This window comes from Streptomyces fructofermentans (assembly GCF_014651055.1).
Taxonomy (GTDB): Bacteria; Actinomycetota; Actinomycetes; order Streptomycetales; family Streptomycetaceae; genus Streptomyces; species Streptomyces fructofermentans.
This window is the reverse complement of the sequence record NZ_BMWD01000003.1, coordinates 225,575-325,517: the sequence shown is the minus strand read 5'-3', so window position 1 is coordinate 325,517 and position 99,943 is coordinate 225,575. Positions and strand designations below refer to the sequence as shown.

General features: G+C 73.4%; 89 protein-coding genes, 1 tRNA gene and 1 riboswitch. Of the genes, 45 read left to right on the top strand and 45 right to left on the bottom strand.

Going from position 1 to position 99,943, the window contains the following annotated elements; translation table 11 throughout:
- Positions 1 to 37: 37 nt before the first annotated feature.
- A complete protein-coding gene (locus IE265_RS06365; protein ID WP_308434774.1) occupies positions 38 to 592 on the bottom strand; it encodes a hypothetical protein in 555 nt (184 codons plus the stop codon).
- 326 nt (positions 593 to 918) lie between these two features.
- Between IE265_RS06365 and IE265_RS06360 the strand changes: the two genes are divergently transcribed.
- Positions 919 to 1,350: a hypothetical protein gene (locus tag IE265_RS06360; RefSeq protein WP_190034356.1), complete on the top strand. Its 432-nt coding sequence runs from the start codon at positions 919 to 921 to the stop codon at positions 1,348 to 1,350.
- A 488-nt stretch (positions 1,351 to 1,838) separates the two neighbouring features.
- On the opposite strand, the gene IE265_RS06355 is transcribed toward IE265_RS06360, so the two are convergent.
- Together IE265_RS06355 and phoU are read right to left on the bottom strand one after the other, a co-directional pair.
- Entirely contained in the window at positions 1,839 to 1,991 is a 153-nt protein-coding gene (locus IE265_RS06355; protein ID WP_190034355.1) for a hypothetical protein, read from the bottom strand.
- Between the two features lie 201 nt (positions 1,992 to 2,192).
- A complete protein-coding gene (phoU, locus tag IE265_RS06350) occupies positions 2,193 to 2,870 on the bottom strand; it encodes a phosphate signaling complex protein PhoU (RefSeq protein ID WP_190034354.1) in 678 nt (225 codons plus the stop codon).
- Between the two features lie 288 nt (positions 2,871 to 3,158).
- On the opposite strand from phoU, the gene phoR reads away from it, so the two are divergent.
- Positions 3,159 to 4,430 carry a two-component system sensor histidine kinase PhoR gene (gene phoR, locus IE265_RS06345; protein WP_190034353.1) on the top strand — a complete coding sequence of 424 codons (1,272 nt, stop codon included), beginning with the start codon at positions 3,159 to 3,161 and terminating at the stop codon, positions 4,428 to 4,430.
- Positions 4,427 to 5,107 (top strand): two-component system response regulator PhoP, encoded by a 681-nt coding sequence (phoP, locus tag IE265_RS06340; RefSeq protein WP_033322296.1) that lies wholly within the window; start codon positions 4,427 to 4,429, stop codon positions 5,105 to 5,107. Before phoR ends, phoP begins: the two co-directional genes overlap by 4 nt.
- A gap of 151 nt (positions 5,108 to 5,258) precedes the next feature.
- Here phoP and IE265_RS06335 read toward each other — a convergent pair whose 3' ends face one another.
- Entirely contained in the window at positions 5,259 to 5,948 is a 690-nt protein-coding gene (locus tag IE265_RS06335; RefSeq protein WP_190034352.1) for a copper chaperone PCu(A)C domain-containing protein, read from the bottom strand.
- A gap of 868 nt (positions 5,949 to 6,816) precedes the next feature.
- Here IE265_RS06335 and IE265_RS06330 point away from each other — a divergent pair.
- The 6 genes from IE265_RS06330 (at position 6,817) to IE265_RS06305 (ending at position 13,594) form a co-directional block, all read left to right on the top strand.
- Positions 6,817 to 7,299 (top strand): CarD family transcriptional regulator, encoded by a 483-nt coding sequence (locus IE265_RS06330; protein ID WP_003953493.1) that lies wholly within the window; start codon positions 6,817 to 6,819, stop codon positions 7,297 to 7,299.
- A 360-nt stretch (positions 7,300 to 7,659) separates the two neighbouring features.
- A complete protein-coding gene (gene ispD, locus IE265_RS06325) occupies positions 7,660 to 8,412 on the top strand; it encodes a 2-C-methyl-D-erythritol 4-phosphate cytidylyltransferase (protein ID WP_190034351.1) in 753 nt (250 codons plus the stop codon).
- Complete coding sequence (ispF, locus tag IE265_RS06320; RefSeq protein ID WP_190034350.1) at positions 8,402 to 8,908, top strand: 2-C-methyl-D-erythritol 2,4-cyclodiphosphate synthase; 507 nt, start codon at positions 8,402 to 8,404, stop codon at positions 8,906 to 8,908. The genes ispD and ispF overlap by 11 nt, the downstream gene beginning before the upstream one ends.
- Before the next feature lie 430 nt (positions 8,909 to 9,338).
- On the top strand, positions 9,339 to 10,739 hold the full coding sequence (cysS, locus tag IE265_RS06315; RefSeq protein WP_190034349.1) for a cysteine--tRNA ligase: 1,401 nt from the start codon (positions 9,339 to 9,341) through the stop codon (positions 10,737 to 10,739).
- A gap of 125 nt (positions 10,740 to 10,864) precedes the next feature.
- Positions 10,865 to 11,806, top strand: coding sequence for a 23S rRNA (guanosine(2251)-2'-O)-methyltransferase RlmB (rlmB, locus tag IE265_RS06310; protein ID WP_190034348.1), 942 nt, complete (start codon positions 10,865 to 10,867; stop codon positions 11,804 to 11,806).
- 150 nt (positions 11,807 to 11,956) lie between these two features.
- Positions 11,957 to 13,594, top strand: coding sequence for a DoxX family protein (locus IE265_RS06305; RefSeq protein WP_190034469.1), 1,638 nt, complete (start codon positions 11,957 to 11,959; stop codon positions 13,592 to 13,594).
- A gap of 184 nt (positions 13,595 to 13,778) precedes the next feature.
- Here the strand turns inward: IE265_RS06305 and IE265_RS06300 are convergent, their stop codons facing one another.
- The 3 genes from IE265_RS06300 to IE265_RS06290 all read right to left on the bottom strand — a co-directional run bounded on the left by IE265_RS06300 (position 13,779) and on the right by IE265_RS06290 (position 16,513).
- Positions 13,779 to 14,510: a nucleotidyltransferase family protein gene (locus tag IE265_RS06300; protein ID WP_190034347.1), complete on the bottom strand. Its 732-nt coding sequence runs from the start codon at positions 14,508 to 14,510 to the stop codon at positions 13,779 to 13,781.
- A gap of 165 nt (positions 14,511 to 14,675) precedes the next feature.
- Positions 14,676 to 15,158 (bottom strand): hypothetical protein, encoded by a 483-nt coding sequence (locus IE265_RS06295; RefSeq protein ID WP_190034346.1) that lies wholly within the window; start codon positions 15,156 to 15,158, stop codon positions 14,676 to 14,678.
- Positions 15,159 to 15,376: 218 nt separating this feature from the next.
- Positions 15,377 to 16,513 (bottom strand): ABC transporter ATP-binding protein, encoded by a 1,137-nt coding sequence (locus IE265_RS06290; RefSeq protein WP_190034345.1) that lies wholly within the window; start codon positions 16,511 to 16,513, stop codon positions 15,377 to 15,379.
- 252 nt (positions 16,514 to 16,765) lie between these two features.
- Between IE265_RS06290 and IE265_RS06285 the strand changes: the two genes are divergently transcribed.
- A tRNA-Thr gene (locus IE265_RS06285) sits at positions 16,766 to 16,839 on the top strand.
- 137 nt (positions 16,840 to 16,976) lie between these two features.
- Here IE265_RS06285 and IE265_RS06280 read toward each other — a convergent pair.
- The 3 genes from IE265_RS06280 to IE265_RS38940 all read right to left on the bottom strand — a co-directional run bounded on the left by IE265_RS06280 (position 16,977) and on the right by IE265_RS38940 (position 20,839).
- Positions 16,977 to 18,413, bottom strand: a complete 1,437-nt coding sequence (locus IE265_RS06280) for an FG-GAP repeat protein (protein ID WP_190034344.1) — start codon at positions 18,411 to 18,413, stop codon at positions 16,977 to 16,979.
- A 361-nt stretch (positions 18,414 to 18,774) separates the two neighbouring features.
- Complete coding sequence (locus IE265_RS06275) at positions 18,775 to 19,695, bottom strand: helix-turn-helix domain-containing protein (protein ID WP_190034343.1); 921 nt, start codon at positions 19,693 to 19,695, stop codon at positions 18,775 to 18,777.
- Between the two features lie 148 nt (positions 19,696 to 19,843).
- A complete protein-coding gene (locus tag IE265_RS38940; protein ID WP_190034342.1) occupies positions 19,844 to 20,839 on the bottom strand; it encodes a helix-turn-helix domain-containing protein in 996 nt (331 codons plus the stop codon).
- A 338-nt stretch (positions 20,840 to 21,177) separates the two neighbouring features.
- On the opposite strand from IE265_RS38940, the gene IE265_RS06265 reads away from it, so the two are divergent.
- Positions 21,178 to 21,588, top strand: a complete 411-nt coding sequence (locus IE265_RS06265; RefSeq protein ID WP_190034341.1) for a peptidoglycan-binding domain-containing protein — start codon at positions 21,178 to 21,180, stop codon at positions 21,586 to 21,588.
- Between the two features lie 130 nt (positions 21,589 to 21,718).
- Here the strand turns inward: IE265_RS06265 and IE265_RS06260 are convergent, their stop codons facing one another.
- A complete protein-coding gene (locus IE265_RS06260) occupies positions 21,719 to 22,447 on the bottom strand; it encodes an alpha/beta hydrolase (protein WP_190034340.1) in 729 nt (242 codons plus the stop codon).
- A gap of 14 nt (positions 22,448 to 22,461) precedes the next feature.
- On the bottom strand, positions 22,462 to 24,012 hold the full coding sequence (locus IE265_RS06255; RefSeq protein ID WP_190034339.1) for an NAD(P)/FAD-dependent oxidoreductase: 1,551 nt from the start codon (positions 24,010 to 24,012) through the stop codon (positions 22,462 to 22,464).
- 99 nt (positions 24,013 to 24,111) lie between these two features.
- Between IE265_RS06255 and IE265_RS06250 the strand changes: the two genes are divergently transcribed.
- Together IE265_RS06250 and IE265_RS06245 are read left to right on the top strand one after the other, a co-directional pair.
- The gene (locus IE265_RS06250; RefSeq protein WP_190034338.1) at positions 24,112 to 24,933 is read left to right on the top strand and encodes an aminoglycoside phosphotransferase family protein; all 822 of its coding nucleotides are present in this window, start codon (positions 24,112 to 24,114) and stop codon (positions 24,931 to 24,933) included.
- Between the two features lie 85 nt (positions 24,934 to 25,018).
- Positions 25,019 to 25,492 (top strand): GNAT family N-acetyltransferase, encoded by a 474-nt coding sequence (locus IE265_RS06245; protein ID WP_190034337.1) that lies wholly within the window; start codon positions 25,019 to 25,021, stop codon positions 25,490 to 25,492.
- Between the two features lie 82 nt (positions 25,493 to 25,574).
- Here IE265_RS06245 and IE265_RS06240 read toward each other — a convergent pair whose 3' ends face one another.
- Together IE265_RS06240 and IE265_RS06235 are read right to left on the bottom strand one after the other, a co-directional pair.
- On the bottom strand, positions 25,575 to 26,558 hold the full coding sequence (locus IE265_RS06240) for a zinc-binding dehydrogenase (protein WP_190034336.1): 984 nt from the start codon (positions 26,556 to 26,558) through the stop codon (positions 25,575 to 25,577).
- A 62-nt stretch (positions 26,559 to 26,620) separates the two neighbouring features.
- Positions 26,621 to 27,790: an FAD-dependent oxidoreductase gene (locus IE265_RS06235; protein ID WP_190034335.1), complete on the bottom strand. Its 1,170-nt coding sequence runs from the start codon at positions 27,788 to 27,790 to the stop codon at positions 26,621 to 26,623.
- Between the two features lie 243 nt (positions 27,791 to 28,033).
- On the opposite strand from IE265_RS06235, the gene IE265_RS06230 reads away from it, so the two are divergent.
- Positions 28,034 to 28,729: a pentapeptide repeat-containing protein gene (locus IE265_RS06230; RefSeq protein ID WP_190034334.1), complete on the top strand. Its 696-nt coding sequence runs from the start codon at positions 28,034 to 28,036 to the stop codon at positions 28,727 to 28,729.
- Between the two features lie 343 nt (positions 28,730 to 29,072).
- Here IE265_RS06230 and IE265_RS06225 read toward each other — a convergent pair whose 3' ends face one another.
- Complete coding sequence (locus IE265_RS06225; protein WP_190034333.1) at positions 29,073 to 29,573, bottom strand: hypothetical protein; 501 nt, start codon at positions 29,571 to 29,573, stop codon at positions 29,073 to 29,075.
- 37 nt (positions 29,574 to 29,610) lie between these two features.
- Here IE265_RS06225 and IE265_RS06220 point away from each other — a divergent pair, with 37 nt between their 5' ends.
- The gene (locus tag IE265_RS06220) at positions 29,611 to 31,047 is read left to right on the top strand and encodes a M1 family metallopeptidase (RefSeq protein WP_229916058.1); all 1,437 of its coding nucleotides are present in this window, start codon (positions 29,611 to 29,613) and stop codon (positions 31,045 to 31,047) included.
- Positions 31,048 to 31,080: 33 nt separating this feature from the next.
- Here IE265_RS06220 and IE265_RS06215 read toward each other — a convergent pair whose 3' ends face one another.
- Positions 31,081 to 31,596, bottom strand: a complete 516-nt coding sequence (locus IE265_RS06215; RefSeq protein WP_190034332.1) for a GNAT family N-acetyltransferase — start codon at positions 31,594 to 31,596, stop codon at positions 31,081 to 31,083.
- A gap of 186 nt (positions 31,597 to 31,782) precedes the next feature.
- The gene (locus tag IE265_RS06210; protein WP_190034331.1) at positions 31,783 to 32,358 is read right to left on the bottom strand and encodes a TerD family protein; all 576 of its coding nucleotides are present in this window, start codon (positions 32,356 to 32,358) and stop codon (positions 31,783 to 31,785) included.
- A 244-nt stretch (positions 32,359 to 32,602) separates the two neighbouring features.
- Here IE265_RS06210 and arfB point away from each other — a divergent pair, with 244 nt between their 5' ends.
- Positions 32,603 to 33,031 (top strand): alternative ribosome rescue aminoacyl-tRNA hydrolase ArfB, encoded by a 429-nt coding sequence (arfB, locus tag IE265_RS06205; protein ID WP_190034330.1) that lies wholly within the window; start codon positions 32,603 to 32,605, stop codon positions 33,029 to 33,031.
- Between the two features lie 1,237 nt (positions 33,032 to 34,268).
- Here arfB and IE265_RS06200 read toward each other — a convergent pair.
- Complete coding sequence (locus tag IE265_RS06200) at positions 34,269 to 34,751, bottom strand: flavin reductase family protein (protein ID WP_190034467.1); 483 nt, start codon at positions 34,749 to 34,751, stop codon at positions 34,269 to 34,271.
- A 561-nt stretch (positions 34,752 to 35,312) separates the two neighbouring features.
- Between IE265_RS06200 and cdgB the strand changes: the two genes are divergently transcribed.
- Positions 35,313 to 36,995 (top strand): diguanylate cyclase CdgB, encoded by a 1,683-nt coding sequence (cdgB, locus tag IE265_RS06195; protein WP_190034329.1) that lies wholly within the window; start codon positions 35,313 to 35,315, stop codon positions 36,993 to 36,995.
- Between the two features lie 116 nt (positions 36,996 to 37,111).
- Positions 37,112 to 38,080, top strand: a complete 969-nt coding sequence (locus tag IE265_RS06190) for a carbohydrate-binding protein (protein ID WP_190034328.1) — start codon at positions 37,112 to 37,114, stop codon at positions 38,078 to 38,080.
- A gap of 130 nt (positions 38,081 to 38,210) precedes the next feature.
- Here the strand turns inward: IE265_RS06190 and IE265_RS06185 are convergent, their stop codons facing one another.
- The 3 genes from IE265_RS06185 to IE265_RS06175 form a co-directional block, all read right to left on the bottom strand.
- Complete coding sequence (locus IE265_RS06185) at positions 38,211 to 39,140, bottom strand: 1-phosphofructokinase family hexose kinase (protein ID WP_190034327.1); 930 nt, start codon at positions 39,138 to 39,140, stop codon at positions 38,211 to 38,213.
- 118 nt (positions 39,141 to 39,258) lie between these two features.
- The gene (gene nagA, locus IE265_RS06180; RefSeq protein WP_190034326.1) at positions 39,259 to 40,419 is read right to left on the bottom strand and encodes an N-acetylglucosamine-6-phosphate deacetylase; all 1,161 of its coding nucleotides are present in this window, start codon (positions 40,417 to 40,419) and stop codon (positions 39,259 to 39,261) included.
- On the bottom strand, positions 40,419 to 41,369 hold the full coding sequence (locus IE265_RS06175; RefSeq protein WP_190034325.1) for an ROK family protein: 951 nt from the start codon (positions 41,367 to 41,369) through the stop codon (positions 40,419 to 40,421). Before IE265_RS06175 ends, nagA begins: the two co-directional genes overlap by 1 nt.
- A 140-nt stretch (positions 41,370 to 41,509) precedes the next feature.
- Between IE265_RS06175 and IE265_RS06170 the strand changes: the two genes are divergently transcribed.
- Genes IE265_RS06170 through otsB form a run of 3 tightly spaced genes read left to right on the top strand, consistent with a single transcriptional unit; the run spans position 41,510 to position 43,974 of the window.
- Positions 41,510 to 42,775 carry an ABC transporter substrate-binding protein gene (locus IE265_RS06170; RefSeq protein ID WP_444545240.1) on the top strand — a complete coding sequence of 422 codons (1,266 nt, stop codon included), beginning with the start codon at positions 41,510 to 41,512 and terminating at the stop codon, positions 42,773 to 42,775.
- A 49-nt stretch (positions 42,776 to 42,824) separates the two neighbouring features.
- Positions 42,825 to 43,064 carry a DUF3263 domain-containing protein gene (locus IE265_RS06165; protein WP_190034324.1) on the top strand — a complete coding sequence of 80 codons (240 nt, stop codon included), beginning with the start codon at positions 42,825 to 42,827 and terminating at the stop codon, positions 43,062 to 43,064.
- Between the two features lie 58 nt (positions 43,065 to 43,122).
- Complete coding sequence (gene otsB, locus IE265_RS06160; RefSeq protein ID WP_190034323.1) at positions 43,123 to 43,974, top strand: trehalose-phosphatase; 852 nt, start codon at positions 43,123 to 43,125, stop codon at positions 43,972 to 43,974.
- Here the strand turns inward: otsB and IE265_RS06155 are convergent.
- A complete protein-coding gene (locus tag IE265_RS06155; RefSeq protein ID WP_190034322.1) occupies positions 43,962 to 45,359 on the bottom strand; it encodes an alpha,alpha-trehalose-phosphate synthase (UDP-forming) in 1,398 nt (465 codons plus the stop codon). The genes otsB and IE265_RS06155 overlap by 13 nt on opposite strands.
- A 141-nt stretch (positions 45,360 to 45,500) precedes the next feature.
- The gene (locus IE265_RS06150) at positions 45,501 to 46,448 is read right to left on the bottom strand and encodes a glucosyl-3-phosphoglycerate synthase (RefSeq protein WP_190034321.1); all 948 of its coding nucleotides are present in this window, start codon (positions 46,446 to 46,448) and stop codon (positions 45,501 to 45,503) included.
- A 189-nt stretch (positions 46,449 to 46,637) separates the two neighbouring features.
- Positions 46,638 to 46,794, top strand: a riboswitch (SAM riboswitch).
- 17 nt (positions 46,795 to 46,811) lie between these two features.
- Here IE265_RS06150 and thrC point away from each other — a divergent pair.
- The 5 genes from thrC to IE265_RS06125 all read left to right on the top strand — a co-directional run bounded on the left by thrC (position 46,812) and on the right by IE265_RS06125 (position 52,771).
- Positions 46,812 to 48,125: a threonine synthase gene (thrC, locus tag IE265_RS06145; protein WP_190034320.1), complete on the top strand. Its 1,314-nt coding sequence runs from the start codon at positions 46,812 to 46,814 to the stop codon at positions 48,123 to 48,125.
- Between the two features lie 106 nt (positions 48,126 to 48,231).
- Positions 48,232 to 48,507 carry a MoaD/ThiS family protein gene (locus tag IE265_RS06140; protein ID WP_190034319.1) on the top strand — a complete coding sequence of 92 codons (276 nt, stop codon included), beginning with the start codon at positions 48,232 to 48,234 and terminating at the stop codon, positions 48,505 to 48,507.
- 449 nt (positions 48,508 to 48,956) lie between these two features.
- Complete coding sequence (locus tag IE265_RS06135) at positions 48,957 to 49,163, top strand: cold-shock protein (RefSeq protein WP_007493268.1); 207 nt, start codon at positions 48,957 to 48,959, stop codon at positions 49,161 to 49,163.
- 578 nt (positions 49,164 to 49,741) lie between these two features.
- Positions 49,742 to 51,364, top strand: a complete 1,623-nt coding sequence (gene groL / locus IE265_RS06130; protein ID WP_190034318.1) for a chaperonin GroEL — start codon at positions 49,742 to 49,744, stop codon at positions 51,362 to 51,364.
- A 282-nt stretch (positions 51,365 to 51,646) separates the two neighbouring features.
- Entirely contained in the window at positions 51,647 to 52,771 is a 1,125-nt protein-coding gene (locus IE265_RS06125) for an NADH:flavin oxidoreductase (RefSeq protein ID WP_229916057.1), read from the top strand.
- A gap of 111 nt (positions 52,772 to 52,882) precedes the next feature.
- On the opposite strand, the gene IE265_RS06120 is transcribed toward IE265_RS06125, so the two are convergent.
- The 3 genes from IE265_RS06120 to IE265_RS06110 form a co-directional block, all read right to left on the bottom strand.
- Positions 52,883 to 53,470, bottom strand: coding sequence for a hypothetical protein (locus tag IE265_RS06120; protein WP_190034316.1), 588 nt, complete (start codon positions 53,468 to 53,470; stop codon positions 52,883 to 52,885).
- 277 nt (positions 53,471 to 53,747) lie between these two features.
- Complete coding sequence (gene murQ / locus IE265_RS06115) at positions 53,748 to 54,782, bottom strand: N-acetylmuramic acid 6-phosphate etherase (RefSeq protein ID WP_190034315.1); 1,035 nt, start codon at positions 54,780 to 54,782, stop codon at positions 53,748 to 53,750.
- Positions 54,783 to 54,864: 82 nt separating this feature from the next.
- Positions 54,865 to 55,788 carry a MurR/RpiR family transcriptional regulator gene (locus IE265_RS06110; RefSeq protein WP_190034314.1) on the bottom strand — a complete coding sequence of 308 codons (924 nt, stop codon included), beginning with the start codon at positions 55,786 to 55,788 and terminating at the stop codon, positions 54,865 to 54,867.
- Positions 55,789 to 55,880: 92 nt separating this feature from the next.
- Here IE265_RS06110 and IE265_RS06105 point away from each other — a divergent pair, with 92 nt between their 5' ends.
- Together IE265_RS06105 and IE265_RS06100 are read left to right on the top strand one after the other, a co-directional pair.
- A complete protein-coding gene (locus tag IE265_RS06105; RefSeq protein WP_190034313.1) occupies positions 55,881 to 56,291 on the top strand; it encodes a DUF8819 family protein in 411 nt (136 codons plus the stop codon).
- Complete coding sequence (locus IE265_RS06100; RefSeq protein WP_190034312.1) at positions 56,288 to 56,566, top strand: DUF4031 domain-containing protein; 279 nt, start codon at positions 56,288 to 56,290, stop codon at positions 56,564 to 56,566. Before IE265_RS06105 ends, IE265_RS06100 begins: the two co-directional genes overlap by 4 nt.
- Before the next feature lie 14 nt (positions 56,567 to 56,580).
- On the opposite strand, the gene IE265_RS06095 is transcribed toward IE265_RS06100, so the two are convergent.
- From IE265_RS06095 to IE265_RS06085, 3 genes are all read right to left on the bottom strand, one after another.
- Positions 56,581 to 57,645 carry a GNAT family N-acetyltransferase gene (locus tag IE265_RS06095; RefSeq protein WP_190034311.1) on the bottom strand — a complete coding sequence of 355 codons (1,065 nt, stop codon included), beginning with the start codon at positions 57,643 to 57,645 and terminating at the stop codon, positions 56,581 to 56,583.
- 18 nt (positions 57,646 to 57,663) lie between these two features.
- Positions 57,664 to 58,884, bottom strand: coding sequence for a Cmx/CmrA family chloramphenicol efflux MFS transporter (locus IE265_RS06090; protein ID WP_190034465.1), 1,221 nt, complete (start codon positions 58,882 to 58,884; stop codon positions 57,664 to 57,666).
- Between the two features lie 72 nt (positions 58,885 to 58,956).
- The gene (locus IE265_RS06085; protein WP_190034310.1) at positions 58,957 to 59,598 is read right to left on the bottom strand and encodes an HD domain-containing protein; all 642 of its coding nucleotides are present in this window, start codon (positions 59,596 to 59,598) and stop codon (positions 58,957 to 58,959) included.
- A 59-nt stretch (positions 59,599 to 59,657) separates the two neighbouring features.
- On the opposite strand from IE265_RS06085, the gene IE265_RS06080 reads away from it, so the two are divergent.
- Both IE265_RS06080 and IE265_RS06075 read left to right on the top strand, forming a co-directional pair.
- Positions 59,658 to 60,329, top strand: a complete 672-nt coding sequence (locus tag IE265_RS06080; protein WP_190034309.1) for a maleylpyruvate isomerase family mycothiol-dependent enzyme — start codon at positions 59,658 to 59,660, stop codon at positions 60,327 to 60,329.
- 404 nt (positions 60,330 to 60,733) lie between these two features.
- Complete coding sequence (locus tag IE265_RS06075) at positions 60,734 to 61,426, top strand: copper homeostasis protein CutC (RefSeq protein ID WP_190034308.1); 693 nt, start codon at positions 60,734 to 60,736, stop codon at positions 61,424 to 61,426.
- A 222-nt stretch (positions 61,427 to 61,648) separates the two neighbouring features.
- On the opposite strand, the gene IE265_RS06070 is transcribed toward IE265_RS06075, so the two are convergent.
- On the bottom strand, positions 61,649 to 63,754 hold the full coding sequence (locus IE265_RS06070; RefSeq protein ID WP_190034307.1) for a HelD family protein: 2,106 nt from the start codon (positions 63,752 to 63,754) through the stop codon (positions 61,649 to 61,651).
- Between the two features lie 330 nt (positions 63,755 to 64,084).
- Between IE265_RS06070 and IE265_RS06065 the strand changes: the two genes are divergently transcribed.
- The gene (locus tag IE265_RS06065; RefSeq protein ID WP_190034306.1) at positions 64,085 to 64,273 is read left to right on the top strand and encodes a hypothetical protein; all 189 of its coding nucleotides are present in this window, start codon (positions 64,085 to 64,087) and stop codon (positions 64,271 to 64,273) included.
- A gap of 365 nt (positions 64,274 to 64,638) precedes the next feature.
- On the opposite strand, the gene IE265_RS06060 is transcribed toward IE265_RS06065, so the two are convergent.
- Both IE265_RS06060 and IE265_RS06055 read right to left on the bottom strand, forming a co-directional pair.
- Positions 64,639 to 66,282, bottom strand: coding sequence for a DNA repair helicase XPB (locus IE265_RS06060; RefSeq protein WP_190034305.1), 1,644 nt, complete (start codon positions 66,280 to 66,282; stop codon positions 64,639 to 64,641).
- Positions 66,283 to 66,415: 133 nt separating this feature from the next.
- The gene (locus IE265_RS06055; RefSeq protein ID WP_190034304.1) at positions 66,416 to 68,995 is read right to left on the bottom strand and encodes a helicase C-terminal domain-containing protein; all 2,580 of its coding nucleotides are present in this window, start codon (positions 68,993 to 68,995) and stop codon (positions 66,416 to 66,418) included.
- Positions 68,996 to 69,136: 141 nt separating this feature from the next.
- Here IE265_RS06055 and IE265_RS06050 point away from each other — a divergent pair, with 141 nt between their 5' ends.
- The gene (locus IE265_RS06050; RefSeq protein WP_190034303.1) at positions 69,137 to 70,159 is read left to right on the top strand and encodes a hypothetical protein; all 1,023 of its coding nucleotides are present in this window, start codon (positions 69,137 to 69,139) and stop codon (positions 70,157 to 70,159) included.
- Positions 70,160 to 70,211: 52 nt separating this feature from the next.
- A complete protein-coding gene (locus tag IE265_RS06045) occupies positions 70,212 to 70,853 on the top strand; it encodes an HAD family hydrolase (RefSeq protein WP_190034302.1) in 642 nt (213 codons plus the stop codon).
- A gap of 39 nt (positions 70,854 to 70,892) precedes the next feature.
- Here IE265_RS06045 and IE265_RS06040 read toward each other — a convergent pair whose 3' ends face one another.
- Positions 70,893 to 71,147, bottom strand: a complete 255-nt coding sequence (locus IE265_RS06040) for a hypothetical protein (protein WP_190034301.1) — start codon at positions 71,145 to 71,147, stop codon at positions 70,893 to 70,895.
- A gap of 749 nt (positions 71,148 to 71,896) precedes the next feature.
- Here IE265_RS06040 and IE265_RS39090 point away from each other — a divergent pair.
- Positions 71,897 to 72,280, top strand: a complete 384-nt coding sequence (locus IE265_RS39090) for a cold-shock protein (RefSeq protein WP_190034300.1) — start codon at positions 71,897 to 71,899, stop codon at positions 72,278 to 72,280.
- A gap of 84 nt (positions 72,281 to 72,364) precedes the next feature.
- On the opposite strand, the gene IE265_RS06030 is transcribed toward IE265_RS39090, so the two are convergent.
- The 4 genes from IE265_RS06030 to IE265_RS06015 form a co-directional block, all read right to left on the bottom strand.
- Positions 72,365 to 73,219, bottom strand: a complete 855-nt coding sequence (locus IE265_RS06030; RefSeq protein WP_190034299.1) for a 1,4-dihydroxy-6-naphtoate synthase — start codon at positions 73,217 to 73,219, stop codon at positions 72,365 to 72,367.
- Positions 73,203 to 73,958 (bottom strand): futalosine hydrolase, encoded by a 756-nt coding sequence (locus tag IE265_RS06025; protein WP_190034298.1) that lies wholly within the window; start codon positions 73,956 to 73,958, stop codon positions 73,203 to 73,205. Before IE265_RS06025 ends, IE265_RS06030 begins: the two co-directional genes overlap by 17 nt.
- Positions 73,959 to 73,977: 19 nt before the next feature.
- Positions 73,978 to 74,463 carry a hypothetical protein gene (locus tag IE265_RS06020; RefSeq protein ID WP_190034297.1) on the bottom strand — a complete coding sequence of 162 codons (486 nt, stop codon included), beginning with the start codon at positions 74,461 to 74,463 and terminating at the stop codon, positions 73,978 to 73,980.
- Positions 74,464 to 74,534: 71 nt separating this feature from the next.
- Positions 74,535 to 75,956: an MFS transporter gene (locus IE265_RS06015; RefSeq protein WP_190034296.1), complete on the bottom strand. Its 1,422-nt coding sequence runs from the start codon at positions 75,954 to 75,956 to the stop codon at positions 74,535 to 74,537.
- A 349-nt stretch (positions 75,957 to 76,305) separates the two neighbouring features.
- Between IE265_RS06015 and IE265_RS06010 the strand changes: the two genes are divergently transcribed.
- From IE265_RS06010 to IE265_RS06000, 3 genes are all read left to right on the top strand, one after another.
- The gene (locus IE265_RS06010; protein WP_373302906.1) at positions 76,306 to 77,217 is read left to right on the top strand and encodes a DUF3027 domain-containing protein; all 912 of its coding nucleotides are present in this window, start codon (positions 76,306 to 76,308) and stop codon (positions 77,215 to 77,217) included.
- Between the two features lie 292 nt (positions 77,218 to 77,509).
- Complete coding sequence (locus IE265_RS06005; protein ID WP_190034294.1) at positions 77,510 to 80,635, top strand: sacsin N-terminal ATP-binding-like domain-containing protein; 3,126 nt, start codon at positions 77,510 to 77,512, stop codon at positions 80,633 to 80,635.
- A gap of 231 nt (positions 80,636 to 80,866) precedes the next feature.
- Positions 80,867 to 81,742: a hypothetical protein gene (locus tag IE265_RS06000; protein ID WP_190034293.1), complete on the top strand. Its 876-nt coding sequence runs from the start codon at positions 80,867 to 80,869 to the stop codon at positions 81,740 to 81,742.
- 427 nt (positions 81,743 to 82,169) lie between these two features.
- Here the strand turns inward: IE265_RS06000 and IE265_RS05995 are convergent, their stop codons facing one another.
- On the bottom strand, positions 82,170 to 84,578 hold the full coding sequence (locus IE265_RS05995; RefSeq protein WP_190034292.1) for a cation-translocating P-type ATPase: 2,409 nt from the start codon (positions 84,576 to 84,578) through the stop codon (positions 82,170 to 82,172).
- A 110-nt stretch (positions 84,579 to 84,688) separates the two neighbouring features.
- A complete protein-coding gene (locus IE265_RS05990) occupies positions 84,689 to 84,979 on the bottom strand; it encodes a DUF2530 domain-containing protein (RefSeq protein ID WP_190034291.1) in 291 nt (96 codons plus the stop codon).
- 241 nt (positions 84,980 to 85,220) lie between these two features.
- Here IE265_RS05990 and IE265_RS05985 point away from each other — a divergent pair, with 241 nt between their 5' ends.
- Positions 85,221 to 86,672 (top strand): NCS2 family permease, encoded by a 1,452-nt coding sequence (locus IE265_RS05985; RefSeq protein WP_190034290.1) that lies wholly within the window; start codon positions 85,221 to 85,223, stop codon positions 86,670 to 86,672.
- Between the two features lie 13 nt (positions 86,673 to 86,685).
- Here IE265_RS05985 and IE265_RS05980 read toward each other — a convergent pair whose 3' ends face one another.
- The gene (locus IE265_RS05980; RefSeq protein WP_148008990.1) at positions 86,686 to 86,868 is read right to left on the bottom strand and encodes a ribbon-helix-helix protein, CopG family; all 183 of its coding nucleotides are present in this window, start codon (positions 86,866 to 86,868) and stop codon (positions 86,686 to 86,688) included.
- 359 nt (positions 86,869 to 87,227) lie between these two features.
- Here IE265_RS05980 and IE265_RS05975 point away from each other — a divergent pair, with 359 nt between their 5' ends.
- The 3 genes from IE265_RS05975 to thpR all read left to right on the top strand — a co-directional run bounded on the left by IE265_RS05975 (position 87,228) and on the right by thpR (position 89,776).
- Positions 87,228 to 87,665, top strand: coding sequence for a MarR family winged helix-turn-helix transcriptional regulator (locus tag IE265_RS05975; protein WP_190034289.1), 438 nt, complete (start codon positions 87,228 to 87,230; stop codon positions 87,663 to 87,665).
- A 118-nt stretch (positions 87,666 to 87,783) separates the two neighbouring features.
- Complete coding sequence (locus tag IE265_RS05970; protein WP_308434773.1) at positions 87,784 to 89,133, top strand: MFS transporter; 1,350 nt, start codon at positions 87,784 to 87,786, stop codon at positions 89,131 to 89,133.
- Between the two features lie 70 nt (positions 89,134 to 89,203).
- Entirely contained in the window at positions 89,204 to 89,776 is a 573-nt protein-coding gene (thpR, locus tag IE265_RS05965) for an RNA 2',3'-cyclic phosphodiesterase (RefSeq protein ID WP_190034288.1), read from the top strand.
- A gap of 186 nt (positions 89,777 to 89,962) precedes the next feature.
- Here the strand turns inward: thpR and IE265_RS05960 are convergent, their stop codons facing one another.
- Both IE265_RS05960 and IE265_RS05955 read right to left on the bottom strand, forming a co-directional pair.
- The gene (locus IE265_RS05960; RefSeq protein ID WP_190034287.1) at positions 89,963 to 90,955 is read right to left on the bottom strand and encodes an aldo/keto reductase; all 993 of its coding nucleotides are present in this window, start codon (positions 90,953 to 90,955) and stop codon (positions 89,963 to 89,965) included.
- A gap of 64 nt (positions 90,956 to 91,019) precedes the next feature.
- On the bottom strand, positions 91,020 to 91,694 hold the full coding sequence (locus IE265_RS05955) for a GDSL-type esterase/lipase family protein (protein WP_190034463.1): 675 nt from the start codon (positions 91,692 to 91,694) through the stop codon (positions 91,020 to 91,022).
- 120 nt (positions 91,695 to 91,814) lie between these two features.
- On the opposite strand from IE265_RS05955, the gene IE265_RS05950 reads away from it, so the two are divergent.
- Positions 91,815 to 92,804: a WD40 repeat domain-containing protein gene (locus tag IE265_RS05950; protein WP_190034286.1), complete on the top strand. Its 990-nt coding sequence runs from the start codon at positions 91,815 to 91,817 to the stop codon at positions 92,802 to 92,804.
- Positions 92,805 to 92,918: 114 nt separating this feature from the next.
- On the opposite strand, the gene IE265_RS05945 is transcribed toward IE265_RS05950, so the two are convergent.
- Complete coding sequence (locus IE265_RS05945; protein ID WP_190034285.1) at positions 92,919 to 93,689, bottom strand: TetR/AcrR family transcriptional regulator; 771 nt, start codon at positions 93,687 to 93,689, stop codon at positions 92,919 to 92,921.
- Between the two features lie 132 nt (positions 93,690 to 93,821).
- Here IE265_RS05945 and IE265_RS05940 point away from each other — a divergent pair, with 132 nt between their 5' ends.
- From IE265_RS05940 to IE265_RS05930, 3 genes are all read left to right on the top strand, one after another.
- A complete protein-coding gene (locus IE265_RS05940; protein WP_190034284.1) occupies positions 93,822 to 94,802 on the top strand; it encodes an ATP-binding cassette domain-containing protein in 981 nt (326 codons plus the stop codon).
- The gene (locus tag IE265_RS05935; RefSeq protein WP_190034283.1) at positions 94,799 to 95,620 is read left to right on the top strand and encodes an ABC transporter permease; all 822 of its coding nucleotides are present in this window, start codon (positions 94,799 to 94,801) and stop codon (positions 95,618 to 95,620) included. Before IE265_RS05940 ends, IE265_RS05935 begins: the two co-directional genes overlap by 4 nt.
- A gap of 157 nt (positions 95,621 to 95,777) precedes the next feature.
- Positions 95,778 to 97,277, top strand: coding sequence for a cellulase family glycosylhydrolase (locus tag IE265_RS05930; RefSeq protein WP_190034282.1), 1,500 nt, complete (start codon positions 95,778 to 95,780; stop codon positions 97,275 to 97,277).
- Between the two features lie 80 nt (positions 97,278 to 97,357).
- On the opposite strand, the gene serC is transcribed toward IE265_RS05930, so the two are convergent.
- Positions 97,358 to 98,476 (bottom strand): phosphoserine transaminase, encoded by a 1,119-nt coding sequence (gene serC / locus IE265_RS05925; RefSeq protein ID WP_190034281.1) that lies wholly within the window; start codon positions 98,474 to 98,476, stop codon positions 97,358 to 97,360.
- Between the two features lie 156 nt (positions 98,477 to 98,632).
- Positions 98,633 to 99,871, bottom strand: coding sequence for a cytochrome P450 family protein (locus IE265_RS05920; protein ID WP_190034280.1), 1,239 nt, complete (start codon positions 99,869 to 99,871; stop codon positions 98,633 to 98,635).
- Positions 99,872 to 99,943 lie beyond the last annotated feature (72 nt).

Below are 99,943 nucleotides of genomic sequence, written 5' to 3'. Positions count from 1 at the left end.
CCGGTACCCGGACGGTCCGGCTCCCCCGCCCGGGCGCTCAGTTCAGGTCCAGCCGGGAGTAGACCCTGCCCACGGTGTCGCGGACGACGACGCTGCGGACGCTGAGCCCGTCACCGTCCGCCGGCAGCTCGGCGCTCGCGTACCAGACGCCCCAGCCGGGGTCGCCCGCCAGCTCCAGGAGCCGGCCGTGCAGGGTCCCGGCCGTGGTCCGCACGGTGACGCTCGACGCGGTGCCCCTGCCGCCGTAGTAGACACCGGACAGCAGCACACGGTCGTCGGAGGGCTCCACCTGCACTCCCACGCCGGGGGTGCCGAGGTCGATGTTCCCGTCGACGACGCTGCGGAACTGCGGTTCGGGGTTCTCGGGCGTCGTCCAGTGCTTGCCCTCCTCCGTCAGCCAGAAGTGGGCCCCGCCGGCGTCCACGACGTGCTCACCGGGGGCCACGATCCGGGCCGTCGGGGCCTTCTTCGCCGCGGGCTGGGCGGTGACGGGCGTCGTCTTCCCCGGGGCGCCCGCGTACGCCGCCGAGGGCGCGCCGACCAGCGCGAGCACGACCGCGGTGGCCGCCACGTACTTCTGCATCCCTGTCATGAACGGACAACTCCTCTTGATGTGACCGACGTTCGTACGGGGGAGGGCGCCTCTCCTCCCGTACAAACTCCCGTCGCCGGCCCGCCGGATGACACGCGCCGGGGAATTCTCGTACGGGTCTGGCGCGGGCGGCACGACCCGGTCCGGCGGCCCGAGGATCGGGCGGTGTCGGGGGGTCCGGCGGACGTGTAGGCCAACTCGCTTGCGCGCAGGCGCATCCGGGAGGCCGTCGGAAGGGGAATGAGAGCAAGCACGCGTGTGCGTGCGCCCACCTGATCGCAGGGGTGGACAGCCGAACTCGCCCTGCATGACGAGAGACGCGTGCCATGACTCGTGAACCTCCCCCCGGCAGCGCCCCGATGACGCTGCTCGTGCGCGGCTTCTGGTGCGAATGCTGGAGGGAGGACCCGACCGGCGGTGGACCGGCCGTCCTGCTCTCGGCCACGGACGCGTACTCGGCCGTCCAGGCGGACCGGTGGATCGCCATCGCCCTGCGCACCCTCGCCTCGGCGCTCGACCCCGTGGCCTCCGCGAAGGCCTGGGACTGGCTCGACGAGGGCCGCATGGAGACCCGGCGGACGCTGCTGCGCGCGCAGCCGTGCTCCGTCACCGTCCACCAGGGCGACACGCGCGTCACCTGGACGGTCCGCCCCGCGCTCTTCCTGCCCCTCGAACAGGGCGGGGGCGGGGGACCGCACGCGTGCGACCATCCCGTCCACACCGTCCAGTCCTGCGGGGCGGACGCCCGGACGTACTGAGTTCCGCCGCCCCGCCGCGTCCGGGGTCCGCGCCCGCGAGCGCGCCGCACCGGGAGGCGCCCGCACGGCCCGGGAGGCCGAGGCGGCTCGGGCCGTGCGGGCATGCGGAAGGGCCCCGCACCTGAAACGGGGCCCTTCCGCGGTCGTACGGCGTACGGCGCCGGCGAGCACCCGCGCACGCGGCCGGAGGCCGGGCGGGCATGCGGACACCCCACACCTGGAATGTGCGTACGCGAGTCGGCGTACGTGGAGCGCGTACGTGAAGCAGGCACGCGCACGGGTGTACCGGCCGTCTCGCAGCCGCCGGGGCCGCCCGCCCCGGCGGCTCACCGGGTGCCGGCCAGTGGTCCGGTCCGGACCGGGACCGTCACCCGCCGCCCGGTCTGCGGATCACGCGGTCGGCAGCTCGGCCGAACGGGCGAACCACGGGGCAGAGGAGCGGCACCGGCCCCGTCGGCGAACGGGCCGGGCGAGCCGCACCGGCCCCGTCAGCCGCACTGGCAGGGGTTGCCGGACTGGCACCCGCACCCGCAGCCCGAGCCGCAGCCGCAGGCGCCGAAGAGCGGCAGGCTCTTGATCTCGGCGGGCTGTTCGGTCTCGCGCTCCTGGTTCGGGTCGGGCGTGGTGGGGGATTCGGCCATGGGTCCCTCCTCGAAGGCTTGTGCCTGCCCCCATTGCATGCCCACCAGGTCCGGCGCATCAACGGCGCACGGAGGCTCGTACGCCCCGGCCGGTGACGTACGCGCCCCCGGCGGGGCCCGCCTCGGAGGCGGCCGGCCGAGGGTCCGGCCGGCCGGGGCCCGCGGGGTCCCGGCCGGCGGCGGCAGTCCCGGTCCCCCCGCCTACGCCCCTTCGACCTGGGGCGCGGCCTGGATCTCGTCCGCGTGCTCCCCGGTGACCAGGTACACGACCCGGTTGGCCACCGACACCGCGTGGTCGGCGAAACGCTCGTAGTAGCGGCCGAGCAGTGTCACGTCGACGGCGGTCTCGATGCCGTGCTTCCACCGGTCGTCCAGCAGGTGCTGGAACAGCGTGCGGTGCAGGAGGTCCATCGCGTCGTCGTCCTGCTCCAGCTGGAGCGCGAGGTCGACGTCCTTGGTGATGATGACCTCGGCCGCCTTGGCCATCAGGCGCTGGGCGAGCTGGCCCATCTCCAGGATCGTGGCGTGCAGGTCGTGCGGGATCGCGCGCTCCGGGAAGCGCAGCCGCGCGAGCTTCGCCACGTGCTGGGCGAGGTCGCCGGAGCGCTCCAGGTCGGCGGACATGCGCAGCGAGGTGACGACGATCCGCAGATCGGTGGCCACGGGCTGCTGCCGGGCGAGCAGTGCTATGGCCCGTGCCTCCAGCTCGTGCTGGAGTTCGTCGACCCTCTCGTCGCCCGCGATCACGCTCTCCGCCAGCTTCAGGTCGGAGTCGAGAATCGCCGTCGTGGCGCGACCGATGGCCGACCCGACGAGCCGGGCCATCTCGACCAGGCCCTCGCCGATCGAGTCAAGTTCCTCGTGGTACGCGTCCCGCATCAGGATGTCCCTCTCTTACGTCAGCTTCGGGGGTTCAAGGGGGGCTCGTGAACCCCACGCTCCCACGGTCCGGCCCGAACGCGTCGGTTTCCGCCCCCTCGAATGAACCGTCCCTGGCCCCCAGGTGAACTCTGGGCGACGGTGCCCACCCCTTCGAGGGGAGGTCCCTCGGTTCCGGTCGCGCGAAGTGAATCGGCGTGGTCTCCAGGGTGAACTCTGGGCGACGAGTGTTCGAGTCGACACTCGGACGGCTGTGAGCGGGGCGTTCGGCGTGCCTAACCTGGTGCCATGGACGTGAACGCGGCTGTCGCCGCAGCGGCAGCGATCGCCGGGGTGCTCACCGGCGTGATCGCCGTGCTGGCGTTCCGCTGGAGCGAGCGGGAACAGAAACGCCCCACCCGTACCTCCCTGCACACCGACCCGGTCCTCCCACCGGGTGTCGACACGGTGCTCTCCGTGCTCCGCTCCTCCGCGGTCGTCCTCGACGAGGCCGACGCCGTGGTCAAGGCCAGCTCCGCCGCGTACGCCCTCGGGCTGGTGCGGGGCGGGAAGATGTCCGTCGAGCCCATGCTCCAGATGGCCCGCGACACCCGCCGGGACGGCGAGATACGCCAGGTGGAACTGGACCTGCCGCGGCGCGGCACCGGTCGCGGGGAGGCGCTCGCCGTCTCCGCCCGCGTGGCGCCCCTCGGCTCCCGGCTCGTCCTGCTCCTGGTGGAGGACCTCACGGAGGCCCGACGCATCGAGGCCGTGCGGCGCGACTTCGTCGCCAACGTCAGCCATGAGCTCAAGACCCCGGTCGGCGCACTCTCCCTGCTCTCCGAGGCGGTCATGGGGGCCTCGGACGACCCGGAGGCGGTGGAGCGGTTCGCCGGACGGATGCAGATCGAGGCCACGCGCCTCACCAACCTCGTCCAGGAGCTCATCGACCTCTCCCGGGTCCAGAACGACGACCCGCTGGAGGACGCGGAGCCCGTACGCATCGACGAACTGGTCGCCGAGGCGATCGACCGGTGCCGCCACCAGGCCGGCGCGAAGCAGATCACCATGGCCTCCGGCGGCACGGCCGAGTTGCGCATCTGGGGCAACCGGGGTCAGCTGGCCGCCGCCCTGGGCAACCTGGTGGAGAACGCCGTCAACTACTCACCCGCCCGGACCCGGGTGGGCATAGCCGCGCGCCGGGTGACCGCGCCCGGCGGAGACCTCATCGAGATCGCCGTGACCGACCAGGGCATCGGCATCTCCGACAAGGACAAGGAGCGCATCTTCGAGCGCTTCTACCGCGTCGACCCGGCGCGTTCCCGTGCCACAGGCGGTACGGGGCTGGGGCTCGCGATCGTCAAGCACGTGGCCGCCTCGCACTCCGGGGAGGTCACCGTGTGGAGCTCCGAGGGTCAGGGCTCCACCTTCACGCTGCGGCTGCCGGAGGCGGGCGCGGCACGCGACCGCTCCACGCGCCAGACCACGTCCGGCCTCGACGAGGAGACCGGGCGGACCGACGGGACGACCACCGTCTCATCCCCGTACGAATCGTTTCCTGCCCCGGAGGTCCTTCCGTGACCCGTGTGCTCGTCGTCGAGGACGAGGAGTCCTTCAGCGACGCTCTGTCCTACATGCTCCGCAAGGAGGGTTTCGAGGTCGCCATCGCGACCACCGGGCCCGACGGGCTCGACGAGTTCGAGCGCAATGGCGCCGACCTCGTCCTGCTCGACCTGATGCTGCCCGGGCTGCCCGGCACCGAGGTGTGCCGCCAGCTGCGCAGCCGCTCCAACGTGCCGGTGATCATGGTCACCGCCAAGGACAGTGAGATCGACAAGGTCGTCGGCCTGGAGATAGGAGCCGACGACTACGTGACCAAGCCCTTCTCGTCCCGCGAGCTGGTGGCGCGCATCCGGGCCGTCCTGCGCCGCCGCGGCGAGCCGGAGGAGGTCACCCCGGCCGCACTGGAGGCCGGCCCGGTCCGGATGGACGTCGACCGCCACGTGGTCACCGTCTCGGGCTCCAAGGTCGACCTGCCCCTCAAGGAGTTCGACCTCCTGGAGATGCTCCTGCGCAACGCGGGCCGCGTACTGACCCGTATGCAGCTCATCGACCGGGTGTGGGGCGCGGACTACGTCGGCGACACCAAGACCCTCGACGTCCACGTCAAGCGCCTGCGCGCCAAGATCGAGCCCGACCCGGGGGCGCCTCGCTACCTGGTGACGGTCCGGGGCCTCGGCTACAAGTTCGAGCCGTAGACCGAAGGTCCCCAGCGCACGCCGAAGGGCGGAACCCACGGGGGGTTCCGCCCTTCGGCGTGCGCTGGGTGCCTGTACGGCGCCTCTGCGCGTCGCGTCCTGGCGGTGCCCGTACGGGCGTGTCCGCACGGGACCGCGGCGCGCGGGCGGCTCAGTGACCGGCTGCCGCGTCCTCGGAGGCCGTCGCGCCCGCCGTCGCGGAGGAGGTGGCCGTGGAGCCGGCCGCTTCCGTGCCCTCCGTCGCGGACGGCGAGCCGCCGGGCGACTCGGACGCCTCGCCGGAGGCCGGCTCCGACGCCGCGGGCTCGGTGGCCGGGGCCTTCGGGACCTCGGTGGGACCCCACGAGGAGAAGAAGCTCTCGGCGGGCACGACGAACGCCCGCAGCGACACCTCGCCGGTCTTGCTGAACGTGAAGGTCACCGGCTGCGCGTTGCCGTCCTTGAGCGCTTCGCCGCCGTTCTGCACGACGGCGCTGGCGTTGTCCTTGCCGCCGAGGACCACGGAGCCGCCCGCGGGCACGGTCAGCTTGCCGGTGCCCTTCGCGGGCTTGATCTCGACCGGCGACGTGACGCCCTCGACGGTGATCGAGTCCAGCGTCTGCGCGGTGGTGCCCTCGTTGAACAGGGTCGCGGAGATCGCGGCGGGGCCCGTGGACTCCTGCTCGGGCTGGGTGATGACCACGGCGTTCTGGACCTTGATGTCGCCGACGCTGGTGGCGGCGTTGTCCGGCACGATCTCCAGCGTCTGTGCCTTGTTGCCGGCACCGCACGCGGCGAGAGAGGCGATCGAGAACGCGATGGCGGCTGCGGCAAGGGAGCCGCGTCGAAGGCTGCTGCTCACGGCGGCGGCAACTCCTTGAACGTGGGCGGAGCAGGGCAGCTCCCGTATTAAAGCCGCCCTAAGGGTCTGTCAGCGGCCTTAGGTTACCGAGCCGTTCCCGCCCCGCCGCACCCGACCCGCCTCTACGCGGTCCCGGGGCGACCTGTACGGGGGCGCTCCCGCGGCCGTTCGCCCGCCGTTCCCCGGCGGTGGCCGCTCCCGTTCCCCGTGATTTCCGTTCGCGGTGCCCGCTCGTGTCCTCCGTGTCCCACGAACCCCACGGGCACGGGTGGTCGCATTCGGCCCCGCGCTGGTCCGCCATTCACATAAGAACCCCCGTTAAGGACCTGCGGGCCTGCGGATTTCCCGGAGGGAATCAAGGAATCAAGGAATCCGGGGCGGTCCGTAAATCGATCTTCGGATCGAACTCCCGTCGTTCCCCCGGCCGATCTCCGGAAGATCTTTGCCCGTTGTTCGGGCCGTGTTCCGTCCTGACTTCGCGCCGCTCTTCGGACCGCTCTTCGGGTCGCACTTCGGGCGTGTCCCCGAACCCGGTCTTCGGCCCGGTCTTCCGCCTGCCGTGATCAATTCCCGATTCGGCGCCCGTCCGCCGCGGGGCGCGGGGCCGGGGGAGGGGGCGCGCACGCGCGGAAGGCGACAAATCCGGACGTTCGGCCACGCCTGCGAGGGTTCGGGGTGTTGTAACGTGCGCGTTTCTCCTCGCGCGGACAGCCGCTCCGACCTGCGAATACCGCCCTCCGCTCCCCCTCCGCAGCACGTTCCTGTCGGGATTGTCAAGCCCCGAGATATGCCCTGACCTGCGAAAACGCCATTCAGAACCCGCAGTTTCCGTGTTACCCTGGATAGCCACGGAAGGGGTACCTGTCACATGACGTTCAAGGTTGGCGACACCGTGGTCTATCCCCATCACGGGGCCGCGCTGATCGAGGCTATCGAAACTCGCCAGATCAAAGGCGTGGACAAGACCTACTTGGTGCTGAAGGTCGCCCAGGGTGATCTGACGGTACGTGTGCCAGCGGACAATGCGGAGTTCGTCGGCGTGCGTGATGTGGTCGGTCAGGACGGGCTGGACCGGGTCTTCGAGGTACTGCGCGCGCCGTATGCCGAGGAGCCCACGAACTGGTCGCGTCGTTACAAGGCAAATCTCGAGAAGCTCGCCTCCGGCGATGTCATCAAGGTGGCGGAAGTAGTCCGCGACCTGTGGCGTCGTGAGCGCGAGCGTGGACTCTCCGCCGGCGAGAAGCGCATGCTCGCCAAGGCCCGCCAGATCCTGGTGAGCGAGCTCGCCCTCGCGGAGAACACGAACGAGGACAAGGCCGAGGCGTTGCTCGACGAGGTCCTCGCGTCCTGATGCCCGTCACGCTCTGATCGCTCCCTGATCAGGAGCGACCGAGCGGTTCGGCGCAAAGAAATGCCGCGGTGCCCGATGACGTATTTTCTGTCGCCGGGCGCTGCGGCATGTTCGTACCCGGTACACGTGCGTACCGGTGCGTGTCGATGCCGGCCTGGGCCGCGATGTCGATGTCCGACGGACCTCCGGGTCCCCGGACGTCGGAGCGGTACTCCATGGGGTCAAGAACCCGATACTTGGCGTGCCGGGCCCGGGCAGCTGGCTCGACCGGATGTCACGGAAGGGTCCGGTCAAGGCGTCGCGCCCGGCACGCTGTGGCCATACCCATGTCGGCCGAGCACACAAACCTGACAGGAACCGATGTCTGACGATTCGCGCCCCGCGCCGTCGGGAGCCCGTACGGCGGCCGTGATTCCGGCCGCCGGCCGGGGCGTACGCCTCGGTCCGGGCGCCCCCAAAGCGCTCCGCACACTCAACGGCACCCCCATGCTGATCCACGCGGTGCGGGCCATGGCCGCGTCGCGCGGCGTCCGCCTCGTCGTCGTCGTGGCACCGCCCGACGGAGCCGCCGAGGTCAAGACGCTCCTCGACTCGCACGCCCTGCCCGAGCGCACCGACTTCGTCGTCGTGCCGGGCGGCGACAGCAGGCAGGAGTCCGTGCGGCTCGGCCTCGACGCGCTGCCGCCCGGCATCGACATCGTGCTGGTGCACGACGCGGCCCGCCCGCTCGTGCCCGTCGACACGGTCGACGCCGTGATCGAGGCCGTGCGCGACGGCGCTCCCGCCGTCGTCCCCGCGCTGCCGCTGGCGGACACGGTCAAGCAGGTCGAGCCCGCCGCCGTGCCGGGCGGTCCCGAGCCGGTCGTCGCCACCCCGGAGCGCGCCCGGCTGCGTGCCGTGCAGACCCCCCAGGGCTTCGACCACGCCACCCTCGTGCGCGCGCACGAGACCGTGACGGACAACGTCACCGACGACGCGAGCATGGTCGAGCAGCTCGGCCTGCCGGTGGTCGTCGTGCCCGGCCACGAGGAGGCGTTCAAGGTGACGCGTCCGCTCGACCTGGTGCTCGCCGAGGCGGTCCTGGCCCGCAGGAGGCTCAACGATGGCTTCTGAGGACCGGGGTCCCGTGCCGGTGCTGCCGCAGGTGGGCATCGGGACCGACATCCACGCCTTCGAAGAGGGCCGTGAGCTGTGGTGCGCGGGGCTGAGGTGGGAGGACGAGGGGCCCGGTCTCGCCGGCCACTCCGACGCCGACGTCGTCGCCCACGCCGCCTGCAACGCGCTCTTCTCCGCGGCCGGGCTCGGCGATCTGGGTCAGCACTTCGGGACGGGGCGGCCCGAGTGGGCCGGGGCGTCCGGGGTGACGCTGCTGACCGAGGCCGCCCGCATCGTGCGGGACGCGGGCTTCGTCATCGGCAACGTGGCCGTCCAGGTCGTCGGGCCCCGGCCCAAGATCGGCAAGCGGCGCGCGGAGGCGCAGAAGATCCTCTCCGAGGCGGTCGGGGCTCCCGTGTCCGTCTCCGGGGCGACGACGGACGGGCTCGGGTTCCCGGGCCGGGGCGACGGACTGATGGCGGTGGCCACCGCGCTGGTGGCACGGACGGTCTGAGCCCGGCTCCGCCCGCCCGGGTCGCGTGCGCCCCGGTCCGTCCGGGCTCCGTACGTCCGGGTTGCGCGGGCCTCCGTCCGCACGGACCCGGGGGGCGGGTCGGCCTGCCCGCCGGGCAGAGCGTCCCGCCCCTTCCTGCCCGCCCCGCCCCGGCCCGGTTCCAAGGGCACGGGCGTCGGCCGGGGCGGGCCGGTCCGGATGGAAGTGGAAGGGGAAGGGGAGGGGCGCCGGTCGGGCGGTGGACGGCTCCTCACCCTCCAAGCCGCCGGGGACGGGTGTGGGCGGGTGACGCGTGACGGCCGGGCCCGGCGGGGTGCGCGGGCGCGGAGAACGCGCCCCGTGTCAGCCCCGGACCGCGGATGTCACGAATACGTGCCCCATGCGGCAGAAGGGTCGCGGGGCACTACCCACCGCCCACTACCCTGGAGTGGTGACTATTCGCCTGTACGACACCAGCGCCCGGCAGATCCGTGACTTCACCCCGCTCCAGCCGGGTTGCGTCTCGATCTACCTCTGTGGCGCCACCGTGCAGGCGGCTCCGCACATCGGGCACATCCGGTCCGGGCTGAACTTCGACATCATGCGCCGCTGGTTCGACCACCGCGGCTACGACGTGACGTTCGTCCGGAACGTGACCGACATCGACGACAAGATCATCAGGAAGGCCGCGGAGCAGGACAGGCCCTGGTGGTCGATCGGCTACGAGAACGAGCGGGCCTTCAACGACGGCTACACGGCTCTCGGCTGCCTGCCGCCGACCTACGAGCCCCGCGCGACCGGCCATGTGACCGAGATGGTCGAGATGATGCGCGGGCTCATCGAGCGCGGCCACGCCTACGAGTCGGAGGGCAACGTCTACTTCGACGTGCGCTCGCTGCCGGGGTACCTCTCCCTGTCCAACCAGGACCTCGACGAGCTGCGCCAGCCGTCGGAGGACGGCGAGACCGGCAAGCGGGACCCGCGGGACTTCGCCATGTGGAAGGCCGTCAAGCCGGGCGAGCCGAGCTGGGAGACGCCCTGGGGCCGCGGCCGGCCCGGCTGGCACCTGGAGTGCTCGGCCATGGCGCACAAGTACCTGGGCCCCGCCTTCGACATCCACGGCGGCGGAATCGACCTGATCTTCCCGCACCACGAGAACGAGATCGCCCAGGCCAAGGGCTTCGGCGACGAGTTCGCGCAGTACTGGGTGCACAACTCGTGGGTCACCATGAGCGGCGAGAAGATGTCCAAGTCGCTGGGCAACTCCGTGCTGGTGTCCGAGATGGTCAAGGCGTGGCGGCCGATCGTGCTGCGCTACTACCTGGGCACCCCGCACTACCGCTCCACCATCGAGTACAGCGAAGAGGCGCTGCGCGAGGCCGAATCCGCGTTCGCGCGGATCGAGGGCTTCGTCCAGCGCGTGGTCGAGAAGGCCGGGGGAGTCGTCGAGCCCGCGGCCGAGGTGCCGCCGGCCTTCGCCGAGGCGATGGACGACGACCTGGGCGTCCCGCAGGCGCTCGCGATCGTGCACACGACGGTCCGCCAGGGGAACTCCGCGCTGGCCGCCGACGACAAGGAGGCGGCCGTCGCCCGCCTCGCCGAGGTCCGGGCCATGCTCGCGGTGCTGGGGCTCGACCCGCTCGACCCGCACTGGGCGGGCGAGTCCGACCGCGGCGAGGACCTGCACGGGGTCGTCGACAGCCTCGTGCGCCTGGTGCTCGACCAGCGCGAGGCGGCCCGCGGGCGCAAGGACTGGGGCACCGCCGACGCCATCCGCGACCAGCTCAACCAGTCGGGACTCGTCATCGAGGACGGGGCCCAGGGACCGCGCTGGACCCTCGGTCCGCGCTGACGATTCCTTGATCGATTGTGCCGTCCGGGTCTCCGGGCGGCACACTTCATTGACAGAGCCGTTCGGGAGGCCCGCAGCGCGGGGTTCCCGGGGCATCCGCACGTACTCACACAGACAGGTAGGTCATGGCCGCTAACAACCGCCGCATGTCCGGCAAGAAGGGCGCGCAGGTCGGCAGTGGCGGCCAGCGGCGCCGAGGGCTCGAGGGCAAGGGTCCGACCCCGCCCGCGGAGATGCGCAAGGGGCACAAGAAGAACCGGATCTCCAACGCCCAGGCGAAGCAGGCCGTGCGCCGGCCCACGCCCAAGGGGCGCGGGGGCCGGTCCACGTCCGAGCTGGTCGTCGGCCGCAACCCGGTGGTGGAGGCGCTGCGCGAGGGCGTCCCGGCCTCCATGCTGTACGTCCAGCAGTTCATCGACAACGACGAGCGGGTGCGCGAGGCGCTCCAGCTCGCCGGCCAGCGCGGCGGCATCCACCTCATGGAGGCCCCGCGCCCCGAGCTGGACCGCATGACCAACGGGCTCAACCACCAGGGCCTCGTCCTGCAGGTCCCGCCGTACGAGTACGCGCACCCCGAGGACCTCGCGGCCGCCGCGTACGACGAGGGCGCGGACCCGCTGATCGTCGCGCTCGACGGAGTGACGGACCCCCGCAACCTCGGCGCCGTCGTCCGGTCGGTCTCCGCCTTCGGCGGGCACGGCGTCGTCGTGCCCGAGCGGCGCGCGGCCGGCATGACCGCCGGTGCCTGGAAGACGTCGGCCGGCGCCGCCGCCCGGACGCCCGTCGCCCGCGCCGCCAATCTGACGCGCGCGCTGGAGTCGTACAAGAAGGCGGGTCTCGTCGTGGTGGGCCTCGCGGCCGACGGCGAGGTCGAGGTCGGTGAACTGGAGGCCCTCGGCGGCCCCGTCGTCATCGTCGTCGGCAGCGAGGGCAAGGGCCTGTCCCGACTCGTGGGCGAGACCTGCGACTTCCGGGTGCGGATTCCGATGCCGGGCGGTACGGAGTCGCTGAACGCGGGCGTGGCGGCGGGAGTTGTGCTGTACGAGGCCTCGCGCCGGCGCGTCTGAGGAACTCGGAGGCGCATCGGGGCGCCGGGGGCGGTGCGGACCGCCGCCCCCACCCGCTCCCCGGCCGGGGCTCGTTGATCTTGACGGGGTCCGGACAGATCGGCCCGGTCAAAGCAGTGTCCTAAACACACGTCACTCGGTTAGATGAGTGTGGACACCAGAACACCCCGCACACCCACGGGGGACCGCTCGTCGGCATTCGACGACGTTCCCCCGCTGAGCATGGTGAAGGTGCCGAGCGATCCGGCGCAGGTCATCGTCAATCATGCGAGCTTCCGCGTGCAGCTCAAAACCGCGTCGAGGGCCCAGTCGCCGCGTGCCGCGCGGTACTTGAGCTCGGGCGGCGACACCGCGCGGCCCGCGGCCGGAGCGCCGGCGGGTGCCCGCCGCCGCGCGCCCGTCATCTGGAGCGGGAAGTCCGCCCCCGACGACACGGGCGCCACCCGGCTGCTGCAGGCGGCACGCAGCACGAGCCTGCGGCACGGCGCCGCGGTCCCGGTGGGCGACGGCGGTTCGACCCAGGTCATCCCGCGCGTCGGCGACGGGTCGGGGTTCGACGTCGACGCCACGGTGGAGACACCGAGCGTCCGGCCTGGGCCCTTGCTGCCGCAGATGCGCAGCGCGGGCAGCGCCTACGAGGAGGTCGACGAAACCCCGTACACCGCGGGCGAGTTCGAGGACGACTCGTACGACGACTCCTACGACGACGCGTACCGGGACGACGACGACTCGCTCAGGCGGCACGGCGCCGGGCCCGTGCGGCACGGGTACTACCCCGGACGCCGGATGAACCTCGGCGTCGTCCTGCTCCCGCTGCGGGTCTTCCTCGGCTTCATCTCCATCTACGCCGGCATGGGCAAGCTCTGCGACCCCGTCTACTTCGACGGCGGCGAGCGCGGCTCCATGGTGAAGTGGCTCAACTCGCTGCACCCGTGGGAACTCGCTGAGCCGTTGCGCGAGTTCGCGCTCCAGCACCCGATCGGCGCCGGACTCCTCATCGCCTTCTTCCAGGTGATCGTCGGCGTCCTCACGGTGCTCGGCCTGTGGCAGCGGGTCGCCGCCGTCGTCGGCGCGGCGCTCTCCGCGGCGCTCCTGCTGACCGTCAGCTGGAAGTCCGTGCCGGTCTACGACGCGCCGGACATCATCTACCTCGCCGCCTGGTCGCCGCTCATCATCGCGGGCGCCCCCGTCTACTCCGTCGACGGCCGTCTCGCGGGCGAGGCCTGGCGCACGCTCGGTCCGCGCGCCGAGATCTGGGACCTGCGCAGCCGTGTCCTGCGCCGCGGCGCCGTCGTCGCGACCGTCGTCGTCGGACTCACCCTGCTCATCGGCTCGTTGCTCGGCGGAGCCGTACGCGACGCCGACCGTGTGGTCGTGCCCGGGCCGGGCGAGGCCCCGCGCAACGAACTGCCCGGCTCCCCGCTCCCGCAGGAGCCCGGCGAGCGCCGCGAGAAGCAGAGCCCGTCGGCGTCCGTACCGCCCACCCGCGAGGCCGGTACGGCGAGTCCCTCCGGCGCCGCGACCACTCCGGGCGCGACGCGCGAGACCGCCACGGCGGGCGCCGGGGCAGGACAGCCCAGCCAGACCCAGGGCGCCGCCGGCCAGGCTCCGCCGCAGCAGTCGGCCCCGCCGCAGGCACCCGCCACCAGCGCCGGTCCGTCCTCCTCCGGCGGCACGACCGGCGGTACGGCCCCGGGCGGTCCCGGAGGCGGCGGCAGTCCCTCCGGCGGATCGGGCGGCGGCAGCGGCTCCGGCGGCTCCGGGCTGGTGGGCGGACTCCTCGGCTGATCCGGTCCCTCCCGTACGTCGAAGGGCCCGGCACCCATCAGGTGCCGGGCCCTTCGCTTTCCCGGTGTGCCGGTGTGCCGGTGTCCTGCGGTCCCTTGGTCCTGAGGCCCGTTGCCGGTCGCGGTTGCGGTCGTGCCCGTGGCGGGGTGCCGGGGTTCGGGACCGAGGGGCGTGGGCGGGGGCCTCAGCGGCCGAGTGCCGCCAGTTCCTTCGCCGCCTCCGTGAGGTCCTTCGCGGTGTCGATGGCCCGCCAGTACGCGCCCTGGGGGATGGGATAGCCGGCCAGGCGGCGTTCGCGGGCCAGTCGGGGGAACGTGGAGCGCTCGTGGTCGCCCAGCTCGGGGAGCAGGTCGGCGAACCCGGCGGAGAAGACGTACACGCCCGCGTTGATCTCGTACGCGGTCGGCGGGGACTCGATGAAGTCCGTGATGTGGCCGAAGCCGTCCGTCTCGACGGCGCCCCACGGGATTCGGGGGCGGGCCAGCGCGAGCGTCGCGGTCGCGGCGCGCTCGGTGTGGAAGTCCGCCATCTCACGCAGCGAGAAGCGGGTCCAGATGTCGCCGTTCGTCGCGTACCAGGGGCGGTCGGGGTGGGGCAGGTGCTTGGCGGCGAACTTGAGGCCGCCGCCGCGGCCCAGGGGCTCCGTCTCGACCACGGTCTTCACGGAGACGGGCAGATCGGCGGAGTCCAGCCAGTCCTGGAGGACGTCGGCGAGATGGCCGCACGAGACGACGACGTCGGTGACGCCCTCCTCGGCGAGCCAGGACAGCTGATGGCCGATGATCGGGGTTCCTGTGCCGGGAATCTCGACCATCGGCTTGGGACGGTCGTCGGTGTAGGGACGCAGCCGCGAGCCCTGGCCGCCTGCCAGGACGACGGCTTGTACGGGGCGGGACGCGGCGTTCGGATCGGTCATGAGCGAACTGTACGTGGCGCCCCGCGGCCCTCGGGGTCAGGGAGGCGGGGGCTCCGGGAGCCGCGGACCGGTGGGGGCCGGGTGCCCTCACGGGGCGGAGCCGTACCGGCGACGGCCCGCGCCCGTGACGGGACGGCCCCACCGCGGCGGAGTCCGCGCGACCCCTCAGCTGTGCTGGGCGGCGACGCCCGTGGCGAAGGAGGTGTCGCAGACGGGCCGGGCGAAGGACTGCGCGCGGGACGGACCGTACGCACGGACCGCCGCACGGCCCAGGGCGCGGGCGATGGAGGCGCAGTGCCTCGCGAGCGACGGGCGGCCGTTCACGGCCTCCTGGAGGTGCGTCAGGGCCACCCCCGGGTTCCGCTCCTGGAGTTCGACCAGGAGCTTGTCGCGCAGCACCTCGTGCGGAGCGCGGGACGGGGCGCGCCGGGAGACGTTCTCGGCGGAGGCCGCGAGTGCCGAGGTCGAGGAGGTGTTCCCCGACCAGTCGACTCGGGTCACCGCGAGCGTCCCGGAGAGCACCAGGACGACGGGCAGAACGAGGGCGAGGGTACGGCCGATCCGGCGGGCCGGACCGCGGCCGCGCCGGGTCGGTCGGTCGGCGGGGCCGCGGCGGGGCCGCGTCGAGTGGTTAGTGGAGTGCGTCACGCGAGTGAGGGTAGCGCGGGGTGATGATTTGGCGACATTTAGTAATCAGTTCGGGGGACGGAGAAGGTCCTGTGTCCGAGACCGGTGTTGACGCACACGTATCGAAATGACCGGTCTGCCGGGGTATTTGTCGACAACGAAGAAGGCCCCGCAGTGGCCTGCGGGGCCTTCTTCGTCAACCCGGGTGAATTCTGCGGGTCGTTCGCCGTGCGACCGGATCAGTCGGAGAGGCGCTCGCCGGTCGAGGTCGAGAACACGTGGATCTCGCCCGGACGCGGGACGACGTGCAGCGTGGCGCCCTTGTCGGGGACCGCGCGGCCGCTGACGCGGACGACGAGGTCCTTGAGGTCGTCGCCGACCTGGGCGCTGCCGTAGACGTAGCCGTCGGCGCCGAGCTCCTCCACGACGTTGACGGAGACGGCGAGGCCCGCCGGGGCGTCCTCGGTCTCCTTCGTCAGGGCGGAGGCCGCGGCGCCGTTCTGCTCGACGATGTCGAAGTGCTCGGGACGGACACCGACCGTGACCGTGCGGTCGCCCTTGTCGGAGGCGGCCTTGAGGGCGTCGCGGTTGACCGGGACCACGGAGTTGCCGAACTTCACGCCGCCGTCGGTGATCGGGACCTCGACGAGGTTCATCGCGGGGGAGCCGATGAAGCCGGCGACGAAGAGGTTCTTCGGGCGGTCGTACATGTTGCGCGGGGAGTCGACCTGCTGGAGCAGGCCGTCCTTGAGGACCGCGACGCGGTCGCCCATCGTCATGGCCTCGACCTGGTCGTGGGTGACGTAGACCGTGGTGATGCCGAGGCGGCGCTGGAGCGAGGCGATCTGCGTACGGGTCGACACGCGGAGCTTGGCGTCGAGGTTCGACAGCGGCTCGTCCATGAGGAAGACCTGGGGCTCGCGCACGATCGCGCGGCCCATCGCGACACGCTGGCGCTGGCCGCCGGAGAGGGCCTTCGGCTTGCGGCCGAGGTACTCGGTGAGGTCGAGGATCTTCGCCGCGTCCTCGACCTTCTGGCGGATCTCGGCCTTGTTGACGCCGGCGATCTTGAGCGCGAAGCCCATGTTGTCGGCGACCGTCATGTGCGGGTACAGCGCGTAGTTCTGGAACACCATCGCGATGTCCCGGTCCTTGGGCGGCAGGTGCGTGACGTCGCGGTCACCGATGTGGATCGATCCGCCGTTGACGTCCTCGAGACCCGCGAGCATGCGCAGGGAGGTGGACTTTCCGCAGCCGGAGGGGCCGACGAGGACGAGGAACTCGCCGTCCGCGACGTCGAGCTCGAGCTGGTCGACGGCGGGCTTGTCGCCACCCGGGTAGATGCGGGTCGCCTTGTTGAACGAGACAGTGGCCATGGTGATGGGCCCCCTTCACCGGCAGGAACGTGCCGGACGATCCGTTGTAAAGGTGGTGTGCCATTACGGAACATCCCGCAATGGTGTAGTCCACACGAGTGAACTGCATCAGGACGCTACCCCGCGTTCACGCGTTCTGTCAGTAGTCGGAGGCCGATGAAGTTCGAGGAAATTCTCGACGGGCGTCCACCGGGACGTGGGTAGACTGCACGGGCGTGCCCGCGTGCACGCCCACCGCACGCACGCGTGCGGGCCTCCTTAGCTCAGCTGGTCAGAGCGCCGCTCTTGTAAAGCGAAGGTCGTCGGTTCGAATCCGACAGGGGGCTCCGTGTTCCACCTCTGACGACGCCCCCGCGACCATCGGTCGCGGGGGCGTCGTCGGTGGGGCGTGGCGGCCGTGCCGCTCGGAGCCGGAGCCGCGGGCCGAATCAGGGGCCCGGTCGGCGGCCGGGTCGGTGGCCGGTCAGAGGCCGAGGACTTCTCCGTACTGGACGGCCCCGTGGGGCAGCGCGAAGCCGAACGGGGTCAGCGACTTGCCCTGCGGGTACGTCTCCACGGCGCTGCTCGGCGCGAACCAGACGCCGCCGGACCTGGGCTCTCCCGCGTTCTCGCCGGGCGCGCTCACCGCGGTGTCCCACAGTCCGTCGCGGTTGTGGTCGCCGACGGTCACCTGGGCGCCGAAGCGGTCGCCCGCCTCGGCGGTGCCGGGCATGTTCGGGGTGCTCTGGCTGCGGGCCAGACCGCCGTGGAGGCCGTGCTCCGTGCCGTTCACGGTGACGTAGCCGCCGGCGTCCTTCACGGTGCCCACGTCCTCGCCGGGCACGCCGACCACGAGTTCGGGGCGGCTGTCGCCGTTCAGGTCGCCGGCCGCCAGCGCGGCGCCGAAGTCGTCGCCCTCCTCGGCGGCTCCGCCGATCTCGGGGCTGGACTGCGTGACGCACTCGCTCTCGGCGCCGAAGCCCGCGCTCTTCGAGCCCTTGAGCAGGAGCACCGCACCGCCGAGCCGGTCCTTGCAGTGCGTGGTCTCCGACTCGGGGTTCGGCTGCACGAGGCCGACCGCGAGGTCGTCCGTGCCGTCCAGGTCGAAGTCGGCCGCGGCGAGCGAGCTGCCGCGGTCGGCGTCGGCGTACCACTGGGCCGGCTCGGCCCGGTCGTCCCAGCGCGTGATGAAGGTGCTGGAGTCCTCGATGCCCCGCCAGGTGGCGGCGAGGTCGTCCCGGCCGTCGCCGTCGAAGTCGCCGGTGGCCAGGTCGCGGGTGGCGCCGCCCATGCCGTAGCGGCGCAGGGTGGTGGGGGTCACCGGGTCGGCCGTGAGCGGGCCCGGGCGGAACCTGAGCGCGCCGTGCTCCTCGCCGTTCTCGCCGTACGCGAGGTCGGTGTCGCCGTCGCCGTCGTAGTCGCCCGCGGAGATGGTGCGGCCGATGCTGCTGTACTCGGACGTGCCCCGGGCCACCGTGGTGCCCTTGATGTTCCACGACGTGCCGTCCAGGACGGTGATGGTGCCCTCGTCCTTGAGCTGGTCGGAGGTGAGCGACTCGCCGCTCGCGCCGACGAGGAGTTCGAAGACGCCGTCGCCGTTCACGTCGACGGGCTCCAGGGAGGAGCCGAAGCGGTCGCCCGCCTCGGGTGTGCCGGGTATGCCGGCCTCGGCCTGGCTGATGACGCCGATGGACTGGGACGGGCTCTCCGGGGCGCCGTAGATCACGCTGATGTAGCCCGCCTTGGCCTTGCCGTCCACCGTCGCGTCGGGCATGCCGACCGCGATGTCCGCGTAGCCGTCGCCGTTGAAGTCGAACCGCGCGGTCGTGGCGGCCGCCGCGCTCCCGGCGAGGGGCAGGGTCAGACCGGCGGCGGTGAGCGCCGCGACGGCTGTGGTGGCGGCCAGGTTGCGTAGACGCACAGGGGAACTCCTGGGGTCGGGAGGGTGAAGGGGCGGGGAAGTGCTTCCGGGGCTGTGACCCATGAGGCGCACGAAGGGTTGTGCGAACCCGGAGAACGGCGAACGCGGCCTTCCGCAGGGCGAGTTCGGGCCCGGGGGGTGTGCGGTGGGAGAACCGCGCACGGTCCGGGCCGTTCCCGGACGCCGGCTCCGCCGGCCCCGCCCGCCCGGTGCGTCCCACCGGTCCGCGGCGTCGCGCCCGTGGCCGGCGGAGGAGGGCGGCAGGTACGGCGGCTCGGCACGCGCAGGCGCGGAGACCGGTCAGCGGGCGGGCCGCCGGGGCGCGGCCGGTGGACCGCCGTGTGCGGTGGGCGTGTGGTCCCTACCGGTGCGGCCCGGTGCAGCCGGAGTCGCCGTCGCCCAGTTCGAAGCAGGTGCGCGCGTCGGCGGGCCGTTCCACGCCGATCATGAGCGTGTAGAGGGAGCGGCCGGGGACGGAGACCTGCCGGGACTGCCGGCGGCCGTCGGAGGTCTCGACCCATACGCGGTCCGCCGGGAGCGGGTCGCGTATGCGGCCCCAGACCGCCGCGCACACCGGGCTGTGGCGAAGCTCCACCGTGCGCCCCCGTACGGTGCGCACCGCGTGCGTGGCCGCGTCCGTCCAGCAGGCCGTCTCGCCCTGTTCCGAGTCGTGGTCCGTGCAGGTCTTCCCCCGGCACGGCACCGGGGAGCGCGTGCCGGCGGGCGGCTCGGCGCCCCCGTCGGCGGCCGCCCGCACCCAGGTCGCCACGCCGAACACCGCGGCCATCACGGCGACGGTCGCCACGACGGCCACGGCCACGGCGCGGCGCCCCGGTCCGCGCGCCGGGGCCGCCTGGAGGCCCGGTCCCGCGCACTCGTGGTCGGCGCTCCCGCGCGCCGGCTGCCCGTCGGAGGCATCCTCGTGCCCGGCGCCGGGCTTCGGGCCGGCGACCGCGGGCGTCTGCGTCCCGGGGCGTGGCTCCGGACCCGGTGCCGCCTTTGCCTCCGTCTCCGCTTCTGGCTCCGCCTTCGTGACCCGGGGCGGATCCGCCGGGCGCCGCGCGTCGCGTCCGCTCCAGGCGCCGTCGGCGAGCCGCCACAGGGCGAGCAGCCCGGCGGGGTCGGTCCCGCCCAGCCGGGCGAGGGCCTCCACCGCGCCCCGGGGCGGGAACGCCTTGCCGTTGAGGTAGCGCTCCCATGAGGACTTGCTGTACGCGGTCGAGGCGGCCAGCGCGGCGAAACTCAGCCCGGTGGCGTCCTTGGCCTCCTTCAGCCGCTCCACGAGCCGACGGACCTCGGGGGCCGGGGCCGCGGGGGACGCCCCCGGTGCCGGCCGTGCCTCCGCGGGCGCCACGGGGGGACGGGGCGTCCGCGGAGGCGGGGAAGCGCCACCGCCCCGCTGCCCGCGTCCCGGGCGCGGACGGTCGTGCTCAGCCACTCGGCTCCCTGAGCGCCCGCCAGGTCATGGGGCCGACCATGCCGTCGTCGTCCAGCCCGCGCGAGCGCTGGAAGCGCTGGACGGCCGCCCGGGTCTTCGGCCCGAAGGACGCGTCGATGCCCTCGGGGTCGAAACCGTGCCTCTTGACCAGGCACTGCACCTCGGCGACGGCCTCGACGGTGGTCCCGACGGAGTACGGATCGGTCAGTGTCGTGCTGTGCCCGGCGTACCACAGGCCCTCGCGCACGGTGAAGTGGCAGGGGAAGGCGCGCGCGGAGTACGTCGACACGGGCACGGCCGGCCGCTCCGCCGTGCCGCGCGGCTCCGGCGACTGCTCCCACGGCTGGGCCATCGCGAGCACCCCCGCCATGACCAGCAGCACGACGGCGGTCGTCGCCGACGCCACGGCCGCTGTGCCCCGCCGTATCCGCCGCACCGGCCGGCCGGAGGCGGGCGGCTCCGCCGGGTACCGCGCCGACCCGTCCGCCGACCCGTCCGCCACCCCGTCCGCCGACCCGGCCGGTGGCTCACCGGAGTCGCCGGCCTCCGCGGGTCCCGGCGAGTGCTCCACCCGCGGCGCCTCGGCCGTGCGCGACGCCTCCCCCGTGCCGGGGGCGTCCGTCGCGTCCGTCGTGTGCGGGGCGTCCACCGTGTGCGGGGCGGCGTCCGCCGCGCGCGGGGTCCCCGAAGCGGCCGGTGTGCCCGTGCTCCCCGTCGTGTCGGGCGCGTCCGCGGACGCGGCGACCTCCCACAGTGCGGTCAGTTCCGTCCGGTCGCCGCCACAGGCGTCCGCCAGGGCCTCAAGCGCCCAAAGCGGCGGCAGGGCGCGGCCGTTGAGGCAGCGCTCCCATGAGGACCTGCTGTACCCGGTCCTGTTCGCCAAAGCGCTCAGGCTCAGCCCGCTGTGGTCCTTCGCCTGACGCATCTGCACCACAAGCCGCCTGGCCGGCAGGGCCAGCGACTCGGGCAGCGGCCTCCAACGCGGCATGCCCCATCCCCTCGCACGCACCGCACCCTGCGGTTCGAGCAGGGTCAGCGTACGGAAAACCCGCCACTCGTTCACGTGTTCTTCATCTCCGGGCGCCGGGGCCGCGGTCCGCCGGGGCGTCCCCCGTCCCGCTGCCGCGTCGTCCGGTGCGGCATCGCCGCAGCTCAGCGGGGCGCGCGTCCCGGGATGTCCCAACTGAGCGGCAGGGCTGGCCCCTTGAGGGGAGGACGGACCAGCATCGCTGTCGTTCGAACCGGTGACCGGGTCCGCCCGTGTCCGGAGCCGAACACCGATCACGGTCGGTTCCACGACAACTCCGTTCCCACGTAAGGAACTCGATGTCCTTCTCCGCAACCCGCAGGTACGCCGCGCTCCTGCTCGCCTCCGCCGCGCTCGTGGGCGGCACGGCGACCGGGGCGGTCGCCGCAGGCACGGGCGCCGACGCGCTCGCCGCCTACCCGTGCGACGTCACCATGAGTTCGAGCGGCCGCCTCTCCGCCGGCTACTACAACGGCACCACCGTCGAGCCCTCCTCCTCGCAGGTGACCGCCGCGGGCAAGGAGGCCCAGTGCCTCCTCAAGTACCAGGGCTACAACCCCGGCACCGTCGACGGCATCTTCGGCTCCAACTCCAAGTCGGCGGCCAGGCTCTTCCAGAGCACCGTCAACGGCGCGTGCCGGGTCAACCTGGCGGTCGACGGCAGGATCGGCGAGCAGAGCTGGCCGTACCTGCGCCGCCTGTACTGCTGATCCGTACGGTGTGCGGCTCCCCGGAACGGGGCCGGGGAGCCGCCGCCCCGGCCCGCCGGGGCCGAGGAGCGGGGCCGCCCGGCCGAACGCGGCCGGGTCCCGGCGCCGTCCGCGTCCGCTCAGGCCCGGGTCATCCGCCGGCCCGGGCCCCGCGCGCGGGCAGGCCCGCGGCCCGGGCGATCACCTCGGCCGTGCGCAGGCCCTCGCGGTGGGCGCTTCCCGTGCGGGCGGGGCGGCAGCGGCCCAGTTCCGGGGCGTACTCGGCCATGACCGCGCCCGAGTGGCCCGTGGCCAGCTCCGTGAGGGGCGCGGGCCGGCCGCAGGCGGCCAGTACGGACCGGAACTCCAGTGCGTTGGCGAAGTCGCACACCCTGTCCGCCGTGCCGTGCACCAGGTGGACGGGCAGCGGCGGGGCGTCGGCGCAGACGGCCATCGGCGAGGGCAGGCCGAGCAGGGGTTCGGGCTGGTTGTAGCGGGCGGCGATGCCGACCACGGCCGCCGGGCGCCAGCCCTCCGGGGGGTCGGCGCGCAGCGCGGTCGCCATCGCGGCCCGGCCGCCCAGGGACCAGCCGACGAGCACGATCTCCGCCGGGTCCCGTACGAAGTCCCAGGTGAAGCGGAGGGACGCGGCGAGGTGGGGCCGGCCGCCGTCGGGGGCCTCCGGGTGCCAGTCGGGGACGACGACGGTGGCGCCCAGGCGGGCGACGGACGCGGCCAGGGCGCCGAGGACGTCCCGCTCCGCGGGGCCGCGGCCGTGCCACAGGAGGACGGTCGGGGCGTCGGCCGAGGCGGCGCGATGGATGTCGAGGAGCTGGCCGTCGGATGAGTAGCGGACGGTGTCCATGACTGCGGTGCTCATGACGTTCCCCTGTCTCAGCGGCCCGCGACCCGGTCGGCGACGCGCGCGATCCGGGACGACTGTGCGGCATGGGTGGTGGCTTCGCGGCGGTCGGCGGCTCGATACGTCGCGTACATGCCGTGTACCCCGAGCCAGCGCAGCGGCTCGGGTTCCCACTTGCGGACCTTGTGGTCGACCCAGGGCAGGGCGGTGAGGTCGGTCGCGCCCGACTGCCCGGAGTCCCGCTGGACCAGGTCCCTGAGGGTGCGGGCGGCGAGGTTGGCCGTGGCGACGCCGGACCCGACGTAGCCGCCCGCCCAGCCGAGGCCGGTCGAGCGGTCCAGGGCGACCGTGGCGCACCAGTCGCGGGGGACGCCGAGGACGCCGGACCACGCGTGGGCCACGCCGACCCCGGCGAGCTGGGGGAAGCGGCGGAGCAGGACCTCGCGCAGCGCCCCGACGGTCGCGGCCTGCGTCCGCCCGTCGTCGTCCGTGCGCGAACCGAAGCGGTACGGCCTGCCGCGGCCGCCGAGCGCGATGCGGCCGTCGGCGGTGCGCTGGGCGTACATGTAGGCGTGGGCCATGTCGCCGAGGGTCTCGCGGCCCTCCCAGCCGACGGACTCCCACTGCTCGGCGGTCAGCGGCTCGGTCGCGATCATCGAGGAGTTCATGGGGAGCCAGGTGCGCCGCTGTCCCTTCAGCGAGGCCGTGAAGCCCTCCGTGCAGCGCAGCACGTAGGGGGCGCGGACCGTGCCGTACGGGGTGACCGCGTGCTTGGGCCTGATCCCGGTCACGGGTGTCGACTCGTGGACGGTGACGCCGAGTGCCTCGACGGCCGCCGCCAGGCCCGTGACCAGCTTCGCGGGATGCAGCCGCGCGCCGTGCGGGGTCCAGCTGGAGCCGACGGCGTCCGCGACCCGGACCCGCTCGGCGGTCTCGCGGGCGCCGTGGAACTCGCGGTCCTTCTCGCCGTACGAGAGCTCCGTTTCGTGGAAGGCCCGCAGACGGGCCAACTGGGCCGGGGTGCAGGCGACTTCCAGGACACCACCCTGGTGCACGTCCGCGTCGATGCCCTCCTCGGCGGCGACCCGCACCACCTCGGCGACCGTGTCGTTCATGGCGCCCTGGAGGCGTACGGCGGCCTCGTGGCCGTGCAGGCGCGCGTACCGGTCGCGGCCCGCGATGCCGTTGTAGAGCCACCCGCCGTTGCGGCCGGAGGCCCCGTAGCCGCAGAACTTCCGCTCCAGGACCGTGATCCGCAGGAAGGGTGCGGCCTTCTTCAGGTAGTACGCGGTCCACAGGCCGGTGTAGCCGCCGCCGACGATCACGACATCGGCGCTCGCGTCCCCGGGGAGCGGTTCGCGGGGCGCGGGCAGGCCCTCTCGCGCGTACCAGAACGAGATGCCGCCGTTGACGACCGCGCCGGGTGCGGGGGCGCTCCCGGCTCCCGGCGCCGGGCCGAGGGCCGGGGCCGTCGGCGCGGGCGCGGGGGCCGGGACCGCCGTTCCGGTCGGGCCGGCCGTGTGCGGCGCGTCGGTCGTGCGGGGCGCGTCACTGGCGTCTCCCGCGTTCTCCGTGCTGCTCATGCGCGGGACGTTAGCTTCTCCGCAGTGCGGGTGTCTCCTTCGGATTCCGTGCTCTTCACCGCACTTGGACAGGCGGGCGACCCATGGGAGTGAGGGCGGATGGTCCGGTACGCACGGTTGCTGGAGCGCTCGGAGGTGTTCCTGGAGCGCTGGGGACTGCGGCGGGAGGGGCCGCCGATGAGCGGGCGCGTCTCGGTGGTGCTGCCCGTGGTCCGCGCGGACGGGACCCGGGCCGCGCTGAAACTCCAGGACGTCGACGAGGAGACGGCCGGCGAGGGGCTCGCCCTGCGGACCTGGGCCGGCGACGGGGTCGTACGGCTGCTGGACGAGGACGCGGCGAGCGGCACGCTGCTGCTGGAACGGCTGGACGAGCGAAGGCCGTTGGCCGGTGAGGACGACGTGATGCGGGCGACCGCCGTCGTCGCGGGACTGCTGGCGCGGATCACGGCCGTGCCGGCGCCGCGGGGGCTGCGGCGGCTGGGCGACATCGTCGCGCGGATGGCCGAGAGGCTGCCGTCGGCGCTCGCGGCCCTGGCCGACGACGAGGAGCGACACCTGCTGGCGGACTGCGCGGCGGCCCTGCGGGAGGTCGCGGGCGAGCCCGGCGACCGGCTGCTGCACTGGGACCTGCACTTCGGGAACGTCCTCGCCTCCGACCGGGAGCCGTGGCTCGTCATCGACCCGAAGCCGCTGGCGGGCGATCCGGGCTTCGAGCTGCTGCCCGCGCTGTGGGACCGGTTCGGGGAGGGGCGTCCGGAACGGCGCTTCGACCTGATGACGGAGGTGCTGGACCTGGACCGGGAGCGGGCGCGCGCCTGGACCCTGGGCCGGGTGCTGCAGAACGCGCTGTGGCACGTCGAGGAGGGGTGGGCGCCGGACGCCGCGCAACTCGCCCTCGCGCGGCTGCTGCTGCGGCGCTGAACGGGCCGTACGCAGGCCGGGCGCGCGGCGGCGGGCGGTGCCGGGTCGCGCGCCGGCGCCGGGCGCGCTGTCGTAGCCTGCCCGCATGATTCGTACGGCGACTCCCGCTGATGTGCCCGTGATCCACTCCATGGTCCGTGAACTGGCCGAGTACGAGAAGGCGCTGGAGGAGGCGCGGGCCACCGAGGAGCAGCTCGGCGAGGCGCTGTTCGGGGACCGGCCCGCGGCCTACGCGCACATCGCGGAGTCGGCGGAGGGCGAGCCCGTCGGGTTCGCGCTGTGGTTCCTGAACTTCTCCACATGGCGCGGGGTGCACGGGATCCACCTCGAGGACCTGTACGTGCGGCCGCAGGCGCGGGGCGGCGGGCACGGGAAGGCGCTGCTGGCCGAGTTGGCGGCGATCTGCGTGGAGCGCGGGTACGAGCGCCTGGAGTGGTCCGTGCTCGACTGGAACGAGCCGTCGATCGACTTCTACCGCGCGCTGGGCGCCCGGCCGCAGGACGAGTGGACGGTGTACCGGCTCACCGACGGGGCTCTGCGCGACCTCGGGACGCGGTAGGACGCGGAACGCGCGCCGGGCCCCGGCACGGCGGTCCGCGCCCGGGCCCGCCCGGGTGTGGTCGGGCCGGGCCGCGTGCGGGTCAGGGCTCCAGGACGACCTTGCCGGTGGTGAGCCGGGACTCCAGGGCGCGGTGCGCGTCGGCGGCGGCGGAGAGCGGGAAGCGCTGGACCGCCGGCACGAGACGTCCCGCGGCGGCCTCGGCGAGGGACCGCAGTTCCAGGGTGCGCACCGGGTCGGGGCCGCCCGCCCTGCTCATCATCACCGGACCCAGCACCTGCTGCGAGACACCCTCGACGAGGTACGGGGAACCGTCGTGCAGCCCCTCTCCCGACCAGCCGTGGACCAGGTGCCTGCCACCGGCGGGGTCGAGCAGGCGCACGGCCTCGCGGGCCGCGGCGCCGCCCACGCCGTCGAAGACGACGGTGGCACGCCGGCCGCCGAGGAAGGCCCCGACCCGGTCCGACCAGCCGGGGGCCGTGTAGTCGACCGCGAGATCGGCGCCGTTCGCGCCGACCCGGGCCGTCTTGTCCGGGCCGCCCGCGAGGCCGATCACGGTGGCGCCGGCGTTCTTCGCGTACTGGACGAGCAGTGTGCCGATGCCGCCCGCCGCGGCGAGGACGACGGCCACCGAGTCCTTGTCCAGGTCCGCGAACTGGAGGATTCCCAACGCCGTGCGGCCCGTGCCGATCATCGCGACGGCCTGCGCGAAGTCCAGGTTCGCGGGGATGTCGTGCAGCCGCCCGACCTCCGTCACGGCGAGTTCCGCGTACCCGCCGGGCCGGAAGCCCAGGTGGGCGACTACGCGCCTGCCGAGCCACGTCCGGGCGACCCCCTCGCCGAGCGACTCGACCGTGCCGGCCACCTCGCGGCCCGGCACGGTGGGCAGTTCCGGCAGCTCCGGCAGCGGACCCCTGTGCCCCGCCCGGATCGCGGTGTCGAGGACGTGCACGCCCGCCGCGGCGACGGCCACGCGGACCTGCCCGGGTGCGGGTACCGGGTCGTCGGTCCGCTCGTACGAGAGGTTCCCGGCCGGGCCGAAGGCGTGGAGACGGATGGCGTGCATGGCACTCCTCGGAGGTGGTGCGCCCGGGTGACGCGCGGGCGGTGTCCCACCAGCCTCCGACCTCAAGCGCGCTTGAGGTCAAGGGCCGTCCTGCCGCCGCCCAGCGCCAGGGAGACCGCCTCCAGCGCGCTGTTGAACGACACCTCGGAGAGCACGCCCGGGGCCGCCACCTGGTCGCCCGCGAGGTACACGCCGCCACCGCGGTCCACCCGCGGGCGGTCGCGCCAGCTCGTGCCCGGCGGGTCGACGGCGCCGGTACGGCCGTTCGCGAGCGCCTCGCGGCGGTACGTCACGCGCTCGCGCCAGCCCGGGAAGCCCAGGTCGAGCAGTTCCTCGGCGCGGGCGACGCCGTCCGCGCGGGGCTCGTGGGGAGCGATCGGGAACTGGCCCTGGAGGAGCTGTTCGCCGTCCGGGGCGAGGGTGCGGTCCTGGGCGGTGAACCGCTCCAGCCAGCCCGGCGCGTCCAGGTCGGACACGGCGAACGCGTCCCCGCGGCGGGTGCGCACGGCCAGGTCGAGCAGGGCCGTGCGCCCGCTCGTCCAGGTCAGCGTGTCGTCCTTCAGGAGCACGCGGGCCGCGTCGAGGGAGGTGGCCACCACGACGGGTCCGCGGTCGTCGGGGAGCCTGTCCACGCGCGCCAGGGTCTCCACCCGCACGCCCAGGTTCCAGGCGCGGGCGGCCATCCGGTCGATGACGGCGGCCCAGCCGCCGCGCGGGTAGTGCGCCTCGGGCGGCAGCCTCGTGGCGCGGCGCAGGCGTTCCTGCACGAACGCGGCAGAGAGGGCGCCCGGGTCGTGGTGGAACAGGGCGACGGCCGAGTAGTTGGCCGCCGCGTTCGCGCCCTCCTCGCCCGCGATGCCGGTCGCCCAGGTCCTGAAGTCCTGGTCCACGGGCGCCCGCCGGGCGGTACGGCGCAGCAGGCCGAGCATCGCGAGGGGCGGGGTGCGGCGCAGGACCCCGTGGTGGCGCAGGCGCAGCCGGGCGGCCTCCAGCGGCGGGAGCGGGGCGAGCTCGCCGAGCAGGCCGCGCCGCTTCAGCCAGGTCCAGTGCGGACCGCCCCGGTAGAGGGCGTGCGGGCCCTCGTTCGTCCGGTACGGGCCCTCGGCGGTGCGCGCGCGGCCGCCGAGGGTGTGGTGGGCCTCGTGGACGGTGACCTCGGCGCCCGCCTCGGCGGCGGCGATCGCCGCGGTGAGTCCGGCGAAGCCGCCGCCGACGACGGTGATGCGGTGCATGGGTGCGGGTCTCCCTCGGTCGGGGGTGCGGTCACCCCCTGAGACTCCTCGGGGCACGCGGAACGTGACATCGGCGGAGTTCCCGCCGGAGCCCGCCGCCCTCCGGAGCCTGCCGCCCTTCGGAGCCTGCCGCCCTCCGGAGCCTGCCGCCCGCCGGAGCCTGTCGCCCTCCGGGCCCGCCGCAGCACGGCGCGGCGCGGTGGCCGCGGCGGGCCTGTCGGTGGCGGGGTGCAGGATGGGGGCATGGCGAGCAGAGCGGCGCGTACGAAGGCGGGTTCGGGCATCGGGAGGGCGCGGCGGCCGGAGCTGAGGCTGCCGCCGCCGGTGCCGTTCGAGGGCGGGGAGTTGGAGCCGGACGGGGACTACGACGGGCTGCTCTTCGCCGACGTGGACTTCGCGGGTCAGGACGGCGGGGGCGCGCGGTTCATGGACTGCGTCCTGACGGGGTGCGCGCTGGACGAGACGCGGCTGCACCACGCCCGGCTGCTGGACTCCGTGCTCACCGGGCTCCGCGGCGTGGGGACGGACCTCGGTTCGGCGACCCTGCGGGACGTGGAGGTGGTCGACGCGCGGCTCGGCGGCATCCAGCTCCACGGGGCCGTACTGGAGCGGGTGGTCGTGCGCGGCGGGAAGATCGACTTCCTGAACCTGCGCGAGGCCCGGCTCAAGGACGTGGTCTTCGAGGGGTGCGTGCTGGTCGAGCCGGACTTCGGGGGCGCCCGGCTGGAGCGCGTGGAGTTCGTGGACTGCGTGCTGAAGGGGGCCGACTTCCACGGGGTGTCGCTGACGGACGTGGATCTTCGGCGGGCGGCCCAGCTGGACTTCGCGCGCGGGGTCGGCGGGCTGGCGGGGGCCGTGATCAGCCCGGCCCAACTCCTGGACCTGGCGGGGGCGTTCGCCGCGGAGGCGGGGGTGAGGGTGGTGGGCCTGGACGGGTGACGGGTGACGGGTTCCGGTTCCGCACGGGTGCCGTGCGATGCCGGCGGTGTCCCGTCGGGTCCTGGGCGGGTGCCTGTGCCCTGAGATGCCCGGGTCCGGTGGGCGGACGGGGGGCCGGTGGCGGATCTGGGCCGGAGGTGCTGACCTGGGCCGGAAGGGTCGACCGGGCTCGGCCGGCTGACCCGGGCCGGTGGGTGGACCGCGCCGGGCCGGTGGAAGTGGGCCGGAGGAGGCGCCCGGCCGGGGCCGTGGCGGCGGGTCCGATCCGTGTGAGCCTGCCGCCTGCCGCCTGCCGCCTGCGACGGCGTGCCGGGGTCGTGCCGGTGCCGGTGCCGGTGCCGGGTCAGGGGATGCGGGGGAAGCGGGCCTCCAGCGTCCAGATCGCCGGGTTCTCGCGGATGCCCTCGTGCATGTCGGTCAGATCGGCCAGCAGGTCGTGCAGGAAGTCCCGTGCCTCGCGCCGGAGTTCGGTGTGGGAGAAGGTGAGCGGGGGCTCGTCGCGGTGCATCCAGTCCGCCTCGATGTCGACCCAGCCGAAGCGCCGCTCGAAGAGCATCCGGTCGGTGGACTCGGTGAAGTCCAGTTCGGCGTGCTGCGGACGGGAGGCGCGGCTGCCGCGCGGGTCCTGGTCGAGCTGCTCGACGATGTCGCACAGCGCCCACGCGAAGTCGAGCACCGGCACCCATCCCCAGGCTGTGGACACCTCCCGGTCCGCCTTGGTGTCGGCGAGGTACACGTCCCCGCAGAACAGGTCGTGCCGCAGTGTGCGGACGTCCGCCCGGCGGTAGTCGGTCTGCGGGGGGTCCGGGAAGCGGGCGGAGAGGGCGTAGCCGATGTCGAGCACGTGGGTGATGGTGTCACGTCGCCATAGGATCACCGTCGTGCCCCGTTCCGTGCCGCTTGTCCCGGTTGCCCTCCTTCTCGCGCTCTCCCTCGTCGCGTGCGGCGGTGGCGGCGGGGGCGACGGAGGCGACGGGGGCGACGACGTGCGCGGGAGGGCGGGTGCGCCCGGTGTGGGCGACCCGTACTTCCCCGGAGCGGGCAACGGCGGCTACGACGTGCGCCACTACGGCCTGACCCTCGACTACACCCCCCGGACGCACCGGCTCGCGGGCAGCGCGCGGATCGACGCCCGGGCGACGCACGACCTCGGCGCCTTCAACCTCGACCTCAAGGGGATGAAGGTCGAGTCGGTGGAGGTGGCGGGGCGGCCCGCCCGCTTCCAGCGGAAGGGCCAGGAGCTGACGGTCCGCCCCCGGGACGGCATCCGCGAGGGCGCCGCCTTCACGACGGTGGTCCGCTACTCCGGCGCGCCGGTGACGATCACCGACCCCGACGGTTCCGAGGAGGGCTGGCTCCGGACGGAGGACGGCGCCCTCGCGCTCGGCGAGCCCGTCGGGTCGATGGCGTGGTTCCCCGGCAACCACCACCCGAGCGACAAGGCGACCTACGACATCACGGTCACCGTGCCCGAGGGCCTGAAAGCCGTGTCCAACGGCGAGTTGCGCAGCGAGACGACGAAGCGGGGGCGTACGAGGTTCGCCTGGCACGTCGGCCGGCCGATGGCGCCCTATGTGGCGACGGTGGCGGTCGGCAGATTCGAGACACGCCGTTCGAAGACCCCGGACGGGCTTCCGGTGTACGTGGCGGTGGACCCGGAGGAGGCCGCTGCGAGCAAGGCGGTGCTCGCCCGCATCCCCCAGGTCATGAAGTGGGCGGAACGCTCCTTCGGCCCGTACCCCTTCTCGTCGACGGGTGCCGTGGTCGACCGCGAGGAGGACGCGGGATACGCGCTGGAGACCCAGACCCGGCCCGTCTTCCCCGGCGCCCCGAGCCTGGGCCTGCTCGTCCACGAGCTGGCCCACCAGTGGTACGGCGACTCCGTCACGCCCGAGTCGTGGCGGGACATGTGGCTCAACGAGGGCTTCGCGACGTACGCCGAGTGGCTCTGGCAGGAGGAGCACGGCGGTTACAGCGCCCAGCAGATCTTCGAACTGATCCACGCGGGCGACTGGTTCGACAGCCGGGCGGAGAGCGACGCCGTGTGGGCGTTCCCGCCCGGCAGGCCCCCGAGCCCCGGGCAGATCTCCGACCCCCCGGTCTACGAGGGGGGCGCGATGGTCCTCCACAAGATCCGCCAGAAGGTCGGCGACGGCAGGTTCCGGTCCCTCCTCAAGGGCTGGGCCGCCGCCCACCGGTACGGCAACGCCGACACGGCCGACTTCACGGCGTACGTGGAGAAACTGGCGCCGGACGAGGACTTCTCGGAGATCTGGCGGGACTGGCTGTACGGCAAAGGCAGGCCGGACAGCCCCTGACGGCGGGCAGGACGTCCGCCGGGAGGGCGGCCCTCAGCGCAGCACCTTGCGCAGCACCGCGCAGGGGCGGTCCAGCACCCGGTCCCTCCGGTGGCCGATGACCTCGTAGCCGAGGGCGGTCCAGAAGGCGAGGGCACCGGGGTTGTTGTCGAGGACGGCCAGCCGCAGGGCGTCCCGGCCCGCCTCGCGGAACCGGTCCTCGACACGCGTCGCGACGGCCCGCCCGTGCCCCTCGCGCTGCCGGTTCGCGTCGACGATCAGCAGCCCGATCCACGGGTCGGGGTCGGCCGGGTCCGGGTGGTGGGCGAGCGTGATCGCCACTCCGACGAGCCGGCCGGAACTCCGGGCGAGCAGGATCTCCACATCCGGGTTGCGCACCTCGTCCGCCAGCGCCACGGCGACCTGTTCGGCCCGGATGTCGTACGGGTCGGGGAAGTCGCCGCTGAGCGCGTGGTACGCGTGGTTCGAGGCGTACAGCTCGGCGAGTTCGGTGAGCACCGGGCCGGGGAGGTCGCGGTCGGGCGTGAGGGCGACGGGTTCGAGGATCACGCGGGGCAGGTTAGCCCTCCGGGTGATCACCGGGCGGGCCGGATCGCGGGCGGGGCGCCGGGCCCGCGGGGCAGCGGGGCCCCGCCGGGCCGCTCCTGCGGGCGGGGCGGCGGGCCGCGCGAACGGAGAGCCCCCGGTCCGGACGTGCCGGACCGGGGGCTCCTCGGGTTTCCGTCGGCCTTCGGGTCAGACGCTGACGCCGAAGTCCTGGGCGATGCCGGCGAGGCCGGACGCGTAGCCCTGGCCCACGGCGCGGAACTTCCACTCCGCGCCGTTGCGGTACAGCTCGCCGAAGACCATGGCCGTCTCCGTGGCCGCGTCCTCCGAGAGGTCGTAGCGGGCGATCTCGGTGCCGCCCGCCTGGTTCACGATGCGGATGTACGCGTTGCGGACCTGGCCGAAGTTCTGCGAGCGGGTCTCCGCGTCGTAGATCGAGACCGGGAAGACGATCTTGTCGATGTCGGCCGGGAGACCCGCCAGGTTGACGTTGATCGCCTCGTCGTCGCCGGCGCCCTCGCCCGTGCGGTTGTCACCGGTGTGGACGATCGTCTGGTCCGGCGTCTGCTTGTTGTTGAAGAAGACGAAGTGGCCGTCCGAGTAGACCTTGCCCTGGGTGTTGACGGCGATGGCCGAGGCGTCCAGGTCGAAGTCGGTGCCGGTGGTGCTGCGGACGTCCCAGCCGAGGCCCACCGTGACGGCGGTCAGGCCCGGAGCCTCCTTGGTGAGCGAGACGTTGCCACCCTTGGACAGGCTTACAGCCATTGTTGGGAGTCCTTCCCTCGTTTTGACGTGCGGTGCCGTGCGTGTGGTGCGTGTACTGCCGTGCCGTGCGGCCTGGCTGCGTGCCGGGCTTCGTACGGGACGAAGCTACCGTCACCCCTATGAACGCCGCGGGGGGTCCTCAGGGTTCCGCACCCCTTTACTTTCTTTACCCGGGCCCCGGAAGCCGCGACGGCGCGCCGAAAAGAGGGTGACGCGGAGCGTTCGGGCAGGCGACCATGGAGCCATGTCCGGTCCCTATGTCGTCCGCGGCTCCGTCTCCCTGCCCGAGGCCGAGCTCATGTGGCGTTTCTCGCGCTCCTCGGGGCCGGGCGGGCAGCACGTCAACACCACGGACTCCAGGGTCGAGCTGCGGTTCGACCTGGCGGGCACGGAGGCACTGCCGCCGGTCTGGAAGGAGCGGGCCCTGGCGCGGCTGGCGGACCGGCTCGTCGACGGCGTCGTCAGCGTGCGCGCCTCCGAGCACCGCTCCCAGTGGCGCAACCGCGAGACGGCGGCCGTCCGGCTGGCCGCTCTGCTCGCCGAGGCCAGCGCGCCGCCGCCCCGGCCCCGCCGCGCCACCCGGATACCCCGCGGGATCAACGAGCGCAGGCTGCGCGAGAAGAAGCAGCGGGGCGACACGAAGCGGGGGCGCTCCGGCCGCGACTGGGGCTGACCACGCCCGGCGGCCGGCCCGCCGGTACGGGGCCTCAGTCCGCGGTGCCTGTGTCCCTACGGGGCGGGGTGCGGGTGCGCGCCGCGCGGTGCCGGTGTCGATGCGGGGCATGCGCGAGAGGGTGCGGGTGCGCCTCCCGGTCAGCGTCTCCCCGGTCGCCCGGTTCCGTCCTTGGGCCCGTAGTTGTCCTGGTGTCCGAACCGGTTCGGGTCCCGCTCCGGCCCCGCCGCGCGGGGCGGCAGCCGCCGTATTCTGCCCGTCGCGCCTGAGCGGCAACCGCCGTACCCCGCCAGCCGTTGCCGTTGACGACGCCGTATCCCGCCAGCCGCGCCGAGCGGCAACCGCAGTACCTCGCCAGCCGTTGCCGGGCGGACACCGCCGTGCCTTGCCCGCGGCGCCTGAGCGGTGGCCCGCCCGTGCGCCTTCCCCCTTTCCCGTTCCCCTCACGTCCCCTCCCGTCCCGTCCCCCCTCCGTCCCCGGTTCTGCCCAGGGCGCCCCGTGCTTCGCCGGGCGTCGGTGGTGCCGGGGTTCGTGTGACCGGCCGTCACGCGGCGCCCGGACTCCGGGCCCGGGGCGATGCGCCAGGACCCGTTGTCCCGCGGGCCATGTTCAACTCGCCTGCCCGTCGCGCGTGTTTGCCCTTTGCGGTTCGTCAACTCACCGAAACGGCTCGGGGCAGGGCGGGGCGGCGGGTGTCCTGTCGAAGGGACCGGAGAAGCGCGGAGAAGGAGAAGTGCGGGGGAGCGGGCGGTTGCGGGAGATGAATTCCGACGCCGTGAGAAAAGGCCCGGGAAAAGCCGAAGGCGTCCGGGAAGGTGCGTACGAAACGCGTCGCGAAGGCGTGCGGAGCAGCGACCGGAACGGGCTTCCCGAGTAATTCCGAGCCGCCGCGAGGGAAGTGCGCCGCGGCCGAATGGGACGGGTGTCGCGGGGGACCGCCGGGCCGCCCTGTCCGGGGTGCCCGGCGAGCGATGCCCCGGTGACCGCGGCGGCCTCGGTGGCCGCGGTGGCCTCGGCGGAACCCGGGGGCTCGGCGGCCTCCGGAGCTCCTCCGCGCTGCCCGCAGTCCGCGCGGCCGGCGTCCAGAGTGCCCGCGCGCCTTCACAGTCGTACACGGCCGGCCGTCGCGAACGGGCAGCCCGGGGCCCGAACGGAGACGCCCGCGGGACCGGCGTGCGCGCCCCGGCGAGAGGGTCCGGACCGGTGACGGACATCACCCCCTCCGCGGGTCCGGCGCTACGCCAAGTGCCGGTAGCGGCCGCGGAAGTACGTCAGCGGGCCGTCCGGGGCGGCCGGGGCCGAAGCCGTCAGCACCCGCCCGATGACCAGCGTGTGGTCCCCCGCGGGCACCCGCTGCTCGGTGCGGCACTCCAGGGTGGCGAGGGCGCCCTCCAGCAGGGGCGCGCCGGACGCCGTCCCGCGTTCGTACGAGAGGTCGTCGAAGAGGAGGCGGTCGGAGATGCGGCCCTTCATGGCGAAGCGCCCCGCCGTGGTGCGCTGGTGCTCCGAGAGCACGGACACGGCCCACAGGGGCTGTTCGGCGAGCAGGTCGTCCATGCGGGAGCCCTCGCGGAGGCTGACCAGGACGAGGGGCGGGTCCAGCGAGACGGACATGAAGGAGGTCGCCGTCATGCCGACGTCCTCGCCGCTCGGCCCATCCGGATCGGGCTGCGCCTCGTGCGCGGTCACCAGGGCCACGCCCGCGGTCAGCCGGGACATGGCGGCGCGGAACTCGTCGTTGCTCACCCCATCAGCATGCACGGGTGGGGCGGGGGGAGCGGCAGGGTGGGTGTTCAGCACGGGAAGACGCTATTCTCCCGCCTCCGTGCGCCGCATCGGTCCAACGTCTTGCCCGGGTCCTAGGACCGATGGAGGAACCCCGTGGCGCCCGGAAGGGTCCCACACCGCGGCGCCCGCGGTGCCCTTACGAGGAGGTCGCACATCTCCCACAAATTTGCGTTCAGTAAACGCATCGCGAAAACACAGAAACTCTACTCAATTGTTCATCTTCGCTTGTGACTTGAGTCACAGGTGGCAGAATTTGTTGACCCTGTGTACCGGGTGGGCAGCGCGCTGTGATTCAGTGGCGGGGACGCTGCAACCAGTAGGCGATCAGTAGTGGATCAGTTGTGGATCAGAAGTGGATCGGTGCGCGGATCGGCAGGCCGGTCGATGCACGGATCAGTGGACGTGGCCGATGAGTGATCATCAAGCGATGAGTGGCGACGAGAAGCCTGGATAACTCTGGAGTCTGCTGTCGAGGTCTCGGGGAGAGCGAGCATGGAGACCGAGTCGGAGCCGTACGTCCGTCTTGCGACCCTGCGGCAGCTTCATCAGGTCATGGCCGACATGAACACGGCCCGCAGCCTGGCGGACACGCTGCAGACCGTCGCCGACGGCGTCGTGAACGGACTCGGCTACGAACTCGCCTGCGTGAACCTCGTACGCCCCGACGGTGATCTCGTGGTCGCCGCCTTCGCCGGGAACTCCGCCGCCGAGGCGCTCATCACCGGACGCGTCGGCTCGCGCGACTCCTGGGACCGCCGGCTCGGCATGGGAGAGTCGTGGGGCGACCTGCGCTTCATTCCCCACACCGAGGGCTGGGTCCTCGACGAGGACGACGTCCCGCAGTGGTACACCGACGGGCCCGAGCCGCGCTTCGAGGACGAGTGGCACCCCGCCGACCGCCTCTTCGCCCCGATGTACACCCCGGGCGTGCCGGGGACCTCCTACGGCGAGCTGATAGGCGTCCTGTCCGTGGACCGGCCGCGCAACGGACGCAAGCCCGGCGCGTGGGGCCGAGAGGCGCTCCAGATGTACGCCTTCCAGGCCGCGATCGCGATCAGCAACGCCCGGCTCAGGGCCAACATGCAGCGCGCGCTGGTCCGCCTGGAGCGGGAGCAGCAGGCTCTGCGCGCCAGTGAGGAAAGCTTCCGTCAGGCCTTCGAGTACGCGCCCTCCGGCATGGCCATCGCCGAGATGGGCGGCGACCAGCACGGGCGGATCCTGCGGACGAACGACGCGCTCTGCCGCCTGCTGGGCCGGCTCGCGTCCTCGATGCGCCGCTACTCCTTCTCCGACCTCGTCCACCCCGAGGACATAGGCACCCTGCTCCGGACCTCCGCCGAGGGCGGCCGGGCCGAGCTGAGGCTCTGCCGCCGCGACGGCACGTACGTCTGGGTGTCGCTGCGCAACAGCGTGGTCGCGGACGCCGCCGACGGGCCGCGCTTCCTGCTCACCCACGTCGAGGACATAGAGGAGCGCAAGCGCCGCGAGCTCCAGCTCGCCCACCGCGCCTCGCACGACTCGCTCACCGGCCTGCCCAACTCCGCCGAGCTGCGGGCCCGTCTCGGCGCCCGGCTGTGCGCGCGGCCCACGCCGGCGGAGCCCGGTGTGGTGGACACCATCGACGCGGCGTACGGGCAGGTGGTGGCCGAGCGCGCGGCGGGTGCCGGGTACGACGCGAACGGGCACGGCTTCGACCACCGGCCGTTCCCCGGCGCGTTCGACGGCTACGACCACCATGTGCACACCGTCGCCCCCGAGGGGCAGACGGACGACGGGACCAAGGGCCTCGCGGTCCTCTTCTGCGACCTCGACGGCTTCAAGTCGATCAACGACCGCTTCGGCCACAACGCGGGCGACGCGGTGCTGATCGAGGTGGCCAGGCGGCTCGGCGGCGCGGTGCGGGACGGCGACACGGTCGCGCGGCTCGGCGGGGACGAGTTCGTGGTGCTCGCCGACGGGCTCGGCCGGGCCGACGCGCAGGATCTCGCGGTGCGGCTGCGCAGCGAGATCATCCAGCCGATCCGGGTCGACGGCCGGGCGGTGCGGGTCGGCGCGAGCTTCGGCATCGGCTGGGCGCACTGCGGCATGACGGCGGACGAAGTCCTGCAGTCGGCCGACGAGCGGATGTACGTAGAGAAACGGTCTCGTCCCAAAGCACACCGGCGCGCGGGCTGATCCGCAGGTCAGGGAAGCGGTGCGATCCGAGTCACCCGTTTGGGGCAGCGGGAGCGGGTAGGCTCGCCTTTCGTTCCCCCGTACCGCATCTGAACCGCACCCGAGGAGACCAAGGGATGACGCCCGGCAGCAACGGCGCGAGCACGCCCGAGGACGACGACCCGTTCGGCTACCTGTACGCCGACGGTCAGGCCAATGGCGCCCAGCCGCCCTCCGGCGGCGGTGGCTACGGCTACCCGGGCTCGGTCAACCGGGTGCGGCCCGTCGGCGAGCGCCAGTACGGCCAGCAGTCCGCCGCCCCGACCGCCCAGTACGGGCAGCAGGTGCCCCAGCAGCAGGGCACGTACGGCCAGCCGGCCGTGAACCACACCACGGCCGACAGCTACTCCGCGGGCGCGCCCACGACGTACCAGCCGATGCCCGACAGCGGCTCCGGCGGGGGCGGCGGCCGGGGTCGCGGCCCCAACACCAAGGGGCTGCTGATCGGCGCGGTCGCCGTGGTGGCCGCGGTCGTCATCGGGATCGGCATCGCCATGCTCGGCGGTGACTCGGACGACGACAAGAGCGGCGACACGGCGGGCTCGACCCCGCAGGCCTCCGAGAGCGCCGAGCCGAGCAGGTCGGCGACCAAGGGCGCCGAGGAGGAGGCCGAGCTGCCGAAGATCGACGCCAAGGCCCTGCGCCTGGAGGGCGGCACGGTCACGGACACGCAGTTCAAGGGCGCGGACGCGGCCGGCGGTGTCTATGTGACGGGCTTCAACCAGGTCGGCGCCAAGGTCGTGTGGACCGTCGACGGCATCGCGAAGGCCGGGTCGTACCGGCTGGACGTGCGGTACGGCATCCCGGGGGTCGACGCCAACGCGACCGTCGTGGTCAACAGCAAGCCGAACACCGCCCCGCTGAACATGAAGAACTTCATCCCCGAGGCGCAGGCCCCGAAGGGCGACTGGGAGAAGGGCTGGCAGACGACCTGGGCGCCGGTCAACCTCACCAAGGGGACCAACATCATCGAGATCGCCTGCGCCGACGGCAACAAGTGCGACGCGGTGCTCGACCAGCTCTCGCTCAGCAAGCTCAAGGGCTAGCGCCGCCCGCGGCCGGAGCCGCGGTACTTCCGGGACACGGCGGGAACGCCGTGTCCCGTTCGTCGTCCGCCCCGGGTCCCGCCCCCGGAGCCCGCTCCGGGTCCCGCGAGGGGCCGTACGCGGACCGCTCTCAGGCGGCGACGTCCTCGCCCGTCACCGAGACCTTCCCCAGCAGGTCCTCGTACACCGCGCGGTCGAACTCGCCCGCCACCGGGGCCAGTACGGTCGCGGTGGACAGGGCCACGGCGCGGGCCAGGCGGTCCGGCCACGGCAGGTCCTCGACCAGGCCCGACAGCAGGCCCGCCACCGCGGAGTCGCCGGCGCCGGCCGGGTTGCCGCGCACGGGCCGGGGCGGTGACGCGCGCCAGTGCCCCTCGGGCGTCCGGGCGAGCAGCCCCTCGGCGCCCAGTGAGGCCACGACCGCGTGGGCGCCGCGGCGGCGGGCGTCCCGGGTGGCCTGCGCGGGCTCGTGGGCGCCGGTGAGTTCGGCGAGTTCCACGGCGTTCGGCTTGACGATGTCGGGGCGTGCGGCGACCCCGCGGCGCAGCGGTTCGCCGCTGGTGTCGAGCAGTACCGGGACCTGGGCGGAGCGGGCCGTGCGGACGAGTCCGGCGTACGCGCCGACCGGCACCCCGGGCGGCAGGCTTCCGCACAGGGCCACCGCGGAGCAGGAGCGCAGCAGGTCCTCGTACGCCTCGCGGAAGGCCGACCACTCGGCGGGGGCTATCGCCGGGCCGGGCTCGTTGAGGTGCGTGGTGGCACCGGTGGCGGTGTCGACCACGGCGATCGTGCGGCGGCTCGTCCCCGCCACCGGGACCAGCGCGTCCACGACACCCGCGGTGCCCGTGAGCTGGTCCTGGAGGGCCCGCCCCGTCACCCCGCCCGCGAAGCCGGTGGCGGTCACCCGGTGGCCGAGGGCCGCCAGCACCCGGGCCACGTTGAGGCCCTTGCCGCCGGGCCGTTCGAGTACCTCGGTGACCCGGTGCGAGGCGTGCGGGCGCAGCCCTCGCACGCGGTACGTGATGTCGAGAGCGGTGTTCAGCGTGACCGTGAGGATCACCCGGGCCGACCTCCCCCGATGAGAACGCGCTTGTCTGTCCGGAGGCCCGATCATGTCAAACGCAACGGTGGTCGGCCCAGTCCCCCTGGCCGACCACCGCAGGCAACAACTGGAGCAATCAGCGCAGTTGGGGCGCAATCGCCGGAGGTTCGACGAGCCATTCGCCCCGGCGCATCACGCCCTTGACCTCGAACGCGGCGTCGAGGACCACGAGGTCCGCGTCCTTGCCCGGCTCCAGGGAGCCCACCCGGTCGTACAGGCCCAGCAGCCGGGCCGGATTGGCCGAGACCGCCGCGACGACGTCCTCGACGGGCAGCCGGTCCACGGTCACCGCCCGCTTGAACGCCCGGTCCAGGGTGAGTGTCGACCCGGCGATCGAGCCGCCGTCCACCAGTCGTGCCACTCCCTCGCTGACCTCGACCTCCAGCGGGCCGAGCATGTACCGGCCGTCGCCGAAGCCCGCCGCGTCCATGGCGTCCGTGATGAACGCCACACGGTCGCCGCCCGCGTGGTGGAAGGCCAACTGGAGGGAGGCGGGGTGCAGATGGGTGCCGTCGTTGATCAGCTCGACCGTGATCCGCTCGTCCTCCAGCAGGGCCGCGATCGGGCCCGGGGTGCGGTGGCCGAGCACGGGCATCGCGTTGAAGAGGTGCGTGGCCACGGTCGCCCCCGCGTCGATCGCCTCCACCGTCTGCTCGTACGTCGCGTCCGTGTGGCCGATCGCCGCGATCACGCCGTGCTCGACGAGCAGGCGTACGGAGTCGATGCCGCCCGGCAGTTCGGTGGCGAGCGTGACCATGCTGGCCCGGCCGCGGGCCGCGTCGATCAGTTTGCGCACCTCCGCCGGGTCGGGGTCGCGCAGCAGTTCCTCCGAGTGGGCGCCCTTGCGGCACGGCGAGATGAAGGGGCCCTCGAAGTGGATGCCCGCGATGTCGCCCTGCTCGGCCAGTTCGGACAGCAGCCCGGCGCGCTGCGCGAGGCCGTCCATGTCGCCGGTCACGGTCGAGGCGACGAGGGTCGTCGTGCCGTGCGCCCGGTGGGTTCCGATGCCCCGGAGGACCTCGTCGACCGATCCCGAGGTGAAGGACGCGCCGCCGCCGCCGTGGTTGTGCATGTCGACGAAGCCGGGGACCAGCCAGTGTCCGGAGAGATCGGTCGAGGGGGCGTCCGCGGGAGCGCTCCCGGCGATCCGCGTGCCGTCGACGATCACCCGGCCGCCGTCCACGACCCCGGTGGGCAGTACCACCCTGGCACCGGCGAGCACGTTGCTAGTGGCCATCAGGCGGTTACCTCCGAGGGGGCGGTGGGTGTGGTGGACAGCAGGTCCCAGGCGAGCAGCCCGGCACCCCGGCAGCCGGCCGTGTCCCCCAGGACCGCGGGGACGACGGACGGCGGTTTCTGGAACGTGAGGCGTCGCCCGACGGCGGCGCGCAGGGGTGTGAACAAGGTTTCCCCCGCCTCGGCGAGACCGCCACCGATGATGAGGGTGCGGGGGTCCAGCAGAGTGAGAGCGGTGACGAGCCCGTCGGCGAGCGCGTCGACGGCCTCCTGCCACACGGCTTGTGCCCGGGGGTCCCCGGAGCCGACGGCCTTCGCGCAGCCGGCGGCGTCCGCGTCGGGGTCGCCGGACGCGGCGGCCCAGGCCTCGCCGACCGCGGCGGCTGACGCGTACCGCTCCAGGCAGCCGCGCTGTCCGCAGGGACAGGGCACCCCGTCGCGGCGTACGACGATGTGGCCGATCTCGCCCGCGAAGCCGTGCGCGCCCGCCTCCACGCGGCCCTCGATGCCGATCGCACCCGCGATGCCGGTGCCGAGCGGTACGAAGAGGAAGCGGTCGGAGCCCCGGCCCGCACCGATGCGGCCCTCGGCGAGCCCGCCGGTGCGCACGTCGTGGCCGAGGGCCACCGGGACTCCGTGCAGGCGTTCGCCGAGCAGGTCCCGCAGGGGTACGTCGCGCCAGCCGAGGTTGGCCGAGTAGGCCGCGATCCCGCGGTCGGAGTCGACGATGCCGGGCACCGCGACGCCGGCGGCCGCGGCGGGTGCGCCGAAGTGCCGCTCGCCGTGCGCGCGCAGGTCCGCCGCGAAGTCGAGGACCGACTCCACCACGGAGTCCGGGCCGCGCTCGCGGCCGGTGGCGCGGCGGGCCTGGTGCAGCAGCTCGCCGTCCGCCCCCACGAGGGCGGCCTTCATCCCGGTGCCGCCCACGTCCAGGGCGATGACATGTCTCACGGAGTACAGTGTCGCCCCTTACCCCACGAGAGGTCTAGTCCACTTACGTGGTGTAGACCTTACAGCGAAATTGCTAATCGAAATCCTTGGATCGCACGAGCGAATCCACGGACGCGACGACAGGGTTGGGGACGGCAGCGGTGCAGCGGAGAGTGACAGGTCTGATAGCGGCGGTTTCCGCGCTGGGCATGACGGCCACCCTCGGCGGCTGCGGCGGCTCCGACGAGCCGGAGGACGTCACGCTCAGGCTCGTGGCCGCCGACTACGGGGACTCGAGGGCGAACAGCTCCCAGAAGTACTGGGACGCCCTGGCCGCGGCGTACGAGGCGAAGCACCCCGGCGTCACGGTCGAGGTCGACGTCCACTCGTGGAACGACGTCGACGCCGAGGTCAAGAGGATGGTCGACCGGGGGACCCCGCCCGACATGGCGCAGATCGGCACGTACGCCGACTACGCGGCGGAGGGCGACCTCTACCGGGTCGGGGACCTGCTCTCCATCGAGACCCAGGCCGACTTCGTGCCGCAGCTCGCCGAGGCGGGCGAGGTCGACCGGACCCAGTACGGGATGCCGTTCGCCTCCTCGACGCGGCTGCTCTTCTACAACAAGAAGCTCTTCGCGGACGCCGGCCTCACGCCGCCGCAGAGCTGGGGCCAGCTCGCCGCCGACGCGCAGGCGCTCAAGGCGCGCGGCGTGAAGTACCCGTACGCGCTGCCGCTGGGGCCCGAGGAGGCCCAGGCCGAGACCATGATGTGGCTGCTGAGCGGCGGCGACGGCTACACCGACACGGTCGGCTCCTACGCGCTCGACTCCGAGCACAACGTCGACACCTTCACCTGGCTGAAGGAGGAGCTGGTCGAGAAGGGCCTCACCGGACCGGTCGCCCCCGCGAAGCTCGACCGCGCCAAGGCCTTCGCGGCGTTCGCCCGCGGCGAGGTCGGGATGCTCAACGGGCACCCCACGCTGATGCGGGCCGCCGCCGCGAAGGGCGTGAAGTTCGGCATGGTGCCGGTGCCCGGGATCAACGGGCGCTCCAAGGCCACCATGGGCGTCGCCGACTGGATGATGGCGTTCAAGAAGAACGGGCACGCGAAGGAGATCGGCGAGTTCCTCGACTACGTGTACAGCGAGAAGAACGTGCTGGCCTTCTCGCACGCGTACGACCTGCTGCCCGTGACCACGTCCGCGTCCGACGCCATGGCGGCCGACAAGGACGACGCCGACCTCCAGGGCTTCCTGAAGGAACTGCCCAACTCCGAGCTGTACCCGGTGGACAAGACGTCCTGGGCCACGGTCAGCGCGGAGATCAAGCAGCGCGTGGGCAAGGCCGTGAGCCCCCAGGGCAGCCCGGCGGCCGTACTCGGGCAGCTGCAGCGGGCGGCCGAAGCGGCGGACAGCGGGCGGTAGCGCCCGCCGGGCCGGCCCCGCTGTCGGCGGCACGCGCTACCGTGCGGACATGGACGACGAGGAGCTGACACCGCTGGAGCGGAGCGTCCTCGCGCTGGAGCGCCGGGGATGGCCCACGCCGGGCGCCAAGGAGCGCGCGGTCCGCGAGGAGCTGGGACTCGCGCCCGTCCGCTACTACCAGCTGCTCAACGCCCTGCTGGACGCACCCCGCGCCCTGGCCCACGACCCGGTGACGGTCAACCGGCTGCGGCGCGTGCGCGAGGTCCGGCGGGCCGAGCGCGAGGGCTGAGCGGGCTTTCCCGCTCTTCCGCCGCGGCCCGCACGGGTGATGCGGATAGGGTCGCGGCATGGCCAGTCACTCCGACTCACCGTCGATGCCGCGTCCCGTGACCCAGGCGGGCCGTGACGGCCTCGACGCCATCCTCGCCCGGCCCGGGAGGGCCGTCCTCGCCTTCGACTTCGACGGCACGCTCGCCCCGATCGTCCCCGACCCGGAACAGGCCCGCGCCCACCCGGGCGCCGTGCCCGCGCTGGCGGCCCTCGCGCCGAAGGTGGCGTCCGTGGCCGTCGTCACCGGACGGCCCGCCGGGGTCGCGGTCCGGCACGGCGGCTTCGCCGGCGTCCCCGGGCTGGAGCACCTCGTGGTCCTCGGCCACTACGGCGCCGAGCGCTGGGACGCCGTCACGGGCACCGTCCAGGCTCCCGCCCCGCACCCCGGGGTCGCCGCCGTCCGCGCCGAGCTCCCCGGCTTCCTCGACGACCTGGGCGCCTGGCGGGGCGCCTGGATCGAGGAGAAGGGCAGAGCCGTCGCGGTCCACACGCGCCGGGCCCAGGACCCCCAGGCCGCCTTCGAGGCCCTGCGCGCGCCCCTCGCGGAACTCGCCTCCCGCCACGGCCTGATCGTCGAGCCGGGCCGGATGGTCCTGGAGCTGCGCCCGTCGGGCATGGACAAGGGCGTCGCCCTCGGCGAGTACGTCCGCGAGGCCGCCGCAGGCTCCGTCCTGTACTGCGGCGACGACCTGGGCGACCTGCCGGCCTTCGCCGCCGTCGACAAGCTCCGCTCCGACGGCGTGCCCGGCCTGCTCGTCTGCAGCGGCAGCTCGGAGGTGGCCGAACTGGCCGACCGCGCCGACCTCGTGGTCGACGGCCCCGCCGGAGTCGTCCGCGTGCTGGAGGCGCTGGCGGCTCAGCTCGGCTGATCGAGCGCCCGCAGCTGGTCCAGGAACCACTGGGCCGGCGGCAGCGCGGTGGCCGCCGCGGCGAGCCGCTTCGTCCGCTCCGCCCGCTCGTCCAGGGGCATCGTCAGCGCCCGGTGCAGGGCGCGGGCGGTGCCGGAGACGTCGTACGGGTTCACCGTGAGCGCGTCGTCGCCCAACTCCTCGTACGCGCCCGCCTCCCGGGACAGCACCAGGACGCAGCCGTCGTCGGAGACGACCGGGACCTCCTTGGCGACCAGGTTCATGCCGTCCCGGATCGGGTTGACGAGGGCCACGTCCGCCAGCCGGTACGCGGCGAGCGAGCGGGCGAAGTCGTCCTCGACGTGCAGCACGACGGGGGTCCAGTCCTCGGTGCCGTAGCGGGAGTTGATCTCCTCGGCGACCCGCCGCACCTCGGCCGTGTACGCGCGGTAGACGGCGAGGTCCTGCCGGGACGGGTAGGCGAACGCCACGTGCACGACGCGTCCGCGCCACTCGGGCTCGTCGTCGAGGAGCTGACGGAACGCCAGCATCCCGCGGACGATGTTCTTGGACAGCTCAGTGCGGTCCACCCGCACGATCGCCCTGCGGCCCTCGCCGATCTGCTCCCGCAGCGCCGCCATCCGCTCGTCGACGTCCGCCCGGTGCGAGCGCTCGCGCAGGAAGTCCGCGTCCGCCCCGAGGCCGTGCACCCCGATCCGCGTCCCGGAGGGGATGCCGGGCCCCAGCACGGCGTGGCAGCAGTCGGTGAACGCGTCCGCCCAGCGCCGAGTGAGGAACGCGGCCCGGTCCGCGCCGAGGATGCCGCCCAGGAGCTGGGCCGCGATGTCGTCGGGGAGCAGCCGGAAGTAGTCCGGCGGCGCCCACGGGGTGTGCGAGAAGTGCCCGATGCGCAGATCGGGGCGGAGCTCCCTGAGCATCCGCGGCACGAGCGCCAGGTGGTAGTCCTGTACGAGGACCGCGGCACCCTCGGCGGCCTCCTCGGCGAGCGCCTGCGCGAACGCGTGGTTGTACGTCTCGTACGAGGCCCACTGCCGGCGGAACCCGGCGTCGAAGACCGGCTCCAGGGGCGTCTGGTAGAGCATGTGGTGGACGAACCACAGCACCGAGTTCGCGATCCCGTTGTACGCGTCCGCGTGGACCTGCGCGTCGACGTCCAGCATCCGCACCCCGGGCTCCGCGACCCCGCGCCTCACCGCCTCGCGGTCCCCGTCCCCGAGGGCCGAGCAGACCCACAGCGCACCCGCCTCGGGCCCGATCGCGGAGAGCCCGGAGACCAGTCCGCCCCCGCCGCGCCGCGCGCTCAGTCCGCCGGAGTCGTCGAGCGCGTAGGAGACGGGGCCGCGGTTGGAGGCGACGAGGATCGGGGCGCCTTGGGTGGAAGCCATGCCTCGGAATCTAGCCCGGCCTCCATGCGCTCAAACGTTCCTATCGGCCGTATACAGCAGGCCGGAGTCCGGTACGGCCGGTGCGGGCCGGGCCCGCCGGGGGTGCGTGGCCGACCCGCCGCGCGGCCCCGCGGCCCGGCCCTAAGCGGCCCTGCGCCGCGCGTACTCCTCGATCTCCGCCATCGGCGGCCGCTCCTCCACGTCCACGGAGTACGTGCGCGGCTCGAAGCCCCGCTCGCCCCGCTCGAACTGGGTGATCCTGGGCCGGATCAGATGCCCGCGGGCCAGCCGGAGCTGGGCGGTGCGGTAGATCGCGGCGGACATGCGGCCCAGCGCCTGCCCGTCCTGGTGTCGGTGCCTGCGGACCCCGACGTCGACCTGGGCCAGGGCGTCCAGGCCGACCAGGTGCAGGGCGTCGACGAGCATGCCCAGCTCCACGCCGTACCCGACGGGGAACGGCAGCTGCTCCAGGAGCGAGCGGCGGGCCGCGTACTCCCCGCCCAGGGGCTGGACGAAGCCGGCCAGTTGGGGCCAGTGCATGTTCAGCAGCGGACGGGCCATCAGCTCGGTCACCCGGCCGCCCTGGCCCGCGGCCGAGCCGAGCGGGCGGTCGTACATCGCCTTCACCAGGTCCACGCCGGGGTCGGTGAGCAGCGGTCCCACGATCCCGGTGACGAAGTCGGCCGAGAACTCCTTCAGGTCCGCGTCGACGAAGGCCACGACGTCCCCGCGGGTGACGAGGAGCGAGCGCCACAGCACCTCGCCCTTGCCGGGGACGGCGGGTATCCGGGGAAGGATCTCGTCCCGGTGCACCACGCGGGCGCCCGCGTCGGCGGCGACCTCGGAGGTGCGGTCCGTCGAGCCCGAGTCGACGACCACGACCTCGTCCACGAGCGGCACCTTGGCGGTCATCAGCTCACGGCGGATCACGGAGACGATCTCGCCGACGGTCTCCTCCTCGTCGAGAGCGGGCAGTACGACGCTCACCGTGGAGCCGGTGGACCGCTTCGCGGCGATGAGCTTCTTGAGCGGGCGGTCCTCGACGGACCAGGAGCGCGTGCTCAGCCAGCGCTCGACGTCTTCCAGCACGTGCGGCTCTCCCTTGCGATCATTGGGATGCGTGTGCCCGCCGCGGCAGCGAAGGGGGGTCGCTGTCATCTCGCGGTTCGGACGGCTCTCTCCACCATCCAGGCCTTCGGTTACAGTCTTGAACAACGCTGATGACCATCGCATGTCGGGGGTCGTTGAGCAGACAACCAAATACTGACAACCGAATACCGCTCATCCAGAGGGGCAGAGGGACACGGCCCGTTGAAGCCCCGGCAACCCTCCAGCCGGTCTCGTTCTGATCATTGCCGATCAGCCAGCGAGGCTCCCGGCTAGGGAAGGTGCCAAATCCGTCTCACGGCGAAGTGCGTCGTGAGGAAGATGAGGAGAAAGGGCCTCGCCTCCATGGCTGCGCAGACAGTTGCAAGTACCACGAACACCGTGACCTCCCCCGATTCGGCGCCCTCCGTCGACCTCGGCCCCGCGGCGGCGCTCTCCTGCCGCGAGTGCGGCCACCGCGTGCCGCTCGGCCCGGTCTTCGCCTGCGAGGAGTGTTTCGGCCCGCTGGAGATCGCGTACGACTTCTCGGCCTACGACACCGAGGAACTCCGCAAGCGCATCGAGGCGGGACCGGCGAACATCTGGCGCTACGCGCCGCTGCTGCCCGTCCCCGCGGACGTGGCCGACAAGCCCAACATCAACCCCGGCTGGACCAAGCTCGTGCAGGCCGACAACCTGGCCCGCGAGCTGGGAGTCACCGGCGGCCTGTACGTGAAGGACGACTCCGGGAACCCGACGCACTCCTTCAAGGACCGTGTCGTCGCGCAGGCCCTCGAAGCGGCGCGCGCCTTCGGCTTCACGACCCTGTCCTGCTCCTCCACGGGCAACCTGGCCGGCGCCGTCGGCGCCGCCGCCGCCCGCGCGGGCCTGCGGTCCTGCGTCTTCATCCCGCACGACCTGGAGCAGGGCAAGGTCGTCATGGCCGCGGTCTACGGCGGCGAGCTCGTCGGCATCGAGGGCAACTACGACGACGTGAACCGCTTCTGCTCCGAACTGATCGGCGACCCGGCGGGCGAGGGCTGGGGCTTCGTCAACGTCAACCTCCGCCCGTACTACGCGGAGGGCTCCAAGACCCTCGCGTACGAGATCTGCGAGCAGCTCGGCTGGCGGCTGCCCGACCAGCTCGTCGTGCCCATCGCCTCCGGCTCCCAGCTCACCAAGATCGACAAGGGCCTCAAGGAGCTGATCGAGCTCGGGCTCGTCGAGGACAGGCCCTACAAGATCTTCGGCGCCCAGGCCGAGGGCTGCTCGCCGGTGTCCGTCGCCTACAAGGCGGGGCACGACGTCGTACGGCCGCAGAAGCCGGACACCATCGCCAAGTCGCTCGCCATCGGGAACCCGGCGGACGGCCCGTACGTGCTGGACATCGCGCGCCGCACCGGCGGTGCCGTGGAGGACGTGAACGACGAGCAGATCGTCGACGCGATCAAGCTGCTCGCGCGCACCGAGGGCATCTTCGCGGAGACCGCGGGCGGTGTGACCGTCGGCGTGACGAGGAAGCTGATCGAGAACGGCCTGCTGGACCCGTCCCTGACGACCGTCGTCCTCAACACCGGCGACGGCCTCAAGACCCTGGACGCGGTGGCCTCCGACACCGGGCTCACCGCGACCATCCGACCGAGCCTCGACTCCTTCCGGGAAGCCGGGCTCGGTTCCTAGCGGTCCTTGCGGTCCTTCCGGGCTGCGGGCCGGTGGGGCCGGTCCGCAGCTCCCCCATCGGCCCCGCACGGGGCGCACCCACGAACCAGACCCGACGGAGGTCCCCATGAGCGTCAACGTCCGCATCCCCACCATCCTGCGCACCTACACCGCTGGCAGGGCCGAGGTGGCGGCCGAGGGCGGGACCCTCGCCGAGGTCATCGCCGACCTGGAGAAGAACCACACCGGGATCGCCGCCCGAGTCCTGGACGACCAGGGCAAGCTGCGCCGCTTCGTCAACGTGTACGTGAACGACGACGACGTGCGCTTCGAGCAGGGGCTGGAGACGGCGACGCCGGACGGCGCGGGCGTGTCGATCATCCCGGCCGTCGCCGGCGGCTGAACCGGCCTTTCGGCCGCTGATCGCTACCGTCGGTAACGCCGAATACGCTGAGTTCATCGAATTGCCCTCTCCGTGAGAGAAACGGAGGGGGCAATTCTGCATGGTTGAGCGGGGTACAGTTGGGGAAGCTGCTTCGCTCCGCCTGATGAACCGATATGAGTTCCCGCCCGAAGCCGACAAGAAGCAGCCAAAGTGCCCCGCCTTTTTGAGCCGTTTAAGGCATTTACGGGGCCCGACTTGCCCTGAATCTTCGGGAATCCTTCACATATTTCCGATCGGTCGTGCCCGGAATTCTCGTCGGATTGACCTGTTGCAGACGGCAGTTGGACAGATACATTCAGCCGCGGTCGACGCGTTCCGGCGCACACCCCCAACCGTTGGGGGGTGAGGTCTGACCCGGATCCGCGAAGTGTGGATCTGTGCAAGGGCCAGTAATAGGGGAGTTAGGCATGGCTCAGGGCACCGTCAAGTGGTTCAACGCGGAGAAGGGGTACGGCTTCATCGCGGTCGACGGTGGTGCGGATGTATTCGTCCACTACAGCGCGATTCAGATGGACGGCTACCGCACCCTGGAAGAGGGCCAGCGGGTCGATTTCGAGATCTCGCAGGGTCAGAAGGGGCCGCAGGCGGACATGGTCCGACTGGCGACCGGCTGAAGCACGCGCCGACTTACTGCAGCGACGTTCTTCTTCCGAAGGGCTCGCACCCCACCGGGTGCGGGCCCTTCGGCATGACCGCGTGTCCGCAGGCCCGCACGCCCGCGCGCGCTCCCGCTCCTCCGGCCGGCGCCCGCACCCTTGCCTGTCTCCGCGCCTGCGCCTGCGCTCGCGTCCGTTTCCGTGCCCGTGCCCGTGCCCGTGTCCGTGCCCGCGCCTGTGTCCGCGCTCGCGCTCGCGTACTTGTCCGAGCGCTGTCATCGGTTCCCGGGCCCGTGCCCGGGAACTCGCGCGGCTCGGTACCCCCGCGGTTCCGGGGTTCCGCGCCCCGCGTCTCCCCGGAGCCCCCTTCCGCACCCCGGCTCCCACCTGCGGATCACCCCGAGCCGCTTGCACTCGCATGGGTCGAGTGCTAATCATTGGCGTTAGCACTCTGAAGGTGAGAGTGACAACGAGGACCGGGTCGGTGAGGCCCGCAGGCCGGGTGGGGCAAGGAACCACGAGGCAGGCAGGCCGTCCGTCGCGGGCGCCAGCGCGGTCCGGAGAAATCCACCCCCTGTCCGGGAGGACCACTTCACATGGCCAAGATCATCGCGTTCGACGAGGAGGCACGGCGCGGTCTCGAGCGCGGGATGAACCAGCTCGCCGACGCCGTCAAGGTCACCCTCGGCCCCAAGGGCCGCAACGTCGTCCTCGAGAAGAAGTGGGGCGCGCCCACGATCACCAACGATGGTGTCTCCATCGCCAAGGAGATCGAGCTCGAGGACCCGTACGAGAAGATCGGCGCCGAGCTGGTCAAGGAAGTCGCCAAGAAGACGGACGACGTCGCCGGTGACGGAACGACCACCGCGACCGTTCTCGCCCAGGCGCTGGTCCGCGAGGGCCTTCGCAACGTCGCCGCCGGCGCCAACCCGATGGCTCTGAAGCGCGGTATCGAGAAGGCCGTCGAGGCCGTCTCCGGTGCCCTGCTCGAGCAGGCGAAGGATGTCGAGACCAAGGAGCAGATCGCTTCGACGGCCTCCATCTCCGCCGCCGACACCCAGATCGGCGAGCTCATCGCCGAGGCGATGGACAAGGTCGGCAAGGAAGGCGTCATCACCGTCGAGGAGTCCCAGACCTTCGGTCTGGAGCTGGAACTCACCGAGGGCATGCGCTTCGACAAGGGCTACATCTCGGCGTACTTCGCCACCGACATGGAGCGTATGGAGGCCGTCCTCGACGACCCGTACATCCTGATCGCGAACTCCAAGATCGCGAACGTCAAGGACCTGCTCCCGCTCCTCGAGAAGGTCATGCAGGGCGGCAAGCCGCTGCTGATCATCGCCGAGGACGTCGAGGGCGAGGCGCTGTCGACCCTGGTCGTCAACAAGATCCGTGGCACCTTCAAGTCCGTCGCCGTCAAGGCCCCGGGCTTCGGTGACCGCCGCAAGGCCATGCTCGGCGACATCGCCATCCTCACGGGCGGCGAGGTCATCTCCGAGGAGGTCGGCCTCAAGCTGGAGAACGCGGGTCTGGACCTGCTGGGCCGCGCCCGCAAGGTCGTCATCACCAAGGACGAGACCACGATCGTCGACGGCTCCGGCTCCGCCGACCAGGTCGCCGGCCGGGTCAACCAGATCCGTGCCGAGATCGAGAACTCGGACTCGGACTACGACCGCGAGAAGCTCCAGGAGCGCCTGGCGAAGCTGGCCGGCGGCGTGGCCGTCATCAAGGCCGGTGCCGCCACCGAGGTCGAGCTCAAGGAGCGCAAGCACCGCATCGAGGACGCCGTTCGCAACGCGAAGGCGGCCGTCGAGGAGGGCATCGTCGCCGGTGGCGGCGTGGCCCTGCTCCAGGCTTCCTCGGTCTTCGAGAAGCTCGAGCTCACCGGTGACGAGGCGACCGGCGCCAACGCCGTGAAGCTCGCGCTGGAGGCCCCGCTCAAGCAGATCGCCGTCAACGGTGGTCTCGAGGGTGGCGTCATCGTCGAGAAGGTGCGCAACCTGCCCGTCGGCCACGGCCTGAACGCCGCGACCGGTGAGTACGTCGACATGATCGCCGAAGGCATCATCGACCCGGCGAAGGTCACGCGCTCCGCCCTGCAGAACGCCGCCTCCATCGCCGCGCTGTTCCTCACCACCGAGGCCGTCATCGCCGACAAGCCGGAGAAGGCGTCCGCGCCGGCCGGCGGCGGCATGCCGGGCGGTGACATGGACTTCTGATCCCCTGCGGATCGGCGGTTCGTCGCAGTACGCGACCGAGGGCGGCACCCCACTCCCAGGGGTGCCGCCCTCGGGCATGTCCGGGGCCGGGCCGGCCGGACGGGAGTGGTCCGGATCACGGACCGCCGGCCCGAGTGGCCCGGATCACAGAAGTGGGCGGGGGAGGGCGCGGTCATGGGGCGGAGGTCTGGGTTAGCGTCGGAGCACGGTCAATGCATGTGCACATACCAGTTGGCATGCGCGGCCGAGGATGTCCCACCGCCGACCCGAGGAGCCCCCCACGTGACCGCCACCGCCTCCGCCTCCCGCACCGCCCGCCTCCTGTCCCGGCCGGTCCGGATCAACGGCCTGACCGTTCCGAACCGCATCGTGATGGCGCCGATGACCCGGCAGTTCTCGCCGGGCGGCGTCCCCGGCGAGGACGTGGTGTCGTACTACGCCCGCCGGGCCGCCGCGGGCGTCGGCCTGATCGTCACCGAGGGCACCTACGTGGGCCACGAGTCGGCGGGGCAGAGCGACCGCATCCCGCGCTTCCACGGCACGGAGCAGCTCGCCGGATGGGCCGCGGTCGCCGACGCGGTGCACGCGGCCGGGGGCACGATCATGCCGCAGCTGTGGCACATAGGCATGGTGCGGTCCGCCGGGCAGCCGCCGTACGCCGACGCCCCCGCGGTCGGACCGTCCGGGCTGCGGCTCGACGGCACCGAGGGCCTCGGCAGGGCGATGACGCGGTCCGACCTCGACGACGTGATCGCCGCGTTCGCCGAGGCCGCCGCCGCGGCCGAGCGGATCGGCTTCGACGGGGTCGAGCTGCACGGCGCGCACGGCTACCTGATCGACCAGTTCCTGTGGGCGGGCACCAACCGCCGCACGGACGCGTACGGCGGGGACCTCGTCGCGCGGACGCGGTTCGCGGCGGAGACGGTCGCCGCGGTACGGGCCGCGGTCTCGCCGGAGTTCCCCGTCGTCCTGCGCTACTCGCAGTGGAAGCAGGAGGTGTACGGGGCGCGCCTGGCGGAGAGTCCGCAGGAGCTGGAGGCCCTGCTGGTGCCGCTGGCCGAGGCCGGGGTGGACGCCTTCCACGCCTCCACCCGCCGTTACTGGCGTCCCGAGTTCGACGGCTCGGACCTCAACCTCGCGGGCTGGACGAAGAAGCTCACCGGCAGGCCCGCGATCACCGTGGGCTCGGTCGGTCTGGACGGCGACTTCGTCAAGGCGTTCCAGGGCGAGGGCGCTCCGCTCAAGGGGATCGACGACCTGCTGGACCGGCTCGAGGCCGAGGAGTTCGACCTGGTGGCCGTCGGTCGCGCGCTGCTCCAGGACCCGCAGTGGGCGGCGAAGGTGCTCGGCGAGCGCTTCGACGAGCTGTCGGCGTACGACCCGGCGGCGCTGCGCTCCCTGAGCTGACCGGCGACCCGGTCCGGCTCGACCCGCTCCCTGAGCCGGGCCGGTCCGGGCACCGGCGGTGCGGTGATGGTGCGGCGGGGCGGGCGCCGCGCCCCGGACGTCCCGCCCGGACTACAGGTTTCCCATGGGCTCGATGTCGACCTTCACGGGTGTGCCCCAGATGCGCAGCACCTCGTAGTCCGTGAACTCGTGGACCAGCCGGTAGGCCATGCCCGCCCGCGGGCCCCGGCGCTGAGCGGCGAGGTACAGCTCGGCGTCCTGCTTGTCGCGCCGGGGCGTGCCGCACAGCTGCCAGATCTGGCCCGTCCACATCTCGGGCAGCCATCGCTGCTGGGGCTGCGGGCGGTCGGCCCGGACACCGTACCGGGACCCGGCGCGCTGCCCGCTCCCGTCGGCGGCGTCGGGGCGCCCCTGCGGGAACGAGTCGTTGACCTTGGACCTGCGGGCGACGCGGCGGCGCGTCTCGCAGAGCAGGCACCGGTCGGGGGCGTCCTCGTCGACGGGGCCCGTGGGGTGCTCCGGGCAGCGCGTGGTGGGCGCGGCGGTGGTGACGGTCTCCTCCAGCAGGTCCAGGGCCCGCTTGAGGTCCGCCTTCACCTCGTGCAGCTTCGCGTCGGGCGTGTCGGAGGACAGCGCGTCCCCGTGCTCCCCCAGCACCCGCAGGGCGCGGCCCAGGGCGGTCGATTGCGCGTGGTTCACGGTGGCTCGTATCCCTTCACTGTTCGGCCCACCCAGCGTCCCATGCGGCACCGACAGTCCGGTCCGGCCCGTCCGGCCCGTCCGGCCGGACCGCTGGTCGGCGGGTCCGTCGGTCCGGGCGCGCCCGCCGGTCCACGGGTCCGTCGGCCCGCCCGTCCGTCGGACCCGTGCGCGCGCCGGGAGTCCGGGCGCCGAGGCCGAGGGAGTACCGGCCCGCTCGGTCCGCGCACCCGCCGAGCGGGCCCGTCGGTCTGACTGCCGGTCCGCCGGCGGTCCGTCAGCGGGGGGCCGCCGCCAGCGCGGCTCGCAGGTGGCCGCCGCTCTCCTCCAGAAGGCGGGCCGCGGTGGGGCCGTCGAGGCCGCCCAGGAGGACGAGGATCGCGTTCTTCACCTCGCCGTCCGTCGCGGCGAGCGCCGTCTCGACCTCCTCGTCGGAGGCCCCCGTGGCGAGCGAGACGATCCGGCGGGAACGGGCCCTCAGCTTCTCGTTGGAGGCGCGGACGTCGACCATCAGGTTCCCGTACGTCTTGCCCAGCCGGATCATCGTGATCGTCGAGATCATGTTGAGTACGAGCTTCTGGGCCGTGCCCGCCTTCAGACGGGTGGAGCCGGTGAGCAGTTCGGGGCCCACGACGACCTCGATGCCGTGGTCGGCCGCCGCCGCGAGCGCGCTGCCGGCGTTGCACGACAGGCCCACGGTGAGGGCGCCGAGCCCGCGGGCGTGCTCCACGGCGCCGATCGCGTAGGGGGTGCGGCCCGAGGCGGAGACACCGACCACCGTGTCGGCCGCCGTGAGCTTCAGGGCGGAGAGGTCCGCGACGGCCAGGTCCGCGGAGTCCTCCGCGCCCTCGACCGACGTCGTCATCGCCGACGGGCCGCCCGCGACCAGGCCGACCACCACGGAGGGGTCCGTGTTGAAGGTGGGCGGGCACTCGGACGCGTCGAGCACGCCGAGGCGTCCGGCGGTGCCGGCGCCCGCGTAGACGAGGCGGCCGCCCGCGGCCATCCGTTCCGCGATCGCGTCGATCGCGGCGGCGATCGACGGGAGCTGCGCGGCGACGGCCGCGGGGACGCCCGCGTCCTCGCCGTTCATGAGCCGCGCGATCTCCGGGGTGGGCAGCCGGTCGATCCCGGAGAGCTCGGGCCGGAAGGCCTCGGTGGTCAGTGTGTCCAATTCGGCCCGCAGGTCGCGGTGACCGGAGGTTCCGGACCGCGCTGCCGGACCGGCGGAAGGCCCTGTGGAGGGGGCGGCGGAAGGACCGGCTGAGGGACCGGCGGCGGAGGAGTCGGTCGCGTCGGCGCTTGAGGTCATGTACGACGGCTCTTTCTGGGACTGGGCGGTCGGTCGCCGGGCGTGCGGTTCCGGGCGGGCGCGCTGTCGGGCCGTGTCCGCCCTAGCGCTGGGTGCTGCGCGGACTGTGCCGGTGCGCCAGCGCCTCGTACGAGGCGGACAGCGCGGGGGCCGCGGTCTCGTACGTCCGCTGGGCCACACCGACGAACAGGCAGTCCACGACGAGGAGCTGACTCGTACGGGAGGACATCGCGGCCGGCCGGAGCTCGCTCTCGCGGGCCGTGGACGTCGTGAGCACGTGGTCCGCGTACTGGGTGACGGGGCTGTTGGGGCGGCCGGTGATCGCGACCGTCGTGGCCCCGTGCTCGAAGGCGACCCGCAGCGGCTCGATGACGTCACCCGTCGATCCCGAGTGCGTGATCGAGACGGCCACGTCCTTGGCGCGGAGCTGGACCGCGTTGGTGACGGCCAGGTGCGGGTCGCTGTGAGCGTGGGCTATGAGTCCGATGCGCAGCAGCTTCTGCGTGAGGTCCTGGGCGACCAGTCCGGAGGCGCCGACGCCGTACACGTCGATGCGGCGGGCGGCGGCGAGGGCGCCGACCGCGGCCCCGAGCTGGACCGTGTCCAGTCCGGCCGCGGTGTCGGCGAGCGTCTGCTGCTCGTCGTACGCGAGCTTGGCGACCACGTCGGCGATGGGGTCGTCCACCGCGATGTCCGCCGTCACCGCGGGGGCGCGGCCGGACTGCTGGTGGGCGGCGAGTCCGGCCAGCGCGAGGCGGAGGTCCCGGTAGCCGGGGTAGCCGAGCAGGCGGGCCGTGCGCACCACGGTCGCCTCGCTGGTGCCGGTCAGCTCGGCGAGGCCGGTGACCGTGAGGGCCGCGCAGCCCGCCGGGTCGCCCGCGACGGCTTCGGCGACCCGCTGCATGGACCGGGTCATCGACGGGGCGAGGGTGCGCACCTTCGCCGCGAGGGCGGCGGGGGCGGGCGGGTTGTCGCCGGCGAAAATTTCCTTCACTTCATGGGTCACATGTGAAAGATATTTTCGGGCGGGTGAGGGGTCAAGGGCGGGCCGCCCCCGCGGGGCCCTGGTGCCCGAGGGGGCGGAGCACAATGGAGGGTATGGACGCCTCACCCTCCCCGCAACCCGTAAGCCCCCTGGAGCAGGCGCTGCACGCGGCCCGTGCGCTGGTGCTCTCCGATCTCGCTTCGGGGGAGGTCGCGGAGGCCGACGTCGTGTCGATGGTCGAGGAGTCGGTCGCGCAGCGCCGGTGGTGGGTGGAGCAGTGGCCCGACGGCACGGAATACGTGGCGGGCCTGGTGGCCCAGGACGTGCAGGACGCGCTGCTGGAGCGGTACGGGCGGTGGCCGCTGTGCCCGGTCTGCGGTACGGGCGATCCCCATGCCCTGGAGGTGGAGCCGGAGTTGGGGCCCGACCCGCACTGGGTGTGCCACCAGGCCGGGGTGAAGGTGGCACCGGTCGGCGCGCTCGGCGCGGCGGCGGGCGGCTCCGGTGGGGCGCCCTCGTCGTGACCGTGTACATCGACCCGCCCGACTGGCCGGGGCACGGCCGGATGTGGTCGCACCTCGTCAGCGACCTCTCGTACGACGAACTCCACCTGTTCGCGGCCTCGCTGGGCGTGCCGCGCCGGGCCTTCGAGCGGGACCACTACGACATCCCCTCGCACCGGTACGAGGACGCCGTGCGGGCGGGCGCGGTGCAGGTGCGCAGCCGCGAGGTGGTGCGGCTGCTGCACTCCGCCGGACTGCGCAGGCCCAAGGGGCGTGCGGAGCCCGCCGGTCCGTGACCCGCGGGCCGTCCTCAGCCTCGCAGCTCGTACACGTGGTTCTCCTCGTTCCCGCCGGACAGGGTGAAGCCGGCACGGGTGACCACCGCCCGGGAGGGGGAGTTGTCCCGGTCCACCGTCGCGATGAGCGACGTGACGTCCTCGCGGGCCAGGGCCCAGGCGGACAGGGCGTTCAGGGCCTCGGTGGCGTAGCCGCTGCCGCGGGCCGCCTCCGCGAGGTCGTAGCCGACCTCGGCGCGGCCCTCGTCGTCCGGGGCGCCGTGGAATCCCATGCCGCCGACCGCGCGGCCGTCCTCGCGGCGCACCAGGACGAAGACGCCGAACTCGGGGCGGTGCACCCCCGCCTCGTACGCCTTGACCAGCATGCCCGCGGCGTCCCGCGTCCCCTCGAACGGGCCGCCCCCGATCCACTCGAAGCCGCCGGTCCCGCCGGTGTTCAGGTCGGCGGCGGCCGCGGGGGTGACGCCCTGGAGCGTGAGCCGCTCCGCCGGGACGACGAGGTTGTTGCTCCAGCGCCAGTCGTCCTGGGGCGCGCGGTCCGGGAGGTCGCCCCGGCCGGTGGCCCACAGCAGGGTCCGCCAGTGTCCGGGGCCGGGCCGCACGTGCGGGAAGATCCGGGTGAGCACGTCCTCGCAGAGCTCGGCCGGAGGCTCGTACGACAGCCCCAGGCCCTCGGCGATGTCGTGCGTGTGCAGCAGCACCTCGGCGACCCCCATCGCGGCGAAGCCCTCGCGGTTCGCGCTGCGGAAGGGGTACGGGTGGAAGGCGCGCGCCTCGCGCGGGGCTGCGCGGACGGCGGCGGCGAGCAGGGCGCCGGTCGCCTCGACGACGTCCAGCACGTCGGCGGGGCCCTCGCAGTCCTCGAAGGTGATGTCGAACGGTACGTACCGGTCGGCGGGGCGCCCCGCGAGCTGGGCCGCGTAGGCGATCAGGTCCGAGGCGATGTGCTCGGCCGTCCGGCGGCAACTCCATTCGAGACGGCCCGCGTCGACCTCCCAGTCGCGCCCCTCCGCCGCCCGCAGCGGCACGAGCGCCCCCGCCACGGCCTGCTCCACCTGATCCCCGCCCATGTCTCGCATGGCCGCGAGGATAGGTGATCAGTTCGTGGAACGAAACGCATTAATCGGTTCGTCGGACGTCTCGACGGTGGCACCCAGGACCACCCGGGACGACGCGCGCCGGTGCAGGCGCAGCGAGACCGCCGTCGCCGCGGCCGCCCCCACCATGAGGGCCGCCCCGGCCCACGCCGGGGACGCGTAGCCGAGCCCCGCGTCGATGACCAGGCCGCCCAGCCAGGGGCCGCCCGTGTTGCCGAGGTTGAAGGCGGCCGTGGTGGTGGCGCCCGCCAGCGTGGGGGCCTGCCCGGCGACGTTGAACATCCGGGCGTTCAGGGCCGGGGCCGTGTAGAAGGCGGAGACGCCGAGCAGGAAGGACAGGGCGACGGCGGCGATCGCGTACCGGCCGAGCAGCGCCAGCGCGAGGAGCAGGACGGTGGAGGCCGCGATGCCGCTGAGCAGCACCCCGAACAGGTGCGCGTCGGCGATCCGGCCGCCGACCGTGGTGCCGACGAGCGCGCCGACGCCGAACAGGCCGAGCACCGCGGGAACCCAGCTCCTGTCGAGACCGGCCACGTCCGTGAGCAGGGGCGCGAGGTAGCTGAACGCGCAGAAGACGCCGCCCGCGGCGAACGCGATCAGTGAGATGGAGAGCCAGACCTGCCGGTCCCGGTAGATGCGGATCTCCCGCGCGAGACGGGGCTTCTCCGCGGGGAGCGGGATGCGCGGGATCAGCGTGGCCACTCCGACGAGCGCGATCGCCGAGGCGGCGCCGACCGCCCAGAACGCCGACCGCCAGCCCAGGCTCTCGCCCAGGAAGGCGCCCGCAGGCACCCCGAGCACGTTCGCGATCGACAGGCCGCCGATCATGACGGCGAGAGCGCGGGCCCGCGCGTTCACCGGCACCATCGCGACGGCCACAGCGGCGCCGACCGCCCAGAACCCGGCGCAGGCCAGCGCGCTCACCACGCGGGAGGCGAAGAGCACCGCGTAGTTCGGGGCCAGGGCGCCCGCGATCTGGCCCAGCCCGAACACGGCGATGAGCGAGATCAGAGTCGTGCGCCTGGGCAGCCGCAGCGTGGCCACGGCCAGCAGGGGCGCGCCCACCACCATGCCGATCGCGAAGGCCGATATGAGCAGGCCCGCCCGCGGGATCGACACGTCCATGTCGTCGGCGACGGCCGGCAGCAGCCCGGACAGCATGAACTCGCTGGTGCCGAGCGCGAAGACGGAGAGCCCGAGCACGTAGACGGCCAGGGGCATGCGGGTGCGCTGCGGGACGGGCATGTCAGGTGCCAACCGCGCGCACGGCGGCGCCATTCCGCCGGGGGCCGCTCATCGCGCCGTCCCGGCGAGCTCGGCCGCCAGATTGCGCCGTGCCGGGCCCTCCCACTCGCGCTCCCCGTACGGGGTACGGAACAGCCGGGGCAGGTCGGCCAGCGAGCGCAGCACCGCCGCGCGCCCCTCGCGGAAGGCGTCCGGCGGCACGAAGGCGTACTCCTCGCGGACGGCGGCCGCGTAGGCGGCGTACGCGGCCGGGGGTGCAGCGAGGATCGCGAGGTCCGCGTCGCACAGGACCTGGCCGTTCGCGTCCTCGTCGCCCGGCGCGTGCGTCACGGTCAGGCGGACCAGCCGGGCGACCTCGGCCGTCGCGGCGGGGGTGAGTCCGGCCTCGGGCAGGGCGCGCTCGGCGAGCCGTGCGGAGCGCTCCTCGTTCTCGGAGCGGTCGGGGAGGTAGACCGCGTCGTGGAACCACGCCGCGAGGCGGACCAGGTCCGGGTCGTCCGCGTACCGCTCCAGTACGTCGACCCGGTCCAGGACCGCGGCGAGGTGGTCGGTCGTGTGGTAGCGGCGCTGCGGCTCCGACCAGCGGGCCAGCAGGTCGTCGGCGTACGGCGCGGGGTCCGGGGCGCCGGTCCCGCGGGCGCGTTCGAGGGTGTCGTGCCAGCGGGTGCGCAGGGCGTCGAGGTCGGCCATGGGGGCCATTCTCCGCCTGTCCCCTGTCGATGCTCCGCCGCCCGTCCTAGCGTGGGCCCATGACTGCTGCCGAGACGCACGACGTACGGGACCCGGAACTGCCGGGGAAGCTGCTGGCCGCCGAGCGGGACGCGCTGCTGCCGCTCCTGAGAGGGCGGCCCGAGGAGGACTTCGCGGTCAGGTCCTGCTGCCCGGGGTGGACCGTGCGGCACGTCGTCGCGCACTGCTCGACCGTCCTGGCGCGGGTGGTGGAGAAACGGTACGAGGACGGCGTGTTCGGTCCGGCGGTCAACGCCCGGGACATCGCCGAGCGGGACGGCTGGTCCACCGCGGACATCCTCGACGAACTGGAGCGGGGCATGACCGGGGCGGGCCCGGTGATCGCCGCGGCCGGAGGTGCGCTGGACGGGGTCGGGCTGGGGGAGTGGGTGCATGCCGGGGACGTGCGGGACGCGTGGGGCGAGCCCGGGGCGTACGCGGGTCCCCACGCGGGGCTCGCCCTGGACCTGCTGGCGCGGATCACCCGGGAGCGGGGCTTCGTCGCCCTGCACGCCGACCTGGACGACGTGGACGAGCCCCTGCTGCTGGGCGCGCCGTCCGGCGAGCGGCCGCCCGCCCGGTACCTGGGCGGCACGGCGACCCTCGTACGCCTCTTCGCGGGGCGGCCGCTGACGGCGACCCGGTACGAACTGGCGGGTGCGGCCGAGGCCGAACTCAACCTCTACGGCTGACCGCGGTCGCCGCGAGTGGCCCCGGGCCGTGCCGGACACCGGCAGGGCCCGGGGCCGAGCCCTGTCCCGCCCCCCTTCCGGCTCCTCGCCGCGCCTCCCGTCCCGCCCGGCGCCACCGCCGCGCGCCCTCGGTCCTGCCCCGTACCGCGCTGTCCCGTTCCGTCCCCCGGACCCGTCCCGTTCCGTCCCCCGGACCCGTCCCGTTCCGTCCCCCGGACCCGTCCCCTTCCGTCCGCCGGGCCCGCTGGTCCTCCCTCCGGAACCCGTCGTCCCGCCGCCCGCCGCCCCCGCCGGGGACGGAAGGTGACGCACCGGATGCGAATCGTGATACCCGTGGCTGTCGATCGTTCTGCGCGTAGGCTGTCGATTGGACTAGACCTGTAGTCGCCGACGGAAGAGGTCCTATGAGCAAGCGTGCAGTCCTGGAGGTGATCGCCCTCGACGCCGAGGACGCGGTCGCCGCCGAGGCCGGAGGCGCGGACCGGCTGGAGCTGGTCACCGACATGGCCGCCGACGGACTCACCCCGCCGGTCGAGACCTTCGCCGGGATCAGGGCCGCCGTCGGCATCCCGCTGCGCGTGATGCTGCGTCTGGCGGACGGCTTCGCCGCCGGGGACGTCCGGCTGCTCGTGCGGACGGCGCGCGAACTGCGGGCCGCGGGGGCCGACGAGTTCGTGCTCGGGTTCCTGGACGGGACGGGCGAGCCCGACCTGGTCGCGCTGGAGGCGGTGCTCGCCGAACTGGACGGCTGCCGCTGGACGTTCCACCGCGCGATCGACCGGGCCGCGGACCGTGACGCGTCGCGCAAGCGGCTCTCCGACCTGCCCGGCCTGGACACGTACCTCACCGCGGGCTCGGCGGCCGGTGTGGACGAGGGCCTGCCGACACTGCTCGCGGAGGCGGCCAGGCGCGGCGAACCCGGCTACGAGCCGCGGCTCCTCGTGGGCGGCGGGCTCCGCCTCGACCACCTGCCGCGGCTGAGGGCGGCCGGTGTCGACGCCTTCCACATCGGCGGAGCGGCCCGCCCCGGCGGCTGGCACGGGCCGGTCTCGGCGCAGGCCGTGCGCGAGTGGCGGGCCGCCGTGGACGCCTCCTGAGAGCCGTCCCGTGATCCCCGGCGCACGCACGGCGGCGGCTTCGGCACCCCGCAGCGCCGCCGGTGCCGGACCGCCCGGACCCACCCGGCACGAGGGCGGCCCTCCACCGTGCGGCGCCCCGCGTCCGGCGCCGCGCGCCGGGCCGTCGGGGATGCAGGGGATGCAGGGGACCGGGCGGGCCGCCGCAGGGCCGGGTGCCCCGCACGGTGCGCCCGGTCGGCGCTACCGGACGGCGGCCGCCTCGGAGAGCTGGGCCGGCAGGGGCGCCGCGTGCGTCACGATCAGGCCCGAGACCGCCCGGGTCAGCGCCACGTACAGGCGGCGCAGGCCGGTGCGTTCGTCCGGTTCGCCGTCCACCACGGCCTGCGGCTCGTCCAGCACCACGTAGTCGTACTCCAGGCCCTTGGCCAGGGAGGCGGGCACCAGGGTCAGCCTGGTCGCGAGGGTGGTCTCCTCGCCGGGAGCGAGGTGGGACAGGCCCGCCGCCTCCAGCGCGCCGGCCAGCAGCGGCACGCGCGCGTCGGCCGCGATCAGGCCCACGGACCCCTCGTTGCGCAGCAACTCCTCGCAGGCGGCCACGACATCGGCCGGGCCCCCGGTGCCGGGGGCCGTGGTCCCGGAGGGTCCGGCGGCCTCGCGGACCTCGAAGAACCCCGGGTTCTCGCGGACCGAGGCCACCGGGGTGAGGCCGGGCGCGATGTGGGGCAGGAGCCGCGAGGCGTACGCGATGACGTCCGTCGGCACACGGAAACCCGCCGTCAGCTCCTCCACGACGGCCTCCCGCTTGCCGAGATGGCGAAGGGCCTCCTCCCAGCTCCGGGTCGCCCAGGGCGTCGTGCCCTGCGCCAGGTCGCCGAGCACGGTCGCCGAACCGGTCGTGCAGCGCCGGCCCACCGCCCGGTACTGCATCGGGGAGAGGTCCTGGGCCTCGTCGAGCACCACGTGCCCGAGCGAGTGCGTGCGCTGGACGAGATCCGTGGCCTCGTCGATCAGTACGGCGTCCGCGGCCGACCACGCGGCGGTCTTCGGCGAGCGCCCCGGCCTGGTCCGGAGGATCGTCCGCTGCTCGTCGTCGGTGAGGATCCCCTCGGCGTGCCCGGCCAGGTACTCCGCGTCGGAGAGCAGCCGCAGGACCAGCCGCGCGGGGTCGACGGGCGGCCAGATCGCCTTGACGGCGGCCTTCACCGCCGTGTTCCGGGCGACGGCGTCCTGCACCCGGTCGTCCGGCGCCTCGCCGGAGCGTTCCATCTGCACCAGCACGGTGTGCGCGATCCGCTGCGGGAGGGCCTCGCGGGCCGCGCCGTACCGGATGTCCCGGTCCAGCAACTCCCGGACGATGGACTCCAGTTCATGGGCCGGTACGCGCCAGCGCCGCGAGCCGCGCACGACCACGACGGGCTCGGTCGGCAGGGTCACGTGCGCGCGGACGGCCCGGCGCAGCACCTCGGCCATCCGCGCGTCGCCCTTGACCACCGCGGCCGCCGCGTCGTCCGTGCCGCGGACCTCCACATGCGCGACCAGGTCGTCGACCGTCGCCTGCCGGACGTCCAACTCGCCGAGCGCGGGCAGAACCTGCTCGATGTAGTGCAGGAAGGACGCGTTCGGCCCGATGACCAGGGTGCCGGTGCGGGCGAGCCGGTCGCGGTGGGCGTACAGCAGATACGCGACGCGGTGCAGGCCGACGGCCGTCTTCCCGGTGCCCGGCCCTCCCTGCACGCAGACCGTGCCGCCCAGACCGGACCGTACGATCTCGTCCTGCTCGGGCTGGATCGTCGCCACGATGTCGCGCATCGGGCCCACGCGGGGGCGCTCGATCTCCTGCTGGAGCAGCTTGCTGGTGGCCTCGGCCTCGGCCGGGTCGGAGAGGTGCTCGTCCTCGTACGCCGTGAGGTCGCCGCCCGTGTATCCGAAGCGGCGGCGCAGCGCGACGTCCATGGGGGTCTTCCTCGAGGCCCGGTAGAACGGCTGGGACACGGGCGCGCGCCAGTCGATGACCATGGGGTCGCCGTTCGCGTCGTGCACGTGGCGGCGCCCGATGTAGAAGCGCTCGCCCCGTGCACCCTCGGCCAGGTCGGCGCCCACCGCGTGCAGGTAGTCGAGGCGGCCGAAGAAGAGCGGGGTGTGGGAGAGGTCGGCCAGGGCCTTGATGCGGTCGTCGATCTGCCGGGCGAGGACTTCCGCGTTGACCCAGTTCGCGGTGACGTCCCGGATGTCGAGCGACTCGACGTCCTCGCGCATGGCACGCAGGGCCGCGCGGGAACCGGCGAGATGGGAGCGCTCACGGGAGAGGGGGCCGTCGGACACGGCGGAGTCGGGCGGGGTGGACACGGGTTTGCCTCCGGGAACCTGCGACGTGCTCGGGCCCGATCGGGCCTGCTGGGTGGCGGTGGGCCGGCCGGTTTCCGTCCGGACGGCGGCGCTCCACGACGGGAGGCGGGCAAGAGCGGAGATTGTAGGCGAGCGGCGGGGCCGGGGGCCAACCGATTTCGAACGGTCCGCGCCGCGCGGGCGGCGGTCCCCGCACCCGTCCCCTAGGGGACCGGTGACGCCGGAGCCCTCCCCGCGGGGGACGGCTCGGCCGGGAGTCGTACGGGGGGACCGCCGAGGTCGGGACCCTGGACCGATGTGGCGGGGGCCCCGGCGACGGACCATGGAGACATGAGTGCAGCGACCTTCACCCCGGCCCATGTCCGTCCCGGTCAGCCGTCCGGAGCGACCGCTCTCCAGGGAAGCCACCGGCACCGGCTCGGCGACGTCCTGCGTGCCGTCAAGGTGTTCGCGGGCACGGCCGTCAACGTGGTGCTCCTCGGTGAGTACGGCGAGGAGGCGGGCGTACGCCGTCGGTAGCCGTCGGCGTCGGGAGCCCGCCGGCCGACGGCCGGACGCGCCCCTCCCCGGCCCGACCCCGCCCCGGACCCACCCGAAACCCGACCCGCCGGTCCCGGCCCCGCCCGGCCCCGGACCCGCCGGTCGCGAGCCGCCGGGCCCCGAGCCGTCCGGTCCCTCACGGCAGTCCGTTCGCCACCGCCCCGCCGGGCCCGCCCCGCGCTCCCGCCCGGTCGAGTGGGCGCACCCCGCCTCCCGAGTGCGCGCGCCGGTGTCCCCGCGCCAGTACGCGAGCCCCGGCCCTCCCGAGTGCACGCCCCGGTGTCATCGCCCGGTCCCGCAGGCCCCGCAGCTCCACCTGCGTGTGCCGTGCCGGGTCGCGCCGGTCAGCTCTCCGTCAGGAGCTCGTCCGCGTCCACGATCCGGTACGCGTAGCCCTGCTCCGCCAGGAAGCGCTGCCGGTGGGCCGCGAAGTCCTGGTCGATCGTGTCGCGGGCCACGACCGAGTAGAAGTGGGCCTGGTGGCCGTCGGCCTTCGGGCGCAGCACCCGGCCGAGGCGCTGGGCCTCCTCCTGGCGCGAGCCGAAGGTGCCCGAGACCTGGATCGCGACCGTGGCCTCCGGCAGGTCGATGGAGAAGTTCGCCACCTTGGAGACCACCAGGACGCTGATCTCGCCCTGCCGGAACGACTCGAAGAGCTTCTCGCGCTGCGAGTTCGGCGTCTCGCCCTTGATGACCGGCGCGTCCAGGTGCTCGCCCAGTTCGTCGAGCTGGTCGATGTACTGGCCGATCACGAGGATCTGCTGCCCCTGGAACTTCCGTACGAGCGCCTCGGTGACCTTCCGCTTGGTCGCCGTCGTCGCGCAGAAGCGGTACTTCTCCTCGGTCTCCGCCGTCGCGTAGGCGAGCCGCTCGGACTCGGTGAGGTTCACCCGCACCTCGACGCAGTCGGCCGGCGCGATGTAGCCCTGCGCCTCGATCTCCTTCCAGGGAGCGTCGAAGCGCTTCGGGCCGATCAGCGAGAAGACGTCGGACTCCCGGCCGTCCTCGCGCACCAGCGTGGCCGTCAGACCGAGCCGCCGCCGGGCCTGGAGGTCGGCCGTGAACTTGAAGACGGGCGCGGGCAGCAGGTGCACCTCGTCGTAGACGATCAGGCCCCAGTCCCGCGAGTCGAACAGCTCCAGGTGCGGGTACACACCCTTCCGCCGCGTCGTCAGCACCTGGTACGTCGCGATGGTGACCGGACGGATCTCCTTGCGCGTACCGCTGTACTCGCCGATCTCCTCCTCGGTCAGCGAGGTCCGCTTCACCAGTTCGTGCTTCCACTGGCGGGCCGAGACTGTGTTGGTGACGAGGATGAGGGTGGTGGCCTTGGCCTCGGCCATCGCGCCGGCGCCGACGAGTGTCTTGCCCGCGCCGCAGGGCAGGACCACGACCCCGGACCCGCCGTGCCAGAAGTTCTCCACGGCCTGCCTCTGGTACGGCCGCAGCGCCCAGCCGTCCTCGGCCAGCCCGATGGGATGCGCCTCGCCGTCCACGTAGCCGGCGAGGTCCTCGGCGGGCCAGCCCAGCTTCAGCAGCGTCTGCTTGATCTGGCCGCGCTCCGAGGGGTGCACGGCCACCGTGTCGGCGTCGATCCGCGCCCCGACGAGCGGGGCGATCCGCTTCGAGCGCAGGATCTCCTCCAGCACCGGCCGGTCCGTGGTGGTGAGCACCAGGCCGTGCGCGGGGTGCTTGGACAGCGTGAGCCGCCCGTAGCGGTCCATCGTCTCGGCGATGTCGACCAGCAGCGCGTGCGGCACCGGGTACCGGCTGTAGAGCACGAGCGCGTCCACGACCTGCTCGGCGTCGTGCCCGGCTGCGCGCGCGTTCCACAGACCCAGGGGCGTCACCCGGTAGGTGTGGATGTGCTCCGGTGCCCGCTCCAGCTCGGCGAAGGGCGCGATGGCGCGGCGGCACTCGCCGGCCAGCTCGTGGTCGACTTCCAGGAGCAGGGTCTTGTCGGACTGGACGATGAGTGGACCATTCACGCGTGCGTCCCCTTCTGCACAGCTGTGCGGTGTGCACGGCCAAACGTCCAGTGTGCCTGATCGCGGGACCCCGCAGCGGTGAACGGGCCGCGCCCCCCGGCGCCCGGGGGAGACCCGGCCGGAGCGGGCCCGGTCAGGCGGGATCGTCGGCCAGCTCCGCGACGCCCGTGATCCGGTGCAGGGGATACGTCCGGACCTCGTCGGCCGTGTGGTCGTACGCCGTGACGAAGCCGCCCTCCACACGGATCGGCGCGATGACCCGCTGGCTGGCCGAGCCCTCGGCGTTGACGTAACCGATCCAGAGGGTGCCGCCGGTGAGGACGGCGGCCTGCACGGTGGCCAGCGTCTCGGCGGAGCTCGTGCGCGGCAGCGCCCCGTTGCCGGCCGGTGCCGAGGACGCCTTGTGCGGGGCCGTGGAGGCAAGGTCACCGGCGCGGATCGCGCGGATCGCGGCGCCCAGCAGCGTGCCGTCCGGCGCCGGCGGGCCGTCGGGGACCGGCTCGGGGGCCGTACGCGGCGGTGTGCGGTGGGCGTGCGCGCGGGTGATCAGCACATCGCCCTCGGCGGACTCGGCGGCCGGTGCGAACCCCATCGCGCGCAGCCCTTCGAGGAGCGCGGCGGGGTCGGCCTGGGCGGCCAGCACCGTCGGCGCCAGGCGGCGCAGGCGCAGGCCGGCCGACCGCTTGTCGGCGAGGATCTCGTTGAGGAGCGAGTCGTCGTCGCAGCGCACGTACGCGGAGGCCGCGCCGATCCGCAGATGGCCGTGCCTGCGGGCCACGTCGTCGATCAGGTAGGCGAGCGGCTGCGGCACCGGCGTACGCGAGTGCGCGGCGAGGAACGCGTGCAGGTCCGACGCCGAGCGTCCCGCGTCCAGGGCCCGTCGCACGGACCCCGGCGTGAAGCGGTAGACCGTCGCGCCGCCCTTGGACTCCACGTCCGCGAGGACACCCAGCGTGTCCGCCAGCGGGCGTTCCAGCGGACCGGGGGCGACCGCCGTCAGGTCCGCCTGGAGCAGCACGTGGTCGAGCGGCTCGGGCAGGAACGGGGCGAGCAGACGGCCGGCCCGCACGGCGTCCGCTGCCGCCTCGGCGGGCGTCCTGGGCTCCGCGGGGGGCGGCGGCGCGTGGTGGCGGTGCGGGACGGGGAGCTTGTCGCCCGGCCCCTCGGGCGCGCCGGGGCCGGACGGGGGCTCCGCCGCGATGCCGAGCAGGGCCCGGCCGTGGGCCGACAGCGCCCCCCGGCCGGTGACGCCCAGGTACTCCGCCTCGGCCAGCGTCCACCCGGCCAGCCTGGACCGCAGGTCGTCCGAGGAGGCCGCGCCGCGCAGGGCGCGCTCCCATCGGAGGCGGGCGACGATGGAGTCGGGGGAGGCGGAGGTGCCCTCGGGAAGCGCGCCGAGGAGTGCCAGTACGCGGTGGCGGACCTCGGGAGCCGCCGAGCGGTCCAGTCCGGGGCCCAGCGCCGACAGGGTGCGCTCCTTGCTGTCGCGGCCGCCGACCAGCCCCGCGGTGCGCGTGGCGCCCAGCCAGGCCGTGGCCAGCCGGGTCCAGCGCTCGGCGGCGGGCAGCTCCAGCCACTCGTCGTGGGCCGGGGTCGCCGCGTACCGCTCGTCGGTCTCCCCGTCCGAGGCCAGCAGGCCCGCCGCGTAGGCGAGTTCGACCCAGAACGCGGCGACCGGCTCCGGCAGGTCCAGGGCCACCGCCGTGCGCTTCAGGTCCCGCACGCTCAGGCCGCCCGCGCGCAGCACGGTCGGGCCGCCCTCGTCCCAGTCCTTGAGGAGTTCCTCGACGGTGGCGAGAGCGGTGTACGCCTGACCGCCCGCGGCGGCGTCGACGACCTGCGGACGGTGGACGGAGGCGGGTTCGACGGCCGGCGGCAGCGGCTCTGTCGTCCGGTGCGCACGCCCCGCGCGCAGGTGCAGGGCGGCCTCGCGGGGCAGGACCACGGTGCCGGGCGCGGTCGGCAGCAGCAGCCCGCGGTCCAGGAGCCAGCGCAGCCGGGGCGCGGGATCGGCGTTCACCTGCCCGTACGGCGGCCCCCAGACCAGCCGGGACAGGACGTCCAGCGCGTCGGGCGGCGCCGTGTCGAGCAGGGCGGCCATCCGGACGCGGTCCGTGAACAGGTCGGTCAGGGCCGCCACCGCCGACACCGCGTCGTGGGTGGTGGGCAGCCCGGCGGCCGTCAGGAGCTCCTGGACGCGGCCGGGCGACATGCCGGCGGTGGCTTCGGCGACCGTCGGGCCGAGACCCGTCGGCGAGGGGTGCTGGGGCACGGGCGCCAGCAGTTCGCGGGCCGTGCGGACCAGCCGGAGCCGGTCGTCGGGACCCCAGACCAGGGCCTGTTCGCGCAGCACCGCCAGCGCGCCGGGGAAGGCCCGGACGACCGCGGGATCGCCCTCGTCCCCGGCCAGCAGGGCGAGGAGCGTGCCGTACGGGGCCGGTTCGGGGGCCACGGCCAGCGCCTCCGCCGTCTGGAGGGCGAACCGGTCGAGCCGCTCCAGCGCGCGGACCACCGAGGCGCGGGTGCCGGCCCGGGTGGCGAGCTGGGTGAGGTCGGTGGGTACCGGGGTGACGAGGTCGGGCCGGGCCCGCAGGAGCGCGGCCAGGGAGGCGTCGTCGCGCGCCCGCAGGTCCTCCGCGAGCGAACGCGGGTGGGCTCCCGAGGCGCCGGTGGCCGCCGCGGGATCCTCGGGTGACTGCTCCTGGACGCTCATCCGATCCACGGTAGCGGGTGGTTCCCCGCCACCGGCCCTCTCGGTGCGAGCCGGAACCGTCCCCGGGGCCGCCGCGGGTGCCCGGCGCGATACCGTCGGTCGCGCGGGGATTTGCAACACGGGCGCCCCGGAGGGGACTTCGTGGGGATCGAGAGCGACCAGCTCGTATTCGACTATCTGAGCCGGGTGGGCGACCTGGCCCAGCAGCGGCAGCTGCCGTCCGGCACCCGGATGCGGCTCGTGTCGGAGCTGCGGGGCGAGATCGACCGGCGGCGGGCGAGGACGGCGGCCGACAGCCCGGCCGCGGTCCGCCGCATCCTGGACCGGCTCGGCAGCCCCGAGACGGTGGTCCTGGAGGCGGGCCGCGACGGGGCCGGCGGCGCGGAACACGACCGGCGGGCCCGGTCCGGCGCCGCCCTGCCCCCGCAGCGGGACAAGGAGCCCGCGCCCCGGTCCGGCCTGCTGCGCCGCGCCGTCCCGAAGCCGCGCCCCGCTGAGCCGGAGACGCCCGCGGAGTCCGGCGGGGCGCCCTCCCCGCCGCACCTCGCCGGTACGGACGAACTCGGGTCGTCCCAGACCGACTGGTGGCGGGTGGAGCGCAGCCCCTTCGGGACGACGGACGCCGTGCCGGGCTTCGTGGGCGGCGTGGAGATCCCCGAGCTGCTCCGGCCGCCGCCGGAGGAGCCGGACGGGAACGGGCCGGGGACCGCGCCGAAGGCGCCGGCGGCCGGGGCGAGGCCCGCGGTGCCCGTCGTCGAGCAGGACGGGCCCGTCGATCCCGGCAGGCGCCGCGGCCGGTTCCTTCCGCGGCTGAGGCCCGTCGGCGGCGGCTGGTCCAACCCGCTCCTGCTGCTGGCCGCCGCGCTCCTGGTGGCCGGCGCGGTCGTCGGCAACCTCGTCCTGCTCGGCCTCGGCTGGCTCATCGCCTACCTGTCGCGGCGGCTCAGCCCCACCGAGTCGAAGTGGGCGGTGCTCGGCGTTCCCGGGCTGGTCGCCGCCGCCGGTGTCACCTGGCTGTGGGGCCGTGCGGAGGGCCGCTGGGGCGCGCCCGTCGCGGAGGGCGCGATGAGCGACGCGGTCGCGGAGACCTGGCCGTGGGTGCTCAGGGGCGCCGCCGTCGCCTCCGCGCTGTACCTGGTGTGGAGGTCGCAGCGGCCGAGGTAGGGCGCGGGACTCCCGTCGATCACGGTCCGGCCCGGCGGGCAGAATGACCCGTATGACTTCGCTCCCGCCGACCGTCGGCTTCGACCTCGACATGACCCTGATCGACTCCCGGCCCGGCATCCGGGCCTGCTACCGGGAGCTGTCCGCGAGGACGGGCACGTACATAGACGCCGACCTGGTCGTGACACGGCTCGGGCCGCCCCTCACGGAGGAGCTGGCCAACTGGTTCCCGGCCGAGGAGGTCGAGGCCGTGGCGGCCGTCTACCGGGAGATGTACCCCTCCCACGCCATCGTCCCCACGCCGGCGATGTCCGGCGCGCGCGAGGCGCTGGCGGCGGTGCGTGCCGTCGGCGGGCGGGCGATCGTCGTCACCGCCAAGTACGAGCCGAGCGCCAGGCTCCACCTCGACCACCTGGGCATCGAGGCCGACGCCCTGGTCGGCGACCTGTGGGCCGAGGGCAAGGCGGAGGCGCTGCGGGCGCACGGGGCGGACGTGTACGTGGGCGACCACACCGGGGACGTGCGCGGCGCGCGTACGGCGGGCGCGCTGTCCGTGGCGGTGGCCACCGGACCCTGCGACGAGCGGGAACTGCGCGCGGCGGGCGCGGACGTGGTGCTCGCCGACCTCACGGAGTTCCCCGCGTGGCTGGCGGGCCACCGGGAGCGGGCGTCCGGAGCCCGGCCGGGCGTCTGACGGGGCCCCGCGGGAGGGGAGCCCCGGCGGCGGGCCGGGTCAGCCGCTCTGCGCCCCGCGGGCGTGGCGGCGTCCCGCGGCGATCGACCGCAGCACCCCCGCCCCTGCGATCAGGAATCCGACACCCATGAGCATGCTCAGGCCGAACATGTAGGTCGGGAAGGGCGTCGTCCCGAGCAGCATCGGGGCCACGGTGACCAGTGTGGCCAGGGCGCCGAGGAAGAAGACGATCGCACCGGCACGGATCAGGCCGTCCCCGGTGGCGGGGGAATTCGCTTGGGTTTCGTCACGCACCCCCTCAGCGTAGTTCCCGGCGGGGCGGGACGGTCCGGCGCCGCCTCCGGAGGCGGGTGCCGGGCGCCGGTGGGGTTGCGGGGTGCCGGGCGTCCGGGAGGCGCGGGGCGCGTGGGCCCGGCACCCCGGTGCGTGGGCCCGGCGTCCCGGTGCCTGCCGGACGACGGGACGGCGGGGAAGGCCCGGGGTGCGGCGTGCGCCCCGGCGCCTGGCAGGACGGCGGCACGGCGGGGCAGGTCCGGTCAGTACCGCGTGCGCACGGGGCGGGTCGGCGCGGACGCTCCCGCGGGGCGGTGCCCGGCCGGGGCGCCGGGAAACGGGTGGAAACGGCTGCCCGCCGGGCGAATACGGCGGAGAGCGCTCCGAAGTCCCTTGCGGGAAACCGGACAAGGGCATTTCTCGGATGCCGCCCGTGCGGAAAGCCGGGAAAGCCGGTAAAGCCGCGGAAACCCGGGCGGGCCGCGGGCGATTCCCGCCGCGTCCGGCGCTTCGCTGGCGCATCGGAACACCCCGGCAGCCAACTCGCGGGTAGACACGGCGGCGTTGGCGGCGCGGCGGAGGCGCCGGCGGCCCCCGGAGCCTGCCGTGCCAGGCGCGTCCGGGACCTCGACCGGCCGTCCCTGCAGACACTTTGAGCCCACTCCCCATCAGGGGTGGGCCTTCTCCGTTTTCTCAGGTGAACGAGTGGGGAGAGCCCCGGTAGGCTGGTTCAAACGGTTGGCCTTGTGTAGCGGAAGTGGGTGTGTGCTTTGCCGACTGGCAAGGTCAAGTGGTTCAACAGCGAGAAGGGCTTCGGCTTTCTCTCCCGTGACGACGGCGGCGACGTCTTCGTCCATTCCTCGGTCCTGCCCGCCGGAGTCGAAGCTCTCAAGCCGGGCCAGCGCGTGGAGTTCGGAGTGGTCGCCGGTCAGCGCGGCGACCAGGCCCTCTCCGTGACGATCCTGGACCCCACGCCCTCCGTCGCGGCCGCACAGCGCCGCAAGCCGGACGAACTGGCCTCCATCGTCCAGGACCTGACGACCCTCCTGGAGAACATCACGCCCATGCTGGAGAAGGGCCGCTACCCGGACAAGGCGTCCGGGAAGCAGATCGCCGGCCTGCTCCGTGCCGTCGCCGACCAGTTGGACGTCTGACCGGGCGGGCACGCGCGGACGCGCCCGGACCGGGGGCACCGGCAGCGGTGGCCCCCGGCCGGCACGGGCACACCGCGCGAGGTCTCAGGGGAAGGCCAGCGCGTCCGGGGCGAGCGCGGGGACCAGCCCCTCCGCCGCCGCGCGGGCGAGCAGTCCGCGGACCGCGGCGTAGCCGTCCTCGCCGAGGTCGGCCGTGAACTCGTTGACGTACAGGCCGATGTGCTGGTCGGCCACCGCGGGGTCCATCTCCTGGGCGTGGTCGAGGACGTAGGCGCGCGACGCCGACGGGTCGTCCCAGGCCGCGCGGACCGAGGCGCGGGCGGCGGAGGCCAGCCCGCGCAGCGCCTCGGCGCCCAGGGACCGCTTGGCGATGATCGCGCCGAGCGGGATGGGCAGCCCGGTGGTGGCCTCCCAGTGCTCGCCCATGTCGGCCAGCTTGTGCAGTCCGTAGTCGCGGTAGGTGAAGCGGGCCTCGTGGATGACGAGTCCCGCGTCCACCTTCCCGTCCCGTACGGCGGGCATGATCTCGTGGAACGGCAGCACGACGACCTCGCCGACCCCGCCCGGCACGGTGTCCGCGGCCCACAGCCTGAACAGCAGGTACGCCGTCGACCGCTCGCTCGGCACGGCGACCGTGCGCCCGGTGAGGTCGGTGCCCGGCTCCCGGGTGAGGACCAGCGGGCCGCAGCCGCGCCCGAGAGCGCCCCCGCAGGGCAGCAGCGCGTACTCGTCGAGCACGTACGGCAGCACGGCGTACGAGACCTTCAGGACGTCGAACTCACCGCGTTCGGCCATGCCGTTGGTGATGTCGATGTCCGCGAACGTCACGTCCAGCGCGGGCGCGCCGGCGATGCGGCCGTGCGCCCAGGCGTCGAAGACGAAGGTGTCGTTCGGGCAGGGGGAGTAGGCGATCTTCAGCGGGTCAGTGGGTGCGGTCATGTCGGTTCCAACTCTCCAGTACGGGTGCCAGCTTCCCGAACGCCCCGGTGAGTACGGCGAGGGCCTCGCCGATCCGCCAGGCGGCGCGGTCGCGGGGGCCGACGGGGTTGGACACGGCACGGACCTCCAGTACGGGCACGCCGTGCGCGGCGGCGGCCTCCGCGACCCCGAAGCCCTCCATCGCCTCCACGAGCGCCTCCGGATGCCGCCTGCGCAGTTCGGCGGCGCGCCCGGCGCTGCCGGTCACGGTGCTGACGGTGAGGACGGCCCCGGTGAGCGCTCCCGTGGCGGCCGCGGCCTCCCGTACGAGTGACGCGGGCGGGACGTGCGTGACGACCCCGAACCCCAGTTCGGTGACCGGGACGAAGCCGTCGGCGGTCTCGGCGCCGAGGTCCGCGGCGGTGATCCGGTCGGCCACCACGAGCGAGCCGACCGGCGCGTCGGGCGGGAACCCGCCGCCGATCCCGGCGCAGACGACCAGGTCGTACGGGGCTCCGCCGAGCGAGGCGGCGGCGAGCGCGGCACCCGCCGAGGCGGCCGCGGCGGCGGGACCCACCCCCGCGGCGAGCAGGTCGGCCGCGAAGGGGCCGTCCCCGGAGCGCGCCGGACCCGGCGCGCCGGGCAGCGCCACACTCCGCAGGACCACGCCGGGGGCCACGCGCTCGCGCGCCGGCGCCGGGAAGGCCGCGGCCACCGCGTCCCGCTCGGCGGGGACCGCGGTGGCTACGAGGACGCGCATTCGGGACCGACCGCCCGGCTCAGGCGTCGGCGTTCTCGAGCTTGAAGTTCCACACGCCCCGGTACGCGCCGGCCTTGTCCTGCTGGACGACGCTGATGTAGATCGTCTTCGGGGCGGCCTGGCCCTGCTGGTCGGCGAAGAGGTCGACGCCCTCGAAGGCGTAGTACGTCTTCTTGAACGGGGACGTGACCTGCTGGCCGTTGAGCCACAGGGCCCAGCCCTCGTCCGCGATCTCCGGGTCGACACCGATCCGCAGCGTCTCGCCCTGCGGGACGCTGATCGTGTCGGAGGCCTTCTTGAGGGCGCACTTCGTCGCTTCCTCGCGGCTGATCTTCTCGCCGTCGTTGTAGCACTCGGCCTCGGTGCTGACCGAGTGCGAACCGACCGTGACGGTGGCCATCGGCGTCGGCTTGTCACAGGCGGACAGGACGAGAAGTCCGGCGGAAACGGCGCCGGCGGCGGCGACGGCGCGGCGGCGGCGCGCAAGGGGACGCTGGGAGCTCATGCCCGAAGGCTATCGGGCGCGTCCCGCAGCCCGGCTACGCGGGTGCGCTACGCGGCGCGCCGCGCCCCGGATCACGCCACACGGGCCTGTCGGCGGCCGCCCTGCCGCGCCGCGCCGAGCAGCCCGCGGACCGTCGAGAGCCAGCCGATCGCGATGATCGCGGCGGCCACCGAGAGCCCCAGCGTGCCGTTGAGCGGCAGCGCGATGCCGATCGCCCCGCCGAACACCCAGGCCATCTGGAGCAGCGTCTCCGAGCGCGCGAACGCCGAGGTCCGCACCAGCTCGGGCACGTCCCGCTGGATCAGGGCGTCCAGCGACAGCTTGGACAGCGCCTGCGCGAACCCGGCGAACGCCGCGAGCACCGCCACCAGGACCACGCCGAAGAACACCGCTGCGGTGATGGCCACGGCGAGCACCGCCGCGACCACCGTCACGATGATCAGCTCCGGGGCCCGGGACCGCAGGGCCGCGCCGACCGCCGTGCCCAGCGCGTTCCCCACGCCCGCGGAGACGCCCACGATGCCCAGCGAGACCGCCGCGCTGGCGCCCGCCAGCGGATGCTCGCGCAGCAGGAACGCCAGGAAGAAGATCAGGAACCCGGAAAGGCAGCGCAGCGAGGCGTTCGCGGCCAGCGCGTGGGTGACCGCCGTGCCGACCGTGCGCAGCCCAGGCCGCTTGGGCGGCTTCAGGTGCGGCCCGTGCAGGTGCTTCTCGTCCGCGGCCAGCAGGGCCGTGTCCTCGCCCTTCGCCGAGTCCACCTTCCGGGGCAGCGAGAACGACAGGATCGTGCCCGCCACGAAGATCACGAAGGCGCCGTAGAGCGGATACCGCGGCCCGAGTGCCTGGAGCCCCGCCCCGATCGGAGCGGCCACACCGGTGGCCAGGAGCCCGCCCAGAGTCACCCGCGAATTCGCCTTGACCAGCGAGAACGTGGGTGGCAGGAGCCGGGGCACCACGGCGCTCCTGACCACGCCGTATGCCTTCGACGCCACCAGGACGCCGAGCGCGGCGGGGTACAGCTCGATGCCGCCCGTGACGACCGCGCCCGACAGCAGCAGGGCCAGGAACGCGCGGGCCAGCATCGCGCCCGCCATGGCGGCCCTGCGGCCGTGCGGCAGACGGTCCAGCAGCGGCCCGATCACGGGGGCGAGCAGCGTGAAGGGCGCCATCGTGATCGCGAGGTAGAGCGCGACCCGGCCGCGCGCCTCGTCCGTGGGGACCGAGAAGAACACCGTCGAGGCGAGCGCCACGGTGATCATCACGTCACCGGCGCCGTTCACTCCGTGCAGTTCGATCAGCTTGCCGAGGCCCGACTCGCCAGCGCCGTGCGCGTGCGTCGCCTTCCTGATGCCCTTGGCCGTCCCGGTGAACGGCAGACGCAGGGCACGCCCGACGGAACGGACGGCCCCGCGCACCGGGCCCGATCCGCCTGTCCGTCCCGCCCCGGCACCACCGATCCCGGTGGCACCGTGGGGCGACCTTGCGGCTGCCACTACGTCATAGTGCCCCGAGAAGGGCGAACGTAGTGCGGTTACCGCGCGTATAGGGGCTGAGTGGACGTCGTGAGCCGCCGCCCGGGGCCCGAAAGAGTGGGCCGGCGGAGCCACGCCGCGCGGTCGCGAAGAGACCGCGGTGTAGGCCCAGCGCCGACAAGACGGTAGCGTGCGTAACGCGCCCGCGGCAGTTGTTCTCGGCCGCGCGCCTCTCGGCCATCCCGCAGAATGGATGACGTAGGCGCGCCCGAGTGCGATCGGGCGCGGACGTCGACGCGGCCCCCTGGTCCGCTCCGTCCGCACCCCGTCGAGGGATGGCGCACCCGTGAGACGGCGTAGGAGAGAAGCGATACCTGTGAGCGCGACAACGCGAAGCCGGACCCCCGACCGTCTGTGCGCCGAGGCAGTCGGCCTCGCCCGGGCCGCCGCCGAGGAGGCCGCAGCGCCCGGCGTCGTCGGGGAGCACGCGGGGATGGTCAGCGAAGGGGACCGCGTCGTCACGCACTTCTTCGAGTGCAAGGAGATGGGCTACCGGGGGTGGCGCTGGGCGGTGACCGTGGCCCGGGCCTCCCGGGCGAAGGTCGTCACGCTCGACGAGACCGTGCTGCTGCCCGGCACGGACGCGCTGCTCGCCCCCGAGTGGGTGCCGTGGAGCGAGCGCCTGCGGCCCGGGGACATGGGCCCGGGCGACCTGCTCCCCACGGACGCCGAGGACCTGCGGCTGGAGCCCGGCTACTCCGGCGAGGACGAGCCCGCGCCGAACTCGTTCGCCGAGGAGCCCGCCGACGCGGACGACACCGCGGCCGCGCAGCCGCTGATCCCGCCGGCCGTGCCCACCCGCGGCTCGATCACCTCCGTCGCCGAGGAACTCGGCATGCGGCGGGCCCGTGTGCTGTCCCGGTACGGGCTGCACGTCGCGGCCGACCGCTGGGAGGAGACCTACGGGCCCAAGTCGGCGATGGCCCAGGCCGCCCCCGCCACCTGCGTGAGCTGCGGTTTCCTCAACCCCATCGGCGGATCGCTCGGCCAGGCCTTCGGCGTCTGCGCGAACGAGTTCTCCCCCGCGGACGGACGCGTGGTCTCCCTGTCCTACGGCTGCGGAGGGCACTCCGAGGCCGCCGTCGTGCCGAAACCGCCGCGTCCCGCCGAGCCGGTGGTCGACGAGACCCGGGTGGACCCCTTCCCGCTGCGGCCCTCGCCGGACTCGGGTTCCGTGCCGCTCACCGCGGACGAGGAGTCGTCGGAGTTCGGCCACTCCTGAGGCCCGCGCGGTACGGAGCGGGCCCGGTTCGCCCGCCGCGGGCCGAAGCGGCGCGCGCCGTCGGTCCCGCGCTCCCCACCGACCCGCGCCCCGTCCGGCCGTCCCCGCGACCCGTCCGGCCGGTCCCGCCGGTCCTCGGCCGGCCCTGTTCGTCCCGGCCGTCCCGCACCCGTCGGCGCGCGGCCGCATGCCCCGCTGCCGGCCGGGCATGCGCACCCCACCCCGCGCGGTACCTTCTTGCGGCGACCGGGCCACCGCGTGCGGACGTACAACGCGAGAGGGAGAGTGAACCGTGAGCAAGTTCGTGCGGCCGGCGGCCGAGGGCGCGGACCCCTTCGGAACGGCACGACTGCGACGCGGGGTGCTCGACGCCTGGGCGACGAGCCCGGCGCGGTTCCGTGAGGACGCCAACGCCGAGGAGGACCTCGTCCTCGGCGGCTACCGGGACCGGCTGGTGGTCGAACTCGCGCAGAACGCCGCCGACGCCGCGGCCCGGGCCGGCGTCCCCGGACGCCTCAGGCTCACCCTCCGCGACGGCGTCCTCGCCGCCGCCAACACCGGCGCCCCGCTCGACGCGACCGGCGTCGAGTCGCTCTCCACGCTGCGGGCCTCCGCCAAGCGGGACGCCCACGACGGCACGGTCGGCCGCTTCGGCGTCGGCTTCGCGGCCGTGCTCGCCGTGACGGACGAGCCCGCCCTGCTGGGACGGCACGGCGGCGTCCGCTGGTCGCTCGCCGAGGCCCGCGAACACGCCACGGACATCGCCCGGCACAGCCCCGGCCTCGGCGGCGAACTCCGCCGCCGCGAGGGTCACGTCCCGCTGCTGCGGCTGCCCTTCGCCGCCGAGGGCAGCGCCCCGGACCCGTACGACACGGTCGTGGTCCTGCCGCTGCGGGACCCGGCGGCCGAGAGCCTCGCCGAGCGGCTGCTCGACGGGATCGACGACGCGCTGCTGCTCGCGCTGCCCGGCCTCGACGAGGTCGTCGTCGAGACCGGCGACGGCGACGTCCGTACGATCCGGCGGCTCGCCGACCCGGAGGGCGACGGCCTGGCCGTCGAGGACTCACGGGACGGCACGACCCGCTGGCGCACGGTCTCCGCCCACGGGCCGCTGGACGCCGCGCTGCTCGCGGACCGGCCCGTCGAGGAGCGGCTGCGCCCTCACTGGTCGGTCACCTGGGCCGTTCCGGTGGACGCGGACGGCACCCCGGCCGCACCCCGCACCAGCCCCGTCGTGCACGCGCCGACCCCCAGCGACGAGGCGATCGGCGTGCCCGCGCTGCTCATCGCCTCCCTGCCGCTCGACACCACCCGCCGGCACGCGGCGCCGGGCCCGCTCACCGACTTCCTGGTGGAGCGCGCGGCCGACGCGTACACGGAACTGCTCGCCGGCTGGCGTCCGGTGACCCCCGGGATCATCGGACTCGTGCCGGGCCCGCTCGGCAAGGGCGAGCTGGACGGCGCCCTGCGGCGGGCGATCCTCGACCGGCTGCCGCGTACGGCCTTCCTGCCGCCCGCGGTCGACCCCGGCGAGGACGCGGACCTGCCCGAGGCGCTGCGCCCCCGCGACGCCGAGGTGGTGGAGGGCGCGGGCGCCGAGACCGTGCAGGTCCTCGCCGAGGTCCTGCCCAGCCTGCTGCCCGCCGGCCTCGAACGACGTGCGGAGCTGCGGACGCTGGGCGTGGCACGCGTACCCCTGACGGAGGCCGTCGACCGGCTGGCCGGGCTGGAGAAGGACCCCCAGTGGTGGCGCCGGCTCTACGACAGCCTGGCCGGGCTCGACCCCGACCGGCTCTCCGGGCTCCCGGTGCCGCTCGCCGACGGGCGGACCACGATCGGCCCCCGGCAGGTCCTGCTGCCGACGGACGGCGGGGTGCGGACCGCACCCGACGCCCTCGCGCGCCTCGGCCTGAAGGTCGCCCACCCGGACGCCGTCCATCCGCTCCTGGAGAAGCTGGGCGCCCTGCCCGCCACCCCGCGCGCCGTCCTCACCACCCCGCAGGTGCGCGCGGCCGTCGCGGCCTCCCTGGACGACGACGGCGGAGCCTGGGAGCAGGACACCCCCGACGCCGAGGAACTGGCCGACACCGTCCTCGGGCTCGTCCGCGACGCCGCGCTCGAACCCGGCGAAGAGGCCTGGCTCGGCGCCCTCGCCCTCCCCGACGACGAGGGCGAACTCGTCCCGGCCGGTGAACTGGTGCTGCCCGGCAGTGACTTCGCCCAGGTCATCAGGGAGGACGAACTCGCCTTCGTGGACGCCGAACTGGCCGAACGCTGGGGCGAGCAGCCGCTCGCGGCCTGCGGGGTGCTGGCCGGCTTCGCCCTCGTACGCGCCACCGACGTCGTCCTTGACCCGGACGAACTGGAGCCGCGCGACGGCGACTTCGCCGAGCCCGACGACGCCGGGCTGCTGGACGCGGTCGACGTGTGGTGCGAGGACGTCCTCGACCGGCTGCCGGAATCGCCGGTGCCGCCCGTCGCCACCGAGATCGTCGCCGTACGGGACCTCGACCTGGTGGACGACGAGCGGTGGCCCCAGGCGCTGGCCCTGCTCTCCCGGCCGCCGCTGCGGGACGCCCTCACCCAGCCCGTCCGGCTGCTGCTGCCGGACGGGACGCACGAGACCGTCCGCCCGTACACCGCCTGGTGGCTGCGGGGCCATCCGGTCCTCGGCGGCCGGCGCCCGGCCGGACTGCGGGCCGACGGCGGCGACCCGCTCCTGCACGGCCTGTACGACCCCGCCGACGCCGCGGGCTTCGACGACGAGCAGGTGCTGCGGGCTCTCGGGGTGCGCACGTCGGTGGCCGCCCTGCTCGCCGAGCCCGGTGGCGCCGCCGAGCTGCTCGACCGGCTCGCCGACCCCGACCGCGAGGTCTCGGCCGCCCAACTGCACGCCCTGTACGGGGCGCTGGCCGAGCTGGACCCGGAGCAGGTCACCCTGCCGGACGACCTGCGGGCCGTGGTGGACGGCCGGGTGGTCGTGGTGGACGCGGCCGACGCCGTGGTGGTGGACTCGCCGGACCTGCTGCCGTTCACCGAGGGCGTGCCCCTGCTGCCGGTACGGCCCGCGCTGGCCGGCGACCTCGCCGAGCTGTTCCAGGTGCGGAGGCTGAGCGAGTCCGTCGCGGGCGAGGTGACGAGCGAGGGCGCCGAGCACGAGGTGCCGGAGTCCGTGCGGGCGCTGCTGGGGCCCTCGACGCCCACGACGTACGTGGAGCACGAGGAACTGTTCGTCGGCGGTACCGAACTCGACTGGCGCCGGCCCCGCGACGGCGTGCTGCACGCCGCCACCCTGGAGGGCGTCGCCGCGGGCCTCGCGTGGGCGACCGGTCAGTGGCCGCGCCGCTTCGAGGTCGCCGCGCTCCTGGAGGACCCTTCCAGGACGGCGGAGTTGGAGCGGGACCGCTGGTTCGACTGAGGGGTCGGCGGGGCGCCGGCCAGGTGTTCGCGGGGGTCCGCCGGGTGCCTGGAACGGCGCCCGGGGCCCGGTCGGTGACGACCTTGGTCACGTGTACGCAAAATCTTCACTCGGCGTACAACCATTGGCCTCTCCTGTAGATCTGATCACTTGAGTCAACAGGCTCCCCATCACTCGGGCCGCGACGTGAAGACGACCACCGTCGCGGTCCCTCTCCACACAGGGGAACGCATGCGCATACGTGCCACCGTGGCCGCCGTCACCGGCGCCCTGGCCCTTTCCGCCCTCGCTGTTCCGGCAGCGCAGGCCGACAACTCCGCCGTCTCCTGGGCGGACGCCGGCAAGCTGCGCGCCGCGGCCGTGTCCAAGGCGGGTTCCGCCAAGGCCGCGGTCCGTGCCGCCGCCGCGGCGGAGATCACCTTCTCCGACGTCAAGGTGAACAACGGCAAGGCCATCCCTGTCGGCATCACGAAGCACGTCGCCGTCCCGTCGACGTTCACCGTGACGCACAGCGCCGACGTCGCGCTCGACGACTTCCTCACCGGCGCCTACATCTACAAGGGCTCCTTCGACGAACCGGACAACTGGCTCCTGGGCGTCGAGCAGGCCGACTGCACCCCCACCTCGGCGACCACCGCGAGCTGCGCGGGCGACGTCGACATCTTCCCCGGTGACGACGAGCTGCTGAACTCGGACGCCGGTTCCTGGACCGTGGGCGCGCTGGCCGTCGACGCCAACGACGGCTCGCTCCTCGGCGACCAGGGCGGCTTCGGCAAGGTCTCGGTCCAGCGCTACTCGAAGCTGACCGTGAACGCCTCCCCGGAGCCGGTCAAGAAGGGCAAGACCATCACGGTCACCGGTGCCCTGACCCGCGCCAACTGGGAGACGCACAAGTACGCGGGCTACACCGTCCAGCCGGTGAAGCTCCAGTTCAAGAAGAAGGGCACGACCAGCTACGTGACCGTCAAGACGGTCACCTCCAGCTCCACGGGTGCCCTGAAGACCACGGTCAAGGCCGCCGCCGACGGCTACTTCCGCTACAGCTTCGCGGGCACCTCGACCACGCCGGCGGTCAGCGCCGCGGGCGACTTCGTCGACGTGCAGTAGTACCGGCACCAACCAGTCCGACGGCCCCGCACCCCACCCAGGAGCGCGGGGCCGCCGCCCTTCCACCCGAAGCCGGGCACGCGCCCACCCCGAGAGGGCGCGAGCAACCGAGAGCGGGCCCCGCCGGGCACGCGCCGACCCCAAGGGGGGCGCGGGGAACGGCGCGAGTAACCAGAAGCGACGGCCCCCGCCGGGCACGCGCCGACCCCAAGGGGGGCGCGGGGAACTGCGCGAGTAGCCAGAAGCGACGGCCCCCCGTCGGGGACGCGCCACCCCGAGAGGGGCGCGAGTAGCCGAGAGCGGGGGCCCGCGCCGGGCACGCGCTCACCCCGAGGGGGGGCGCGGGGAACGGCGTGCCAAGCCCCGGCGCACCCGCACCCCCACCCGCACCCGCACCCGGAGGCCCCCGCCCAACCCGGCGGAGCGCTCACTCCCGGATGTGCCGGTCCACCCACCGCCACACGAACTCCAGCGTCACCGCCCCCACCGCGGCGATCCCCACCGCGGTCCACGGCATGGTCGTCCCCACCAGCCTCAGCGCGAAGAAGTCCTGGAGCCACGGCACCACGAGCACGATCAGGAACCCGAGCCCCATCGCCGCGACGAGGCAGATCCGCCACCACGTGTAGGGGCGGGCGACGATGGCCAGCACCCACATGGAGACCAGGAAGAGCGTCAGCGTCGCGGCACTCGTCTCCGCCTCCAGCGACCCCTCTCCCGTGTAGTGGTGACGGGCGACCAGGTAGGTGACGAAGGTGGCCACCGCCGCCACGACCCCGCCGGGGATCGAGTACCGCATGACCCGGCGCACGAAGTGCGGTCTGGCCCGCTCCCTGTTGGGCGCGAGGGCGAGGAAGAACGCCGGGACGCCGATCGTCAGGGTCGACAGCAGGGTCAGGTGCCGCGGCAGGAACGGGTACTCCACCTGCCAGCACACGACGAGCACCGCCAGCAGCACCGAGTACACCGTCTTGACCAGGAACAGCGTCGCGACCCGCGTGATGTTGCCGATGACCCGGCGGCCCTCGGCGACCACCGAGGGCAGCGTCGCGAAGCTGTTGTTCAGCAGCACGATCTGCGCCACCGCCCGGGTCGCCTCCGAGCCCGAACCCATCGCCACACCGATGTCGGCGTCCTTGAGGGCGAGCACGTCGTTCACGCCGTCGCCGGTCATGGCCACGGTGTGGCCGCGCGACTGGAGGGCGCCCACCATGTCGCGCTTCTGCTGCGGGGTGACCCGGCCGAAGACCGTGCCCTCGTCGAGCGCCTTCGCCATCTCCTCCCGCTCGGCCGGCAGCCGGCGCGCGTCGACGGTCGCGCCCGCACCGGGCAGGCCGAGCTTGGCGGCGACCGCGCCGACCGACACGGCGTTGTCGCCGGAGATCACCTTGGCCCGCACGTCCTGCTCGGCGAAGTAGCGCAGGGTGTCCGCGGCGTCCGGGCGCAGCCGCTGTTCGAGGACGACGAGCGCGACGGGCCCGGCGCCCTCGTGCACCCGTGGGTCGTCGAGGTCCCGGGCCGCCCGGGCCAGCAGCAGCACGCGCAGCCCCTGCTCGTTCAGCTGCTCGGTCCCGGCGAGCGCGGGGTCCCCCTCGGGCAGCAGCACGTCCGGGGCGCCCAGCAGCCAGGTACTCGACGTGCCGTCGCCCTCCTCGAAGGAGGCCCCGCTGTACTTGCGCGCGGAGGAGAAGGGCAGCGCCCCGGTGGTGCGCCAGTCCCCGGGGGCCGGGTAGCTGCCGATGATCGCCTCGAGCGAGGCGTTGGGGCGGGGGTCCGAGGAGCCGAGAGCGCCCAGGACCCGGCGCAGGTACGCCTCGTCCGCGCCCTCCAGCGGGCGCAGCCCGGTGACGTCCATGCCGCCCTCGGTGAGGGTGCCCGTCTTGTCGAGGCAGACCGTGTCGACCCGGGCCAGGCCCTCGATCGCCGGCAGCTCCTGGACGAGGCACTGTTTCCGGCCAAGGCGGACGACACCGATCGCGAAGGCGACGGAGGTCAGCAGGACCAGGCCCTCGGGGACCATGGGCACGATGCCGCCGACGGCCCGCGCGATCGAGTCCTTGAAGTCGTTGTCCTTGCTGACGAGCTGGGTGACGGCCAGTCCCACGGCGGCCGGGATCAGCATCCAGGTCACGTACTTGAGGATCGTGGAGATGCCCGTGCGCAGCTCGGAGTGGACCAGGGTGAAACGGCTCGCCTCCTCGGCGAGCTGGGCGGCGTACGCCTCGCGGCCCACCTTCGTCGCGGTGAAGGCGCCGCCGCCCGCCACCACGAAGCTGCCCGACATGACCGGGTCCCCGGGCTGTTTGACGACCGGGTCCGCCTCGCCGGTGAGCAGCGACTCGTCGATCTCCAGGCCGTCGGCCTCGGCGCACTCGCCGTCCACGACGACCTTGTCACCGGGCCCGATCTCGATCAGGTCCCCCAGCACGATCGCGGAGGTGCCGACCTCGGTCGCCGTCCCGTCCCTGCGCACGGTCGGCCGGACCTCGCCGATCACGGCCAGCGAGTCCAGGGTCTTCTTCGCGCGCAGTTCCTGGACGATGCCGATCCCGGTGTTCGCGATGATCACGTAGCCGAACAGGCTGTCCTGGAACGGCGCGACGAACATCATGATCAGCCAGAGCACGCCGATGATCGCGTTGAACCGGGTGAAGACGTTCGCGCGGACGATGTCCGTCATGGAGCGGCTGCTGCGGACCGGGATGTCGTTGACCTCGCCCCGCGCGACGCGCACCGACACCTCGGCCGCGGTGAGACCCCTCGCCCGCGGGGGGCCTCCCGGTACCGGGACGGGATGCACAGGGTCGAGTTCGGCACCCGCGTCGATGTGCGTCATGCATCCGACGTTACGGGTGGATTCGGGCCTTCACCCGCCGAGTGCGGCAAACATCCGACCAGCGGAGGACCCGGGCTCCTGCCGTGGGTGGAGACGCGCCCGCGGAACCCCTACTGCGCCGCGGGGCCGGCGGTGCCGGAGGCGGAGGCCGCCGCGGCGGCCCTGTCGCGTGCGATCGCCGCGTCCCGGCCGCGGACGTACCAGATGCCGATCAGGCCGAGGCCCGCGCCGGCCAGACAGGTCCACAGCCACCACAGGTGGCCGTGGTCGTCGAACCAGCCGTAGAAGGGCAGCTGCGCCAGGAAGAGGACGAACCAGAGGATCGTGCCGCCGGTGATGGTGGCGACCACGGGACCCTCCAGGGGTTCGGGTGCCTCGTGCTTGGGGGTCCACTTCGCCATGTGCACAGCTTACGAGGCCGCGGACGCCGGCTCTCGGGCCGGCTGGGGAGCCGGGCGCCCCAACGGTCTACGCGCGGAGATAGCGATTTGGACCTCATATGTTCATACTGAAACTGCCCGGTTCTGGCCACTTCTGTTCGTATGAAACACCAAAGGAACCCCTCGGGGAGTCCTCAGGTGGCCGGACGGTGGCGAGGCTCGATCACTTCCCCCGCTTCCCTCGCACGTTTGAGGTCCCCGCATGCCCACCTCGGCCCCCGCCAAGGCCTCCTCGCCGGAGCAGCCGGACCCCCGGTCCGTCCACGGCGTCCTCGACCGCCACTTCAAGATCTCCGAGCGCGGCAGCACCCTGCCGCGCGAGATCCGCGGTGGTTTCGCCACCTTCTTCGCGATGGCCTACATCATCGTGCTGAACCCGATCATCCTGGGCAGCGCGAAGGACATGTACGGGCACCAGCTCGACAACGGGCAGCTGGTCACCGCGACCGCGCTGACCGCCGCGTTCACCACGCTCCTGATGGGCGTCATCGGCAATGTGCCGATCGCGCTCGCCGCCGGTCTCGGCGTGAACACCGTCGTCGCCCTCCAGCTCGCCCCGCGGATGTCCTGGCCCGACGCCATGGGCATGGTGGTGCTCGCCGGCTTCGTGGTGATGCTCCTGGTGGCCACCGGACTGCGCGAGCGCGTGATGAACGCCGTCCCGCTCGGCCTGCGCAAGGGCATCGCGATCGGCATCGGCCTGTTCATCATGCTGATCGGCCTCGTGGACTCGGGCTTCGTCTCGCGCATCCCCGACGTCGCCCAGACGACCGTGCCGCTCCAGCTCGGCACGGGCGGGCACCTCACCGGGTGGCCCGTCCTGGTCTTCGTGCTCGGCACGCTCCTCACGCTCGCGCTGATCGTGCGCAAGGTGCCCGGCGCCATCCTCATCTCGATCGTCGCCATGACGGTCCTGGCCGTCGTCATCAACGCGGTCGCCACGGTGCCCTCCTGGGGCCTGACCACCCCGAAGTGGCCCGGCAACCCGGTGGCCAGCCCCGACTTCGGGCTCGTCGGCGAGGTCAGCCTCTTCGGCGGCTTCGGCAAGGTCGGCGTGCTGACCGGCGTGCTCTTCGTCTTCACCGTGCTGCTGTCGTGCTTCTTCGACGCGATGGGCACGATCATGGGCATCGGCGACGAGGCCAGGCTGACGGACGCCGCGGGCAACATGCCCGGCATCAACAAGGTGCTCTTCGTCGACGGCATCGCCGTCGCGGCGGGCGGCGCGACCTCGTCCTCGGCCACCACCTGCTTCGTGGAGTCCACGGCCGGGGTCGGCGAGGGGGCGCGCACCGGCTTCGCGAACGTCGTCACCGGCGGGCTCTTCGGCGTCGCCCTGTTCCTGACGCCCGTCGCCACGATGGTCCCGTCGCAGGCCGCCACGCCCGCCCTGCTCGCGGTCGGCTTCCTGATCATGTCCGGCTCGATCCGCCAGATCGACTGGAGCGACTACACGATCGCCATCCCGGCGTTCGTGACCATGACGATGATGCCGTTCACGTACTCGATCACCAACGGCATCGGCATGGGCTTCATCACGTTCGTCGTGCTGCGCCTCGCGGTCGGCCGCGGGCGTGAGGTGCCGGTCGCGATGTACGTCGTGGCGGCGGTGTTCGGCTTCTACTACCTGATGCCGGCGCTGGGTCTGACGTGACGCGGCCGACGGCTCACGTCACGCCGTAGAACTTCTCCGTCTCGTCGACCGCGGTCTGGAACCGCTCGTCGAAGTCATCCCGAATGAGCGTCCGGACGACATAGTCCTGGACGCTCATTCCCCTTTTGGCCGCATGGTCGCGGAGCCGGTCTAGCAGCTCCCCGTCTATCCGCAGGCTGAGCACGCTGGTCCCCATGCTTACGAGAGTCGCCGTCCGACCGCGCCGCGGTTCACTTTCCGCGCCCGTCTCACTCATATGGGTGATGAATGCGGGAGTGGGGGATTCGCGGCCCGGAGTCGCGGGCACGCGTCCGCTCCCGGTGGTCCCCACCCGGCCGCCGGTCCCCGTCGGGCCCCGACGGCCTCCGCCGGCCCCGCAGCCCCGAGCCCCGGACGTCAGCGCGCCGGACGCCCCTCGGCCCGTGCCCTTCCGCGGCCCGTTCCGTCCCGCGTCCTCGAAGGCGGCTCGGGGTGGCCCGGAAGCCGCCTCGAGGGCCGCTCGGGCGGCGCCCCCCGAGTGGTCTTTAGGGAGAGTAATGAGTTACTCTAAAGAACATGCCTGACCTCACCCATGGCGACGACGCCGCCGCCGTGAACTCCCTGCGGTCCGCCGTGATGCGCCTGTCCCGCCGGCTCAAGCACCAGCGGGTCGACGAGTCGCTGAGCCCCACCGAGATGTCGGTGCTCGGCACCCTCGCCCGCTGCGGCACGGCCACCCCGGGCGAACTCGCCCGCAAGGAGCACGTGCAGCCGCCCTCGATGACCCGCATCGTGGCGCTCCTGGAGGCCAAGGGCCTGGTCAGGCTGGACCCCCACCCCGAGGACCGCCGCCAGAAGGTCGTCACGCAGACCGAGCAGGCCGAGGCCATGCTCGCCGAGAGCCGCCGCCGGCGGAACGCGTGGCTGGCCTCCATGGTCGACGGTCTCGACGAGGACGAGTGGGCGAAGCTGCGCGAGGCCGCCCCCGTCCTGGAGAAGCTCGCGCACCTGTGACCACCGGCGACCGTGCCACCCCACGAACACCGCGAACACCCACGAACACCCACGAGCACGGCCCCGCCGGAGCGGCACCCACACCCCGAACACCGTCCGCCGAAGGAGGCGAGCCCTTTTGAGTACGGGATCCGGAGCAGACTCCGCCCCCGCACCAGCCACCCACGACTCCCCGTCCGCCACCGAACCCCGCTCCTCCATGTTCAGCTCGCTGAGGATCAGGAACTACCGCCTGTTCTTCCTCGGCCAGGTCGTCTCCAACACCGGCACCTGGATGCAGCGCATCGCCCAGGACTGGCTGGTGCTCAGCCTCACCGGGTCCTCCGCGGCCGTCGGCTTCACCACGGCGCTCCAGTTCCTGCCGATGCTCCTCTTCGGCCTGTACGGCGGCGTCCTCGTGGACCGTCTGCCGAAGCGCCCCACCCTGCTGACCACCCAGACCGCCATGGGCGTCACCGGCCTCGCCCTCGCCTTCCTGACCCTCTCCGGGCACGTCGAGGTCTGGCACGTCTACGTCGCCGCCTTCGCCGTCGGCCTCGCCACCGTGGTGGACAACCCGGCCCGGCAGTCCTTCGTCGCCGAGATGGTCGGCCCCGGCCAACTGCAGAACGCGGTCAGCCTCAACTCCGCCAACTTCCAGTCCGCGCGTCTGGTCGGCCCCGCCGTCGCGGGCCTGCTCATCACCGGAGTTGGCACCGGCTGGGCGTTCCTGCTCAACGGCCTCTCGTTCGTCGCGCCCGTCGCCGGGCTGCTCCTGATGCGCTCACGCGAGCTGACCCAGGTCGAGCGGACCCCGCGCGGCAAGGGCCAGCTCCGCGAGGGACTGCGCTACGTCGCCGGCCGCCCCGAGCTGATCTGGCCGATCGTCCTGGTCGGCTTCATCGGCACCTTCGGCTTCAACTTCCCGGTGTGGCTCTCGGCCTACGCCGACGACGTCTTCCACGAGGGCGCCGGCGGGTACAGCCTCCTCAACACCCTGATGGCGGTCGGCTCGGTCGCGGGCGCACTGCTCGCCGCCCGGCGCGGCACGGCCAGACTGCGGGTCCTGATCGGGGCGGCCGTGGCCTTCGGCGTGCTGGAGGTGCTGGCCGCCCTGGCGCCCTCGTACTGGATGTTCGCCCTGCTCATGGTCCCGATCGGGATCTTCGGCCTGACCGTCAACGTCACCGCCAACACGGCCGTGCAGATGGGCACCGACCCGGCCATGCGGGGCCGCGTCATGGCCCTGTTCATGATGGTCTTCATGGGCGGAACACCGCTGGGCGCGCCGGTCGTCGGCTGGATCACCGACGCGTACGGCCCCCGGGTCGGCTTCGCCATGGGCGGGGCGGTCGCGGCGGCGGCCGCGATCACGGTCGGCCTGGCCCTGGCCCGCGTCGGCGGCCTGCGGCTGTCGGTGGGCTGGCACCGCGGACACCCGAGGGTCAGCTTCGTGCCGCGCGAGCGGGAGCTGGCGAGGGCGGTGTAGGCGGCCGGCCCGACCGGAGCCGGTCGAGCCCGTCCGGCCCGTCGGGGCCGCTCTCCGGGAGGATGGCGCCATGAGACTCTTCGCCGCCGTGCTCCCGCCGCCGGAAGCCGCCGCGGAACTCGCCTCGGCCGCCGAGGCGCTGCGGGAGCTGCCGGGCGCCGGGGACCTCCGCTGGACGGGCCGGCCCGGCTGGCACTTCACGATGGCGTTCTACGGCGAGGTGCCGGACGAGGCCGTGCCCGACCTGTCGGCCCGGCTGGAGCGGGCGGCCCGGCGGACCGGGCCCTTCCCGCTCGCCCTGCGCGGCGGCGGACGCTTCGGCGACCGGGCGCTGTGGGTGGGCGCCGCCGGAGACGTGCACGCGCTGCGGCTGCTGGCCGGGCGCGCGGAGGCGGCGGGCCGCAGGGCCGGCCTGCCCGGCGAGGATGGCCACCGCTACCGGCCGCACCTCACCCTGGCCCGCGGCCGTGCGGCGGCGGACCTCGCCCCGTACGTCGCCTCGCTGGACGGCTTCACGGGACGGACCTGGACCGTCGCCGAGCTGAGCCTGGTGCTCAGCCGGCTGCCCAGGTCGGGCGTCCCGGGCGAGCAGCCCCGCTACGAGACGCTCGCCCGGTGGCCCCTCGGCGCGGCCGGCGAGTAGCGCCGGTTACGCTCGACGGCGTGGACCCGAAGACCCGCAACCGGATCATGGCCGGTGTACTCGTGCTGATGTTCGTCGTCGTGGCCCTGGCGGCCGCCGTCGGGAACTGAGCCCGCCGGCCGCCGCGGCCGGTCGCGCCGTCCCCGACGGCCCGCGTGCGACGCGGTGCGCCGCCCGGAGGACGGGCTACCAGGCGAAGGCCTCCGGCGACCGCCCCGGCCCCGGGAAGATCTCGTCCAGGCCGCTCAGCAACTCCTCGCCCAGCTCCAGTTCGACCGCGCGCAGCGCCGAGCCGAGCTGCTCCGCCGTGCGCGGACCGACGATCGGGCCCGTCACCCCGGGCCGGGTCAGCAGCCACGCGAGGGCGACCTCGCCCGGTTCCAGACCGTGCTTCTCCAGCAGGTCCTCGTACGACTGGATCTGGGCGCGGACCGCGGTGTTCGCGAGGGCGTCGGCGGAGCGCCCGCTCGCCCTGCGGCCGCCCGAGGCGTCCTTCCTGATGACGCCGCCGAGCAGCCCGCCGTGCAGCGGGGACCAGGGGATCACGCCGAGCCCGTACTCCTGCGCTGCCGGGATGACCTCCATCTCGGCGCGGCGCTCGGCGAGGTTGTAGAGGCACTGCTCGCTCACGAGGCCGATGGTGCCGTGGCGGCGGGCCGCGATCTCGTTGGCCTGGGCGATCTTGTAGCCGGGGAAGTTGCTGGATCCGGCGTAGAGGATCTTGCCCTGCTGGACGAGCACGTCGACGGCCTGCCAGATCTCCTCGAACGGCGTCCGGCGGTCGATGTGGTGGAACTGGTAGATGTCGATGCGGTCCGTCCGCAGCCGCTTGAGGCTGGCGTCGACCGCCCGGCGGATGTTGAGGGCGGACAGCTTGTCGTGGTTGGGCCAGGCGTCGCCGTCGGCGGCCATGTTGCCGTAGACCTTGGTGGCGAGCACGACCTTGTCGCGCCGCTCGCCGCCCTTCGCGAACCAGTTCCCGATGATGCTCTCGGTGCGGCCCTTGTTCTCGCCCCACCCGTAGACGTTCGCCGTGTCGAAGTAGTTCACCCCCGCGTCCAGTGCCGCGTCCATGATCGCGTGACTGTCCGGCTCGTCGGTCTGCGGACCGAAGTTCATCGTCCCGAGAACGAGGCGGCTGACCTTGAGACCTGTGCGTCCGAGCTGCGTGTACTCCATGGCCCACAGCCAACTGCGTGGAGTGCGCTCCAGGCAACACCCCGCGGCGGACGCCGGTCGTCGGTCAGGCCGTGTACGGCTCGCCCACGTCCCAGGCCTGGTGCATCGCGTCGGCGAACGCGGCGGCCAGCTTGTGCTCGCCCGAGGCGTTCGGGTGGGTGCCGTCGTACGTGTCGAGGCGGATGTCGTACGAGTCCGGCACCGAGGCCATCAGGAGCGGGGAGGACTGCTCGTCGAGGTCGGCGACCGTCTTCGCGAGCAGCTCGTTGAACCGGACGACCTCCGCCGCGAAGGGCACGTCCGACTCGGCTCGGGTGTTCGGGATCACCGGCAGGAACACGGCGGCCACGCGCGGGTTCGCGCCGCGGGCCCCGGCGACGAACGCGCGGACGTTCTCGGCGGTCTGGACGGCGTTCGTGTAGAAGCCGAGGTCGATCAGGCCGAGGGAGACGAGGAGCACGTCGGCCCGGCTGGCGCGGACGGCGTCGGAGATCAGCGGGGTCAGGTGGTGCCAGCCCTCGCCCCAGCCCGCGAGGTGGCCGCGCGGGAAGTCCGGATCGGCGTACTCGTACGAGTCGGCGGAGTCCGTGGCCTTGTCGTGGAGCGTCTCGCGGGGCCCGACGATCCCGAACGGCCCGTCGTACGTCGCGCGCAGGTGCTGCCACATCCGGTAGCGCCACGTGTGTTCGCCCGCGCTCCCGATCGTCATGGAATCGCCTACGGGCATGAACCTGAGCATCCGCTCATCATCGTCGATCACGGCGGGAGCCGGGGTGTGAAGCCGGACACGCCCGGTGGACCGGCCGTGTGAAGCCGGACACGCCCGGTGAACCGGCCGCGGGGATGGCAGTCTTGGGCCATGCGTCGCTCGTTCGTTCCCCTTGCCGGAGCCATCCTCGCCGTGGTGCTCGCCGTGCCCGCCGTCGCCGCCGATGACGGGTCGGAGGGATTCCCGGTCAAGGACCCGCGGATCACCGAATCCAGCGGCCTCGTCGCCTCGCGCGCCCACCCGGGCGTCTACTGGACGCACAACGACAGCGACGACGGCGCCTTCCTCTACGCCGTGGACAGCCGCACCGGCGGGACGGTCGCGACGATCACCATGTCCGGTGTGGGCAGCCCCCGGGACGTGGAGGCCATCTCGATGGGGCCCGACGGCCACCTCTACGTCGGCGACATCGGTGACAACCTCGGCGGCACCTGGGACCACGTGTGGATCTACGAGCTGCCCGAGCCGAAGCAGCTGAGGGACCAGACCGTGCGGGCCACGCAGTACGACGTGAAGTACGCGGACGGGCCGCGGGACGCCGAGGCGCTCATGGTGCACCCGAAGACGGGCCGGGTCTACATCGTCTCCAAGAACGAGGAGGGGGGCGGCCTCTACGAGGGCCCCGCCGAGCTCTCCGCCGCCGGCACCAACACGTTCAAGCGCATCAAGGACATCGACCTCTGGGTCACCGACGGGGCGTTCTCGCCCGACGGCCGGCAGCTCGCGGTACGCGGCTACCTGGGCGGCCTCGCGTACGAGTGGAACGACGGCAGTCCCGAGCGGCAGGGACGGCTGAGCGTGCCGTTCCAGGGCCAGGGCGAGTCCATGGCGTACACGCCCGACGGATCGACGCTGCTCTACGGGAGCGAGGGCGCCGGCAGCGAGGTCGAGCCGGGCAGTGTGCCGGGCCGTGGCGGGAAGGACGGCAAGTCCCCTTCGGGCGACGGCGGTTCGGCCGCCGGGGACGACGGCGACGGTGCCGGCGGCGGTCCCGACACGGACTTCACCATGGGCGCGCTCGTCCTCGCGGCGGCCCTGGCGGTCGTCTACGGACTCAAGCGGCTGCTGCGCCGGGACTGACGGTCTGACTGACGAACTCGCCGACGGACCGGCTGACGGGTCGGCCGGGACCGTCGCCGGCGGAAGAGGCGTCCCGGCCCGGGCCGACCGGGCGGACCGCCGATCCGCTTGTGCTCAGGACCCGCCGCGGGCGCGGCGGTCGACGAGGACCTCCAGGCCGTCCAGGATGCGCTCCAGCCCGAACCCGAAGTGGTCGAAGTCGGCGCCGAAGGCGTCCTCGGAGAGCGAGGCCATCACGGGGTAGCGGCCGCTCGCCATGATCTCCCCCAGGAGCGGGGCCTGGGCGGCCCAGAACTCCGCGTCCGTCAGGCCGGTCCTGTGCTCGGCCTCCCGCGCGTACAGCTGGGTGCGGGCGGCTCCGACGACGTACGAGTCGATCAGGGTGACGACCGAGACGAGTTCGGCGTCGCGCAGGCCCATGGGCCGGATGCGCGAGACGACCTTCTCCATGCCGTCGATGGCGCTGGGGCCGAGCACCGGGCGGGACTGGTTGACCTTCAGCAGCCACGGGTGGCGCCGGTACAGGGTCAGGGTCTCGCGGCCCAGGGCCTCCAGGGCCGAGCGCCAGTCGTCGCCGAAGACGGACAGGTCCTCGCCCGTGCGCTGCACGCGGTCCAGCATCAGGTCGAGCAGTTCGCCCTTGCCCGGCACGTACCGGTACAGGGACATCGTGCCGGTGCCCAGTTCCGTGGAGAGCCGCCGCATCGAGACGGCCTCCAGCCCCTCCGCGTCCGCGACCCGGACCGCGGCTTCCACGATCCGGTCGACCGTCAGTCCCGGCTTGGGGCCGCGGCTCGGCCGCCTTCCGGTGTCCCACAGCAGGTGGAGCGTGCGGACGATGTCTCCGCTGCCGCTGGTCTCCGAGCCGCCCGAGCCGCTTTTCATGGACCTCAGAATATCCCTTGGACCCGAACTGGGTACGGCGTACTCTATTTAGAGTACGCCGTACCCAGTTCCGGCTCGGGCGGGCGTGCCCAAAGGTGTGCTCAGGGGTGTTCTCAGGGGTGGAGGAGTGCGGTGGGCGATTACGCGGTGCGTGCCGAGGGGCTGGAGAAGAGGTACGGGGAGAAGCGCGCGCTGGACGGCTTCGACCTCGCCGTGCGGGAGGGCACGGTGCACGGACTGCTCGGACCGAACGGCGCGGGCAAGACCACGGCCGTCCGGATCCTGTCCACGCTGGTGCGGCTGGACGGGGGGAGCGCCCGGGTGGCGGGCCTGGACGTGGCCCGGCGGCCCCGGGAGGTGCGTGCGCGGATCGGGCTCACCGGGCAGTACGCGGCCGTGGACGAGGTGCTGACCGGCCGGCAGAACCTGGAGATGTTCGGGCGGCTGTTCCATCTGGGCGGGCGCCGGGCGCGGTCGCGGGCGGCCGAACTCCTGGAGCAGTTCGACCTGGCCGGCGCGGCCGACAAGGGGGTCGGCCAGTACAGCGGCGGCATGCGGCGGCGCCTCGACCTCGCGGCGTCGATGATCCTCACCCCGAGCGTGCTCTTCCTGGACGAGCCGACGACGGGGCTCGACCCCCGCGGCCGGGGAGAGGTGTGGGACTCCGTGCGGGCGCTCGTGAGCGGCGGCACGACCGTGCTGCTGACGACGCAGTACCTGGAGGAGGCCGATCGGCTGGCGTCCCACATCACCGTGATCGACCAGGGGCGCGCCATCGCGGACGACACCCCGGACGGGCTGAAGGACACGGTGGGCGGGGACCGGATCGAGGTCGTCGTCGCCGAACGGGCCGACCTCGTGCGGGCGGCGGAGGTCGTCGCCCGGGTCACGGGCGGTGAACCCGCGAGGGACGAGGCGGAGCTGAGGGTGCACGCGCCGGTGGCGGAGCGGGTCGCGGCACTCACCGAGGTGGCGCGGACCCTCCAGGACGAAGGGGTGCGCGTGGAGGACATCGGGCTGCGCAGGCCGAGCCTCGACGACGTGTTCCTGCGCCTGACCGGACACCGCACGGACGTCACCGCGGACGCGGGCGTGAAGGAGGCGGTGGCATGAGCGCACTGGAGGCGGGCGGGCCCGAGGAGCACGGCCGCGCGTACTGGGTGGTCGCCGACTGCTGGAACGTCGTCCGGCGCGGCCTCACCCACTACCAGCGCCAACCGGTCAACATTGCCTGGCAGTTGGGCTTCCCCATTCTCTCCGTACTGCTGTACGGATACGTCTTCGGCAGCGCGATGAAGGTGCCTGGCGGCGGCGACTACCGGGACTTCCTGATGCCGGGCATGTTCGTGATGACCATGGCCTTCGGCTTCATCAACACCGCGACGGTCGTCGTGTACGACTCCACGAAGGGCGTCATCGACCGCTTCCGCTCCATGCCGATGGCGCCGTCGGCCGTCGTCGCCGGGCGCGGGGTCACCGATCTCATCGTCGCCTGCGCCGAGTTGGGCATCCTGATGCTCACCGCCCTCGCGATGGGCTGGCGGCCCGACGGCGGCCTCGGCTTCCTGGCGGCCTTCGCCCTGCTGCTGTGGCTGCGGTTCTCGCTCATCTGGCTCGGTGTCTGGCTGGGGCTGATGGTGCCCAACCCGGAGGCGGCGGGGGGCCTGTTCGCGGTCGCCTTCCCGCTCACGATGATCTCCAGCATCTTCGTCGCGCCGCAGCTCATGCCGGACTGGCTGGGGGCGGTGGCCGCCTGGAACCCGATCTCCTCGACGGCCGCCGCGACCCGCGAGCTGTTCGGCACGCCGGTGGGCGGCGGCGACTCCTGGGTCGAGCAGCACGCGCTGCTGATGGCGGGGCTCTGGCCGATCGCGCTGACGGCGTTCTTCGCGCCGCTGGCCGTACGGAGGTTCCAGCGGCTCAGCAGGTGAACACGGCTTGGAACGTGCGGTGTCCGGGGCTTGACGGCCCCGGATGCCGCACGACTTCTTGACGTGTCCACGGAAAGTGCCTTCCATGGGGATGCGTGGTGCGGTGGGAGCGCTCCCACCCTTTCCGGGCCCGCGCCTCCCGAGAGGAAGCAGCGACATGTTCCGCAGCTTGCGTAGAGCGCTGGGTGCCGCCGCCGCGGCGCTCCTGTTGCCGCTGGCCGGCGTCCAGGCCGTGCACGCGGACCCGGCGGCCGCCGTCCCCGGGGCCGGCCACTGGCACACCGACGGACGGCAGATCCGGGACGAGGCCGGGCAGGCGGTACGGATCGCGGGCATCAACTGGTTCGGGTTCGAGACGTCCGACAACGCCGTGCACGGGCTCTGGGCGCGCGACTACAAGAGCATGATCGACCAGATGAGGTCGCTCGGGTACAACACGATCCGGCTGCCCTACAGCGACGACATCCTCAAGAGCGGCGCGGTGGCGAACGGCATCGACTTCTCCGGCGGGAGGAACGCCGACCTGCAAGGCCTGTCGCCGCTCCAGATCATGGACAGGATCGTGGCGCACGCCGGCCGCGACGGACTGAAGGTCGTCCTCGACCGGCACCGCCCGGACGCGGCGGGCCAGTCCGCGCTCTGGTACACCCAGGCCGTCCCGGAGTCGACGTGGATCGCCAACCTCAAGGCCCTGGCGGCCCGTTACCGTGACGATCCGACGGTCGTCGGCATCGACCTGCACAACGAACCGCACGACCCGGCCTGCTGGGGCTGCGGCGACACGGCGAGGGACTGGCGGCTGGCCGCCCAGCGCGCCGGCAACGCGGTCCTGTCCGTCAACCCCGAGCTGCTGGTCCTCGTGGAGGGCGTGCAGACCTTCGAGGGGGTGTCGGGCTGGTGGGGCGGCAACCTGATGGGGGTCGCCCGGTACCCGGTGCAACTGGACGTGCCGAACCGGGTCGTCTACTCGGCCCACGACTACGCCACGAGCGTCGCCCAGCAGAGCTGGTTCAGCGACCCCTCGTTCCCCGCCAACATGCCGGGTGTCTGGGACAAGTACTGGGGCTACATCTTCAAGCAGGACATCGCGCCGGTGTGGATCGGCGAGTTCGGCACGACCCTCCGGTCGACCGTCGACCAGGGATGGCTGGCCGCTCTGGTCTCCTACCTGCGGCCCACCGCAACCCACGGGGCGGACGCCTTCCACTGGACCTTCTGGTCCTGGAACCCCAACTCCGGTGACACCGGCGGCATCCTGAAGGACGACTGGACGACCGTCGACACCGTGAAGGACGGCCATCTCGCGAGCGTGAAGGCCCCGGGCTTCCCCGCGGACGGCGGCGGAGGAGGCGGCGCGGCGGCCTGCGCCGCCGTCTACACGGTCGCCAGCGACTGGGGCGGCGGCTTCAACGCCGAGGTGCGGGTGACCAACACCGGCCCGGTGCCCCTCACCTCCTGGAAGGTCACCTGGACCTGGACCGGGTCCCAGCGGGTGACGAGCATGTGGAACGCGTCGTACACGCAGAGCGGCGGGACGGTCGTCGCCACGAACGCCGCCCACAACGGGGCCGTGGCGACCGGCGGTTCGGCCGCCCTCGGGTTCGGCGGCGCGCCGGGGGGCGGGACACCGCCCGAGGTGGCGTGCACGGCCTCGTGAGGACACGCGCCGCCCCGTGAACAACGCGCGAGGGGCGCCCGGCGGATGCCGGGCGCCCCTCGCCGTACGAGCGGGTCGTACTAGAGCTTCTCGATCACGTAGTCGACGCACTTCGTGAGCGCCTCGATGTCCGCCGGGTCGATCGCCGGGAACATCGCGACGCGCAACTGGTTGCGGCCGAGCTTGCGGTAGGGCTCGGTGTCCACGATGCCGTTGGCCCGCAGGACCTTGGCGACGGCGGCCGCGTCGACCTCGTCCGCGAAGTCGATCGTGCCGATGACCTGGGAGCGCTTGGCCGGGTCGGTGACGAACGGGTCGGCGTACTTGACGTCCTCGGCCCAGCCGTACAGGTTCCGGGCCGAGGCCGCGGTGCGGGCCACGGACCAGTCGAGGCCGCCCTGGCCGTTCAGCCACTCCAGCTGGTCGTTCAGCAGGAAGAGGGTGGCGAGCGCGGGGGTGTTGTACGTCTGGTTCTTGCGGGAGTTGTCGATCGCCGTGGGCAGGCTGAAGAACTCCGGCACGTGCCGGCCGCTCGCGTGCACGCGCTCGGCGCGCTCGACGGCGGCCGGGGAGAAGATGCCGATCCACAGGCCGCCGTCGGCGGCGAACGACTTCTGCGGGGCGAAGTAGTAGACGTCCGTCTCCGCGATGTCGACCGGGAGGCCGCCGGCGCCGGAGGTGGCGTCCACGAGGACCAGGGCTCCCTCGTCGGCGCCCGCGACCCGCTTGACCGGGGCCGCCACACCGGTGGAGGTCTCGTTGTGGGTGAGCGCGTAGACGTCCACGCCGGCCAGGGCCGCCGCCTCCGGGTGCGTGCCCGGCTCGGAGGAGATGACGTCCGGGTCCGCGAGCCAGGGCGCCAGCTTGGCGGCCTTGGCGAACTTCGACGAGAACTCGCCGAACGTGAGGTGCTGCGACTTGTTCTCGATCAGTCCGTGGGTCGCGATGTCCCAGAACGCGGTGGAGCCGCCGTTGCCGAGGACGACCTCGTAGCCCTCGGGGAGCGAGAAGAGGTCGCTCACTCCCTGGCGGACCCGGCCCACCAGGTTCTTGACCGGGGCCTGGCGGTGGGACGTGCCCATCAGGGACGTTCCGGTGGCGGCGAGCGCGGTCAGCGACTCCGTACGCACCTTGGAGGGGCCCGCGCCGAAACGTCCGTCGGCGGGCTTGATGTCAGCGGGGATCTCGATATCAGCCACGGACGGGAGCGTATCCGTTCCGGGAAACCTCGGCGAAACGTCGTCCGTCGGATGAGACGGGGCGGGGGTCGAACGGGGCGGAGCGGGGCCGTTCGCCCCGGGACCTCCCGCTCCGGCCCCCGGGCCCGGGAGCGGAGCGGGACGTCCGACGGTCCGTCAGGGAGAGGTGAGGCGCACCGGCAGCTCGAACAGGTCGTTCTGCGTCACCACCGGCTTGTTGCGGAGCTCCGAGGCGGGCACCGCGAGGTCCAGGTCGGGGAAGCGGGCGTAGAGCGCGGGGAGCGCCACGCCGGCCTCCAGCCGCGACAGGGCGGCACCCGGGCAGACGTGGGGGCCGTGGCCGAAGGAGATGTGGCGGTTCTCGACGCGCCGGGTGATGTCGAAATCCCCGGCCGACGGCCCGTGGGCCGCCTCGTCACGGCCGATCGCGGCGTACGAGACGATCAGCGCGTCCCCCGCGGGCAGCACGCGGTCTCCGACCTGCACGTCCTCCGTCGCGAACCGGATCAGCACGTGCGAGGTGGGCGTGGACCAGCGCAGGGTCTCCTCGACGACGGACGACCAGTCGGCCTCGCCGGACAGGACGAGGTCGCGCTGCCCCGCGTGCGCGGACAGGTTGACGACGGCGTTGACGATCAGCGAGATCGTCGTCTCGTGCCCGGCCGCGACCATGAGCTGGAGGGTCGAGACGATCTCCTGGTCGGTGAGCCGGTCGCCGCCCTCGGAGGCGAGGATCAGCGCGCTCGTGAGGTCGTCGCCGGGGGCCTCCCTCTTCGAGGCGACGGTCTCCGCCATGATCCCGGCCAGCTCGGTGAGCGTGGCGATGACCTCCGCCGGCGGGGTCTGGGTCGAGAAGAACTTCTCGAACAGCTCCTTCAGGCGGGGCAGCCGGGACTCGTCGATGCCCATCAGGTCGGCGACGACGTACATCGGCAGGGGGTACGCGAACGCCGCCTTGAGGTCCACGACCCCGTCGCGCGCCTGCTCCTCCAGCGCGTCGAGCAGCCCGTTCGTCAGCTTGGTGATCCGCTCCCGCATCTGCTCCACCCGGCGCGGCGTGAGCGCCTGCGCGACGAGGGTGCGCATCCGCCGGTGGTCCGCGCCGTCCACGGTGAGCATCGAGCGCCCGGGGTTGGCCAGCCCGATGAGCGGCCAGTCCGGCGGGATCTCGCCGCGCCGCCAGGCACCCCACACCTCGATGTCCTTCACCAGCCGGGGGTCGGTGAGCAGCTGCTTCGCCTCGGCGTGCCGCGTCACCGCCCACACCGGCACCCCGCCCGGCAGTTCGACCGGGGCGAGCGGGCCCGCCGCGCGCAGCCGGGCGCTCTCGCCGTCCAGGTCGCCGACGAAGGGGTCGAGAACTATGCGTTCTTCAGGGCGCGTCTCAGTGGTCATGGGCGCAGGCCTCCAGGGTCACAAGGTCGGGGGTTCGTACGTCGCGCGGGGGGCTGGTGGTGCGTCGTGGGG

Bases quoted from the DNA above. Each gene is read 5' to 3' on its own strand.
- IE265_RS05985 (WP_190034290.1), top strand. From the start codon at position 85,221: ATGCCCACCTCGGCCCCCGCCAAGGCCTCCTCGCCGGAGCAGCCGGAC.
- IE265_RS05975 (WP_190034289.1), top strand. From the start codon at position 87,228: ATGCCTGACCTCACCCATGGCGACGACGCCGCCGCCGTGAACTCCCTG.
- IE265_RS06235 (WP_190034335.1), bottom strand. From the start codon at position 27,790: ATGCACCGCATCACCGTCGTCGGCGGCGGCTTCGCCGGACTCACCGCG.
- rlmB (WP_190034348.1), top strand. From the start codon at position 10,865: ATGGCCGCTAACAACCGCCGCATGTCCGGCAAGAAGGGCGCGCAGGTC.
- IE265_RS06020 (WP_190034297.1), bottom strand. From the start codon at position 74,463: ATGAGCTCCCAGCGTCCCCTTGCGCGCCGCCGCCGCGCCGTCGCCGCC.
- IE265_RS06240 (WP_190034336.1), bottom strand. From the start codon at position 26,558: ATGCACGCCATCCGTCTCCACGCCTTCGGCCCGGCCGGGAACCTCTCG.
- IE265_RS06245 (WP_190034337.1), top strand. From the start codon at position 25,019: ATGATTCGTACGGCGACTCCCGCTGATGTGCCCGTGATCCACTCCATG.
- IE265_RS05980 (WP_148008990.1), bottom strand. From the start codon at position 86,868: ATGGGGACCAGCGTGCTCAGCCTGCGGATAGACGGGGAGCTGCTAGAC.
- ispF (WP_190034350.1), top strand. From the start codon at position 8,402: ATGGCTTCTGAGGACCGGGGTCCCGTGCCGGTGCTGCCGCAGGTGGGC.
- thrC (WP_190034320.1), top strand. From the start codon at position 46,812: ATGGCTGCGCAGACAGTTGCAAGTACCACGAACACCGTGACCTCCCCC.
- IE265_RS06250 (WP_190034338.1), top strand. From the start codon at position 24,112: ATGGTCCGGTACGCACGGTTGCTGGAGCGCTCGGAGGTGTTCCTGGAG.
- IE265_RS05950 (WP_190034286.1), top strand. From the start codon at position 91,815: ATGCGTCGCTCGTTCGTTCCCCTTGCCGGAGCCATCCTCGCCGTGGTG.
- IE265_RS05990 (WP_190034291.1), bottom strand. From the start codon at position 84,979: ATGGCGAAGTGGACCCCCAAGCACGAGGCACCCGAACCCCTGGAGGGT.
- arfB (WP_190034330.1), top strand. From the start codon at position 32,603: ATGTCCGGTCCCTATGTCGTCCGCGGCTCCGTCTCCCTGCCCGAGGCC.
- IE265_RS06210 (WP_190034331.1), bottom strand. From the start codon at position 32,358: ATGGCTGTAAGCCTGTCCAAGGGTGGCAACGTCTCGCTCACCAAGGAG.
- murQ (WP_190034315.1), bottom strand. From the start codon at position 54,782: ATGACCTCAAGCGCCGACGCGACCGACTCCTCCGCCGCCGGTCCCTCA.
- IE265_RS38940 (WP_190034342.1), bottom strand. From the start codon at position 20,839: ATGCCGCGTTGGAGGCCGCTGCCCGAGTCGCTGGCCCTGCCGGCCAGG.
- IE265_RS06165 (WP_190034324.1), top strand. From the start codon at position 42,825: ATGGACGACGAGGAGCTGACACCGCTGGAGCGGAGCGTCCTCGCGCTG.
- IE265_RS05930 (WP_190034282.1), top strand. From the start codon at position 95,778: ATGTTCCGCAGCTTGCGTAGAGCGCTGGGTGCCGCCGCCGCGGCGCTC.
- IE265_RS05945 (WP_190034285.1), bottom strand. From the start codon at position 93,689: ATGAAAAGCGGCTCGGGCGGCTCGGAGACCAGCGGCAGCGGAGACATC.
- IE265_RS06085 (WP_190034310.1), bottom strand. From the start codon at position 59,598: ATGGCCGACCTCGACGCCCTGCGCACCCGCTGGCACGACACCCTCGAA.
- IE265_RS05960 (WP_190034287.1), bottom strand. From the start codon at position 90,955: ATGGAGTACACGCAGCTCGGACGCACAGGTCTCAAGGTCAGCCGCCTC.
- IE265_RS06000 (WP_190034293.1), top strand. From the start codon at position 80,867: ATGCGCATACGTGCCACCGTGGCCGCCGTCACCGGCGCCCTGGCCCTT.
- IE265_RS06140 (WP_190034319.1), top strand. From the start codon at position 48,232: ATGAGCGTCAACGTCCGCATCCCCACCATCCTGCGCACCTACACCGCT.
- IE265_RS06065 (WP_190034306.1), top strand. From the start codon at position 64,085: ATGAGTGCAGCGACCTTCACCCCGGCCCATGTCCGTCCCGGTCAGCCG.
- IE265_RS06230 (WP_190034334.1), top strand. From the start codon at position 28,034: ATGGCGAGCAGAGCGGCGCGTACGAAGGCGGGTTCGGGCATCGGGAGG.
- IE265_RS06300 (WP_190034347.1), bottom strand. From the start codon at position 14,510: ATGACCGATCCGAACGCCGCGTCCCGCCCCGTACAAGCCGTCGTCCTG.
- IE265_RS06330 (WP_003953493.1), top strand. From the start codon at position 6,817: ATGACGTTCAAGGTTGGCGACACCGTGGTCTATCCCCATCACGGGGCC.
- IE265_RS06030 (WP_190034299.1), bottom strand. From the start codon at position 73,219: ATGACCGCACCCACTGACCCGCTGAAGATCGCCTACTCCCCCTGCCCG.
- IE265_RS05955 (WP_190034463.1), bottom strand. From the start codon at position 91,694: ATGCTCAGGTTCATGCCCGTAGGCGATTCCATGACGATCGGGAGCGCG.
- IE265_RS06105 (WP_190034313.1), top strand. From the start codon at position 55,881: ATGGACGCCTCACCCTCCCCGCAACCCGTAAGCCCCCTGGAGCAGGCG.
- groL (WP_190034318.1), top strand. From the start codon at position 49,742: ATGGCCAAGATCATCGCGTTCGACGAGGAGGCACGGCGCGGTCTCGAG.
- phoR (WP_190034353.1), top strand. From the start codon at position 3,159: ATGGACGTGAACGCGGCTGTCGCCGCAGCGGCAGCGATCGCCGGGGTG.
- IE265_RS06290 (WP_190034345.1), bottom strand. From the start codon at position 16,513: ATGGCCACTGTCTCGTTCAACAAGGCGACCCGCATCTACCCGGGTGGC.
- IE265_RS05935 (WP_190034283.1), top strand. From the start codon at position 94,799: ATGAGCGCACTGGAGGCGGGCGGGCCCGAGGAGCACGGCCGCGCGTAC.
- otsB (WP_190034323.1), top strand. From the start codon at position 43,123: ATGGCCAGTCACTCCGACTCACCGTCGATGCCGCGTCCCGTGACCCAG.
- IE265_RS06045 (WP_190034302.1), top strand. From the start codon at position 70,212: ATGACTTCGCTCCCGCCGACCGTCGGCTTCGACCTCGACATGACCCTG.
- IE265_RS06135 (WP_007493268.1), top strand. From the start codon at position 48,957: ATGGCTCAGGGCACCGTCAAGTGGTTCAACGCGGAGAAGGGGTACGGC.
- phoU (WP_190034354.1), bottom strand. From the start codon at position 2,870: ATGCGGGACGCGTACCACGAGGAACTTGACTCGATCGGCGAGGGCCTG.
- IE265_RS06155 (WP_190034322.1), bottom strand. From the start codon at position 45,359: ATGGCTTCCACCCAAGGCGCCCCGATCCTCGTCGCCTCCAACCGCGGC.
- IE265_RS06025 (WP_190034298.1), bottom strand. From the start codon at position 73,958: ATGCGCGTCCTCGTAGCCACCGCGGTCCCCGCCGAGCGGGACGCGGTG.
- cdgB (WP_190034329.1), top strand. From the start codon at position 35,313: ATGGAGACCGAGTCGGAGCCGTACGTCCGTCTTGCGACCCTGCGGCAG.
- IE265_RS06365 (WP_308434774.1), bottom strand. From the start codon at position 592: ATGACAGGGATGCAGAAGTACGTGGCGGCCACCGCGGTCGTGCTCGCG.
- IE265_RS06260 (WP_190034340.1), bottom strand. From the start codon at position 22,447: ATGAGCACCGCAGTCATGGACACCGTCCGCTACTCATCCGACGGCCAG.
- IE265_RS06360 (WP_190034356.1), top strand. From the start codon at position 919: ATGACTCGTGAACCTCCCCCCGGCAGCGCCCCGATGACGCTGCTCGTG.
- IE265_RS06080 (WP_190034309.1), top strand. From the start codon at position 59,658: ATGACTGCTGCCGAGACGCACGACGTACGGGACCCGGAACTGCCGGGG.
- IE265_RS06200 (WP_190034467.1), bottom strand. From the start codon at position 34,751: ATGTCCCGGCTGACCGCGGGCGTGGCCCTGGTGACCGCGCACGAGGCG.
- IE265_RS06055 (WP_190034304.1), bottom strand. From the start codon at position 68,995: ATGAGCGTCCAGGAGCAGTCACCCGAGGATCCCGCGGCGGCCACCGGC.
- thpR (WP_190034288.1), top strand. From the start codon at position 89,204: ATGAGACTCTTCGCCGCCGTGCTCCCGCCGCCGGAAGCCGCCGCGGAA.
- IE265_RS06355 (WP_190034355.1), bottom strand. From the start codon at position 1,991: ATGGCCGAATCCCCCACCACGCCCGACCCGAACCAGGAGCGCGAGACC.
- IE265_RS06090 (WP_190034465.1), bottom strand. From the start codon at position 58,884: ATGCCCCTGGCCGTCTACGTGCTCGGGCTCTCCGTCTTCGCGCTCGGC.
- IE265_RS06075 (WP_190034308.1), top strand. From the start codon at position 60,734: ATGAGCAAGCGTGCAGTCCTGGAGGTGATCGCCCTCGACGCCGAGGAC.
- IE265_RS05920 (WP_190034280.1), bottom strand. From the start codon at position 99,871: ATGACCACTGAGACGCGCCCTGAAGAACGCATAGTTCTCGACCCCTTC.
- IE265_RS06095 (WP_190034311.1), bottom strand. From the start codon at position 57,645: ATGCGAGACATGGGCGGGGATCAGGTGGAGCAGGCCGTGGCGGGGGCG.
- IE265_RS06265 (WP_190034341.1), top strand. From the start codon at position 21,178: ATGTCCTTCTCCGCAACCCGCAGGTACGCCGCGCTCCTGCTCGCCTCC.
- IE265_RS05995 (WP_190034292.1), bottom strand. From the start codon at position 84,578: ATGACGCACATCGACGCGGGTGCCGAACTCGACCCTGTGCATCCCGTC.
- IE265_RS06190 (WP_190034328.1), top strand. From the start codon at position 37,112: ATGACGCCCGGCAGCAACGGCGCGAGCACGCCCGAGGACGACGACCCG.
- IE265_RS06255 (WP_190034339.1), bottom strand. From the start codon at position 24,012: ATGAGCAGCACGGAGAACGCGGGAGACGCCAGTGACGCGCCCCGCACG.
- ispD (WP_190034351.1), top strand. From the start codon at position 7,660: ATGTCTGACGATTCGCGCCCCGCGCCGTCGGGAGCCCGTACGGCGGCC.
- nagA (WP_190034326.1), bottom strand. From the start codon at position 40,419: ATGGCCACTAGCAACGTGCTCGCCGGTGCCAGGGTGGTACTGCCCACC.